We start from the raw sequence: 112,165 nt of genomic DNA on the forward strand, positions 1-112,165 counted from the left end.
ACCACCATGCCGGCCGCCGTCCACGGCGTGTCGGGGCCGCGGCGGAAGCGGTTGCCGTCGTCGCCGTCGCTTTTGCGCGGCCGGGGCGGCTGGTAGCGCTCGGCGATCTCGCCCAGCGGGCAGGTGGCGAGCTGGGCGAGTTCCTCGCGCCAGGGATCGACGGGGTGGCCGGAGAGGTAGTGGCCCAGCGTGTCGCGCTCGCCCTGCAGCTTCTGCTCCAGCGGCCAGTCGGGCGCGGTGGGCAGTTCGATCTGGACTACCGGTGCGGCCAGGCCCATGGCGGCGCCGAACATGTCGTTCTGGCCGGACTGGCGGTCGCGCAGGTGCTGCTCGGCGGCCTTGATCGCGTCGGGCAGCTGCAGCATCAGGCTGGCGCGGTTGGGCGCCAGCGCGTCGAGCGCGCCGGAGAGGATCAGCGCCTCGAGCACGCGCCGGTTGAGTTTGGTGGGGTCCACGCGGCGGCAGAAGTCGGCGAGATCCTTGTACGCGCCTCCACGCTGGCGTTCGGCGACGATGGACTCGCAGGCGCCCTGGCCCACGCCCTTGATCGCGCCGAGCCCGTAGCGGATCACCCTCGGCTCCACCGCGACGAACATATAGTCCGAGGCGTTCACGTCCGGCGGCAGCACGGTGAGGCCGATCGCCTTGGACTCGTCGATGAAGGTCACCGCCTTGTCGGTGTTGTCCATGTCCGACGAGATCGTCGCGGCCATGAACTCGGCGGGATAGTGCGCTTTGAGCCAGGCGGTCTGGTAGGAGACCAGCGCATACGCGGCGGCGTGCGACTTGTTGAAGCCGTAGCCGGCGAACTTCTCCATCAGGTCGAAGATTTCGTCGGCCTTGCTGCTGCTCAGGCCGTCCTTCGCCGCGCCTTCGCGGAACTTGGCGCGCTCCTTCGCCATCTCCTCGACCTTCTTCTTGCCCATCGCGCGGCGCAGCAGGTCGGCGCCACCGAGCGTGTAGCCGCCCACGATCTGCGCCATCTGCATCACCTGCTCCTGGTAGACCATGATGCCGTAGGTCTCTTTCAGGACAGCCTCGGTGCGCGGGTCGGGATACACCACTTCCTCGCGGCCGTGCTTGCGCGCCACGAAGGTGGGGATCAGGTCCATCGGGCCGGGGCGGTACAGCGCGCCCAGCGCGATGAGGTCGTCGAAGCGGTCGGGCCTGGCGTCCTTCAGCATGCGCTGCATGCCCGACGATTCGAACTGGAAGATCGCCACCGTCTTCGCCTTGGCGAAGATCTCGGCGTAGGTGGTGGCGTCGTCCAGCGGCAGCTTGGCGATGTCCAGCGGTTCCTCGCCGCTTTGCGCGCGGCGCGCGTTGATCGCCTTTACCGCCCAGTCGATGATGGTGAGCGTGCGCAGGCCGAGGAAGTCGAACTTCACCAGGCCGACGGCTTCCACGTCGTCCTTGTCGTACTGGGTGACCACGCCGCCGCCGCCCGCTTCGCAGTACATCGGCGCGAATTCGGTGAGCGGCTTGGGGCCGATCACCACGCCGCCGGCGTGCTTGCCGACGTTGCGGGTGAGGCTTTCCAGCTTCAGCGCGAGGTCGATCAGCGGCCGCGCTTCGTCCTCGTCCTGCGCGTACAGCTCGCAGAATTCCCTGACGACGCGCTCGGGCTCCTTCTGCGATTTCTCGGTGCGGCCCAGCGCGTCGGACAGCGTGAGATCGAGCGGGCGCGGTGGGATCAGCTTGGCGATCTTGTCCACCGCGCCGTAGCCCATGCCCAGCACGCGGCCGGAGTCGCGCAGTACCGCCTTCGCCGCCATCGAGCCGTAGGTGATGATCTGGCTGACGTGGTCGCGGCCGTACTTGCGCGCCACGTAGTCGATCACCTCGTCGCGGCGGTCCATGCAGAAGTCGATGTCGAAGTCCGGCATCGACACGCGTTCGGGGTTGAGGAAACGCTCGAACAGCAGGTTGAACTGCAGCGGGTCGAGGTCGGTGATCTTCAGCACCCACGCCACCAGCGAGCCCGCGCCCGAGCCACGGCCAGGACCCACCGGGATGCCGTTCTGCTTGCCCCAGTTGATGAAGTCCGCCACGATCAGGAAGTAGCCGGGGAAGCCCATCGCGATGATGACGTCCAGCTCGCGTTCCAGCCGCGCCTCGTAATCGGCGAGGCTGTAGCCCGCGGCCAGCGGCGCGGCGGCGAGGCGCTCCCTCAGGCCTTGCCGCGACAGCTCGCGGATGTGGCTGTCGAGGCTGTGGCCCTCGGGCACGGGAAAGTCGGGCAGGTAGTAGGTGCCGAACTTCAATTCGAGGTTGCAGCGCTTCGCCAGTTCGACGGTGTTTTCCAGCGCTTCCGGAATGTCCGCGAACAGCTCGGCCATTTCCTCGGGGGACTTCAGGTATTGCTGGTCGCTGTAGTCGCGCGGGCGCTTGGGGTCCGCCAGCACGCGGCCCTGGTGGATGCACACGCGGGCCTCGTGCGCCTCGAAGTCGTCGCGCTTGAGGAAGCGCACGTCGTTGCTGGCGACCACCGGCAGGCCGAGTTCGGCGGACAGCGCCAGCGCGGCCGAATTCCAGGCTTCCTCGCCTTCGCGACCGCAGCGGGTGAGCTCGAGATACAGGCGATCCGGAAACAGCCGCGTCGGTGTCCGCAGCCTTGCCAGTGCGGCGTCGTGGCCTTGCGAGAGCGCTACGCGCGCCGTTTCGCTTTCGCGGCCGAGCAGGGCGATCAGGCCGTCCGTCGCGCTGGCGGTAAGCCAGCCCGTCTCCACCAGGGCGCGGCCGCCGTGCTGGCCTTCCTGCCAGGCGCGCGAGACCAGGCGCGACAGGTTGAGGTAACCCTCGCGATGCTGGCACAGCAGGGTGAGCCGCCACGGGCGCGGATCGTCCGGCGCGGAAATCCACAGGTCGCTGCCGCAGATCGGCTTGATGCCCGCCGCGCTGCAGGCCTTGTAGAACTTCACCAGGGCGAACATGTTGCATTCGTCGGTGAGCGCCACGGCCGGCATGCCCGCCTGCACGCAGGCGCCGACCATCGCCTTGATGCGGATGGTCGAATCGACCAGCGAGTACTCGCTGTGCAGGTGGGTATGGACGAAGCGTGCGGGCATGCAGACTCACCGGGCGAGTCTTGGAAGGCTAACCGTGGCGAGGCCCGCTAACAAGCTTGACAGCACGGTCGCCGCGGCGCGCGAACGCGTGTCGGCTGGCCGGCCGGTGGTCGCTTCAGGTCACGTGGAAGCGTTCGTCTGCTTCGGGCTTGACGTAATGCCCGAGGCCGCTGACCAGCAAGGGCTGGTGGTTGTAGTCGACGTGCGGCGGGTTGGGTGCCGCGCGAGCCGTGGCGGTGACCTGGCCAGCCGGGCGCGGGGCACTGGGCGACGGCAGGTCGATCGGTGGTCGACTGTTCGGAAGCATCATGGCACGACTCCTGCGGTTCGTTGGCGCGGGCGGCCACGCGGAGGCGATGCTGCCGACGGCATGGCCGGTGCGTCCATGCGGGCGATGATCCCGGTGACTATGATGCCCCCGATGGGTGCAGGGTTGCATGCGATTTTTCTGCACGCATGCGCGGTTCCCTGCGTTGTCCCACACGCGGAGGCACGGTCGACGTCTTCAGAACAGCGTGCCCTGGTCGAGCATCTGGCGCACCGGCGCGAAGCTGCGCCGGTGCTGCAGGCAGGGACCTAGCCGTTGCAGTGCGGCCAGGTGGGCGGGCGTGGGATAGCCCTTGTGCACGGCGAAACCGTAACCCGGATAGGTGGCGTCCAGCGCCACCATCAGGCGGTCGCGGCTCACCTTGGCGAGGATCGACGCGGCGCTGATCGCCGGCTCCAGCGCGTCGCCACCCACGATGGCGCGACCGGGACAGGGCAGGTCCTCCGGCAGCTTGTTGCCGTCCACCAGCGCTTCCTGCGCCGCCGGCACCAGGCCAGCCACGGCGCGGCTCATGCCGGCCATGGTGGCCCGGAAGATGTTCAGGCGGTCGATCTCGTCCGCCTCCACCACGATCACGCAGTGCGCCAGCGCATGGCCCAGGATCTGCGGATACAGCGCCTCGCGCCGCTTTTCGCTGAGCTTCTTGGAATCGTCGAGGCCGGCGATGGGATGCGCAGGGTCGAGGATCACCGCGGCCACCACCACCGGACCGGCCAGCGGGCCACGGCCGGCTTCGTCCACCCCTGCGCTTAAAAAACCTTGGCTGGCCGAAGTCGAGGTATTCATGTACGCCGAAATGTTGATGAGTGCGGACCCCGCATAGCTCGTTCGCCTCCTCTCCCCTCCGGGGAGAGGATGGAGGTGAGGGGCCGGGCCTTGCGCAGGATTGGATCAGAGCCCAATTCGATCCTGCATTATCGCGAGCGTGCCCTCTTGCCCCAACCCTCTCCCGCCGGGGAGAGGGAGAAGATCAGCGTTCGATCAACTCACCGATCGCCTCTGCCGCTGCCTCCGCCGCGCCGCCTTCCAGGTCTGTACGCAGGGCCCGGTGCAGCCGTTCGAACGCGGTCACGATGGCGCCGCGGCGCTCGCTGTCGTTGAACAATGCCAGCACGGCGTCGGCGAGCTTTGCGGCGGTACAGTCGTCCTGCATCAGCTCGGGCACCAGCACCGTCCTGTCGCCCATGCCGCAGGCGCGGGCGAGGATGTTCGGGAGCGCGTAGACATCGGTCTTGAGCATGCGCAGCAGTTTCGCGATGCGATAGCTGGCGGGCGCGACGCGGTAGCCCACCACCATCGGCCGCTTCGCCAGCATCGCCTCCAGCGTGGCAGTGCCGGAGGCCAGCAGTACCACGTCCGCGGCCTGCATCGCGAGGTGGGCCTGGCCATCCAGCAGCAGCGGCGAGCTGGCGTCCTGCGGTGTCCGGGCGAGCAGGGCGCGCAACTGCGCGTGCATGCGCGGATTGGCGGCCGGGATCACCACGCGCAGGCCGGGCAGGGCGGCGGCCACACGGCGCGCGGCATCGAGGAAGGGGGTGCCCAGCCCTGCCAGTTCGCTGCCACGGCTGCCCGGCAACACGGCCAGTACCGGCGCATCCTGTGGCAATTGCAGTGCGTCGCGGGCGGCGGCGCGGTCCGAAACGAGTGGAAAGCGGTCGGCCAGCGGGTGGCCGGTGAAGCGGGCGTCGACGCCGTGCTTCGCGTAGATGGCCGGCTCCATCGGGAACAGGCACAGCACGCGGTCGGCCGAACGGCCGATCTTCGCGGCGCGGTGCTCGCGCCAGGCCCATACCGAGGGGCTGACGTAATGCACGGTGCGCAGGCCGGACTGCTTGAGCCGCTGCTCCACGCCGAGATTGAAGTCCGGCGCATCGATGCCGACCACGACGGCGGGCCTGGCGGCGCGCAGGCGCGCGACCAGCGCCTTGCGCAGCTTCAGCAGGCGCGGCAGGTGCGACACCACTTCGGCGAGGCCGAACAACGACAGTTCGCGGATGTCGAACCAGGATTCGAAGCCCTGCGCCTGCATGCGCCTGCCGCCGATGCCTACGAAGCGGGCGTCCGGATGGCGGGCGCGCAGCGCCGCGATCAGGTCGGCGCCGAGCTGATCGCCGGAGTCTTCGCCGGCGAGAAGGGCGATGGTTGGAGGCTGCGGATCGTTCATGCGAAGAGCAAAAGCCCGTGCCTGATTGCTCGATAAGCGGGGCGCTTATCGAGCGAGCGCCCGCTCGCTGCGGTCGATGAAGTCGAGCATCGCGCGCACGTCGGCGCTGTCCTCGGCCTGCGCAGCGAGTTGCTCGCGGGCTTCGGCCTGCGACAGGCCCGCCATGTACAGGGTGCGGTAGGCGCGCTTGATCGCGCTCACGCGCGAGCCGTCGAAGCCGCGGCGCTTCAGCCCCTCGCTGTTGATGCCGCGCGGGCGGCCGTGCTGCTCGTTCGCCATCATCAGGAACGGCGGCACGTCGGAGCCGACCAGGCAGCCCATCGCGATGAAGGCATGCGCGCCGACCTTGCAGAACTGGTGCACGCCGGCGTAGCCGGAGATGATCACCCAGTCGCCGATCTCCACGTGTCCGGCCAGCGCCGAGTAGTTCGAGAACACCACGTGGTTGCCGACCTGGCAGTCGTGCGCGACGTGCACGTAGGCGAGCAGCCAGTTGTCGTCGCCGATGCGGGTGATGCCGCCGCCTTCGCCGGTGCCGCGGTTGATGGTGACGAACTCGCGGATGAGGTTGCGGTCGCCGATCACCAGCTCGCTGCGCTCGCCGGCGAATTTCTTGTCCTGCGGATCGCCGCCGATGGAGGCGAACTGCGCGATGCGGTTGTCGCGGCCGATCCGGGTCGGCCCCTCGATCACCACGTGCGGGCCGATCACCGTGCCGTCGCCGATTTCCACATCGGCGCCGATGACGCTGTAGGCGCCGATGCCGACGTTGGCACCGATCTTCGCGGCGGGGTCGACCTGCGCGGTGGGATGGATCGAGGCGCCCTGGATCATTTATCCGACCTCGCCGCGCACATCAGTTCGCAGCTGGCCACTTCCTTGCCGTCCACCACGGTACGCGCGGCGAACAGGCCCATGCCGCGCATCACGCGCTTCACCGACACTTCCAGCCGCAGCTGGTCGCCCGGCACCACAGGTGCGTTGAAGCGCGCGTTGTCCACCTTGACCAGGTAGAACAGCGGGCTGGCGGTGTTGCCCTTCATGCGGTTGCTGAGCTGGGTGAGCAGGCCGGCGGCCTGCGCCATCGCCTCCACGATCAGCACGCCCGGCATCACCGGGTGGCCGGGAAAGTGGCCGTTGAAGAACGGCTCGTTGATGGTGACGTTCTTCAGCGCCACCACGCTCTGGTCGGGCACGATCTCGACCACCCGGTCGACCAGCAGGAAGGGATAGCGGTGCGGCAGCAATTGCTGGATCTGTTCCACGTTCACCGGCAGGGTCACGGGGGCGGGGAAGTCATTCATCGTTCTTGTCCTTTTCCAGCGCCGAGAGGCGGCGCGCGAAATCGTCCAGATGCTTGAAGCGGGCTGCGCTCTTGCGCCACTGGCGGTTGTCCTGCAGCGGGGTGCCGGAGGAATACTCGCCCGGCTCACGTATCGAGTGCGTGACCAGGCTCTTGGCGGTAATGGTAACCCGGTCGGCCAGTTCCAGATGGCCGAGCACGCCGGCATTACCGCCGATCATGCACCAGCGGCCGATCCGGGCACTGCCGGCCACCGCCGCGCAGCCGGCCATGGCGGTGTGCGCGCCGACGTGCACGTTGTGGGCGATCTGGATCTGGTTGTCGAGCCGCACGTCCTCCTCCAGCACGGTGTCGTCCAGCGCGCCGCGGTCGATGGTGGTGTTCGCGCCAATCTCGCAGTCATCGCCGATGCGCACGCCGCCTAGCTGGGGGATTTTTACCCAGTGGTCGCGCTCGAAGGCGAGACCGAAGCCGTCCGAGCCGATCACCGCGCCGGGATGCACCAGTACGCGCCTGCCCAGGGTCACCCGCGTCACCAGGGTCACCCGCGCCACCAGACGCGACTGCGCGCCGACCGTGCAGTCCTCGCCCACGATGCAGTGCGGGCCCAGCACGGCGCCGTCCTCGATCACCGCGCCGCGCCCGATCACGCAGCAGGGACCCACGCTGGCACCGGCAGCGACCTTCGCGCCGGCGTCCACCACCGCACTGGGATGGATGCCGGCGGCGGCGGCGGGCAGGCGCTCGTACAGCGCGGCGACTTTCGCGTAGGCCACGTAAGGGTCGGCGGCGACCAGCGCGTCGACCGGGCAGTCGGCGAGGTTTTCCCCGCGCAGTATCACCGCGCCGGCGCCGGTGGCGGCCAGTTGCGCGGTGTACTTGCCATTGGAAAGGAAGGCCAGTTGGCTGGAGCCGGCGTTGGCGAGCGTGGCGACGCCTTCGATGCGGCGGTCGCCGTTGCCGTGCAGGCGCAGGCCGAAACGCTCGGCCAGTTCGGCAAGGGTATGGCTGGACTGGGCGCTCAAGGGGTTCTCCGCGGCGGAGCGGTCATTGTATCGGCCATCGCCAAAAGGCGAAAAGCGCGGCAGGCCGCGCTTTTCGCCGACGCACCGTACTGGCGGGTGGCGTCAGAACGTGGAGCCGAAGGTGAACTGGATGCGCTCCTCGTAGTGGCCGTCGTCGGCCTGGGTGCGGAACGGCAGCGCGAAGTTGATGATCATCGGGCCGATCGGCGCCTGCCAGTGCAGCGACAGGCCGGTGGAGGCGCGCAGCGTGCTGGCGCTGAAGCTCTGCCAGTTCTTGTAGGCGTTGCCCACGTCGACGAACCAGGATACGCGGGCGGTGTTGACGTCCTTGAGGAAGGGCAGCGGCAGGTACAGCTCGGCCGTACCCAGCACCTTGAAGGCGCCGCCGATCGGCTGGGCGTACGAGTAGTAGCTGCCGTTGCAGACGCCGCTCGCGTCTGGCGTGCCGGTGCCGGAGCAGATGCGCGGACCCAGCGTGTTGTCCTGGAAGCCGCGCACGTCGCGCACGCCGCCGGAGTAGAAATTCTCCCAGAACGGGAAGTCGTTGCGCACGTCGGTCAGGGTCTGGCCGTTGGCGGCGTAGGCGGCCTTGAGCTGGTTGAAAGCGGCATCGCTGATGCCGTTCTGGCCGTAGGTCTTGCCGTAGCCCACCTGGCCGTCGAAGTAGAGCACGAAGCCGTGGCCGATCGGCCAGTAGTGGTTCGCCTCGCCGGTCAGCTTCCAGTACTTCACGGTGGAGCTCGGCAGCGCCACCTCGGCGTTCAGCGACAGCACGCCGCCCCGGGTGGGCGCCCAATAGCCGTTGCGGGTGTCGAGGTTCCAGCCCAGCGTGCCGATGGTCGAATGGACGGTGTAGTTGCCGATCTCGTTCTGGTAGTCGACCAGCTGCTGCGGCGTGTAGCCTGGGATCGAGTTGATCTTGTTGCTGCTGAGGCCGATGCCGGCGCGGATGCTCTGGAAGTCGGTGATCGGCAGGCCGAGGTAAGTGGAGAACGCCTTCTGGCTGGTGGAGTAGTTGGCGAACGTGCTGTTGCTGACGTTGCCGAAATCGGTCTTGGTGTAGGTGGCGCTGTAGCCGATGCCCACGCCGTTGTCGGTGAGCGCGGGATTGTAGTAGTTGACGTTGAAGCTGGTCTGGTAGCTGCTGCGCTCGCCGCTCACCGACACGCTGTCGCCGGTGCCGAACAGGTTGCGCTGCGACACCGAGGCGGACAGGATGATGCCCGAGTACTGCGAATAGCCGATACCGAACTGCAGGCTGCCGGCGGACTGCTCCTCAACCTTCACGGTGACGTCGACCTGGTCGTCGGAACCGGACACCCTCTTCTTGTCGATGTCGACCTTCTTGAAGTAGCCCAGCTGCTGCAGGCGGATCTTCGAGCGGTCGATCGCCGCCTGCGAATACCAGGAACCCTCGAGCTGGCGCATCTGGCGGCGCAGCACGTCGTCCTCGGTGCGCGTGTTGCCCTCGAAGATCACCCGGCGCACGTATACGCGCTGGCCCGGCTCGATGTAGAGGGTGAGGTCGACGGTGCGCTTGTCCTTGTCCAGCTTCGGATACGGCGTGACCTTGGCGTAGGCGTAGCCGATGTTCGCCAGCAGCGCCTTGATCGCCTTGGTGCTGGCCTCGATCGCGCCGCGGTTGAACACCTCGCCGGGCTTGACGAACACCAGCTGGCGCAGCGTGGTTTCCGGCAGCACCAGGGTGCCCAGCAGCTTCACGTCGGAGATCTTGTAGATCTGGCCTTCCTTGACGTCGGCGGCGATGTACATCGACTGCTTGTCCGGCGCGATCGTCACCTGGGTGGAATCGACGCCGAAGTCGGCGTAGCCGCGGTCCATGTAGTAGGACTGCAGCTTCTCCAGGTCGCCGGAGAGTTTTTCTCGCGAGTACTGGTCGTTCTTGGAATACCAGGACATCCAGTTCGGCGTGCCCAGCTCGAAGCCGTCGCGGATCTGCTTGTCGGTGAAGGCGTGGTTGCCGACGATGTTGATTTCCTTGATCTTCGCCACCTGGCCTTCGCGGATCTCGATGTCGATAGCCACGCGGTTGCGTTCCAGCCGCACCACGTGCGGGATCACCGAGACGCTGTACTTGCCGCGGTTGTAGTACTGGTGGATCAGCTCCTGCTGCACGTTGTCCAGCGCCAGCCGGTCGAAAGTCTCGCCTTCGGCCAGGCCGATCGACTTCAGGCCCTTCTTGAGGTCATCGGTCTTGATGTCCTTGTTGCCGCGGATGGTGAGCTTGGCGATCGACGGCCGCTCCACCACCTTGATCACCAGGATGTTGCCGTCGCGCTCCATCTCCACGTCGCTGAAGAACTTGGTCTGGTACAGCGCGCGGATCGCCCGCTGCGCCGTGGCGTCGGTCATGCGGTCGCCGCGGCTGACCGGGAGGTAGTTGAACACCGTGCCGGCCGAGATGCGCGAGAGGCCGTCGATGCGGATATCCGAGATCACGAACGGATCGAAGGCGAGCGCGTTGGCGGAGAGGGAGGCAAGCAGCAGCAGGGCGGCGATACGCTTCATCGTCGATTCCGGTGGAGGGTTTCGATCAGGCCGCCGGCCCGATCAAGGCACGCGGCAGGGCGAGGCCCTGCCGCGAGAAAGAGCTGGCGCCCGCGAGGGGCACCGGGTGCAGCAAGCCGCCGCGCGATGGCGCGGCCGGCACGAACGTTTGCGGCGTCGACGAACCGGTGCTGCGGGTCATCGGCGTCACGACAGCAGCAGGCGATGGATGTCGTTGTAAAACACCAGGCCCATCAGGCTGAACAGCAGCACCAGCCCAATGTACTGGCCGATCGCCATGGCCTGTTCGCTGAGCGGGCTGCCCTTGAGCAACTCGATAAGGTAATACAGCAGGTGGCCGCCATCCAAGACGGGGATCGGCAGCAGGTTCAGCACCGCCAGGCTCAGCGACACCATGGCGAGGAACTGCAGGAACCACGCCAGGCCCATGCGGGCGCTGGCATTGGCCATCTGCGCGATGCCGATCACGCTGGACAGGTTCCTGGTGGACGCCTCGCCGCCCAGCATCTTGCCGATCATGCCGAAGGTCTGCGTGGTGTTGCGCCAGGTGCCGTCCAGTGCGGCGCCGAGCGCACGCAGCGGGCCGTAGCGCAGAGTGGCGGTTTCCAGCGGCGGTGCGCTGATGCCGATCATCCAGTCGGTGGGCCGGCCCTGCAGCGATTCGCGTTTCGCCACGACTTCCAGCGGAATCGTCCGGCCGGCGCGCTCGACCACGACCGCCAGTTTCGGCGACTCCGCCGCAACCTGCTGAACCAGTTTGCCCAGCGTCTCGAAATCAGCCACCGGCTTGCCGTCAATGCTGAGGATGCGATCGCCGCCCTGCATCCCGGCCAGCGCGGCGGGCTGGCCGTCCAGCACGGTGGCCGCCACTGCGGGCGGCGGGGCCAGCCGCAGGCCCAGGAGAGTGAGGTACTGGTCAATGGGCTGGTCGGGCGGCAGCTTGTCCAGCGGCAGCACGAGCTGTCGCTGCGTGCCGTCGGGATCGCGCACGTCCAGCGGCAGCGGAGTGCGGCCCAGTAGTCCGTTGGCCACCGCGTCCAGCGAATCGCTCCACGTATCCACCTCGCGGCCGCCGATGCTGAGGATGCGGTCGCCCGGCTGGATACCCGCCACCGCCGCCATGCTCTGCGGCTTGGCGGTGACGATCGGCGCTGCGTCGGGGCGGCCCAGCATGAACATCAGCCACAGCGCGGCCACGGTGAAGATCAGGTTGAAACCGGGCCCGGCCAGAACGATCAGGATGCGCTTCCACACCGGCTGTGTGGTGAACTCCTGGTGCTGGAACTGCGGCGGCACCACGCCCTCGCGGGCGTCCAGCATCTTCACGTAGCCGCCCAGCGGGATCGCGGCGACCTGGTACTCGCAGCCGTCGCGGCCGATGTGCTTCCAAACCGCCCTGCCGAAGCCTACCGAAAAGCGCAGCACCTTCACGCCGCAACGGCGCGCGACCCAGTAGTGGCCGAACTCATGGAAGGTCACCAGCACGCCCAGCGTGACCAGCAACCAGAACACCGAGCCGAAGAAGGAAGTCATCAAGCGCCGCAACAGGAAACCGAGGGTGACAGGATATCAGCAAGCCCGCCGCAACAGGCGCCGGGCCGCGGCCCGCGCCTCGCCGTCGCGTGCGACCAGAGACTCCACATCGACCACGGCTTGCGGCGGCAGTTCCGCGAGCACGCCCTCCACCACCTCGGCGATCGCCAGGAAGGGCAGGGCGCCGGCCAGGAAGGCTTCCACCGCCACCTCGTTCGCCGCATTCAGGATCGCGGGTGCGTCGCCGCCCGCGCGCAGCGCCTGGTAGGCGAGGGCGAGGCAGCGGAAGGTGTCGAAATCCGGCGCCTCGAACTCCAGTGCGCCGCAACGGGCGAGATCCAGCGGCGCCACGCCCGACGCCACGCGTTCCGGCCACGCCAGCGCGTGGGCGATCGCGGTGCGCATGTCGGGGTTGCCCAGCTGGGCGAGCACCGAGCCGTCCACGTATTCCACCAGCGAGTGCACCAGGCTCTGCGGGTGCACCGCCACCTCGATCGCGTCGGCGTCCGCGCCGAACAGGTGGTGGGCCTCGATCACCTCCAGGCCCTTGTTCATCAGGGTGGCCGAATCCACCGAGATCTTGCGTCCCATCGACCACTTGGGGTGCCTGCAGGCCTGGTCCGGCGTCACCGCCGCCAGTTCGGCGCGCGTGCGGCCGCGGAACGGACCGCCGGAGGCGGTGAGGATCAGCCGGCGCACGCCGCTTTTCGCCAGCTGCGGGCGGCCACCGGGCAGGCACTGGAAGATCGCGTTGTGCTCGGAGTCGACCGGGATCAATTCGCCGGCACCGGCGCGCAGCGACTCCAGCAGCAGCGGGCCGCCCAGCACGATGGATTCCTTGTTCGCCAGCAGCAGGCGCTTGCCCGCCCGCGCGGCGGCAAGCGTGGAGTCCAGCCCCGCGGCGCCGACGATCGCGGCCACCACGGTGTCGCACGATGCGCCGGCGGCGGCGGTGAGGGCGTCGTGGCCGCCGGCGACCTCGCAGCGCACCCCGGCAGCGGCGAGACGGCGCGCCAGCTCGCCTTCCAGGGCGGGGTCGGCGATCACCGCCAGCTCGGGGCGATGCGTGGCGCACAACGCCACCAGCGCGTCCACGTTGCGGTGCGCGCTGAGCACGCTGGCGCGGAAGCGGTCCGGATGCCGCGCGATCACATCCAGCGTGCTGGCGCCGATCGAGCCGGTGGCGCCCAGTACCGCGACCCGTTTCACGGCGACGCCCTCATCTCACAGTCCCAGCAGCCACAGGCCGAGGGCGAACACCGGCAGCGCCGCGAACACGCTGTCCAGCCGGTCCAGCAGGCCGCCATGGCCGGGGAAGATGTTGCCGGAGTCCTTCACCTGGGCGTGGCGCTTCATCAGGCTTTCCAGCAGGTCGCCCACGATCGAGGTAGCCACCGTGAGCACGGCCAGCACGGCGAGGCCGGCCAGCGTCGCGCCGCGCACGCCGAGCAGCCAGCCGCCGAGCAGGCAGACCAAGGTGCCTGCGACCAGCGCACCGTAGGCGCCGGCGCGGGTCTTGCCCGGGCTGATCTGCGGCGCCAGCTTGCGCTTGCCAAACCTGCGACCGCTGAAGTACGCGCCGATGTCGGCAGCCCAGACGATGAGCAGTGCCAGCAGCATCCACCAACGACCATGTGGCTCGCGGCCATGCAGGGCGATCACGGCGATCCAGGCGGGGAACACGACGAAGGCGCCGGCCAGCAGCTTCCGTGCGCGGTTCTCCGGCGTCGGCGCCGCACCGTAGGCGAAATGGCGCAGCCAGAGGCAGGCCAGCGCCCACCACGCCACGCCCAGCGCCAGCAGTAGTGTGCCCGGCAAGCCGGCATGCACGGACCACAGCAGCGCGAACAGCACGAGGGCGGCCGCGAGCAGGGCGATGCGCATCGCGGCTTGCCGCACCCCGGCAAGCCGCGCCCATTCCTCCAGCGCCCCCAGGAACACCACCGCGCCGACCGCGGCCAGCCATGGCGTGGGTAGCAGCAGGATGATGGCGACCGCCAGCGGCGCGAGCAGCAGGGCGGTGATGAAGCGCTGGAACAGCATGCTTATCCCTTGTCCGTGGCGAGCTGGTCGCCGGTGCGACCGTAGCGGCGTTCGCGCCGGCCAAAATCCTCGATCGCCCGGTGCAGGCAGGCCTGGTCGAAGTCCGGCCACAGGGTATCGGTGAAATGCAGTTCGGCATAGGCCGCCTCCCACAACAGGAAGTTGCTGAGCCGGCATTCGCCGCCGGTGCGGATGAACAGGTCCAGCGGCGGCAGCCCGGCCAGGCACATGCGGCGGTCCAGCGCGGCTTCGTCGATGGCTTCGATGGCGAGTTCGCCACGCGCGGCCGCGCTGGCGACCTGGCGCGCGGCCTGCACGATGTCCCAGCGGCCGCCGTAGTTCACCGCCACGTTGAGCTGCAGCTTGCGATTGCCCGCGGTGCGTGCCATCGCGGCCTGCATGCGCTCGCGCAGCGGCGCGTCGAACGCGGCCAGTTCCCCGACGAAGCGCAGCCGCACGCCCTGGGTATGCAGCTCGTCGGTTTCCTTGTCCAGCGCGCGCACGAACAGCGCCATCAGCGCGCTGACCTCCTCCTCGGGGCGCTTCCAGTTCTCGCTGGAGAAGGCGAACAGGGTGAGCGCCTCGACACCTTCGCGCAGGCAGCCTTCCACCACCTCGTGCACCGCCTTGCGGCCCGCGTTGTGGCCGAAGCTGCGCGGACGGTGGCGTGCCTTCGCCCAGCGGCCGTTGCCGTCCATCACGATGGCGATGTGGCGGGGAATGGCGGGCGTCTGGGTCATGGGCGGGGAGGTCGGTTTACTTCCCCCGGCGGGGAGAAGATGCCCCGTCGGGGCGGATGAGGGGCGGGAGCCCGCCGCGGGATGGCATGGATGCGGCCCGGTGGCGGGGAGGTCGCAACGTGCTCCCGCTCCCTTTGCCTCTCCCTGGGTGGGAGACGAGAACGCGCGGCACGGCGCGGATCCGCAGCTCCGGGCCCTGTCGTCGGCCCGGCGCCGCGGTTCCGCCGTGGCGCCGGTCACATGGACATCAACTCGTCTTCCTTGGCCTTCACCACGCCATCGACGTCCTTCACGAAGCGGTCGGTCAGCTTCTGGACCTCGTCGTCGGCGCGGCGCTCCTCGTCCTCGCTGATCTGCTTGTCCTTGAGCAGGTCCTTCAGCTTCTGCATCGCGTCGCGGCGCACGTTGCGGATCGCGATCTTCGCGTTTTCGCCCTCGTGCGACACGTGCTTGGCCAGCTCGCGGCGGCGCTCTTCGGTGAGCGGCGGCATGTTGAGGCGGATCACGGTGCCAGCGGTGGTGGGCGTGATGCCGATGTCCGAGGCCAGGATGGCCTTCTCGACCGGCCCCACCAGGCTCTTGTCGAACGGCGTGATGATGATCGAACGCGCGTCGCCCAGGGCGACCGAGGCCACCTGGTTCAGCGGCATCTCCGAACCGTAGGCCGGCACCTTGATGCCGTCGACCAGCGCGGTGCTGGCGCGGCCGGTGCGCAGGCGGGTGAGTTCGTGCTTGAGCGCGTCGATGCTCTTGCCCATGCGGGTCTGGGCATCGTTCTTGATGTCGTTGATCATGGGCGTGTCCCGGTGGATCTGGCTAGCCGGCGAGTATAACAGCGCGCGCCGTCGGGCCGGTTCAGTTGTGGACCAGGGTGCCCACCGGTTCGCCGCGCATGATGCGTAGCAGGTTGCCTGGCACGGTCATGTCGTAGATGCGCAGCGGAGTGTTGTGGTCGCGGCACAGCGCGATCGCCGCGGTATCCATCACCTTGAGGTTGCGCTGGATCACCTCGTCGTAGGTGAGCTGCTCGTAGCGGGTGGCGTCAGGGTGGCGGGCGGGGTCGGCGGTGTACACGCCGTCGACCTTGGTGGCCTTGAGCAACAGGTCGGCGCCGATTTCCACCGCGCGCAGCGCGGCGGCCGAATCGGTGGTGAAGAAGGGGTTGCCGGTACCGGCGGCGAACAGCGCGATGCGTCCCTTCTCGATGTGGCGGATCGCGCGGCGGCGGATGAAGTCCTCGGCCACGTCGTGGATCTGGATCGCGCTCATCACCCGGGCGTAGCCGCCGCGTTTCTCGATGGCGTCGGCCATCGCCAGTGCGTTCATCACGGTGGCCAGCATGCCCATGTGGTCGCCGGTGACGCGATCCATGCCGGAGGCGGCCAGGCCCTCGCCGCGGAAGATGTTGCCGCCACCGATCACCACGCCCACTTCCACGCCGGCCTTGCGCACCTCGATGATCTCGTCGGCCAGCCGCCCGATCACCTTCGGGTCGATGCCGTAGTCGGCCTCGCCCATGAGCGCCTCGCCGGAGAGCTTGAGCAGGATGCGGCGGTACTTGGGCTGGTCGCTCATGGGGACTCCGGATTGTGGTGGCGCAAACCGCCGCATTGTAGCGATTGCATGTTCCTGCGGCGAGCGGATGCGAAAAAGGCGGGGCCGAGGCGGCCCCGCCTTTCATTCCGGCATCGGGAAGGCTCAGGCGAGGTTCTTCGCCGCGAACTCCCAGTTCACCAGGTTCCAGAACGCCTCCAGGTACTTCGGGCGGGCGTTGCGGTAGTCGATGTAGTAGGCGTGCTCCCACACGTCCACGGTGAGCAGAGGCTTGTCGCTGCCGGTGATCGGCGTGGCTGCGTTGGAGGTGTTGACGATGCCCAGCGTGCCGTCCGGGCGCTGCACCAGCCAGGTCCAGCCCGAGCCGAAGTTGCCGGCGGCCGACTTGGTGAACTCTTCCTTGAACTTCTCGAACGAGCCGAACGCCTTGGCGATCGCGTCCGCCAGCTTGCCGGCGGGCTCCTTGCCACCCTTGGGGCTGAGCGAGTGCCAGTAGAAGGTGTGGTTCCAGATTTGCGCGGCGTTGTTGAACACGCCGCCGGAGGACTTCCTGATGATGTCTTCCAGCGCCGCGTCCGCGAACTCGGTGCCTTCGATCAGCTTGTTGAGGTTGGTCACATAGGCCTGGTGGTGCTTGCCGTAGTGGTACTCCAGCGTCTCGGCGGAGATGTGCGGTTCGAGCGCGTTCTTTTCGTAGGGCAACGGGGGGAGTTCGATCGCCATGACTGGCTCCTTGACGGTGGCTGGAAGAGGGGAGGCGGCGACCGACGGTCGCCGATGGCCGACTGATACAATACCGGTCCGCCTGCATTGTAAAGATGAAGCATCCAGCCATGGACGTAAACGAGCGAATCAAGTCGCTGCTCGCCGCGCACCCGATCGTGCTCTTCATGAAGGGCACGCCGGAATTCCCGATGTGCGGCTTTTCCAGTCGCGCCGCGCAGGCCTTGCAGCAGGCCGGCGCGCCGTTCCATGCAGTGAACGTGCTGGCCGATCCGGAGATCCGCGCCGCGCTGCCGCATTACGCGAACTGGCCGACCTTCCCGCAGCTGTTCATCGAGGGCGAACTGATCGGCGGCTGCGATATCGTCGTGGACCTGCAGGCGTCCGGCGAGCTGGCGCGCATGGCCGGTGACGTGACCGGGGCGGCGCAGGAATGATGCTGCCGACGATGCGCCTTCCGGCGGGCTGGGTGCCCGCCAGCGACGCGCTGGCCGGTCGCGTGGTGCTGGTCACCGGCGCCTATGGCGGCCTGGGCGGCGCGGTGGCGCGCGCGGCGACACGCGCCGGCGCCACCGTGGTGGTCAGCGGCAAGCGCAAGCGCCAGCTGGAGCAGTTGTACGACGCGATGCTGGCCGAAGGCCTGGCCGAGCCGGTGATCCATCCGCTGGACATGGAGACCGCCACGCCGCGCGAGTACGCCGCGCTGGCCGACGGCCTGCGCCACGACTTCGGCCGGCTGGACGGCATCGTGCACTGCGCCGCCAGCTTCGGCGGCCTCACCCCGATCGGCATGCACAAGCCGGACGACTGGCTGCGTGCGATGCACGTCAACGTCAACGCGCCGTTCGCCCTCACCCAGGCTTGCCTGCCGTTGCTGCAGGAGGCGCCGGACAGCGCGGTGGTATTCGTGCTGGACGATCCGGTGCGGCTGGCGCGCGCGCACTGGGGTGCCTACGGCGCCTCGAAGGCGGCGCTGGAGCGCTTCGCCGCGATCCTGCACGAGGAGACCGACGAGAGTCCGCTGCGCGTGCACGCGCTGCTGCCCGCGCCGATGCGCACCCGGCTGCGCCGGCAGGCGTACTTCGGCGAGGACACGATGCAGCATCCGCTGCCGGACGCTGCGGCGGAAGCCGCGGTCTGGCTGCTCGGAGCGCAGGCCGAATCAGCGCGCGGCCACGTGCTCGATCTGCGGGAAACGGCATGACCGGCATCCATCGTCACCCGGGGGCGCGCTGATGGAAACGCAGATGACCACCCTGGCGGCGGGAATCATGCTGTTCCTGATCATGGACCCGCTGGGCAACATCCCGATCTTCCTCAGCCTGCTGAAGGACGTGCCGCCCAAGCGCCGTCGCCGCGTGATGGTGCGCGAGCTGCTGATCGCGCTGGGCGTGCTGCTCGGATTCCTGGTGGGCGGCCAGGTGCTGTTGAACCTGCTGCAGCTCAAGCCCGACTCGATCAGCATCGCGGGGGGCATCGTGTTGTTCCTGATCGGCATCCGCATGGTGTTTCCGCCGGCGGACGGCGGCGGCATCTTCGGCAAGTCCGGCGGCGGCGAGCCCTTCATCGTGCCGATGGCGATCCCCGGCGTGGCCGGCCCCTCGGCCATGGCTGCACTGCTGCTGCTCACCAATACCCAGCCGGGACGCACCGCCGACTGGGCCATCGCGCTGATCGGCGCGTGGCTGGCCACGGCGGTGATCCTGCTGTGTTCCACCTACCTGTTCCGCTGGCTGGGCGAGAGCGTGCTCACCGCACTGGAACGCGTGATGGGCATGCTGCTGATCGCCCTGTCCGTGCAGATGTTCCTGGGCGGCATCGCCGCGTACCTGCACCTGCACATCTGATCGCCGCGCCGTGCGCCGGACAACCGGTTGCCCTGACCCCTGGCCGGGACGGGCAAAGCCCGGCGCTGGGACCGTCGCGCCCGGCATCGAATCGGACCCTGGCCCGACGGTTCCGCACACCTCGCGCCGCGCCATTGCGCGGCACGCAACCGGCGCAACCGCTGCTAGTGACGCGCACCGCCGCACCTGCCGCTATGGATCCACAGGCCGGGTGGCTTGCCCGCGCCCCAGGTCTGGCGGCGCTGGATCACCGGCCCGATGCGCAGGGCGTAAGCCTTGCGGTGCTGTGCCGCCGGCACGTGGGCCGGGTCGAGGCGGATGGCGTGCATATTCCGGATTCCGGTGAGGCCCCCGGCTTTCTCTGCCGGCATGGATGGCCTGGCGATGCTGGAACTGCCCCGTCTTGAGCCGGCCAAGCGTGGCCGCCGTCCCTGTGCGCGGGGTAAGGCGAGTGTGAAGATGTTGCGGAACTGTCATACAATGCCGTTAAAGTCCGTTTAACAATTGATTGGCAGGCGGGGCGGCCCCGCCACCGTCGTATTTCGGACCAAAACATTGGGGAAACCTTGCGCCCGTCCGCCCGGATTGCCGGGAGGCGCGCTGCCCGGTTTCGTCCGCAAGAAATTTCGTTGCGAACTTGAGGGAAACACCATGAACAGCCGAATCCGCGCTGGCGCCCTGCCGCTGGCGATTGCCTCCCTGCTTGCCACGGCCGCCGTGCCGGCGCTCGCCCAGGATACGTCGTCCTCGATCAGTGGCCGTGTGCTCGACGCCAGCGGCCAGCCGGTCGCCGGCGCCACCGTGCAGATCGTGCATGAGCCGTCGGGTACCACCAAGATCACCACCACCGGCGCGGATGGCCGCTACGCTGCGCAGGGCCTGCGCGTGGGCGGGCCGTTCGACGTCACTGCATCCAAGGCCGGGATGGCCCAGACCGAACAGAAGAACGTCTATCTGCAGCTGGCGCAGGACACCTCGATCAACCTGACCATGGGCGCCGAGCAGGCCAAGCAGGTCAAGGAGCTGGGCGCGGTCACGGTGTCTGCCTCCTCGCTGATGCAGACCTTCACGCCGGACAACAAGGGCATCTCCACCAACGTCTCGCAGCGCGAGCTGGAAGCGGTGCCGGCGCCGGATCGTTCGATCCAGAACATCGTGCGCATGGATCCGCGCGTGGTGATCACCGACCGCGAGCGCGGCGAGATCTCCGCGGTGGGCCAAAACAGCCGTTTCAACAACATCACCGTCGACTCGATGAGCGCGAACGACCCGTTCGGCCTCAATGCGAACGGTCTGCCCACGCTGGGCACGCCGATCTCGATGGACACCATCGCCGAGTACAACATTTCCACCGCGAACTACGACGTGGCGAACCGCCGTGGCCTCGGGGCGTCGGTGAACGCGGTGACCAAGAGCGGCACCAACGAATTCCACGGCTCGGTGTACTACGCGTTCCAGAACGACAAGATGATCGGCGACAACCAGCAGGGCGCCAGCTACAAGGGTTTCTCGCGCCAGTGGACCGGCGGCGCCACGGTCGGCGGCCCGATCGTCAAGGACAAGCTGTTCTTCTTCGCCTCGATCGAAAAGAGCACCCAGGTGGCGGCGGGCAGCCCGTACGGCCCGGCCGACTCCGGCGCGGGTGCGCCGATCGCCGGCCTGACCACCGCGCAGGTCGACCAGATCCGCCAGGTCGCCGCGCAGAAGTACGGCCTCACCGACATCGGCAACGTGGGCGGCGGCAACGCCAACCTGCAGGACAAGCGCTACCTCGGCAAGATCGACTGGAACATCAGCAACAACCACCGCGCCAGCTTCACCTACAGCGAGACCAAGGAGACCAAGCCGATCATCACCGGCAGCCCCACCAAGCTGGTGCTGTCCAGCGGCTGGTACACCACCAAGGTCGACAACAAGAGCTACGCACTGCACTTCTACGACGACTGGTCGGACGTCTTCTCGACCGACACCACGGTGGCCTACCGCGATTTCAGCCAGAACCGCGGCCCCTACAACGGCGTGGCAATGCCTGACATCACCGTCTACCCGGTGGCCTACGGCGGTCCTGCGGTGGAGTTCGGCACCGAATACTCCAGCCAGGCGAACGTGCTGAAGGTGAAGACCTGGAACGCGGCCTGGGCCGGCACGCTGTTCCTCGGCGACCACACCGTGAAGGGCGGCGTCGATTTCGAGCGCGGCGAGTACTACAACCTGTTCCTGCAGAACCTGTTCGGCAGCTACACCTTCGAAGATCTGAAGGGCAATCCGAACACCGGCCTGCAGAACTTCCTGGCGGGCAACTACTACCAGTACTACTACAACCGGCCGGCCAACGGGCTCTCGCTGGCCGATACCGCCGCCGCGTACAACCTGAACCAGTGGGGCGTGTTCCTGCAGGACACGTGGCAGGTCAACAACAACCTGTCCTTGCAGTACGGCGTGCGCGTCGACATCCCGCTGATGAGCGACAAGCCGATCTACAACCCGACCTACGCGGCCGCGTTCGGCCACAGCAACCAGACGACGATCAACGGGAACCGCGTGGTCCAGCCGCGCATGTCGTTCAACTACAGCTTCGACACCGAGCGCATGACCCAGCTGCGCGGCGGCGTGGGCCTGTTCGTCTCGAACCCACCGGGCGTGTGGCTGGGCAACATCTTCTCCAACTCCGGCATGACCCAGGTGCAGTACAACTGCGGCCCGACGCAGAAGAGCTGCAACACCAACCTGCCGGCGTTCAGCCCCGATCCGCACGCGCAGAACAACGGCAGCGGCAGCTCCGGCACGATGACGGTGAATACCATCTCGCCAGGTTTTCGCATTCCAAGCGCGTGGAAGTTCAGCCTGGGCTTCGACAAGGAACTGCCGTGGTGGGGGCTGATCGCGTCCGCGGACTACCAGCACATCAAGCAGCGCGACGCCATCTGGTTCCAGAACCTCAACACCGGCACGCCGACCGGCGTGCTGCCTGACGGCCGCTACACCTACTACAAGCTCGTGGATGCCGATCCCAAGGCGAAGGGGCAGCAGGTCACCGCGAACGCCAACCCGGCCTTCTCCAATGCCAACATCAACCTGGCCAACACCAGCAAGGGCAATGCCGACAGCCTGACCCTGGCGCTGAAAAAGCCGTTCGCCGATGGCTGGATGGCGATGGCCGGCGTGACCTGGGGCCGTTCCACCGAGGTGAGCCCGGGCACCTCCAGCGTGGCGTTGTCCAACTACCGCTACAACTACCTCACCAACCCCAGCGAGAACGTGGCCAGCACGTCGAATTACTCGATTCCGTGGCGGGTGATCGCCTCGCTGACCTGGCAGCACCGCTTCTTCGGCGACTACGCCACCACGTTCAGTGCGTTCTTCGACGGCCACTCGGCCGCGCCGTACAGCTGGGTGTTCGGCAACGACGCCAACGGCGACAGCTTCAGCAACGACCTGGTGTTCATCCCGAAGCCCGGCCAGGTGGAGTTCCGCCCGGGTACCGACCCGGCGTTGATCCAGCAGTTCTACGACTACATCCAGGGCAATCAGTACCTGCGTGACCATGCGGGCAGCATCGCCCAGCGCAACGGCGCCCGCGCCGGCTGGATCAACCAGCTCGACCTGAGCTTCAGCCAGGAGATTCCCGGCATCTTCAAGGGTAACAAGGGCGAGGTGCGCCTGGACATCTACAACTTCGGCAACATGCTCAACAAGAACTGGGGCGTGGAGAAGCGCGTGGGCTTCCCGGGCGGCCGTGCGCTGGCCGACTTCTACGGCGTGGACCCGGCCACCGGCAAGTACATCTACGACATCAGCTGCGGCGGGGCAAAGAGCTGCAGCAACTACATCCAGAACGGCCGCTACAGCCCGCAGCCGATTCCGGTGTACATCAACAACAACGACGACCTGGCCCAGCGTTGGTCGATCCTGCTGACCTTGCGCTACAAGTTCTGAGTCGCCAACCGCAAGCGCCACACCATGCCGGCGCCCGGAAGGGCGCCGGTTTTTTGCGGCGTACGGCGTCGTGCAAGTCCAGCGGCCGCCGGGTGGGCGTGCAAAGGTTCCAACTCCCCGGTTTTTCTTGACGCGGCTTCGGTGCAGGCGGGAAGCTTCGGGGCCGCCGCATCCGCGCGGGCGTGTGCCTGCGGGACAGTGGCATGGAGATGTTGATGAATGATGCAGGTGCCGGCACCGCCGGCCACAACGCCACGGTGAGCGCGCGCATTTCGCCCGCCGGCGGCCTGGACATCCTTTCCCGCCACGAGGTCGCGCGCCTGCGCGGCGCCAGCGACTCGGGCCTGCACGCCCTGCTGCGCCGCTGCGCGCTGGCGGTACTGACCTCGGGGGCGATCAGCGACGATCCGCGGGCGATCCTCGAACAATACCCGGACTTCGACATCCAGGTGCTGCAGCAGGACCGCGGCATCAAGATCGAACTGACCAAGGCGCCGGCGCAGGCCTTCGTGGATGGCCAGATCATCCGCGGCATCAACGAGCTGCTGGTTGCGGTGGTGCGCGACATCGTCTACGTGTCCACCCAGCTGGAGCAGATCGGCACCGACCTCGAACCGTCCGACGCGCTGACCCAGGTGGTGTTCGAGATCCTGCGCAACGCGCGCATCCTCAAGCCTTTCATCGACCCGAACCTGGTGGTGTGCTGGGGCGGCCACTCGATCTCGCGCGAGGAGTACGACTACACCAAGGCGGTGGGCTACCAGCTCGGCCTGCGCGGCATGGACATCTGCACCGGCTGTGGCCCGGGTGCGATGAAGGGGCCGATGAAGGGCGCGACGATCGCGCACGCCAAGCAGCGGCGGCGCAACAACCGCTACATCGGCATCACCGAGCCGGGCATCATCGCGGCCGAGTCGCCGAACCCGATCGTCAACCAGCTGGTCATCATGCCGGACATCGAGAAGCGCCTCGAAGCGTTCGTCCGCATGGGCCACGGCATCATCGTGTTCCCCGGCGGCGTGGGCACGGCGGAAGAGATCCTCTACCTGCTCGGCATCCTGCTGCACCCGGACAACGCCGGCGCTCCGTTCCCGCTGATCCTCACCGGGCCAAGGCAGTCGGCCGCGTATTTCGAGCAGATCGACAAGTTCCTCCGCCTCGCGCTGGGCGATGCGGTGGCGCAGCACTACCAGGTGATCGTGGACGATCCCGCTGCGGTGGCGAAAGCGATGGCCAGAGGCATAGACAAAGTGCGCAACAACCGCCTGGACACCAAGGACGCGTTCTTCTTCAACTGGGCGTTGCGCATCCCGCTGGAGTTCCAGACCCCGTTCCGACCCACCCACGAAGCGATGCGCGGCCTGCAGCTCCGCCACGGCCGCCAACTGCACGATCTGGCGGCGGACCTGCGACGCGCGTTCTCCGGCATCGTGGCCGGCAACGTGAAGGAGGAGGGGGTGCAGGCGATCGAGCGGAACGGCCCGTTCGACATCGACGGCGACCGCGACATCATGCACGCGCTGGACAAGCTGCTGCAGGCCTTCGTGGAGCAGCACCGCATGAAGCTTCCCGGCGGCGCGGCTTACGTGCCGTGCTACCGCGTGATCACTGGCTGAGGTGGGGCGCGGGGATGCCTCGGCGGCTTGACAGTCCGCTGCCCGGTCGACAAACTACGCAGCTCCCGCCCGAATAGCTCAGCTGGTTAGAGCACTTGACTGTTAATCAGGGGGTCGTTGGTTCGAGTCCAACTTCGGGCGCCAGACACAGGAAAAGGCCGGCAGTCATGCCGGCCTTTTCGCGTTCATGTTTGTGCGACGCCGGAATCACCGTGCCGCGGCGCAACTGGCGGCCTGTTCCGCGCTGGCGATGGCGCCGCGCACGCGGCCGGCATTGGAAATCACCACCACCAGCGCATCCTCGGTGCGGCCGCGGCGGCAGAAACGCAGGGTGTTGGTCATGCCGCTGGCGCTGCCGTCGCTCTGGAAGCGCGTCAGCCGGCGGCCACTGTCGCCGTGGATGGTGATGCCGTCGTAGCCGGCCCGGACCCGCAGCGGCGCCGCGTCGGGCTGCCCTTGGCGGGCGGGGTCGTGGCCGACCAGCCAGCCGGACTCCCAGCGCGTCTCGCCGCTGCATTGCGTGCCGTTGCGGCTGGGGCAGAACAACGTCGGCTTGCCGCTGAGCGCCGCACTGCCGCGCGCGTATTGCAGGGCGGCGATGAATTCCGTCTGCGCCACCCGCACTTGGCTGCGTTGCAGCAGCGGCACCAGCGAGGGCATGGCGATTGCCGCCATGATGCCGAGGATGGCAACCACCATCACCTGCTCGATCAGGGTGACGCCGCGGTATCTGTCGCATGAGGCGCAAGCCTGTCGCATCGCCATGACGCGGTCCTGCATGGGCGGAGGAGCCATGCTAGGGAGGCGTATACGAACGGCCAGCCGGCCAGCAGGTGGCTGCGGCGTCGGCTTCTGCTGACAGGGCATGTCAGCAGCCGCGATTTAATATGCGGGCACCCGCCCGCATATCGCCCGCCATGACCGAGCAATTCGAACTTGCCGCCCCCTACCTGCCTGCGGGCGACCAGCCCCAGGCGATCCGCCGCCTCAGCGAGGGCTTCGAGGCCGGCCTGGCTGCGCAGACGCTGCTGGGCGTCACCGGCTCGGGCAAGACCTACACCATCGCCAACGTGATCCAGCAGGTGCAGCGGCCGACCATCGTGATGGCGCCGAACAAGACGCTGGCGGCGCAGCTCTACGGCGAATTCCGGGAATTCTTCCCCAACAATGCGGTGGAATACTTCGTCAGCTATTACGACTACTACCAGCCGGAAGCCTACGTGGTGGCATCGGACACCTTCATAGAAAAGGATGCCTCGATCAACGACCATATCGAGCAGATGCGGCTGGCGGCGACGAAGGCGCTGCTGTCGCGGCGCGACGCGATCATCGTGGCCACGGTATCGGCGATCTACGGCCTCGGCAATCCCGAGGATTACCTTTCGCTGCGCCTGATCCTGGCCAAGGGCGAGCGCATCGAGCAGCGCCAGCTGATCCGCCAGCTCACCGAACTGCAGTACACCCGCAACGAGATGGAATTGCGCCGCGGCACCTACCGTGTGCGCGGCGAGATCATCGACGTGTTCCCCGCCGAGTCGGAAACCGAGGCGCTGCGCATCGAGCTGTTCGACGGCGAGGTGGAGGGGCTGGCGCTGTTCGACCCGCTTACCGGCGAGACCGTTCGCAAGGTGCCGCGCTACACGGTCTATCCGCGCACCCATTACGCCTCCACGCGCGAGAGCGTGTTGAACGCGATCGACACCATCAAGGACGAGTTGAAGGAGCGCCTGGAGGTGCTGTACCGCGACAACAAGCTGGTCGAGGCGCAGCGGCTGGACCAGCGCACCCGCTACGACGTGGAGATGATGGCCGAGGTGGGCTACTGCCAGGGCATCGAGAACTACTCGCGCCATCTTTCCCGGCGCGCGCCCGGCGAGCCGCCGCCCACGTTGTTCGACTATCTCCCGGCCGACGGCCTGCTGGTGGTGGACGAATCGCATGTGACCGTGCCGCAGATCGGTGCGATGTACAAGGGCGACCGTTCGCGCAAGGAGACCCTGGTGGAATTCGGCTTCCGCCTGCCGTCCGCGCTGGACAATCGGCCGCTGCGCTTCGAGGAGTGGGAGGCACGGGTGCCGCGCGCGATCTACGTTTCCGCCACGCCGCGCGACTACGAACTGCAGAAGTCCGGCGACGCCGTGACCGAGCTGGTGGTGCGTCCCACCGGCCTGGTCGACCCGGAAGTGGAAGTGCGGCCGGTGCGCACCCAGGTGGACGATCTGCTGGGCGAAGCCAACAAGCGCATCGCGATGGGCGACCGCGTACTGGTCACCACGCTGACCAAGCGCATGGCGGAGAACCTCACCGAGTACCTGTCGGAGCATGGCGTCAAGGTGCGCTACCTGCACTCGGACATCGAGACGGTGGAGCGCAGCGAGATCATCCGCGACCTGCGCCTGGGCGAGTTCGACGTGCTGGTGGGCATCAACCTGCTGCGCGAGGGCCTGGACATGCCCGAGGTATCGCTGGTGGCCGTGCTCGACGCCGACAAGGAAGGCTTCCTTCGCTCCACCGGCTCGCTGATCCAGACCATCGGCCGCGCCGCCCGCAACGTGCGCGGCAAGGCCATCCTCTATGCCGACGAGGTCACCCGCTCGATGCAGGCGGCGATGGACGAGACGGCCCGTCGCCGCGAGAAGCAGCTGGCGTACAACGAAGCGCACGGCATCACCCCGAAGACGGTGGAGCGGCGCATCGCGGACATCATGGAGGGTGCGCGCAGCGAGTCGCCGCGTGGCCGCGGCGGCAAGGGGCGGTCACGTGCAGCCGCTGTGGCCGAGCCGGCGGCCACCTACGAGGCGATGGATCCGGCCAAGGCCGCCGCCGCGATCAGGAAGCTGGAGGCGCAGATGTACAAGCACGCCCAGAATCTGGAATTCGAGGACGCAGCGAAGCTGCGCGACCAGATCCACCAGCTGCGCGAACAGGCCCTGCGCTGATCCGGTCCCGGCCGGCCGAGCTTGTGGATGGCCCGGGAGTCGCCTATACTGCGCGGCTCGCGTGGCCTGCTGCCGCGCGAATCGGGCGGTTAGCTCAGCGGTAGAGCACTACCTTGACATGGTAGGGGTCACAAGTTCGATCCTTGTACCGCCCACCAAGATTGAAGCGAAAAGGCCGGCGTTCTCGCCGGCCTTTTTTCGTCATCCCACCCGGCTGCCTGCCGATCCGTCCGCCAATCGCGCGACGACCAGATCAAACAGTGCACGCAAGCGTGCCTGGCGGCGCAGGTCACGGTGGTAGCCGATCCAGGTTTCCCGCGCAGGCGGAGCCTCGCCAAGGTCGATGCGTCGCAGTCCCGCGACTGCATCGCCCAGCGGACGGGGCAGTATCGCGATGCCCGCGCCGCGAGCGCACATGCGGGCCTGGATCGCGCGGGCGTTGCTGCGGAATACCACGCGTGCATGCGGAAGCATGCGCTGCAGCCATGCGACGTCGGGCATGTCGCCGAACGCCGTGTCCATGGTGACCAGCCCCATACCCGCACCGTCGCCACCCTGCGGTACGGGATGGTCCAGCGCCGCATAGACGCCATACGACATCTGCATCAGCTTGCGCGAGACCACGTCCGTCTCGTCGAAAGGCCGGATGCGGAATGCCAGGTCGGCCTCGCGACGCGAGAGGCTGAAGAAGCGCGAATCGGTCAGCAGCTCGATGATCACGCGCGGATAGTGGATCGCGAAGTCGGCGAGAACCGGCGCCAGCATGTATTCGGCGAACCAGTCCGACGAGGTGATACGCAGCATGCCGTCGAGCTGCGTTTCCTGCCCGGTGAGTTGCCGCTGGAAGGCGAGGGCCTCTTCTTCCATGCGTTCGGCGTGGCCGAGCACGGCCGTGCCCTCGTCGGTCAACACGAAACCCGCTTTCGTCCGTTGAAACAAGGTATGCCCCACCGCTTGTTCCAGTGCCTGCAGGCGCCGACCCATCGTCGGTTGGGTTTGTCCGAGCTTGCGTGCGGCGGCGCCGAGCGTGCCTTCGCGCGCGATGGCCAGAAAAACCCGCAGGTCGCTCCATTCCATTTCGGCAGCCTCTATCGGGATGGACAGTCGACGAAGCCTCGCCAACTTGCATGCAATTATGCATGGATTAAATGCATTTATTTGGATTTTCAAACGAAATTGATGGGCGTAGCTTGACACCACTTTCTCAGCAGCGCCGGGCCCGCCATGACCACCTCGCCTTCCATGCAAGCTGCCGTGTTGGAAAGCCACGGTGCTCCGTTTCGCCTGGCCTCCCTCGCCAGGCCCGTCCCGCAAGCGGGCCAGGTGCTGGTACAGATCAAGGCCAGCGGCATCAATCCGCTGGATCTGAAGATTCGAGCCGGTGCGGCGGAGCATGCACGCCACCCGCTGCCGGCCATCCTGGGTATCGACATGGCCGGGGTGGTCGTCGCGCTGGGGCCGAGCGTCGCCGACTTCCGGATCGGCGACCAGGTCTACGGCATGACGGGCGGTGTGGGCGGCGTGCAGGGTTCGCTGGCCGAGTACGCCGCGGTGGACGCGAGCCTGCTGGCCCTGAAGCCAAACTGCTTCAGCATGCGCGAGGCGGCCTCGCTGCCGCTGATTTTCATCACGGCATGGGAGGGGCTGGTCGACCGTGCCCGCGTCCATGCGGGGCATTTCGTACTGGTGCAGGGCGGCGCCGGTGGCGTCGGCAGCATGGCCATCCAGATCGCGCGCGCCTTCGACGCGCGGGTGTTTGCGACCGATGCCGCGGCACGCGCGGACACCATCCGGCAGCTCGGTGCGACGCCGATCGGTTATGCGCAGACGCCCGTCGAGGAATATGTCGCTGCGCATACCGCAGGTCGCGGCTTCGACGTGGTGTTCGACACCGCCGGCGGGGCGAGCCTGGATGCCGCGTTCAAGGCCGTGGCGCGCTTCGGCCACGTGGTCAGCTCGCTGGGCTGGGGCACGCACGCACTGGCGCCCCTCTCGTTCCGGGCCGCCACTTATTCGGGCGTATTCACCTTGCTGCCGCTGCTGACCGGCGAGGGCCGGGCGCATCACGGCGCGATCCTGCGCGAAGGCACCCGGCTGGCCGAGGCGGGCCTGATCAAGCCGCGCCTGGACGCGCGCACGTTCGACCTCGAGACCGTCGGGGATGCCTACGTGCTGATCGAGCAACGACAGGCGCAGGGCAAGCTGGTGGTCGACATCAACGGCTGAGCTACCCCGGCATCGTCGGTGCAGCGTATCCCCCTGCACCTGCGTCACTTGAGCGGCCCGCGCGTTCATCAGGACGGCCCGCCTCATTCCCGATTCCAAGGAGAGTCCCCATGATGAAGTGGCTTGAATGCCGCAAAGAACTGTCCGGCCGTATCGGCGAGCTCGGCAAACTGAGCCCCCGATACTTTGGCGGGCTACCAGGCGTTGTCCCGCGCGGGCCAGAAGACTGGACATCTGGAGGCGAAGACGCGCGAATTGATTGCATTGGCGGTGGCCATCACGACGCGATGCGACGGCTGCATCACCGTGCATGCCGGCGAAGCGTTGAAGCATGGCGCGACGCGCGAGGAAATAGCCGAGGCGCTTGGCGTGGCCGTGGCGCTCAATGCCGGATCGGCCGTGGTCTATTCCGCGCGGGTCATGGACGCGGTCAGCGAGCACGCGGCCGCGGCGAACGCCTAGCGCTTGCCTGTCGCGCGGTCGGCTAGGTCCAGGCGAGCTGATGCGACATCGCAGCCCGGCGTGGTTGCGGGACATGGTCGGCCGATTGCGCAACAATCGCGCAGATTCTTCTCAAGAAGCCCCGCGATGATCTATCTCTTGATCAAGTCTCTCCATGTCCTTTTCGTGATCGCCTGGATGGCCACGGTGTTCTACCTGCCACGCATCCTGGTGAACCTCGCCGAAGCCGGCGACGAACCGGCGGTAAAGGCGCGGCTGCTGCTGATGGGGCGGCGGCTCTACAAGTTCGGCCACAACATGTTCGGCATGGCCTTCCTGTTCGGCCTGACGTTGTGGCAGGGCTGGCGGCTGTTTCCGTCGAGGCTGCCTGACGTGACCGCCGGCTTGCACTGGATCGACGCCAAGCTGACCCTGGTGGCCGTGCTGCTGGCCTATTTCGTGTGGGCGGGGCGGATGATCAAGCGTAGCGAGAAGGGCGGCGCATTGCCGTCCACGAAGGCGCTGCGCTGGCTCAACGAGTTGCCAGTGCTGCTGCTGCTGGGTGTGATCTTCCTGGTGCTGGCCAAGCCGTTCTGATCTCGATCGACAGGAGCGCACCCAGTGCGCGATGGCTCTGGTGTCCGGCCGGAGCAGAGCCATCGCGCACAGGGTGCGCTCCTGCCGGGCAATCAGCAGTTGAAATAATCGCGGTACCACGCCACGAACCGCGCCACGCCATCCTCGATGGAGGTGTTCGGCGCATAGCCCACGTCGCGGCGCAGCGCCGACACGTCGGCCCAGGTGTCCGGCACGTCGCCGGGCTGCATCGGCAGCAGGTTCTTCTCGACCGTGCGGCCGATGTGCCGCTCCAGCAGTTCGATGAAGCGCAGCAGCTGCACCGGCTGGTCGTTGCCGATGTTGTAGACGCGATATGGCGCGCTCGACGTGCCCGGGTTGGGTGACTTCGCGTCGTAGGCCGGGTCGGGCGCGGCCGGGTGGTCGAGCGTGCGGATCACGCCTTCCACGATGTCGTCGACGTAGGTGAAGTCGCGGCTGTGGTTGCCGAAGTTGAAGACGTCGATCGGCTCGCCGCGGCTGATGCGGTCGGCGAACAGCATCGGCGACATGTCCGGCCGGCCCCATGGCCCGTACACGGTGAAGAAGCGCAGGCCGGTGGTGGGCAGGCCGTACAGGTGGCTGTAGCTGTGCGCCATCAGCTCGTTGGCTTTCTTGGTGGCGGCGTACAGGCTCACCGGGTGGTCCACCGCGTCCTCCACCGCGAAAGGCAGCTTGCGGTTGGCGCCGTAGACCGAGCTGGACGAGGCGTAGACCAGGTGTTCGACGCCGCCGTGGCGGCAGGCTTCGAGGATGTTGCCGAAGCCGACCAGGTTGCTCTGCACGTACGCCTGCGGGTTCTTCAGCGAGTAGCGCACGCCGGCCTGGGCGGCCAGGTTCGCCACGCGCCGCGGCCTGAAGCCGGCGAAGATCTCATTCATCGCGGTGGCGTCGGCCAGATCGGCGCGGCGATGGGTGTAGCCGGGATGGCCGATGAAGCGGGCGAGGCGCGCTTCCTTCAAGCGCGGATCGTAGTAGTCGTTGTGGTTGTCAATGCCCAGCACTTCGTCGCCGCGCGCCAGGAGGCGCTCGGCCAGGGCGGCGCCGATGAAGCCGGCGGTGCCGGTGACGAGGATGCGCATGGGTAGTGATCCTTGAGGCGATGGGCGCATTCTATCGTCGGCGGCCACCTGCTGAATTGACGGCGCACGATGGGCTAGACTAGCGCTTCGTCATCACATTCCAGAGACAAGGTGGCCCGCGCCAAGACGCCGGCCGAGCGTGCGACATGGCAACTACCCGCAACCACTGCTGACGACCGCCACGCCTTGTGCTCCACGAAGGCGCCTCGGCGCCTTTAGTTTTTGTCCGCCATCCGGGCGGACAACGGCAACACCGGCCGTCCACGGCCGGACTCCTAAGAAAAGCGACGTCCACCGTGACTGCGCGGCAGGAATGACCATGATCGAGATCACGCTACCCGACGGCAGCAAGCGCCCGTTCGACCATCCCGTGTCCGTGCAGGACGTGGCCGCCTCCATCGGCGCCGGCCTGGCCAAGGCCACCCTGGCCGGCAAGGTGGATGGCAGGCTGGTGGATGCCAGCTTCCCCATCGAGCACGACGCCCGCCTCGAGATCGTCACCGAGAAGAGTCCAGAGGCGCTGGAGATCCTGCGCCACTCCACCGCGCACCTGATGGGGCAGGCGGTGCAGCGACTGTTCCCCGGTGCGCAGGTCACCATCGGCCCGGTGATCGACAACGGCTTCTATTACGACTTCGCCTACGAGCGGCCGTTCACGCCCGAGGACCTGCCGAAGATCGAAGACGAGATGCGGAAGATCGTCGCCGAGCAGCTCCCGGTGACGCGCAGCGTGAAGTCGCGCGACGACGCGGTTGCGTTTTTCAAGGGTCTGGGCGAGCACTACAAGGCCGAGATCATCGAGGGCATTCCCTCCAACGAGCCGTTGTCGCTGTACTCGCAGGGCGAGTTCACCGACCTCTGCCGCGGCCCGCACGTGCCCAACACGGGCAGGCTGCGTGCGTTCAAGTTGATGAAGGTGGCCGGCGCCTACTGGCGCGGTGACAGCAACAACGCGATGCTCACCCGCATCTACGGCACGGCCTGGCTCAACGACAAGGACCTCAAGGCCTACCTGCACCAGCTGGAAGAGGCCGAGAAGCGCGACCACCGCAAGATCGGCAAGGCGCTCGACCTGTTCCACCAGCAGGAGGAAGGCCCGGGCATGGTGTTCTGGCACCCGCGCGGCTGGGCGATCTGGCAGCAGGTCGAGCAGTACATGCGCGGCGTGTACCGCAAGAGCGGCTACCAGGAGGTGCGCTGCCCGCAGGTGCTCGACGTCTCGCTGTGGAAGAAGTCCGGCCACTGGGACAACTACGCCGAGAACATGTTCTTCACCGAGTCGGAGAAGCACACCTACGCGCTGAAGCCGATGAACTGTCCCGGCCACGTGCAGATCTACAACGCCGGCCTGCACAGCTACCGCGACCTGCCGATCCGCTACGGCGAGTTCGGCGGATGCCATCGCAATGAACCGTCGGGCGCGCTGCACGGCATCATGCGCGTGCGCGCGTTCACCCAGGACGACGGCCACATCTTCTGCACGCCGGAGCAGATCGAGCCCGAGGTGACCGCCTTCCACCAGCAGGCGATGCAGGTCTACGCCGACTTCGGCTTCGACAACATCGCGTTGAAGATCGCGCTGCGCCCGGACAAGCGCATCGGCTCGGACGAGGTGTGGGACAAGGCCGAGGAAGCTTTGCGTGCCGCATTGCGCGCGGCCGGCGTCGCGTGGGAGGAGCTGCCGGGCGAGGGTGCCTTCTACGGCCCCAAGATCGAATACCACATGAAGGATTCGATCGGCCGTGCCTGGCAGGTCGGCACCATGCAGGTGGACTTCATGATGCCCGAGCGCCTGGGCGCCGAGTACGTGGACGAGCACAGCCAGCGCCGGCACCCGGTGATGCTGCACAGGGCCATCGTGGGCTCGATGGAGCGCTTCATCGGCATCCTGATCGAACACCACGCCGGCCTGCTGCCGCCCTGGCTGGCCCCGGTGCAGGCGATGGTGTTCAGCATCACCGACGCCCAGGCGGACTACGTCCGCGAGGTGACGCAAGCCCTTGTCGACAAAGGCTTCCGGGTGGAGGCGGATTTGCGCAACGAGAAGGTCGGCTATAAAATCCGCGAACATACGTTGCAGAAAGTGCCCTACCTGCTTGTCGTCGGTGATCGCGAGAAGGAGTCCGGGGCGGTTTCCGTGCGTACCCGTTCGGGCGAGGATCTGGGCAGCATGCCGCTGGCAGACTTCACCGGGCGACTGCAGGCCGAGACGCAGCGCTGAAGGCGTTGCACGGCCTAATCGAAACTTCTTCTGGAGGATAGTGGTATCGCCACCACCGACAACAAGGGTAATCGCCGTAACCTGGAAATCCGCGTTCCGCGCGTACGCGTGATCGGCGCCGATGCTGAGCAGCTGGGCATCCTCACCCGCGACGAGGCGCTGGCACTGGCGCAGGAAGCGGGGATGGATCTGGTCGAGATCCAGCCGAACGGCGACCCGCCGGTCTGCCGCATCATGGACTACGGCAAGTTCAAGTTCGAAGCCCAGAAGAAGGCCCAGGCCGCCAAGAAGAAGCAGAAGCAGGTCGAGATCAAGGAAGTGAAGTTCCGTCCGGTCACGGACGTGGGCGACTACCAGATCAAGCTGCGCAACATGCTTCGCTTCCTCGAAGAGGGCGACAAGGTCAAGGTCACGATCCGTTTCCGCGGTCGCGAGATGTCGCACCAGGACCTCGGCCAGAGCCTGGCCAAGCGCATCCAGGAAGACGTGGGCGAGAACGGCCAGATCGAGTCCTTCCCGCGTCTGGAAGGCCGCCAGATGGTCATGATGATCGGCCCCAAGAAAAAGCAGTAGGCCACGCGGCGGCCTTCCCGCCACCGCATTGCAGCTGCAGGCAGATGCCCCGCACCAGGCATTCCTCGCCACCGCACCCGGGGTGGCGCCGGAGCGTGCCCCGAATCCGCCCTGCGGCTGGCCCCGTCCTCGACCTGCCCCCTTCCCCGAGGGTGCGGGGCAAGACGTGGTCTGGCGCCAGTCCGGCTTCCCGCGTATAATCGCTCGTTCGACCCGCCAGGAAGGGTCGTGAACCGATGTCGGCAGGACGGAAAGCGCGGCCTTGCGGTCGCCGCCGAATCAGTCAGAAGCCGGGCTGCTCTCGTAAAGAGGGCGACCCCATCAAGGAGCACTACCCATGCCCAAGATCAAGACCAATCGGGCGGCGGCGAAGCGTTTTCGCAAGACCGCTTCCGGCAAGTTCAAGGCCGGTCACGCCTTCAAGTCGCACATCCTGACCAAGAAGTCGACCAAGCGTAAGCGCAACCTGCGCGCCACCAACCACGTCAAGGCGTGCGACACCAAGGGTGTGGCTCGCATGTTGCCGTATCTCTGAGGCGGGAGGACTAGACCATGGCTCGTGTAAAGCGTGGCGTTACCGCCCGTCGTCGTCACAAGAAGATCATCGGCCGCGCGAAGGGCTATTACAACGCCCGTCGCAAGGTTTTCCGCGTCGCCAACCAGGCCGTCATCAAGGCCGGCCAGTACGCCTACATCGGCCGCAAGCAGAAGAAGCGCCAGTTCCGCGCCCTGTGGATCGTGCGTATCAATGCCGCCGCCCGTCAGTTCGGCCTGTCCTACAGCCGCCTGATCAACGGCCTGGCCAAGGCCGGCATCACGGTCGACCGCAAGGTGCTGGCCGACATCGCCGTGCACGACATCAAGGCGTTTGGGGCCATCGCGGAAAAGGCGAAGGCCAGCCTGGCCGCTTGATCGTCGCTCACTGACGATATGATGTGAATCAAGCGGGGAGAAGGCCAACGCCTTCTCCCCGTTTTTATTTAATGACGCCGCTTTTCGCGTTGGCCTCCTCTCCCCTCCGGGGAGAGGATTGGGGTGAGGGGTCGGGGCTTGCCTTGACCCTGATCGAAGCACGCTTCGCCCCTGGCGTTAACGCAAGAGTGGCCCCTCACCCCAACCCTCTCCCCGGAGGGGGAGGGGAGCTGGAAGCCAAAGCGGAAATCGCACCGATGGACGATCTGGACAGCCGGGCAAGCCAAGCCCTGACCGATATCGAAAACGTTGCCTCGTTGGAGGCGCTCGACGCGCTGCGCGTGGGCCTGCTCGGCAAGAGCGGCATCGTTACCGCAGCCTTGAAGACGCTCGGCTCGTTGCCGCCGGAAGAGAAGAAGGCGCGTGGTGCCGAGGTCAACCGCGTCAAGGAGCGCCTGGCCGACGCGCTGGCCGCGCGCAAGGCGACGCTGGAGCAGGCCGAACTGGATCGCCGCCTCGCCTCCGAGACCATCGACATCTCGCTGCCCGGCCGCGACGGCGAACGCGGCGGCATCCACCCGATCACCCGCGCGCTGGAGCGCATCGCCGCGATCTTCGCGCGGCTCGGCTACCAGCGCGCCGACGGTCCCGAGATCGAGGACGACTGGCACAACTTCGAGGCGCTGAACTTCCCGCCGCACCACCCGGCGCGCGCCATGCACGACACCTTCTACTTCGGCGACGGCCGCCTGCTGCGCACGCACACATCGCCGGTGCAGATCCGCTCGATGAAAGGGCGCCAGCCGCCGATCCGCATCATCGCGCCGGGCAAGGTCTACCGCAGCGATTCGGACCAGACCCACTCGCCGATGTTCCACCAGATCGAAGGCCTGCTGGTCGACGAGACCTCCAGTTTCGCCGACCTCAAGGGCACGCTGGCCGAGTTCATCCGCGCCTTCTTCGAGCGCGATTTCGAAATGCGCTTCCGCCCCAGCTACTTCCCCTTCACCGAGCCCTCGGCCGAGGTGGACATCCGCTGGGAGGGCAAGGACGGCGAGGTGCGCTGGCTGGAGGTACTGGGCTGCGGCATGGTGCACCCGAACGTACTGGCGAATTGCGGCATCGACCCGGAGCGTTACACCGGCTTCGCCTTCGGTTTGGGCGTGGAGCGCTTCGCGATGCTGCGCTACGGCGTGGCCGATCTGCGCGCGTTCTTCGAGAACGATCTGCGCTTCCTCAAGCAGTTCGCGTAAACCGGGCAGGAATCGATACACATGAAATTCTCCGAGAACTGGCTGCGCGAGCTGGTCGACGTGCAGGCCGACCGCGCCCAACTGGCCCATGCGCTGACCATGGCCGGGCTGGAAGTGGAAGAGCTCACCCCACTGGGCGAAGGCCTGGAGGGCGTGGTGGTGGCCGAGATCATTGCCGCCGAAAAGCACCCCGAGGCCGACCGCCTGCAGGTCTGCAAGGTCGACGCGGGGCAGGGCGAGCCACTGCAGATCGTCTGCGGTGCGCCGAACGCGCGCGTGGGCATCAAGGTGCCGCTGGCGACCGTGGGCGCGAGCTTGCCGGGCGGGATCCAGATCAAGGCAGCCAAGCTGCGTGGCGTCGAGTCATTCGGCATGCTGTGTTCGGCGAAAGAGCTGGGCGTGGACAACGATGCTTCAGGCTTGCTGGAGCTGCCTTCCGATGCGCCGGTTGGCATGCCGCTGGCCGATTACCTTGGCCTGCCGGATGCGAGCATCGAGCTGAAACTCACCCCGAACCGCCCCGACTGCCTGGGGCTCTACGGCCTCGCCCATGATGTAGCCGCGCTGTTCGGCAGCCGCGTGAAGACCGGCGAGCAGGCCGCTGCCCGGGTCACTGGCGACGCGCGTCGCGGCATCCGCCTCGAAGCCGGCAAGGACGCGCCGCGCTACCTCGGCCGCGTCGTCGAAGGGATCGATCCGCAGGCGCGCACACCGCTGTGGCTGGCCGAACGCCTGCGTCGCGCCGGCCTGCGACCCATCAGCGCGGTGGTGGACGTCACCAACTACGTGATGCTGGAACTCGGCCAGCCCATGCATGCCTTCGACAACGACAGGCTCGACGGCGACATCGTGGTGCGCCACGCGCGCCCCGGCGAGACGCTGAAGCTGCTCGACGGCAGCGAGGCGAAGCTGGACCCGGGCTTCGTGCTGGTCGCGGACGACCGCAAGGCGCTGGCCGCGGCCGGCGTGATGGGCGGCTTCGATTCGCGCGTCACCGACGCCACGCGCAACATCTTCCTGGAGTCCGCCCACTTCGCGCCGGCTGCGATCATGGGCCGCGCGCGCAAGCTCGGCCTGCACACCGACGCCTCGCACCGCTTCGAGCGGGGCGTCGACCCCGAGCTGCCGAGCCGTGCACTGGAGCGCGCCACCGAACTGCTGCTGGCGATCGCCGGTGGCAAGGCGGGGCCGGTGCTGGTGGCGGAGAACATCGCCGACCTGCCGAAGCACGCGCCGGTGACGCTGCGCCGCGCGCGCCTCCGGCGCGTGCTGGGCGTGGACGTGGCCGATGCCGAAGTGGCGCGCATCTTCACTGCGCTGGGCATGCAGGTGGAGCCGCAGGCCGATGGCTGGCGGATCACCGCGCCCAGCAGCCGTTTCGACATCGAGCGCGAAGAGGATCTGGTCGAGGAAGTCGCGCGCATCTTCGGCTACGACAACATCCCCACCGCCACGCCTGCCGGCGCGCTGGCGCTGGCGGCCGAGCCGGAGGCGCGCATCGGCGAACTGGCGCTGCGCGAGCAATTGGCCGCGCGCGGCTACTTCGAAGCGGTGAACTTGTCCTTTGTCGCCGACGAGCTGCTGGCGAAATGGGGCCTGGCGGGCCAGGGGGTGCCGCTGGCCAACCCGTTGTCGGCCGATCTCGCGGTGATGCGCCCTTCGCTGCTGCCGGGCCTGGTCGAGGCGCTGCGCCACAACCGTGCGCGCCAGCAGGAGCGGGTGCGGCTGTTCGAGGTGGCCAGGGTCTTTGCGGCAGGGGATCCGCCGGTCGAGACGCCCAGTCTGGCCATCGCCGTGTGCGGTTCCGCGCACGCGGAGCAGTGGGGCGAACCGGCGCGGGCGCTGGATTTCTTCGACCTCAAGGGGGACCTGGACGCCTTACTGGCCTGGGGCGGCGAGCCGGGGCGCTGGTCGGTGCATGCCGACGGCCTGCCGGGCTGGCTGCATCCGGGGCGCGGCGCGCGCATCTCGCGGGACGGCGAGACGGTGGGCTGGCTGGGTGCCCTGCACCCGCAGCTGGCCAAGGCGCTGGACCTGGGGCCGGACGTGCATGTGCTGGAACTGGCGCTGGAGCCGCTGCTGGCACGCCGCCTGCCCAGGGCGCAGCCGGTGGCCCGCTTCCCCTCGGTGCGCCGCGACATCGCCGTCGAGGTGCCGCAAGACGTCAGCTGGTCACGGGTCGGCGAAGTCGTCCGCAGCACGCTCGGCGGCCTGCTGAACGAGCTGCGCCTGTTCGACCGCTACAGCGGCAAGGGGGTCGAAGCGGGCCGAAAAAGTCTCGCTATGGGCTTGATTTTGCAGGATGCTTCCCGCACCCTTGTCGACGACGACGCAGACCGCTGCGTGCGGCAGGTGCTCGCCGCGCTGGAGCAGGAATGCAAGGCCAAGTTGAGAGGATGAGATGGCGCTGACCAAGGCGGATATGGCCGAGCGGCTTTTCCTTGACGTGGGCCTCAACAAGCGGGAAGCCAAGGAATTCGTGGACGCCTGCTTCGAGGTGGTCCGCGAAGCACTGGAACGAGGGGAGCAGGTGAAGCTGTCGGGTTTCGGCAATTTCGACCTGCGCGAGAAGAACCAGCGGCCAGGGCGCAACCCCAAGACCGGCGAGGAGATTCCGATCTCGGCGCGGCGGGTGGTGACGTTCCGGCCAGGGCAGAAACTCAAGGTGCGAGTCGAGGGCTATGCTGGACCAAGGGAATAACACCGAGCTGCCTGCCATCCCGGCCAAGCGCTACTTCACCATCGGCGAAGTGGGCGAGCTGTGCGGGGTGAAACCGCACGTGCTGCGCTACTGGGAGCAGGAGTTCCCCGCGCTGAACCCGGTGAAGCGCCGCGGCAACCGCCGCTACTACCAGCGCCATGACGTGCTGATGATCCGCCAGATCCGCGCGCTGCTGTACGACGAAGGCTTCACCATCACCGGCGCCCGCGCGCGGCTGGAAGGCCCGCAGGCGCGCGTCGAGGCGAGCATGTCGCACCAGATCGTGCACCAGGTGCGGCTGGAACTGGAAGAAGTGCTCGCCCTGCTGCGCCGCTGAGTGCATTCCTCTGTTATAGTTCGCGCTTTCCGATCGCACGATCGCACGATCGCGAAGCGCAGAAGGCGGCCACGTTGCCGCCTTTCAAGTCCAAGTCGGGGCGTAGCGCAGCCTGGTAGCGCATTTGCCTGGGGGGCAAAGGGTCGTCGGTTCGAATCCGGCCGCCCCGACCATTCAACCGGAAACATCGACGGCGCCCCAGGGCGCCGTTTGCGTTTGCGGGTTCCGGTCTTCCATTGCGGGAAATTGCGGTGCGGGCCGGTTAGGCTGCGGCATCGGATTCATCCACTAGGAGACGTCGCATGCCGTCGAACAGCTGTCATCCGAATGCGCCGCACGAAAAGCTCAAGGCACCCGACTGGTTCGTCTCCGCATTGATGATGGATCGCGCGCTGGACGCGATCCTGCGCCGCGTGAAGAAGCTCGACCGCGAACACGACATTCCCTACCTCGCCGGCTACAGCCAGGACGGCAAGACCATCTACATCGACCGCCACCTGCCAAAGACCTTCACCTTCCGCGGCCGCACGATCGAGGTGGACCGCTTCCTGATCCTGCACGAGGAGGTGGAGAAGACCCTGATCGACCAGCTTGGCCTGCACTATCTGCACGCGCACCAGATCGCCACCCGCGCCGAGGAGGCCGCGGTGAACGCGCAACGCGTCACCTGGAAGGCCTACGACCGCTTCATGCAGAAATACGTGAAGTCGGTCGGCGACGAGCGACTGCGCAAGGTGCCGGCCGACCTCGACCTGAAACCCTATCGCGACTACCACGATTACGACCTGATGCAGCGGATGGAGCAGCACCTCGATCGGGCGTCCGGATTGGGCGCGAAGCTGAAGGCCGAGTTGAAGTCCTTCGCCGCGGCGTTCTGCGAGGAACACGAGATGGAGCGGCGCCGCGCAGTGCGTGGCTCCGGCACGGGCAAACGCGCGGCAAAGACGGTCGCAACGAAGTCGGCGCCGAAGACGACGGCGCGCAGGCCGGCCGCGAAGGCGCCGGTCCGCAAGAGCCGCTGAGCCGGCGGGTTCGCCGCGAAGCGCCGGTTGGCCCCACGCGGTGCGCGGGTCAATACAGCACGCGGCTGCGCAGCGTGCCGGGGATCGCAGCCAGCTTGTCGCGCAGTTCGTTCGACTGTGCCTCGTCGGCCGCCACGTCGATCACCACGTAGCCCAGTTCCGCGTCGGTCTGCAGGAACTGCGCGTCGATGTTGATGTTGCCGGCGGAGAACAGCTCGTTGATGCGCGAGAGCACGCCCGGGACGTTCCGGTGGATGTGCAGCAGGCGGCGGCTCTTTGGGTGCTCCGGAAGCGACACTTCGGGGAAGTTCACCGCGGACAGGGTGGAGCCGTTGTCGCTGTAGCGCACCAGCTTGCTGGCCACCTCGATCCCGATGTTGTCCTGCGCCTCCAGCGTGCTGCCGCCGATGTGCGGGGTAAGGATCACATTGTCCAGGCCCACCAGCGGCGACACGAACGGATCGTCGTTGCCCTTGGGCTCGACCGGGAACACGTCCACCGCGGCGCCCGCCAGGTGGCCTTCGCGCAGCGCCGCTGCCAGCGCATCGATGTCGACCACGCTGCCGCGCGAGGCATTGATCAGCACCGCACCCTGGCGCATCGCGGCGATTTCCCGCGCGCCGAACATCAGCTTCGTGGCGGGTGTCTCGGGTACGTGCAGGGTCACCACGTCGGCGCGTTGCAGCAGGTCGTGCAGGCCGGCGGCGGCCTGGGCGTTGCCCAGCGCGAGCTTGGTCTCCACGTCGTGGAAGATCACCCGCATGCCCAGGCCCTCGGCCAGCACGCCCACCTGGGTGCCGATGTGTCCGTAGCCGATCACGCCCAGCACCTTGCCGCGCGCCTCGTAGCTGCCGGCGGCGGACTTGCTCCAGCCGCCGCGATGGCACTGCGCATTCCGCTGCGGGATGCCGCGCAGCAGCATGATGGCCTCGGCGATCACCAGCTCGGCCACGCTGCGCGTGTTGGAGTAGGGTGCGTTGAACACCGGGATGCCCAGCCGCTCGGCCTCGGGCAGGTCCACCTGGTTGGTACCGATGCAGAAGCAGCCGGCCGCGATCAGTTTCCGCGCGTGGCGCAGCACCTCGGCGGTGAGCTGGGTGCGCGAGCGCAGGCCCACGATATGGGCGTCGGCGATGCGTTCCAGCAGGGTCGCTTCGGGCAGTGACTTCTGGTGGTATTCGATATTCGTGTAACCGGCGCGGTCGAATACTTCCACCGCGGTCTGACTCACGCCCTCCAGCAGCAGCACCTTGATGTCTTGCCGGGGGAACGAGGTCTTCATGGCGGTTCCAGGATGGACGGGAGCTGCTACTATGCCAGAATTGCGGCGTTGCAACACGTCGATGTTTGGACGTCCATACGAAATCAGGGCATGAATTTGTGCCCCGCCGGAGATGCCATGAGCGTTGCCCTGGACGAGCTTGTCCACCGCCTGCCGGGCTTGCGCCTGCTCACCGGGCCGGGCGACCTGGAGCATTACGGCCGCGACTGGACGCGCCGCTGGGCGCCCGCGCCGCTGGCGGTCGCGTTGCCGACCACGGTGGATGAAGTGCAGGGCGTCGTGCGCTGGGCCAACGAGCACCGCGTGGCCATCGTGCCCTCGGGCGGCCGTACCGGGCTCTCCGGCGGCGCGGTGGCAGCCCATGGCGAGCTGGTGCTCAGCCTGGAGCGGATGAACCGCGTGCTGGGCTTCGATGCCGCCGACCGCACGCTCACCGTGCAGCCGGGCATGCCGCTGGAGGCGGTGCATGCGGCGGCGCGCGAACACGGATTGATCTACCCGGTGGACTTCGCCGCGCGCGGCTCGTGTTCCATCGGCGGCAACATCGCGACCAATGCCGGCGGCATCCGGGTGATCCGCTACGGCAACACCCGCGAATGGATCGCCGGGCTCAAGGTGGTGGCCGGCAACGGCGAGCTGCTCGACCTCAACCGCGCGCTGGTGAAGAACTCCAGCGGCTACGATTTTCGCCAGTTGATGATCGGCTCCGAAGGCACGCTGGGCATCGTGGTGGAAGCCACCCTCAGGCTCACCGAGCCGCCGCCGTCCGCGCAGACCATGCTGCTGGCGTTGCCGGACATGGACGCGGTGCTGGCGGTGTTCGGCCTGTTCCGCGCGAAGCTGGCGCTGCAGGCCTTCGAGTTTTTCACCGACGTGGCGCTGAAGCACGTGCTGGCGCACGGCGCGCAGCGCGCGCTGGACGGCGAGCACCCGTACTACGTGGTCGCCGAGTTCGACGCGCCGGACGAAGCTGCGCGGGACGCCGCCCTGGCGGTGCTCGGCGAAGGCATGGAGCAGGGCTGGATCGTCGACGGCACGGTCGCGCAGAGCGAGGCCCAGGCCGCCGTGCTGTGGCGGCTGCGCGAGGGCATCACCGAGAGCCTGGCGCCGCACAAGCCATACAAGAACGACGTGTCGGTGCGCATCGGCGCGGTGCCGGCCTTCCTGCATGCGATGCAGACGCTGCTGGCGCGCGAGTATCCACAGATCGAGGTGGTGTGGTTCGGCCATATCGGCGACGGCAACCTGCACATCAACGTGCTGAAACCAGCCGGCATGGCCGATGCGGATTTCATCGCGCAGTGCGAGCACGTCACCCGGCTGCTGGCCGCCACGCTGAAGGAACACGGCGGCAGCATCTCCGCCGAGCACGGCATCGGCCTGGTCAAGAAGCCCTACCTCGACTCGACGCGCAGCACGGCGGAGGTCGCGCTGATGCGCGGCGTGCGCCAGGTGTTCGACCCCAACGGCATCCTCAATCCGGGCAAGCTGTTCGGGCCGTGATCACCGATGCCGGGTGGTCGCCCGACCTGCCCGGTCTTCGCAGTACTGACTCCTTCCTGCATGTCCGGGGGCACCACGGTTGCGTTTCCGGCGCTCGAACACCTAGCCTTGCGTATCCCCGACGTCCGACGAGAACCGTCATGGCTACGCCGCGCCGCACGCTGTACCCCGAGATCGAGCCCTACGAGCGCGGCACGCTCAAGGTCTCGGAGCTGCACACGCTGTACTACGAGCAGTGCGGCAACCCGGACGGCAAGCCGGTGGTGTTCCTGCATGGCGGCCCGGGCGGCGGCACCAATCCGAAGTGCAGGCGCTTCTTCGATCCGGCGGTGTACCGCATCGTGCTGTTCGACCAGCGCGGTTGCGGCCAGTCCACCCCGCACGCGGAGCTGCGCGAGAACACCACCTGGGACCTGGTGGCCGACATCGAGCGCGTGCGCGAGCACCTTGGCATAGCCCGCTGGCAGGTGTTCGGCGGTTCCTGGGGCTCCACCCTGGCGCTGGCCTATGCGCAGACGCACCCGGACAAGATCACCGAACTGGTGCTGCGCGGCATCTTCATGCTGCGGCGCTGGGAGCTGGAGTGGTTCTACCAGAAGGGCTGCGACGCGCTGTATCCGGATGCCTGGGAAACCTACCTGGCGGCGATCCCCGAGGTCGAGCGCGGCGACCTGATGAGCGCCTACCATCGCCGCCTCACCAGCGACGACCCGGCCGTCCGGCTCGCCGCGGCGCGCGCCTGGTCGGTATGGGAGGGGGCCACCAGCTACCTCCACCAGGATCCGGCCAGCATCGGCTCGCACGACGAGGACAGCTTCGCGCTGGCCTTTGCGCGCATCGAATGCCACTACTTCGTGCACGGCGGTTTTTTTGCGCACGACGACCAGTTGCTGCGCAACGTCGACCGCATCCGCAGGATCCCCGCGGTGATCGTGCAGGGCCGCTACGACGTGGTCTGCCCGATCCGCAGCGCCTGGGATTTGCACCGCGCCTGGCCGGAGGCGGACCTGCGCATCGTGCAGGACGCCGGCCATTCGGCGTTCGAACCAGGCAATGTGCACGAATTGGTCGAAGCGACGGACCGGTTCCGCGCCTGAATCTTCGCCGTGGCGCGGGGCTACGGCCGGCGGCGGCCGGAGTCCCGCCTCAGGTCGCGAGTCCAGCGGTGGCGCGGGAGAACACGTGGAGGCTGGTACCGGTGCGCTTCGCCTGGCGCTTCGCGCGCGCCGCCAGCATCGCGATGGATGCAGTGCGCTGCGGCAGCGGCGGCGCCAGCTCGACGGCGCCCATCACCACGGTGGTGCATGGGAAGAATTGCGGCTCGCCGCGGCGGTCCTTGCCGCGTAGGCCGCCCTGGACCAGGTCGTCGGCGTCGTACAGCTGCGGTGCGCGCGTGTTGAAGGCCTCGATGATGCGCAGGCAGCGCGCTTCCCAGTCCGCACTCTGGAACAGCACCACGAAGTCGTCGCCGCCGATGTGGCCGACGAAGTCGAGCGCCGGATCCACGTGTTCGTTCAGCAGGCCCGACAGCAGCCGGATCATCTCGTCGCCGCGCGAATAGCCGTAGTGGTCGTTGAACGGCTTGAAGTCGGTGAGGTCCGCGTGCACCACCGCAAAGCGCTCGCCGCCGTCGAGCAGGCGCCCCAGGTGTTCGGTGGTGGGGATGTTGCCGGGCTGGAAGGTCAGCGGGTTGGCGTGGCGCGCAGCCTCGATCCGCAGCTCGCTCACGCGCCGCACCAGCGCCTCGCCGGTACCCAGCCCGCGGTAACGGCCCTCGCTCGTCACGATGAAGCCGTCGGACAGGTAGCGCTGGTCTTCGCCGCGCAATACGTCGGCGAGGCTTTCGAGGCTGCGGTGCTCGTCGCAGACCAGTGGCGCGTCGTTCATCAGCACCGTGCACGACTTGCGCGCCAGCAGCTCGCGGGCGAACGGCTGGGCCATGCGCTCGTTCATCAGCCGGCGGTTCACCAGGCCGACCGGCCTGCCGTCCTGCACCACCGCTACGGCGTGCAACTCCGGGTACCGGCCGAACAAGGCCATCACTTCCTCGCTGGTCTGGTGCGGCTCCACCATGGGCGCCTCGATCAGCAGATGGCTGACCTGGGTCGGCCGCTGGGTGATCGGGCCGCGGGGGCGCGGCAGCACCGGCACGGCGGGCCCGCCCAGCAGATGGACGGCCTCGGCACGGGCGACCGCAACCGGGGCCGGCGCGGGCCGTCCAATCAGGAAGCCCTGTGCATAGGGGATGCCGAGGTCGCGCAGTACGCGCAGGTCGGCGGGGTTCTCCACGCCTTCGCCGACCAGGTCGGTGCCCAGCGCTTCGGCCACCTGGCACAGCGAACGTACGATCGCCAGACGGCCGGCGCTGTGCGACAGGCCGTGCACGAGGTAGCGGTCTATCTTCACCACGTCGGGGTGGATCTCGTTCCACATCTCGAAGTTGGAATGGCCGTTGCCGAAATCGTCGAGAGCGATGCGGACGCCGTGCGCGCGCAGATAACCCAGCGCGTGGGCAAGCAGGGCGGGGTTTTCCACCACGTCGCGCTCGGTGATCTCGATGGTGACGCGGGCAGGATCCAGGCCGCCGGTGCAAAGCGCGCCCAGCACCTCGTCCGGGCGCAGGGTGCCGTTGAGGATGGCGCGGGCGCTCAGGTTCACCAGCAGCCGGCCCGCTGCCCCCTGCGCGGCGAAGGCGCCGCAGATGCTGCGTGCGGCATGCAGCTCCATGTCGGCCAGCCGGTCTTCCCTGCGGGCAAGGTCGAGCAGGTCGAGGATGGAGAGATTGCCGGGCATGAAGGCGCAACGGCTGAGCCCCTCGTGCGCGACCACCTCGAGCGTGTCCAGGCGCACCACGGGCTGGAAGACCGCATTCAAGCTTCCCGCAGCGAGTGCGCGCTCGAGCATGGTGTGAGGACTGCAGTGGCGGGCGGGAAGAATGGACATGCCTTGATCGGATTCAGGCCGCTTGGGAAGCCTGGAACTGGTCCGTGGCCGGGGGCGTTGGCTGGGCACCGGGTTCCGGTTCGGAAAGGAGGCGCGATGGATCGGCGAGCTGGAAGAAATCCACCTGGCGCATCAGCGCCTCGGCATCGCAGGTGAGCGCCTGGCCGGTGGCGCTGATGTCGACCACCAGTCCGGCGTTGGCCTGGGTGATGCGGTCCAGCTCACCCACCGCGTGGTTGATCTGGCCGATGCCGCTGGCCTGTTCCCGGCCGGCGTCGGAGATCCGGGCCATCAGCGTCGAGGCGCGCGCCACGCTCTGCACGATGCCGTCCAGCGCCTCGCACGACTGTGCCACCTTGTGGCGCACCAGCACCGTGGCCTCGGTGCTGCTGGTGACCAACTGGCGTATGTCCCGGCCGGCTTCCACGCAGCGGCTCGCCAGCCGGCGCACTTCGCCCGCGACCACGGCGAAGCCGCGCCCGCGTTCGCCGGCCTGGGCGGCCTCGATGGCGGCGTTGAGCGAAAGCAGGTTGGTCTGGAAGGCGATGTTGTCGACCAGGTCGACGATTTCCGCGATGTCGCGGCTCGTCTTCTGGATGGCCTGCATGGAATCGAGCGCCTCGTCGGCGACGTGGCGGCCCTGCTCGGCGTGGGCCAGCGCGTCGCGGGCCGCCTGCGCAGCGCCGTCGGCATGGCCGGCGCCCTGCGAGACGGTGGCGGCCATCCGCTCCATCGACGCCGAGGCCTGCTCTAGGCCGGCGGCCTGCGTCCGCGTGCGTGCGCGGAGCGCCTGGTTGTCACGCGCCAGATGCTGCGCGCGCTCCTCCACCGAATGGGCGCCTGCCCGCACCAGGGCGAGCACGCGCGTGAGCTGCCCGTCCATCGAGGCGAGCGCGCGCAGCAGCCTTCCCAGCTCGTCGTCGCGGCCCGGGTCTACCGGTTCGCCCAGGCGCCCCGCGGCGATGCGCTCGGCCACCCGCGCAGCCTGCTGCAGGCGCCGCAGCAGGCTGCGCATCAGCGTGCCGTCCAGCACGATGGCGGACAGCAGCGCCGTCGCCAGCAGGACGAGCAGCAACGCCACACCCTGCCGGTTGGCTTGGCGCTGGCTCTGCACCTGCGCCTTGCCCTCGGCCAGCGCGGCCAGGAACAGGTTGGCGAAGTCGCTTTGCAGGGGCTGGTAGGCGGGTTGCACCTCGGTGCTGAGCTTGAGCCCGGCAAGCTGGAACTGGCCCGCATCGAGCAGGGCCAGCGTACCGTCGACGGCGCGATCGGCCTCGGCACGATGGATTGCGGCGATCTTCAGGGTCTGTGCCTGCTGCTGCGCCAGCTCGCTGCCCAGGAGTAGCTTCCAGTGTCGCGCAATGTCCATGCGGTCGGCGTGGATGCGCGTGCGCGCCTCGTCCACGGCGGACGGTAGCTGCAGCAGTGCCGCATGGACCAGGACCTGCAGGCTGCTGTTGTAGTCGTTTTGCACACCGCCGACGTCGGCGGCCGGGCTCAGCGAGCCTTCCACCAGTCCCTGGATGCGGCGGTCGGCCCGCTTCAGCTGCAGCATGCCGGCGGCGCTCGTCACCGCGAGCAGGCCAAGGACAAGCAGCAGGCGCAGCAAGAGGCGCTGGCGCAGGCTCGGGGCGGCAAGCCACTTCAGTCGTTTGAACATGTGGATTGTGGGCGGTGAGAGAGCTGCAGTAGCTGTCGGCCCACTACGTCGCAACTTTAGCGGAAAATTGGAATAAAGAACTTTGAAATCAAAGTGTTATATTTCACCCGATAATCTGGTGAAGCGGGTGGAAGATGGCATGGCGAAATGTCGGTTTCGTGACTCTTCCGCGGCGGCTTGCGAACGCGCGCGGCTTACGCCGCTTCAGCCGCGGTGCGCCAGGAACTCCGCCGCCCGCTCCCCGATCATCGCGCAGGCCGCCTGGGTGTTGCCGGAGATCAACGAGGGCATGACCGAGGCGTCGGCCACGCGCAGGCCGGCCACGCCGCGCACGCGCAGCTCCGGGTCGACCACGGCACCCGCGTCGCTGCCCATGCGGCAGGTGCCCACGGGGTGGTAGATGGTGTCGGCGTGCGCGCGGATGGTTTCGCGCAGGCGCGCCTCGTCGGTGGTCTCGGCGTCGTACAGCGCCGGCCCCGCGTAGCGGGCGAACGCGGGCGCGGCGAGGATGCGGCGGGCCAGTCCCACGCCGGCGACCAGGGTGTCCATGTCGCGCGGATCGGCGAGGAAGGCCGGATCGATCCGCGGCGCCTTGCGCACGTCGGCGCCGGCGAGGCGCACGCTGCCGCGGCTGTGCGGGCGCAGCACGCAGGTATGCAGCGACATCCCGCGGGTGGCGTGCAGGCGGCGGCTGTGGTTGTCCACGATGCCGATGCACAGGTGCAGCTGGATGTCGGGCCGTTCCAGCTCCTGCCGCGTGCGCAGGAAGCCGCCGGCTTCGGCCACGTTGCTGGTGAGCAGGCCGGTGCCGCGGCGGAACGGGGCTATCGCGCGCAGCACCTGCGGCACGATGGAGGGCACCGTGCCGAACAGGCCGCGGTCGTCCACGGTGCGGCTGATGACGAAGTCGGCATGGTCCTGCAGGTTCGCGCCGACCTCCGGACTGTCGTGCCGCACCGCGATCCCCAGCGTGCGCAGGTGTTCGGCCGGTCCGATGCCGGACAGCATCAGCAGCTGGGGCGTACCGAACGCGCCCGCCGACAGCACTACCTCGGCGCGTGCGCTGTACGTGTCGCCGTTCGCGCAGGCGATGCCGCGGGCGCGGCCTTCCGCGACCAGCACGCGGGCCACCTGCGCCTCCGCCCGCACGCTGAGGTTCTTCGGCGCCAGACCGTCCAGATAGGCGCGGGCAGCGTTCCAGCGGCGGCCGTCGCGCTGGAACACCTGGTACAGGCCCACACCTTCCTGCTGCGCGCCGTTGAAATCGGGATTAGACGGGTGGCCGCATTCGGCCGCCGCCGCCACGAAGGCGCGGGCGCAATCGCTGGGGCTGGCCAGGTCGCTTACCGCCAGTGGTCCGCCGGTGGCGTGCCAGGCGTCGGCGCCGCGGGCGTTGTCCTCGCTGCGCAGGAAGTAGGGGAACACGTCGCGCCAGGCCCATCCGGTGGCCCCCAGCCGGGCCCAGTCGTCGTAGTCCGCGAGCTGGCCGCGGACGTAGATCATCGCGTTGATCAGGCTGGAACCGCCCAGCCCGCGGCCGCGCGGCTGCACGCCGCGGCGTCCGTGCAGCCCTGCCTGCGGCACGGTGCGGTAGCTGTAGTTGCGCGCGTTGCGGAACGGCACCAGGGTGGCGATGCCCAGCGGCACGTCGGAGCGCAGGCCGCTTTTCGCGGGGCCGGTTTCCAGCAGCAGCACGCTGGCGTCCGGCCTGAGCGTGGCCAGCCGTGCGGCGGTGGCGCAGCCGGCGGGGCCGGCGCCCACCACGATGAAGTCGAACTCCTCCTTCGATGGCATGGCCCGCGCCTACTTGGTGCCGAAGATCTTGTCGCCCGCGTCGCCGAGGCCGGGCAGGATGTAGCCGTGCCCGTTGAGCCGCTCGTCGATCGCAGCCGTGTAGATCTCGATGTCCGGGTGCGTCGCCTCAATGCGCTGCAGGCCTTCCGGCGCGGCGACCAGGAACAGCCCCTTGATGCGCGTGCAGCCGGCGGCCTTCAGCATCTCCACGGTGGCGACCAGGGTGCCGGCGGTGGCCAGCATGGGGTCGACGATCAGGGCGATGCGCTCGTCCATGCGGCCGGTGAGCTTCTCGTAGTAGGCGATGGGCTGGAGCGTCCGCTCGTCGCGCTGCAGGCCGACCACGCTGACCTTGGCCGCGGGGATCATGCCGAGCACGCCCGGCAGCATGCCGAGGCCGGCGCGCAGGATCGGCACGATGGTGATCTTGGCGCCCTTGATCCGCTGCACCACCAGCGGGCCGGCCCAGCCTTCGATGTGTTCCTCGACGGTCTCCAGGTCCTTGGTGGCCTCGTAGGTGAGCAGGGCGGCCACCTCGCCGGCCAGCTCGCGGAATTCCTTGGTGCTGATGCCCTGGCGGCGCATCAGGCCAAGCTTGTGCTGGATGAGCGGATGGCGGACTTCGACGATTTTCATCGCGCAAGCATAGCGGCAGAAATCGCCGTGGAGGATGCAAAAAAAGCGCCGCCTCGCGGCGGCGCCCGGCATGCAGCGGCGGCGCTTCAGTGCGCGGCGGGAGCCGCCTCGGCATCACCCTTCAGGCAGGTGCTCATGAAGGTCTTGCGGTCGGCGCCCTTGAGTGCCTTGGTCTTCGCCTCGGCGCTGCAGCTCTTCATCTTTTCCTGCTGCGTGGCCTTGGCGGCCGGTGCCGCGGCCGTGCTCTCGCCCTTCAGGCAGGAGCTCATGAACGCCTTGCGCTCGGCGCCCTTCTTGCCGGTCGCTTCCTTGTTGCAGTTCGCCATGCGCTGCTGCTGGGCGGTGAGCGGCTTCTTGGCGGCCGGGGCTTCTTGCTGCGCGGCGGGGGCGGCGGTTGCCGCGAAAGCGGCACCGGCGAGCGCCATGGCGGCGCTGACGGCAAGCACACGGATCGACACGGACATGATGTGACCTCCCTGGGTGACCGGCGGGTGCCGGCGAGGGAAGTCTATAGCCGTGGAGGGAGCATGTTCGCTGAACGATGCACGGGATGCGTAAGCCATGCGCCCGCACCGATGTCGGCGACGGGCGCGCGGCCCTGCCGGAGCGGATCCGGCTTAGGCAGGGGCCTCCGGGCGGGCCGGCTCAGGCCGCCTTGCTCTCGCTCTTGCGCGGACCTTCCAGCAGGGCATGCCGCACATGCGACACCACCAGGTCCACCTCGGCGCTGGTGACGTTGAAGTGCGGGGTGAAGCGCAGCGAGTTGACGCCGCCGTGGATCACGCCGATGCCGCGCTCGCGCAGGTATTCCTCGGTGGAGCCGGCGCCGTAGCACTTGAACTGCGGGGCGAGCTCGCAGGAGAACAGCAGGCCGGTGCCTTGCACCTTGGTGATCAGCCCGCCCAGCTCGTCCTTCAGCGCGTTGAGCTTGTCCACGAACTCCCTGCCGCGGGCGCGGATGTTGGCGCGCACGGCGTCGGTGAGTTCGCCCAGGGTCGCCAGCGCCACGTCCAGCGCGCGCGGGTTCGCGGTCATGGTGTTGCCGTAGACGCCCTTGCGGTACAGACCGGCAGTGCGCTCGCTGACCGCCAGCACCGAGAGCGGATACTGGCCGGCATTCAGCGCCTTGGAGAAGGTTTCCATGTCCGGCGCGGGGAGCTTCTCGAAGCCGGGATAGTCGGTGAGCGAGAGCACGCCGTGCGCACGCAGGCCGGCCTGGATCGAGTCGATCAGCAGCAGGCTGCCGTGCGATTCGGTGAGCCGGCGCGCGGCGGCGTAGAACTCCGGCGTCACCGCGCGGCCCGGATCGCCTTCGCCCATCACCGGCTCCAGGAACATCGCCTCGATGAACCAGCCGTGCCTGTCGGCGTCGGCGAACGCGGCTTCCAGATGGGCCACGTTGTAGGGCTCGACCACCAGCACGCTGTCCTCGTGGCGGTAGCTGGCGAGGTACTGCTGGTAGGTCTTGCGCGAGGAATCCGAATACAGCGCCGGCTTGTCGGTGCGGCCGTGGAAGGCGCCCTTCACCACCAGGCGCTTGATCGTGCGCCCGGCATAGCGGCCGCCGGCGTCGGTCATCAGCTTGGCGTTGACGTCGGCGATGCGGCAGGCCAGGCCTACCGACTCGGAGCCGGAGTTCAGGCACAGGTAGCGCGCATACGGGTTGCCGCCGCGGTTGCGGCCCAGCTCGCGGTTCAGCGCCTGGGTGAAGCGCAGCTGCGACACGCTGGGTGTCATCACGTTCGCCATCACCTGTTCGCGCGCCAGCGCGGCGTCGATGGCCGGGTGGTTGTGGCCGAAGCCGAGCATGCCGTAGCCGCCGTTGTCGTGCAGCACCGCGCCCTTCAGCGTGACGATCCACGGCCCGCGGGCGGCAGCCGGCAGGTAGGGGTTGATCGCGTCGTCGGGATAGAAGTTGACGAAGCCGGCCTGCGCCTGCGCCAGTTGCTCCGCCTCGTCCAGCTTCAGGAACTCGCCCAGTTCGCCGCGCAGCTCGCGATGACGCGCCACCGCGGCGGCCACGGCTTCGCCGACCATGGGGTCGACGGCCGCCATGCGTTCGATGCTGGCATTGTCCAGGCCCGTGGTGCGCGGCTTGCCGCCGAATTCGCGCAGTTCGCGCAGCTGATCGATCAAACCCATGGCTTTTCTCCTCGAGTCCGTCGGCGCCTCGCACCCAGCGCGAAGCAGGCCGACGTGTAATGCGTGGCGGAGCCCGGCTCCCGCGGCGCATGGCCCGGTACGACGGGGCGGGGCGCGCTTCCACGAACGCCGAGGATAACCCGGCGGGCAGGGTGCCCGGTACCCCCTGCGGGAGCAGGGGCGGTCGGCGCGGGCGGCGCGATACCCTGGCCGATCAGGTACTTGGGGGTCGTTTCCCGGCGCTGGCACGGCCGGGATGACGCCTGTCATCCGCGATGGTTGACGGCGGCGACTGGGGGCGGCGCGCCGCACTGCCTAGGCTGTGCGGCAGGAGGAGACACCCACATGAACGAGACTGCCGTTGCCCGACTCGCCGCCGCCGTGAAGCGCTACGGCCCGCTCACCGCGCTCGATGGCGTGGACCTCGCCGTACGGCGCGGCGAACTGCTGGCCCTGCTGGGCCCCAATGGCGCCGGCAAGAGCACCAGCATCGGCCTGCTGCTCGGCCTGATCCGTCCCGATGCGGGCCGCGCCGAACTGTTCGGACTCGACCCGCAGCGCATCGAAGCGCGCCGGCGCATCGGCGTGATGCTGCAGTCGGCCAACCTGCCGCCCACGCTGCGCGTGGGCGAGCTGCTGCGCCTGACGATGAGCTATTACCCGCACCCGCGCGGCTTCGACGAAACCGCCGCGCTGGCCGGCATCGCCGACCTGCTGCTGCGGCCCTACGGCAAGCTTTCCGGCGGCCAGCAGCGGCGCGTACAGTTCGCGCTGGCGCTGTGCGGGCGGCCCGAGCTGCTGTTCCTGGACGAGCCTACCGTGGGCATGGACATCGATGCCCGGCAGAAGCTGTGGGCGGCGATGCGTGCGCTGGTCGCCGAAGGCTGCGCCGTGGTGCTCACCACGCATTACCTGGAGGAAGCCGAGGCGCTGGCGCAGCGCGTGGTGGTGGTGGACAAGGGACGCGTGCTCAGCGAGGGCAGCGTGGATGACCTGCGCAAGCGCGTTGCGCTCACCCGTATCCGTTGCGTGAGCGACCTCGATGCCGAGGCTGTCGCCGGCTGGCCGGGCGTGGCGTCGGCCATGCGCGAAAACGGCCACCTGCGCATTGCCACTGCGCAAGCCGAGTCGGTGGTAAGCCGGCTGCTTGACGCCGACCCCGCCTTGGCCGAACTGGAGGTGCAACGCGCCGGCCTCGCCGAGGCATTCACCGAACTCACCCGCGAAACCGCCGCCGAGCAGGAGGCCGCCTGATGAACGCCGTTGCCATGACCGCCGCATCGCCAACCGCCAGCGCCACCATGCCGGCGCGCCGCGTGCTCGGTGCCTATCTCGCCGAAGCGCGCAGCGAGTGCCTGCGCTACCTGCGCGCACCGGGCTTCATGCTGCCGATCGTGCTGTTCCCCACGTTGTTCTACCTGATGTTCGGCATCGCGATGGGCAAGTCAGAGGGGCCCGACATTGCACGCTACCTGCTGGCCAGCTATGGCGTGTTCGGGGTGATGAGCCCGGGCCTGTTCGGCTTCGGTGTGTCGCTGGCGCTGGAGCGCGACGGCGGCCTGCTCACGCTCAAGCGCGCGCTACCGATGCCACCGGGCGCCTATCTGCTGGGCAAGATGCTGATGGCGATGGCCGCCGCTGCGTTGGTGATCCTGCTGCTGCTGGGGCTGGCCACGAGCATCGGGCACGTCGTGCTGGCGCCCGCGCAAGTCGCGGCGCTGCTGGCGACCGGCGTACTTGGCGTGCTGCCGTTCTGCGCGCTGGGCATGTTCGTAGGCACCCTGATCAAGGGGCAGGGCGCGCCCGGCCTGCTCAACCTGGTCTATCTGCCGATGTCGTTCCTGTCCGGCCTGTGGGTGCCGCTGTCGATGCTGCCGAAGCCGCTGCAACAGCTCGCGCCAGTGTGGCCGAGCTATCACCTGGACCGGCTGGCGCTGGCGGCCGTGGGCATGGAGCAGGGCGCGGCGTGGCCGCATCTGCTGGTGTTGCTCGGCTTTTCGGCGGTGTTCCTGGCGCTGGCTACGCGGCGGCTGCGTCGCTACGGCTGAGGCGCGCTAGCATGCGGGGCATGAACGACACGAGCGAACGCGCTTCCGGCTCGCGGTGGATCGCCTGGCTGCATCCCGCGCCGGGCTCCACGGCGGCGGCCATGCGCGCTGCGGGCCATTCGCCGTGGACACACGCATGGAATCTTCTGTGGTCGTTCTGGGTGTTCCTGGGTCCGTTGTTCCAGCCGCTGGGGGTGGGCTTCTGGTGGTCGCTGGCGCTGGGCTATCCGTTGTTCCTCCTGCTCTTTGTGCTGGCGAGCCTGCGGCCGGCCGCCGAGGTCAACGGCTACGTCGGCGCGCTGGGGGTGCTGACGGCCCTCTCGATACCGTGGAACCCCGCGGCATGGACCTATGCGGTGTTCGCCTGCGCGATGGTGCCGTACCAGGGGGCGTGGCTGTCCAGCGCCATCAAGATCGCGATCATCCAGGCGCTGCTGGTGCTGGAAGGCATCTTCCTGGGCTGGCCCTGGTATACCTACCTGATCATGGTGGGCGTGTGCACCAGCACCGGTGTCGGCGCGCTGGCGGGACGCATCAGCTGGGACAAGAACACCAGGCTGCGCATCTCGCACGAGCAGATCCGCCAGCTGGCCGCCACCGCCGAGCGCGAGCGGATCGGCCGCGACCTGCACGACCTGCTCGGTCATACCCTGTCGCTGATCACGCTGAAGCTGGAGCTGTCGCGCAAGCTGTTCAACCGCGATCCGGCGGCGGCAAGGCGTGAACTGACCGAGGCGGAAGACGTGGCGCGGCATGCGCTGGCGGAGGTGCGCACGGCGGTGACCGGCATCCGCGCCGCCGGCCTGGCCGCCGAGATGGCCTCGGCCGCGCTGCTGCTGCGCGCGTCCGGCGTGCAGTTCGATTCGCAGCAGCAGGTTTCCGACCTGCCCGAGCCGATCGAGTGCGGGCTGGCGCTGGTGTTGCGCGAGGCGGCCACCAACATCGCGCGGCACGCGCACGCCACCCGGGCAAGGGCATCGATTGCCCGCATCGGCGGCGAGGTGCGACTGTTCATCGAGGACAACGGGCGTGGCGGCGTCCACACGCAAGGCAACGGCCTGCGTGGCATGCACGAGCGCGTGCAGGCACTGGGCGGCAGCCTGCGGCTGGATTCGCCGCCGGGCGGGGGCACGCGACTGGAGATCGACGTGCCGCTGGCGGCGCCGGCGCCGGTGCGTGACATCGGCTTGCCGAAAGCCGAAGCGCCGACCTGTGTCCGGGTGCGGCACGCCACATGATGCCCGCCTCCCTCGGCCGATGGTTTGTTCCCGCGCCGGACTCCGGTGCGGCCGACGACCTCCGTCGCGGCAAGTCGCCGTGGGCGGACAGCATCCACCTGCTGTGGTCGCTGTGGATTTTCGTCACACCGCTGTTCGAGGGCGGCACGCGCGGCTACTCGCGCACGTGGGTGGTCTGCACGCTGGTTTCCTATCCCGTATTCCTGCTGCTGTTCGCCAGGATCCAGCTGGCGCCGCGGCGCACGACGCATCTCTACGCCTGGGCGATGGCTGCGCTGTGCTTCGTGCTGCTGCGCTGGTACCCGAGCGGCCTCAGCTATTTCGTCTATGCCTGCGTGATGTTGAGCCATTGCCGGACCAGCTTGCGCTCCCGGCTGCTCCAGCTGCTGCTGGTCAGCGCCACGTTCGTGGCGCTGGCCTGGTGGGTCGGCTATCCCATGCCGTTGCTGGTGGTGATGCCGGCCTCGGCGCTGGGTATCAGCGCCATCGTCATGGTCGAGAGCGTCTACAAGGAAAAGGACGCGGCGCTGCGCCTGTCGCAGGACGAGATCCGCCGCCTCGCCACGCTGGCCGAGCGCGAGCGCATCGGCCGCGACCTGCACGACCTGCTCGGTCACACGCTGTCGCTGGTGACGCTGAAGTCCGAGCTGGCGCGCAAGCTGGCGCTGGCCGATCCGCCGCGCGCGCAGCGCGAGATGGAGGAGGTGGAGCGTGTCTCGCGCCATGCGCTGGCCGAGGTGCGCGCGGCGGTCACCGGCATGCGGCGCAGCGACCTGGCGGCGGAACTCGCCTCGGCGCGACTGATGCTGGAAGCCTCGAACATCGCGTTCGAAGCCGAGGCGCCGGCGGCGCTTGGCCTGCCGGCGGAGACCGAGGCGTCGCTGGCGCTGGTGCTGCGCGAGGCGGTCACCAACATCCATCGCCACGCGCGCGCCACGACGGCCCGCGTGGTGTTCTCCCGCGAAACGGAAAGCTTCCACATGCGTATCAGCGACAACGGACGCGGCGGCGTGGCCGCCCACGGCAACGGCATCAGCGGCATGCGCGAGCGGGTGCGCGCGCTGGGCGGCACCCTGGCCATAGCTTCGCCCGCGCGGCGCGGCACCACGCTCGGCGTCGACGTGCCACTGCGCGCGGCATCGCGGCCTGCGGCCGCCGATGCGTACCCCGTGCCGGCGCTGGCGGACCACGGGAGCGCTGCATGATCCGCGTGCTGCTGGCCGAGGACCAGGCGATGGTGCGCGGCGCGCTGTCGGCGCTGCTGAACCTCGAATCGGACATCGAGGTGTTGGGTTCCGCCTGCGACGGCGAGGCGGCCTGGCGCGAACTGCAGAAGCTCAAACCCGAGGTGCTGGTCACCGACATCGAGATGCCCGGCCTGACCGGGCTGGAACTGGCGCAGCGCATCCAGCGGCACGAACTGCCGATCAAGGTGATCATCGTCACCACGTTCGCCCGGCCGGGCTTCCTGCGCCGCGCGCTGGACGCGGGGGTGTCCGGCTACCTGCTCAAGGACGCGCCGGCGGAGAACCTCGCCGAGGCGCTGCGCACCGTGTGCCGCGGCGGCCGGGCGATCGATCCGCAGCTGGCGCTGGAAGCATGGTCGGAGGCCGACCCGCTGAACGACCGCGAACGCCAGGTGCTGCGCCTCGCCGGCGAAGGCCATCCTGCCGGCGACATCGCCGTCCAGCTCAATCTCTCGCACGGCACGGTGCGCAACTACCTGTCCGAGGCGATCGGCAAGCTCGGCGTGGCGAACCGCATCGAGGCGTACCGGCTGGCACGGCAGAAGGGCTGGCTCTAGCGACTTTGCCGCCAGCGCGGCAACGGTTTGCTGCGGGACGGCGGACTGGCCGCCGCCTGCAGCGCGCGCACGAAGCCGGCTGGGTCGGCCGGCGACAGCACCACGGTGCACATGGACCCACGCAACACCACGGCGCACTGCCAGTCGGTGACGAAGGCGCGGTAGCGGCCCAGCTTGGCGTTGCGGAACCAGCCCGAGAACGAGAACAGGCCGCCGTTGCCGACCAGCCGGATCGAACCGGCGCCGGCCTGCGGATCCACGGTGGCCTCGCGCAGCTCGCCCAGCGCGACCCGGGTCGTCCAGCACAACCGGCGTACCTGCAGCGTGCCGTCGCCCAACGTGTAGCCGCGCACCACAAACGCGGCGGCGGCCAGCAGGATCAGCAGCGGCAGGGCGATCGTCGCCGTGCGCAGCAGCGGCAGCGCAAGGGGCGGGACGGTGAGCGCCATCAGCCACGACACGCCCGCGAGGAGCAGGATGACGACGGCCGAGATGCCCTTGAGGAAGCCGCTCCAGGGTGCGGCGGGATAGCGTGCATGCATGGCCGGATTCTGGCCGCTGCGCGCCATGGGGACAAGGCGGCCGCCAGTGCCTGCGGGCTTGGGCGATAATGCGCCGTTGCCTCTCACCTTTGCCCCGCTGGCGAGCGTTTCCTTGAAGAAGTCCGATTTCGATTTCGATCTGCCGCACGAACTGATCGCCCAGGTGCCCTTGCCGCAGCGTTCGGCGAGCCGGCTGCTGTTGCTGGACGTTGTCGCCGGCAGCCGCGAGGACCGCCTGTTCCGCGAACTGCCGGGCTTGCTGCGGCCCGGCGACCTGCTGGTGTTCAACGACACCCGCGTGCTGCCGGCGCGCCTGTACGGGCGCAAGGAGAGCGGTGGCGCAGTGGAGATCCTGATCGAGCGCGTCACCGGTGCGCACGAGGCCACCGTGCAGCTGGGCGTGAGCAAGAAGCCGAGGGAGGGCGGGCGGATCGAGCTGGCCGACGGCAGCCATGCGGTGGTGCTGGGGCGCGACGAGAGTTTCTTCCGGCTGCGCTTCGAGGCGCCCGAGCCGCTGGAGAAGCTGCTGCTGAAGCTCGGCGAGATGCCGCTGCCGCCGTACATCGAGCGCCATGCGGACGCCGCCGACCTGGAGCGCTACCAGACCGTCTACGCGCGCGAGCCCGGCGCGGTGGCCGCGCCCACCGCCGGCCTGCATTTCGACGAAGCGCTGTTGGCCGAATTGCGCCAGCGCGGCGTGGACTTCGGCTACGTCACGCTGCACGTGGGCGCAGGCACCTTCCAGCCGGTGCGCGTGGAGGACATCGGCGACCACCACATGCACCGCGAGTGGCTCAACGTGGGAGCCAGCCTGGTGGAGCAGATCCATCGCACCCGCGCCGCCGGCGGCCGGGTGATCGCGGTGGGCACCACCGTGGTGCGCGCGCTGGAGAGCGCCACTGTGGATGGCGAACTGCGCCCGTTCGCGGGCGAGACGCAGATCTTCATCTTCCCGGGCTACCGCATCACCAGCATCGACGGCCTGATCACCAACTTCCACCTGCCGCAGTCGACCCTGCTGATGCTGGTGTCGGCGCTGGCCGGGCGCGAGTTCATGCTCGACGCGTATCGGCACGCGGTGGAGCAGCGCTACCGCTTCTTCTCGTATGGGGATGCGATGCTGATCCTGCCGCACGGGGCCTGAGCTTTTCTCCCTTTCGCTTTACTCCGGCTCCCTCTCCCCTGTGGGGAGAGGGAGCGATCAGCGCGACCTGCGATAATCGCCGGATGACTTCCCTGAACTTCGACCTTCTCGCCACCGACGGCGCTGCCCGCCGTGGCCGCCTCACGTTTCCCCGCGGCACGGTGGAAACGCCGGCGTTCATGCCGGTGGGTACCTACGGCTCGGTGAAGGCGATGACCCCGCGCGACGTGCGCGAGACCGGTGCCGAAATCATCCTGGGGAATACCTTCCATCTCTACCTGCGGCCTGGCCTGGAGGTCGTGGAGCAGTTCGGCGGGTTGCACCGCTTCATCGGCTGGGACAAGCCCATCCTCACCGACTCCGGCGGCTTCCAGGTGTTCTCGCTGGCGCATCGGCGCAAGCTCACCGAGGAGGGCGTGACCTTCGCCTCGCCGGTGGACGGCTCCAAGGTGTTCCTGTCGCCCGAGGTCTCGATGAGGATCCAGCACACGCTGGATTCGGACATCGCGATGATCTTCGACGAGTGCACGCCGTACCCGGCGACGGAGAAGACGGCTTCGGATTCGATGGAGCTCAGCCTGCGCTGGGCCGAGCGCTCGCGCCGTGCCTTCGATGCGCTGAAGAACCCCAACAACCTGTTCGGCATCGTGCAGGGCAGCGTGTACGAGCCGCTGCGCCGGCGCTCGGCCGAGCGGCTGGTGGAGATTGGCTTCGACGGCTACGCGGTGGGCGGCCTGGCCGTGGGCGAGCCGGAGGAGGCGCGCAACCACACGCTGGATTTCACCGTGTCGCTGCTGCCGGAGCACAAGCCGCGTTACCTGATGGGCGTGGGCCGGCCCGAGGACATCGTGGCGGCGGTGTGCCGGGGCATCGACATGTTCGACTGCGTGATGCCCACCCGCAACGCGCGCAACGGCTTCCTGTTCACCGCCGAGGGCACGCTGCGCATCCGCAACGCGAAGTACGCCGCTGATACCCGGGTGATCGAGGAGGGCTGCGACTGCCACGCCTGCGCGAACGGCTTCAGCCGCGCCTACCTGCGCCACCTCGACCGCTGCAACGAGATCCTCGGCAGCCAGCTCGCCACCATGCACAACCTCCGCCACTACCAGCGCTTGATGGCGGGGTTGCGCGAGGCGATCGCGGCAGGGCGGCTGCAGGATTTCGTGGCCGAGTTCCATGCGCGGCGGCAGGGGGCGGGGGCCGCGGTTTGAGACGGCCGTAGGAGCGCACCCTGTGCGCGATGGCTTTTGCTCCGCCCGAAGTGCCGGGGCCATCGCGCACAGGGTGCGCTCCTACGGCCGCCGTGCGGCCGCCGGGAACGCATGGCATAATCCATGGTCTTTTATCGGGCGTTCAGCGGAATTCCCTGCTGGCGCCATTACTTGCGAGACGAAACGATGAGTCTTCCGATGTCAGTCACGCTGGCCCAGGCCGCTGCGCCGCAGGGCGGCGGCCTCTCCATGATCCTCATGATGGTGGTGCTGTTCGGCCTGATGTATTTCATGATGATCCGCCCGCAGATGAAGCGGCAGAAGGAACACCGCACGATGGTCGCGGCGCTGGCCAAGGGCGACGAGGTGGTGACCAACGGCGGCCTCGCCGGTCGCGTAGAAGAGGTGGGCGAGACCTTCATCACGATCGAGATCGCACCGAACGTGAAAGTGAAGCTGCAGAAGGGCGCGGTGTCGCAGGTGCTGCCCAAGGGCTCGTTGAAGTCCGCCTGAGCCGGGCAGCCGGGGGCGAGGCATTTCTTACTAGACGTGCGGCCATGGATGGCCGCTTCGTGATGTTCGCGGCCAGGGACGATCGCCAAAACAAACTTGGGCCAGGGTTGGCTGCTTCTTGACGTCAGCGGTCACGGACGGTTGCAAAGGATCACAGATGAGCGATTTCCCACGCTGGAAGTACGCGCTGGTAGTTTTGGCGATGCTGTTCGGCATCGTCTACGCGCTGCCCAATGCTTTCCCGCCGCAGCCGGCGGTGCAGGTCACGGCCAACACCAACCAGGGCGCCGCACCGGCCGACGACGCATTGCGCCAGAAGGTGGCCGATGCGCTGTCCAAGGCCCACGTGGCGGCGAAGGGCGTGGAAGTACAGGGCGACCACCTGCTCGCCACCTTCGCCAATGCCGACCTGCAGAAGAGCGGCGCCGACGCGATCGGCGCCCTGCTCGGCGACAAATACACCGTGGCGTTCAAGCTGCAGTCCACGGTGCCGCGCTGGCTGACCGCCATCCATGCGAATTCGATGCCGCTGGGCCTGGACCTGCAGGGCGGCGTGCACTTCCTGATGCAGGTGGACCAGAGCGGCGTGCTCGACAAGCTGGAGAACAGCTATGCCGACGACATCCGCGGCCAGCTGCGCCAGAAGGACATCCGCTACGAGTCGGTGACGCGCAGCACGGTGGCCGGGCAGGGCATCGTGGTGGTGCTGCGCTCGGCGGCCGACCGCTCCAGCGCGGCCGACCTGATCGCCAGCGGCTCGCCCGACCTCGCGGTGACCGACGGCCCCAGCACCGGCGACCGCTACGTGCTGTATGCCGCGATCAAGCCGACCAAGCTGCGCGACCTCTCGCTGGGTACGATCAAGCAGAATCTCGCCACGCTGCGCAACCGCATCAACGCGCTGGGCGTGTCCGAGCCGGTGATCCAACAGCAGGGCGAAGACCACATCGTGGTCGAGCTGGCCGGCGTGCAGGATCCGGCCGCGGCGAAGCGCCTGATCGGCGCCACCGCCACGCTGGAATACCGCCCCGGCATCGGCTATCCGGGCGATCCGCGCGCGATCGAGGCCGCGCAGAGCGGCAGCATCCCGCCGGACGCCAACCTCTACTACACCAGCAATGGCCACGTGCCGGTGCTGGTGGGCAAGCGCGCCATCGTCACCGGCGACCAGTTGGTCGACGCCAGCTCCGGCATCGACCCGAGCAACAGCACGCCCTCGGTGAACGTGACGCTGAACGCCTCCGGCGCGGCGAAGATGCAGGAGTTCACCAATGCCAACGTCGGCAAGCCGATGGCGGTGCTGCTGATCAACACCGTGTACGAGACCAGCACGGTCAACGGCAAGGAAGTGCGCACGCCCAAGACCACCACCGAGGTGATCAACGACGCTACCATCCAGAGCCCGTTCGGCAAGGTGTTCTCGACCAACGGCCTGGGCAGTCCCAAGGAAGCCTCCGACCTGGCGCTGCTGCTGAAGAGCGGTGCGCTGGCCGCGCCGATGGACATCGTCGAGCAGTACGTGATCGGCCCCAGCCTCGGTGCGGAGAACATCAAGAAGGGCTTCGATGCAGTGATGCTGGGCCTCGGCCTGGTGCTGCTGGCGGCGGCGATCTACTACAAGCTGTTCGGCCTGGTCGCCGATATCGCGCTGTTCTTCAACCTGCTGATCCTGGTGGCGGTGATGTCGATGATCGGCGTGACGCTGACCATGCCGGGCATCGCGGGCATCGTGCTGACCCTGGGCATGGCGATCGACGCGAACGTGCTGATCTGCGAACGCGTGCGCGAGGAGCTGCGCAACGGCTCGACGCCGCATGCGGCGATCCACGCCGGCTACGACAAGGCCTGGGCCACGATTCTCGACGCCAACGTCACCCACCTGATCGCGGCGCTGGCGCTGATGACGATGGGTACCGGCGCGATCCGCGGCTTCGGCGTCACGCTGGGCATCGGCATCCTGACCTCGATGTTCACTTCGGTGGTGATGACGCACGCGTTCACCGCGCTGATTCACGGCCGCCGCAAGCTCAAGACGCTGTCGGTGTAATCATGGAAATCTTCAATCACAACAGCAACATCCACTTCCTGCGCATCCGCGTCTTCAGCATCGCGGTGGCGATCGCGCTGATGATCGCCTCGGTGGCCCTGCTCGCCACCAAGGGAATCAACTACGGCCTGGACTTCACCGGCGGCGTCTCGCTGGTGGTGGACTACGCCCAGCCGGTGCAGACCGCTGACGTGCGCGACGCGCTGGCGAAGGGCGGCCTCGAAGACCTGGTGGTGCAGAGCGTGGGTGGCAGCCGCGAGGTGTCGATCCGCATGCAGCCCACCAAGGCGATGCTCGACGCCAAGGGCCAGGTGGACCTGGACAAGGTGGCCAGCGTGGTGATGCAGCCGCTGAAGGCCGCCCGTGCCGACGCCACGCTGAAGAGCCGCTCCTCGGTCAGCGCCGAGGTCGGCGCCGAGCTGAAGAACGACGGCATGGTCGCCGCGGTGTTCGTGATCCTCGGCATCATGGCCTACCTGTGGATACGCTTCGAACGCCGCTTCGCGATCGCCGCGGTGCTCACCGAGATCCACGACACCCTGGTGACGCTGGGCGTGCTGGCGCTGGTGCAGCGCGAGTTCGACATGACCGTGCTGGCCTCGGTGCTGGCGGTGATCGGCTACTCGATCAACGACAAGGTGGTGGTGTTCGACCGTATCCGCGAGCTGTTCCGCCTCGCCCGCAAGGCCGAACCGGAGGAGATCCTCAACCGCTCGATCAACAGCACGCTGTCGCGAACGATCATCACCTCGCTGTTCACCGGCATCACCATGGCGGCGCTGTTCTTCTACGGCGGCCCGGCGGTGCACGGTTTTGCGATCACCATGCTGATCGGCATCCTGGTGGGCACGCTCTCCTCGATCTTCGTGGCCAGCCCGATCCTGCTGTGGCTGGGCGTGTCGAAGAAGGACCTGATGCCGGTGACCAGGGAAAACCCGGAGCTGGCGCGGCGTCCATAAGGCCGATGCCGCCCGCGCCGCGGGCGGCCCTGGGTTCTCTCCCCCGTTTGCGAGGGAGATGCCCCAAGGGCAGCGAAGGCACTCGACACCTCCGTTGCAAACGGACAGACGCAGACGGCCCGGATCCTCCGGGCCGTCTGTTTTTGCGCGCCGCGACGATGCGTCGCGAGACTTTGCGTTCGCCGCGTCCCGGCGAACGGTGCGCCTCGTTCACGCAGGCGGACTTACCATGCGCTCGGTCCCCCCACCGACAACGACCATGCACACCCTCTCCGCACTCTGGACGGCGGCGGTGAACTGGCTGGCGTTCCATGCGATCGCGCCGGTGCTGGCCGTGCTGCATCTCTCGCATTTCGTCGTCGATCCGCCGCGCGAGATCGCGCGGTACTTCCTGCTCACCGCCGCCGAGGTGGCGGTCATCGCCTGCGTGTTCCGGCCGATGGAGAGCCTGTGGCCGGCGGAGCGCTGGCCCGATCGCCGCGCCACCACGATCGACCGCAGCTACACCGTGCTCAAGCTGTTCGGCGTGCTGCCGCTGTTCACCTACCTGGTGCTGTCGCCGTTGACCCGGCTGGTCGGCGGCGCCGGCGCGGGCGACGATGCGGCCGGGCTGGTCAGCGTGCAGGGCATGCTGCCGTGGCTGGGGCATCACCCGGTGTTGCTGTTCCTGGTCTATTACGCCATCTACGACCTGGTGTACTACGGCATCCACCGCCTGCAGCACTCGATCCCGTGGTGGTGGGCGTTGCACAGCCTGCACCACAGCCAGCGCCAGCTGAATTGCTGGACGAACGACCGCGACCACTACCTCGACGACCTGCTGGAAGCGCTGATCGTGGCGGCGGCCGCGCTGCTGATCGGCGTATCGCCCACCGACTACGCGCTGCTGGTGCTCAGCGGCAACCTGCTGCAGAACCTCGACCACGCCAACGTGCGACTGCGCTTCGGCCCGGTGCTGGAGAAAGTCCTGGTCGATCCGCGCTACCACCGCCTGCACCACATGCGGGTGGACCCGGAGCGGCCGAACCTGCACTACTGCAACTTCGCCTTCATCTTCCCGCTGTGGGACATCGTGTTCGGCACCGCACTGTTCGGCGAGCCGGTGCGGCCCACCGGGGTGGGCGATCCCATGGTGGACGCGGACAACCGCCGGGGCCTCGTGGGCCAGCAGCTGTACGTGCTGCGCCGCTTCTGGGGTGCGTTCCGCTGCCGCTGCGGGTGGCGATGGGGCGACGTGGCCTTCGACGAAACCTATGCGCCGGTGTCGGTGCGCGATTTCGACCTGCACCGGCTGGAATCCAGCCAGATTCCGCTGGCGCATGCCGGAGGCCGGCGCGGCGCGGCTCAGCCGGAGGAGAGCTCGGCGTCCAGCCGGGCCAGCCGCTCCGGCGTGCCCACGTCGGTCCAGCGGCCCCGGTGCAGCGAGCCGGCCAGCACGCCGCGCGCCATGGCCGCTTCCAGCAGTGGCCTGAGCTTGAAGCGCGGCGGCCGTTCCGTCGTGCCGGGCGCATCGCCCACCGTCGCGCGCCAGTCGTCCAGCAGTTCGCGGCGGAACACGCCGATGCCGCCATAGGTGAGCCGCGGCTCGCCGTCGGCATGCAGGCGGCCTTGCGCGTCCAGCCGGAAGTCGCCCCGGGGATGGTGCGCGGGATTGTCCACCATCAGCAGATGCCCATGCCCGTCCGGCTCGGCCGGCAGGGTGGCGAAGTCGGCGTCGCACCATACGTCGCCGCTGATCGCCAGCACCGGCTCCGGCCCCAGCATCGGCAGCGCATTGAGCAGGCCGCCGCCGGTTTCCAGCGGAGCCGGGCCTTCGTACACGTAGCGTATGCGCAGGCCCCAGCGCGAACCGTCGCCCAGCGCCTCGGGAAACTGTTCGGCGAGGTGCGAGGTATTGATCGCCACGTAGTTCACGCCGATCGCGGCGAGCTTTTCCAGGTGCCACACGATCAGCGGCTTGCCGCCCGCGTGCAGCAGCGGCTTGGGTGTACGCCCGGTGAGCGGCCGCATGCGCTCGCCCAGTCCAGCGGCGAAGATCAGCGCGTGCCTCATGCGGCGACCCGGGTGAGGTCGCGTCCTCCGGCATGTCGCTCCAGCAGCGCCGCGAAGTCGGCCAGCTCGGGATAGCTGCGCGCCACCGTGATCACGTAGCGGTACACCTGGGGCACATCGGCGAGATAGCCCGGCTTGCCGTCGCGGTACCACAGCCGGTTGAACTGGCCCAGCACGCGCACGTGGCGGTGCAGACCGGTGAGGTCGAACCAGCGGCGGAAACGCGCGGCATCCACTGCGGGATCGATCACTCCGGCATCCAGCAGGCGCTGCCGGTACGACTCCGTCCAGCCTTCCACGCGCTCGCGCGGCCAGGCGATGTAGGCGTCGCGCAGCAGCGAGGCGAGGTCGTAGGTGAGCGGGCCGTGCAAGGCGCCCTGGAAATCCAGGATGCCCGGACTCGGCAGCCCGGGAGCGACGATCCCGGAGCTGTCCTCATCCAGCACCAGCAGGTTGCGGCTGTGGTAATCGCGATGCACGAAGCAGCGCGGCTGCGCCAGCGCGTTGCGGATGATCACGTCGAACGCCGCTTCCAGCACGTCCCATTCGTCGCAGCTGGGCGTGTGGCCGAGGTGGCGTTCGAGGAACCACGTGGGCATCACCTCCAGCCCGTTCACCAGCACCGCGTGGTCGAACGGCGGCAGGTCCCCGCAGGCCACCCGTGTCTGCATGACGAGCAGCGCATCCATCGCCTCGCCGTAGAGCCGGTCCGCGTTCCGCTCATCGAGCTCGGCGAGATACAGGCGCGAACCCAGGTCCTCGATCAGCAGGAAGCCCCGTTGAAGATCCTGCGCGCTCACCTTCGGCACGTGCAGGCCGGCAGCGGCGAGCCGTTCGCCGATCGCCAGCCATGGCCGCGGGTCTTCGCGCTCAGGCGGGGAATCCATCACGATCCAGCTCCGGCCTGCGTGCGTGGTGCGCCAATAGCTGCGGAAGCTGGCGTCGGAGGAAGCGGGGGCAAGAGTCAGGGAATCGTTGCCGAGCGCGGCACGGGTCCAGGCGAGGCGGTCGGCGGCGCGATCTTGGGCGGGGGTGGGCATGGTGCAGGGCAGGCTTGGGATGCCCCGCAGCTTAGCGGTGCGACGGTGGCTGCGCGAGCCGCCGGCCGCATGGCGTGAACGAGACCTGCTACCGCGTGCCGCAACGTTTGCGGGCGGGGCTTGCCAGCACCGCGATCAATTCGCGGACCACTTTGCGCTGCACGTCGGAGAGCGTCAGGAACGCCTCGAAGGCGAGGCGGTCGTGGCCGCGCACGTGATCCGGCCACGCGGAGTTCGCCTCACGCACGCCTTTATGGGCGGATGTGCCGTATTGCAGTTCGTATGGCGGCACGCCCGTGATGCGGGCCAGCGCCTGCAGGTTCGCCTGCTTCGGGATGTGCCTGCCGTTGAGCCAGCCTGAAATCGCCTGCGGCGTCACCGCTTCGCCGCCCTGCTGCGGTACCAGCTTCTCCAGCACGGTCGAGCTCGCCTCGATGCCGGCCGCTTCGAGGGCGGCGGCCAGGCGCTCGGCGAAGGCGGACTGTTCGGTCTTCATGGGCCACGACCATAGGCCGCGGCCGCACGCGGCCATGAAACTTATGATTTCAAAAACATGAAATAATCACTTACATTTGCCGACCGGAATCCCGTCGGCCGTCGCCATGCCCAAATCCCTGCTCGAACAGTTGCCCGAGATCGTCGCCCGCGGGCGCCAGCAGGCGGAGAGGATCCTGGAGGGCCTGGAAGGGCGGCACCGCGTGGGACTGCAGACGCGCGAATGGGTGCTGCCGTCGAAGGACACGCGCGACAGCGACTGGATTGCCGCCGCGAACCGGCAGGCGCACCTGGACGCGGAAGGCGAGGGCGGCTGGACCAATCGGCTGATCTACGGCGACAACCTGCTGGCGATGGCGGCGCTGCTGGCCGGCGATGAACACACGCCCAGCCTGCGCGGCAAGGTGGACCTGATCTGCATCGACCCGCCGTTCGATTCCAAATGTGCAGCGCAAGCTGAAGGCTGCGACGACATGGTGCGAGCGGGTCAATGCGCTGGATGCGGAGCTGCGTGGCGGCCGCCGCTGGCATTACGCGCTGGTCGGCGAGTCGCTGTTCCACGATTGGCGCGGCAAGGGCGCAAGGCTGGGCGAACTGCTGGCGTTTTCCCGCGCCCGCGCCACGCCGACCCAGCAGGCACAGGGTGAGCTGGTGCTGGGCGACGGCAGCTGAAAGCCGCCGCCCCGGTTCAGAACGTAGCTTGCACCATCACGAATCCGCGGGTGCCGCCGATGTCGCCGGTGTCGTCCGGGTTCAGCAGGCTGGTGACGTGGCGGTAGAACGCGGCGTTGCTGGCGCGGGTCACGCCGGTGCTCAGCGACCAGTGGACGTCGAGCTGGTATTTCAGTGTCGCACCGTAGTCGCTGTAGTCCGGATTGCGGGCGCCGCTGGGCAGCGGCGTGGCGAGGTCGGTGGCGTACCAGGTATGCCCGGCATGCAGGGCGAGGCTCCATGTGCTGCCCAAGGGCACGGCGGCGTCGAACTGGAGATAGCGCGTGCCACGCGTGTTGCCGCGGTAGCCTTGTTCGACGTCGGCGGCGAAATAGTCGGTGAGGCTCTGGTTGAGCTTGAGCGTGAGCCACTTCCAGCCCAGCGCGAGATTGGCTTCCAGCGTGTTGAACGAGCGCGCCGGCAGCGGCGGACGGGCGCGGTCGAGGTTGCTGCCGGGGTACACATAGCCGTACAGGCCGGCGCGCCACGACCAGTCCGGGTCGAAGTTCCGGCCGTAGCTGGCATAGAGGTCCAGTTCCATCGCCGCATTGGGAAAACTGCGTTGGCCGGTGCGGGAGGCCCAGAATCCGGCGGCGAAACCGTTGGCCGCGGTGTAGTCGGCGCCGCCTTGCAGCGCCGGCTTGCCCCAGGTCTGGCTGAGGCCACGGAATACGTAATCGGAGACGATGGCCGCGTTGCCGGTGAGCGGCGCTGGTGCGTCGTCGGCACGGGCGGCGGCGGCGCCCAGCAGGGCGATGGCGACGAGTGTTGCGGTCAGGCGTGGCATCTCGGGTGCTCCCGTGGTGGCGTCTGGCAGGCGGTGGCGAATCCGGCGGGGATTCGCCACCAGGACAAGGTCACCGCTGCAGGTCGTAGGCGCGCTCCTCGTGTTCGGCCAGGTCCAGGCCCATCTGTTCCTGCTCGGCATCCACGCGCAGGCCCAGCGTGCGCTCGAGCAGCTTGAGGATCGCCAGGCTCAGCACCGCGCTCCAGACGATGGTGAAGCCCACCCCCTTGGCCTGGATCCACAGCTGGCCCCAGGCGGAGGCGACGTGGCCGAAGCCGCCGAGACTGGCCGCGGCGAACGGACCGGTGAGCAGGGCGCCCACGATGCCGCCGATGGCGTGCACGCCGAACACGTCCAGCGTGTCGTCGTAGCCCAGCCGGAACTTCAGTCGCGTGGCGGTGAAGAAACACGCGCTGCCGGCGACGAAGCCGATCAGCAGGGCGCCACCGGGGCCGCAGGTGCCGGCGGCGGGCGTGACGGCGACCAGGCCGGCCACCGCGCCCGACGCGATGCCGAGCACGCTGGCGCGCTTGTGCACGATCCACTCCACCGCGGTCCAGCCGATCGCGGCGGCCGCCGTGGCGATCTGGGTTACCAGCATCGCCATGCCGGCGCTGCCGTTGGCAGCCACCGCCGAGCCTGCGTTGAAGCCGAACCAGCCCAGCCACAGGAGGCTGGCGCCGATCACGGTGTAGCCGAGGTTGTGCGGCGGCATGTGCGTGTGCGGCCAGCCGCGGCGCTTGCCGATCACCAGGCAGGCGACCAGTCCGGCGATGCCGGCGTTGATGTGCACCACGGTGCCGCCGGCGAAGTCCAGCACGCCCATGTCGCCGAGCAGCGAGCCGGGGCCGCTCCACACCATGTGCGCGATCGGCAGGTAGACCAGGGTGAACCACAGGGCGCTGAACCACAGCATCGCGGCGAAGCGCATGCGCTCGGCATAGGCGCCCACGATCAGCACCGGCGTGATGATCGCGAAGGTGAGCTGGAACATCACGTACACGCTTTCCGGCACGGTCTGGTAGAGCGAGTCGGGGGTCATCCCCGCGAGCATCGCGTGCTGCAGCCCGCCGACGATGGAATGCCAGTTGGTGATGCCCGCATGCATGCCTTCGGTGCTGAAGGCCACCGAGTAGCCGTAGACGATCCACAGCACGGTGATGAGCGCGGTGATCGCGAAGCACTGCATCATCACCGAGAGCAGGTTCTTCGCCCGCACCATGCCGCCATAGAAGAGCGCGGCGCCGGGTATCGTCATCATCAGCACCAGCATGGAGGCGGTGAGCATCCAGGCGGTGTCGCCGCTGTCCAGCTTGGGCACGGGCGTGGCCTGGGCGAAGGCGGCGAATGGCAGGAGGGCCAGCGCGACGGCGGCGAACATTCGGTTAGAGCGCGTCATCGTCCATCTCCTGTGTGCGGATGCGGATGGCCTGTTCCAGCGGATGGACGAACACCTTGCCGTCGCCCACCTTGCCGGTGCGCGCCGCACGGGTGATCGCTTCGATGGCGTGTTCGAGCTGTTCGTCGCCGACCGCGAGCTCGATCTTGAGCTTGGGCAGGAAATCCACGACGTATTCGGCGCCGCGGTACAGCTCGGTATGGCCGTGCTGGCGGCCGAAGCCCTTGACCTCGGTGACCGTCATGCCGTGCACGCCGGCCTCGGCCAGCGCCTCGCGCACTTCGTCCAGCTTGAACGGCTTGATGATGGCGGTAATCCACTGCATGCGTTGCTCCCCGCGGATGGTTTCGTGTTGCAGCACAGCAGAATGCGTGCCAGCGGCGGAGAGCGCGCTGCGTGGCCGTTTGGATGGCCAAACGGCGGGCAGGACGGTCCGGATCTCGTGAAACTGGTGCAAGCGTTGCCTGCTGTTGGTGCAAGCCGGCGATTTGACCGGGCCGCGTCAAATCAGTACCATTTTGGTCTGGATTAAGACCGATCCTGGCCGCACGAACCTCCCCATGCTCCGCGTCAGTCGACTCACGGATTACGCCACGGTGGTGATGACCTGCATCGCCGCCCATCCGGACGACGTGCTGAGCACGGCGCAGATCGCCGACGAGACCCGGCTGGAGCTGCCCACGGTGAGCAAGCTGCTGAAGTCGCTGGGCCACGCCGGCCTGGTGGAGTCCTTCCGCGGCGTCAACGGCGGCTACCGGCTGGCGCGCCCCGCGCAGGCGATCAGCCTCGCCGAGATCGTCGAGGCGATGGAGGGACCGATCGGCATGACCGAATGCGGTGTTGTCGCCGAGGGCCAGTGCGAGCGCGAGGCGCAATGCGGCGTGCGCGGCAGCTGGCAGCGCATCAGCAGCGTGCTCGACCGCGCGTTGCGCGCGGTGAGCCTGGCCGACATGTTGCGTCCGCCGCCGCGTCGACAGGAAGTGACGGTAGACATCAGCACCCTGAAAGGCAGAACCACGGCATGAGCAGCGAAACCATCGAAAGCACTGCCACCGCGCTGCACGGCAACGCCGAAGTCGCCGAGGCGCTGGGCCGCAACTACAGCGCCGGCTTCGTCACCGAGATCGAGATGACCGGCCTGCCGCCGGGCCTCGACGAGGAAACCATCCGCCAGCTCTCCGCGATCAAGCGCGAGCCGGAATGGATGACCGAGTGGCGCCTGGCCGCCTACCGCCACTGGCTGACCATGCCGCAGCCGGACTGGGCCAAGCTGAAGATGGACGCGATCGACTACCGGGCGATCAGCTATTACGCGGCGCCGAAGAAGGCGCCGAAGTCGCTGGACGAGGTCGATCCCGCCCTGCTCGAAACCTACGAGAAGCTGGGCGTGCCGCTGCACGAGCGGGCCGCGCTGGCCGGCGTGGCGGTGGACGCGGTGTTCGATTCGGTCTCGGTGGGCACCACTTTCCGCAAGCAGCTGGCCGAGGCCGGCGTGATCTTCTGCTCGATGAGCGAGGCCATCCGCGAGCATCCCGGGCTGGTGCAGAAGTACCTGGGCAGCGTGGTGCCGCCGGGCGACAATTTCTTCGCCGCACTGAACTCGGCGGTGTTCTCCGACGGCAGTTTCGTGTTCATCCCCAGGGGGGTGCGCTGCCCGATGGAGCTCAGCACCTACTTCCGTATCAACGCGCAGAACACCGGCCAGTTCGAGCGCACCCTGATCGTGGCCGAGGAAGGCGCCCACGTCTCCTACCTCGAAGGCTGCACCGCGCCCAAGCGCGACGAGAACCAGCTGCATGCCGCCGTGGTGGAGCTGGTGGCGCTGGAGCGCGCGCAGATCAAGTACTCCACCGTGCAGAACTGGTACCCCGGCGACGAGAACGGCGTGGGCGGCATCTACAACCTGGTCACCAAGCGCGGCGACTGCCGCGGCGACGACAGCAAGATCAGCTGGACCCAGGTGGAAACCGGCTCGGCGATTACCTGGAAATACCCCAGCGTGGTGCTGCGCGGCGACCGTTCGGTGGGCGAGTTCCACTCGGTGGCGCTCACCCATCACTACCAGCAGGCCGACACCGGCACCAAGATGATCCACATCGGCAAGGACACCAAGTCGAAGATCGTCTCCAAGGGCATCAGCGCCGGCCGGAGCAACAACAGCTACCGCGGCCTGGTGAAGGTGGAGAAGGGCGCCGAGCGCGCGCGCAACTACACCCAGTGCGACTCGCTGCTGATCGGCAAGAAGTGCGGCGCGCACACCTTCCCTTACATGGAAGTGAAGAACCCCAGCGCGATCGTCGAGCACGAGGCCACCACCTCGAAGATCTCCGACGACCAGCTGTTCTACTGCCGCTCGCGCGGGATCGGCGAGGAGGACGCCGTCTCGATGATCGTCGACGGCTTCTGCAAGCAGGTGTTCCGCGAACTACCGATGGAGTTCGCGGTGGAGGCCAAGAAACTTCTCGAAGTTTCGCTGGAAGGCGCGGTGGGGTAAGGCTTTTTCCCTTCTCCCTCCGGGAGAAGGTGCCCGACCTGCAGGCGCAGGATGCGCCTGCGGAACAGCGAAGCTGGCCCCGAAGGGGCGATCGACAGGGATGGCGCAAGTAAGGGCGGATGAGGGTGCGGGCGGAGCGGGGCGTTCCGTTCCAGCCGAACCCTCACCCCAACCCCTCTCCCGGCGGGAGAGGGGCTCAAGACCAGGAACAACCATGCTCAAGATCGAAAACCTGCATGCCCGTGTCGCGGGCAAGGAAATCCTCAAGGGCCTCACGCTCAGCGTGAAGCCGGGCGAGGTGCACGCCATCATGGGGCCGAACGGCGCGGGCAAGTCCACGCTGGGCAACGTGCTCTCCGGCCGCGAAGGCTACGAGGTCACCGCCGGCAGCGTGAGCTTCGACGGCATCGACCTGCTGGCGCTGGAACCGGAGGCGCGCGCCGCCGCCGGCGTGTTCCTGGCGTTCCAGTACCCGGTGGAGATTCCCGGCGTCAACAACACCTATTTCCTGCGCGCCGCGCTCAACGCCCAGCGCAAGGCGCGCGGCGAGCAGGAGCTGGATTCCATGCAGTTCCTCAAACTGGTGCGCGAGAAGCTCAAGGTGATGCAGATCTCCGACGAGCTGCTGCACCGCGCGGTGAACGAGGGTTTCTCGGGCGGAGAGAAGAAGCGCAACGAGATTTTCCAGATGGCCGTGCTGGAGCCGAAGCTGGCGATCCTCGACGAGACCGACTCGGGCCTGGACATCGATGCGCTGAAGCAGGTGGCGCAAGGCGTCAACGCGCTGCGTTCGCCTGAGCGCTCGTTCCTGGTCATCACCCACTACCAGCGCCTGCTCGACTACATCGAACCCGATTTCGTGCACGTGCTGGCCGGCGGCCGCATCGTGGAAAGCGGTGACCGGACGCTGGCGCTGAAGCTGGAAGAACACGGCTACGCCTGGGTGCGTGAGCACGGCGAGCCGGCCGGGGCGACGGCATGAGCCAGCCGGCCCCCGTGCCCTTCGTGGCGTCGCTGCTGGACGCGCCGCTGCCGGCCAGCGGCATCGCCTGGCTGGACGCGCTGCGCCGCGAGCACCGCGCCGCCTTCGCCGTGGCCGGCCTGCCCGACACGCGGATGGAGGCATGGAAGTACACCGCGCTGCGTGCGCTGGGCCAGCGCCGCTATGCCAACGGCGATGCGCAGGCGGCGACACGCGCGATCGATCCGGCCGTGTTCGCCTTGCCGGGCGTGGACGGGCCGCGGCTGGTGTTCGTCAACGGTGCGTTCCGCGCCGACCTCTCCGCGCTGGACGCGCTGCCGGTCGGCCTCACGCTGCAGCCGCTGGCGCAGGCGCTGCGACGGGACGCCGAGCCGCTGCGCTTCGTGCTGTCGCGCCACGAGCCGGAGCAGGGCGACGCCTTCGTGCGCCTCAACGCCGCGCTGGCCGCCGACGGCGTGGCGTTGAAGGTGGCGGCCGGCGCGAAGATCGCCGCGCCAGTGCATCTCGTGTTCCTCGGCGCACCCGCCGAAGCCGAGCTGGCCTGGCACCTGCGCCACGTGATCGAGCTTGGCGAGGGCGCCGAGCTGGCGCTGGTGGAACACCACGCCGCCGGTGGCGAGCAGCAGCACCTGGGCACGGCGGTGGGCGACATCACGTTGCGCGACGGCGCGGTGCTGCGCCACGTGCTGTTCCAGCAGGCGGCCGCGGGCAGCAGCCTGATCCGGCGCAGCCGGCTGCAACTGGGCGCGCGGGCGCAAGCCACGTTGCACGTGCTGGAACTGGGCGGCGCGCTGGCGCGCCACGAATTGCGCGCCGAGCTGGCCGGCGACGGCGCGCGGCTGGAGACGCGCGGCGTGTTCATGCCACACGGGCGCCAGCACATCGATACCCAGCTGGCGATCCGCCACCAGGCGCGGGACACGGCTTCGGAATCGGTCTGGCGCGGCGTGGCGGACCAACGTGGGCGCGGCGTGTTCCGCGGCGCGATCCTGGTGGCCCCCGGCGCCGACAGCAGCGACGCCAGCCTCAGCAACAAGAACCTGCTGCTGTCCGGCCAGGCCGAGATCGACACCAAGCCGGAGCTGGAGATCTATGCCGACGAGGTGAAGGCTGCGCACGGTGCCACGGTGGGCCAGCTCGATGAGCGCTCGCTGTTCTACCTGCGCTCGCGCGGCATCCCGCAAGCCGAGGCGCGCGCCCTGCTCACCGCCGCGTTCTGCCGCGCGCTGCTGGACGACCTGCCGAATACGGCGTTGCGCGAACACCTGGCTGCGTTGCTGGCGGTGTAGGAGCGGCTTCAGCCGCGATTTCTGTAGCCGGTCGCGGCTGAAGCCGCTCCTACGGTGATGTCCGAGACACGGAACCTATCGACGATGAATGCACAAGCCAGCACGCCAGCTTTCGACATACAGCGCATCCGCGCGGATTTCCCGTTGCTCGCGCGCACGGTGCACGGCAAGCCGCTGGTGTACCTCGACAACGCGAATACAAGCCAGAAGCCGCGCCAGGTGATCGAGGCGGTGGATCGCCACTACCGCGAGCACAACGCCAACGTGTCGCGCGCCGTGCACCTGCTCGGCGAGGAAGCCACCGCGGCCTACGAGGGCGCGCGCGACGCGCTGGCGCACTTCATCCACGCGCCGTCGCGCAACGAGCTGGTGCTCACCTCGGGCACCACGCAGGCGGCGAACCTGGTGGCCTACAGCTATGCGTTGCCGCGGCTGCAGCCCGGTGACGCCATCCTCACCACCACGATGGAGCACCACGCCAACATCGTGCCGTGGCAGATCGTGGCCGCCCGCGCGGGCGCCACGGTGAAGGCGGCGCCGATCACCACGGGCGGCGAGCTGATCGTGCAGGAGTTCGTCAAGCTGCTTACGCCCGAGGTGAAGCTGGCCTGCGTAGGCCACGTCTCCAATGTGCTGGGCACGGTGAACCCAGTGCGCGAACTGGCGAAGGAATGCCGCCGGCGCGGCATCCCGCTGTTCGTGGACGGTTCGCAGGCGGCGCCGCACCGCCCGGTTGACGTGCAGGCACTGGGCTGCGACTTCTATGCACTCACCGGCCACAAGATGCTGGCGCCCACCGGCACCGGCGCGCTGTGGGCGCGCAGCGAGCACCTCGATGCGATGCCGCCGTTCTTCGGAGGCGGCGAGATGATCCGCGAGGTAAGGTTCTCCGGCACCACCTTCGCCGAGCCGCCGCACCGCTTCGAGGCCGGCACCCCGAACATCGCCGGTTTCGCCGGCGTGAGCGCCGCGATCGGTTACTACGAATCGCTGGGCTTCGAGGCGATCCGTGCCCACGAAAGCGCCTTGCTCGACCATGCCACCGCGCGGCTGCGCGAGATCCCGGGCCTGCGCATCTTCGGCGAGGCGCAGGAGAAGGAGCCGGTGATCTCGTTCCTGGTCGAGGGCGCGCAGGCCACCGATCTCGCCACCCTGCTCGACCTCGAGGGCGTGGCGGTGCGCTCCGGCCACCACTGCGCGCACCCGCTGATGCAGTTCTACGGCGTGCCGGCCACGCTGCGCGCTTCGCTGGCGTTCTACAACACGCACGAGGAAGTCGACGCCTTCGTGGCGGCCCTGCTCAAGGTGCGCCGCTTGCTGCGATGAGTTGACGCAGTGCCGTCCCGGCGACCCCGGGACGCCGCCCCCGGCCTTTATGCTTGGGCCATGTCCGCCACAGGGTTCCCGATGTTCGCTTCTCTGCCCGGCCTGATCCGCGTGCCGCTGGTCGTGCTGCTGCTGGTGCTCAACGTGCTGCTGCACGTGCTGCCGCTGTTCGTGCTGACCCTGGCCAAGCTGCTGCTGCCGCTGGCCGGGTTCAGGCGGGCCTGCTCGCGCGCCCTGGTGGCGATCGCGGAGAGCTGGATCGCCGTCAACAACACCTTGTTCGAGCTGTTCACGCGCATCCGCTGGCAGGTGGACGGGCTGGATGGCCTGCGCCGCGACGCGAACTACCTGGTGCTGGCGAACCACCAGAGCTGGGTGGATATCCCGGTGCTGCAGAAGATCCTGAACCGGCGCATCCCGTTCCTGCGCTTCTTCCTGAAGAGCCAGCTGATCTGGGTGCCGCTGATGGGGCCGGCATGGTGGGCGCTGGATTTCCCCTTCATGAAGCGCTATTCCCGGGAGACCCTGGCCAAGCATCCCGAGCTGCAAGGCAAGGACCGGGAGGCCACCCGCCGCGCCTGCGCGAAATTCCGCCAGTTGCCGGTGTCGGTGATGAACTTCGTGGAGGGGACGCGCTTCACGCCGACCAAGCACGATGCGCAGGGTTCGCCGTACCGGCACCTGCTGCGGCCGCGGGCAGGCGGCGTGGCCTTCGTGCTGGACGCGATGGGCGACGGCCTGCAGGCCATCCTCGAGGTCGCCATCGTCTACCCCGGCGGCCCGTGCAGTCTTTCCGACCTGATCGCAGGGCGCCTGCGCGAGGTGCGGGTGAGCCTGCGCCAACGCCCGATCGAGCCCGGCCTGCGTGGCGACTACGAGCGTGACGAGGCATTCCGGCAGCGTTTCCAGGCCTGGATCAATGCCTTGTGGAGCGAGCAGGATGCGCGGATCGGGCAACTGCTGGAATAATCGTGGTGGCGCCGCGCCTGCGACTGAATATCGCGTGAGGCGGCAGAATCGGCGCCATGCCCGCCACCGGGCGCGGCGCGGTAAGCTTGCGCGGGCGGTGATGCCGCCGTGAAGGCAGCCATGGAACTGCCGTGGAAACGGTCGAAGGGGAGCAGGATGACGCGGGATCGAGGCCAGGCAAACCGGATACGCGCGAGGCTTGCCCATGGGTGAGACCAAGCGCCCGTCGTCCGAATCGGGCGAGGCCCGCGGCCATGGCGTGCTGCAGGCCATCGCCCGCATGTCGTCCACCCGTGCGAATTACTGGGTAGGCCAGGCCGCCGATTTCGTCGTCAGCTTCGCCCTGCTCGGGGCGGCGTTCTGGGTCGGCCACAGCCGGCCGCTGCAGGCGTTGCTGGTGGTGCTGGTCGGCTTGTTCGCCTTCAGCTTCATCGAGTACGCCTTCCATCGCTGGCTGTTCCACGGGCCGGTGCCGCTGTTCGAGGAAGGCCACACCCTGCATCACGAGAAGCCGCTGGGTTTCGACTCGCTGCCGTTCTTTTTCCCGCCTGCGGTGGTGCTGCTGCTCGCGGCCGTGCTGGCGCTGGTGCTGCCCCTGGCGATCGCGCTGCTGCTCGCCGGGGCGATTGCGCTGGGCTATGCGATGTATGGCTTCAGCCACCTGATCATCCATCGCCGCCGCTTCAGCCACCCGCTGGCGCGCAAGTGGGCGGCGGTGCACCACGTGCACCACCACCACCCCGACAAGAACTACGGCGTCACCTCGCCGCTCTGGGACTTCCTGCTGGGCACCTGGTACGTGTCCAAGAGCAAGGTGCGGAGATAGGCAGGGCGCGGGCGCGCCGCACCTACGGGGCAGCCGGCAGGCCGCGCAATTCCACGCCGTCGGCGTCCAGGCGCAGCACCGAACCCTGCTCGTACCAGTCGCCCAGCACGATGCGTTCGGCGGGCCGGCCGTCGAGCTCGAAGCGGTGGATCGCGGGGCGGTGGGTGTGGCCGTGGATCAGGCGCGTCGTACCGGCCTGGCGCATCGACTCGGCCACCGCGCCGGCATTGACGTCCATGACGGCCTCCATCGTGCTGCCGGTATGGGCGCGGCTTTCCGCCCGCGATTTCGCGGCGAAGGCGCGGCGCGCCTCCAGCGGCATGGCGAGGATCTGCGCCTTCCACTCGGGCGTGCGCACCTGCCTGCGCACCGCCTGGTAGGCCGTGTCGTCGGTGCACAGCACGTCGCCGTGCATCAGCAGGGTGGGGCGGCCGTACAGCGTGTGCACGGTGCCGTCGTCCAGCAGTTCGAAACCGGCGCGGTGGGCGTAGTCCGCGCCGAGCAGGAAGTCGCGGTTGCCGGCCATGAAATACACGGGCACGCCGGCCGCGCGCACGGCGCCGGTGGCGGCGGCGATGCGCCGCGGCAGTTCCGCGTCATCGTCGTCGCCGATCCAGGCCTCGACCAGGTCGCCAAGGATGTACAGCGCATCGGCGCGGCGCACCTCGTCGCTGGCGAGGTAGCGCTCGAATAGTGCGGTGATCTGCGGCCGGCTGTCGTCCAGGTGCAGGTCGGCGATGAACAGGGTGCCCATCAGCCGCCCTGCGCCGGCTTGCGGGCGCCGCGCTTCGCGGGTTTGGGCGTGCTGTCGGCGGCGGGGTTGGCCGGGGCCGGTGCGCTGGCCGCGGCGGCGGGCGCGGCTTCGCCGACGACCCGTGCGCCCTCGATCACCACCAGCGGATTGGGCACGTCCGCGGCGAACGGCCCGATGCCGCGGGTGGGCAGCGCGGCGATCTTGTCGACCACGTCCATGCCCTTGATCACCTTGCCGAACACCGCATAGCCCCAGGTGAGGCCACTCTGGTTGCCCACGAAATCCAGCCGGCGGTTGTCCACCAGGTTGATGAAGAACTGCGAGGTGCCGGAGTTCGGGTCGGCTCCGCGCGCCACCGCCACCGTGCCGCGCAGGTTGGAGAGGCCGTTGTCCGCCTCGCTGGGGATCGCCGGGCGGGTGCGTCGCGGCTGCAGCTCGCGCGTGTACAGGCCGCCTTGCACCAGGTAGCCCGGGATCGCGCGATGGAACACTGTGCCCGCGTAGAAGCCGTCGCGCACGTACTGCAGGAAGTTCGCCACGCTCTTCGGCGCCTTGTCCGGGTACAGCTCCAGCGTGATGTCGCCCTGCGAGGTGTGCAGCACCACTTCGGGATTCGCCGCGGCGGGCGCCGGCTTGGCGTCCTGGGCCCCTAGTGCGGGTGCGAGCAGGATGGCGGACAGGAGCAGCAGGGCGACTTTGAGCTTGGGCATGGCGTCAGGCGGTCCGAAGTATCCGCGCATGATACGCGGGCCGCGCGCGTGCGTGCCCCCGAAGTTCAGCTTTCATTGGGGAGCGCGGCCAGGGATCGCCGCTGATGGCGCAAGGGCGGAGCGAGAGTCTGGAACCTGCCGCCACCTGCCATGCCGCAGCGATCCGGGACGAATCGCACCCTTACCGGTGCAGCCAGGGATGGCCGCCCGTCCGGTCGTCGCGGCCAGGGGTTCAAGCCGCGGACAATTCCAGCTCCAGGCCCAGTTCGGCCATCGGTGCCTGTTCCTGTTGCAGGTCGGCCTCGCTGAGCGGGTGCTGTTCCAGCCACGCCGCCGGCAGCTGCAGGCGCAGCCGCTGGCGGGTGGCGCCGAGTTTCATGGGCGGCAGCGATTCGGCGCGGCGGCCGCGGCGGAACAGCACCGCGAGGCGCAACAACGCCGTGGTGTAACGGGCCAGCTGGCGGTAGCGCTGGGGCAGCGTGGCGATCACCGCCTTGTCCGGCTTACGCCGGTGCAGCTCGACCACGGCGGCGAGCAATTGCTGCTCTTGCCGCGAGAAGCCGGCGAGGTCGGCATGGCGCAGGATGTAGGCACCGTGGTGGTGGTGCTGGCTGTGCGCGATGGCGAGGCCGATCTCGTGCACGCGCGCGGCCCAGGACAGCCACTCGCGCGCCTCGCCGTCCAGTTTCCAGGCCTTGGCGACCTGGTCGAACAGCTGCAGCGCGGTGGATTCCACGCGCCGCGCCTGGGCGCGGTCGACACCGTAGCGGCTGGCCAGCGCATCGATGCTGCCGGTGCGCGGGTCGCTGCCGGCGGCGCGGCCGAGCAGGTCCCACAGCAGGCCCTCGCGCATCGAACTCTCGCACACGCGCATGCGCGTGATGCCCAGTGCCTCGAACGCGGCCTCGAAGATCACCACCGCGCCGGCGAGCACCGGCGCGCGTTCCTCCACCAGGCCGGGCAGTTTCAGCGCGGCAATGGTGCCCTGCGCCAGGATCGCGTCGCGCAACCCGGCCAGCGCGGCGGGCGTGATGCCGTCGTCGCTGAGCTTCATCGCCTGCACCACCGCGCCGATCGCCTTGGCGCTGCCGGAGGAGCCGTAAGCGTCCTGCCAGCCCGATTCGCGGTAGTCCTCGGCGAACTGCTGCAGCAACACGCCGATCTCGCCGCGCGCGCGCTGCCAGCGCTTGCGGTTGAGCTTGCCGCCGGGGAAGAAGCGCAGCGTGGAGGCGATGCAGCCGGCCTGCACGCTCTCGGTGTGCAGCGGCGCGAGGCCGCGGCCGATGATGAACTCGGTACTGCCGCCGCCCACGTCCATCACCAGCCGCGGCTCGCGCGAGGCGGGCAGGTCGTGCGCGGCGCCCAGGAAGATCAGGCGGCCCTCCTCGCGGCCCGACACCACCTCGATCGGGTGACCCAGCGCGGCCTCGGCGGCGCCCAGGAAGGCTTGCGGCGCGGCCAGCCGGCGCACCGTGTTGGTGGCCACCGCGCGCACCCGCTGCGATGGCAGGCCGGCGATGCGCTGGCCGAAGCGCGCCAGGCAGTCCATCGCACGGGCGCGGCGGTCGGCGTCGAGCGAGCCGTCGCTGCGCAGGCCCGCGGCCATGCGCACGCTGTCGCGCAGCCGGTCGATCACCCGCGGCTCGCCGTGCTCCATGCGCGCCACGATCAGGTGGAAGCTGTTCGAACCCATGTCCACCGCGGCGAGCAGCTCGCCATCGCGGATCGGGGTCTGGTCGGCCTGGCTCAAGCGCGGGTTCCTTGTCGGCACGGAGGTGCGCCGCGACGCACATGATGCCGCAATGCCGCACTCACGGGCACAGCTTGTCCAGCAGCGTCTGCTGCGCGGTGTAGGGCGCGTGCCGGCCGGGCGTGGCGCGGTGGTAGCAGCCGTTGCTGTCGAGCAGCCACGCCTGGGTGTTGTCGGCGAGGCTGTTGGCGAGGGTTTCCGCGTACACGCGGGCGGCCAGTTCGGGGTCGCGGATGGGGAAGGCGATCTCGATCCGGCGCATCAGGTTGCGCTCCATCCAGTCGGCGCTGGCGCAGTAGATCTCCGGTGCGCCGTCGTTGCCGAACCAGTACACGCGGCTGTGTTCGAGGAAGCGTCCCACGATGGAGCGCACGCGGATGCGCTCGGAGACGCCGGGCATGCCGGGTCGCAGGGTGCAGGCGCCGCGCACGATCAGGTCGATCTCCACGCCGGCCTGCGAGGCACGGTACAGCGCCTCGATCACGTGCGCCTCGTTGAGCGCGTTGAGCTTGGCCACGATGCGCGCCGGGCGGCCGGCGCGGGCCAGTGCCGTCTCGCGCTCGATGCGTTCCATCACGCCGGTGTACAGGGTGAACGGCGAGTGCAGCAGTCGCTTCAGCGCGATGCGCGGGCCCAGCCCGGAGAGCTGCTGGAACACCTTGTGCAGGTCTTCGCCGATCTCCGGGTCGGCGGTCATCAGGCCGATGTCGGTATAGGTACGGCTGTTGATCTGGTGGTAGTTGCCGGTGGAGAGGTGGGCGTAGCGGCGCAGCGTGTCGCCCTCGCGGCGCACGATCAGCATCATCTTGGCGTGGGTCTTGTAGCCGACCACGCCGTACACCACCTGCACGCCGGCCTCCTGCAGGCGGGTGGCGAGACGGATGTTCGCCTCCTCGTCGAAGCGCGCGCGCAGCTCGATCACCACGGTGACGTCCTTGCCGTGGCGCGCCGCCTCCACCAGCAGGTCCACCAGCGGGGTGTCCTCGCCGGCGCGGTACAGGGTCTGCTTGATGGCCAGCACGTTCGGGTCGGTGCTGGCCTGGCGCAGCAGGTCCACCACCGCGGCGAAGCTCTGGTAGGGGTGGTGCAGCAGCACGTCGCGCTGGGCGATCTGCTCGAATTTGTCGCGGCTGGTCTCCAGCCCGGGCGGCAGCTGCGGCGTGAAGCGCGGGTACTTCAGCTCGGGGCGGTCCACCCAGTCGCAGATCAGCCCGGCGCGGATGATGTTGACCGGGCCGTCGCAGCGGTAGACGTCGGCCTCCTCCAGCTGGAAGTTCTGGGTCAGCATGGCGGTGATGGCCTGCGGGCAATCGTCGGCGATCTCCAGCCGCACCGGCCGCGCGTAGCCGCGCCCCAGCAGTTCCTCGCTCAGCGCGCGGGCGAGGTTGTCCACCTCGGCCTCTTCCACGATCAGCTCGCTGTTGCGGGTGACCCGGAACTGGTAGGAACCGACCACCTTGAAGCCGGGGAACATCAGGTCGACGAAGGCCTGCAGCAGCTCGGCCAGGAACACGAAGTGGTCGCCCTCGCCGCAGACCTCGGCGGGCAGGCGGATGATCCGCGGCAGCGAGCGCGGCGCGCGCACCAGCGCCATGTGGCCCTCGTGGCCGAACGCGTCGCGGCCCTTCAGCACCACCGCGATGTTCAGCGTCTTGTTGAGGATGCGCGGGAAGGGATGCGCCGGGTCCAGCCCCAGCGGCGACAGCACCGGCAGCACCTCGTGCTCGAAATAGCCCTGCAGCCAGCGCCGCTGGCGCGGACTCCACTGCTGGCGGGTAAGGATGCGGATGCGCTCGGCGTCCAGCTGCGGGCGCAGTTCCTGCTGCCAGGTCAGGTACTGCTCGGCGACCAGCTCCAGCACGCGGGCGCGGATGCGCGAGAGCAGTTCCGGCGGCGGCAGGCCGTCCGGCCCGGGTGCGGCCGAGCCGTAGGCGTGATGGTGCTTGAGCATCGCCACGCGCACCTCGAAGAACTCGTCGAGGTTGTTCGCGACGATGCTGAGGAAGCGCAATCGCTCCAGCAGCGGCACCGCGCCGTCGCGCGCCATCGCTAGCACGCGGAAATTGAACTCCAGCGCAGCCAACTCGCGGCTGAGGAAGAGCTCGGGGGCGGCGAGATCGGGGTGCGCGGGTGCTTGGGCGGCGGGGCGTGACATGCGTGCATTCTGGCGCAAGCGCGCCGCCCGGTGCGCGTCGCGCCGCAAGGCGCTTCAGCTTTCGTCGTGGCCGTTGGCCGGTGCGAGCAGGCGTTCGGGGCCGAAATGGCAGGCGAAGCTGGAACCGCGGCCCGGCTCGCTCTCGATGCTCAGTTGGGCCTGGTGCAGGTTCAGCACGTGCTTGACGATGGACAGGCCGAGTCCGGTGCCACCGCTGCCGCGCGAGCGGCTGGAGGAGACGCGGTAGAAGCGCTCGGTGAGTCGGGCGAGGTGGTTGGCCGGGATGCCGTAGCCGGTATCGCTGACCGAGTAGGTCGCGCCGTCGCCGCTGCGGCGCCAGCGTATCGTGATGCTGCCGCCGGCCGGGGTGTAGCGCACCGCGTTGCTGACCAGGTTGGACAGGGCGCTGTGCAGGTCCTTGGGCGAGCCCAGCAGGTCGAGCCCGGCGTCCGCTTCCACCGTGACCCGATGGCGGCCCTGGCTGAGCGCCTCCGCCTCCTTGCGCAGCGTGGCCAGCAACGGCGCCATCGGCACCCGCTCGTCCTCGACGTGATGCTGGGTCTCCAGCCGCGACAGGGTGAGCAGGTCCTCCACGATCTGGCCCATGCGCTTGGACTGTGCGCGCATCTCGCCGAGCACGGGCGCCAGCGCGGGCGCGTCCTCGGGATCGATCAGTTCGAGGTAGCCGTGGATCACGGTGAGCGGCGTGCGCAGCTCGTGCGAGACATTCGCCACGAAGTCGCGGCGCATCTGCTCCAGCCGGGTGACGTGGCTGGTGTCGCGAGCCAGCAGCACCTGCTGGCGGCGGCCGAACGGCAGCAGGCTCACGCTGATCTGGCTGTCCGGACGGCCCGGCGCCACGGTGTCGTGCAGCGGCTCGCGCTCGTCCTGGCGCAACCAGTCGGCCAGCTCGGAAGCCGGCAGGCGCAAGCCCAGCGCCGCGCCGCGGTCGTGCGGGGAACGCAGGCCCAGCAGGTTTTCCGCGGCGTGGTTGAACCAGCGCACGCGCTGGTCGGCGTCGAGCAGCACCACGCCGTCGGGCAGCTGGCTGGCGGTGCGGCGCAGGTCGCGCAGACTGGAGGCGAGGCGGCGGGTGCGCGTCATGAGTCGGTTGTGTTTCGCGGCAGCGGTTGACGCCATGATGGGGCGCGCTGGATGACGGTCCCGAGTCAGTAGCAAGACGATTTCCGCTACGGCGACAAGCGCCACACCGGTCGCGACGTGGCCGCCGGCCAGCCAGCCGAGCAGCGCCCCCGCGAGCAGGGCGGCGAAACAGGCGGCGGGCAGTTTCCAGCGGGGAGTGGTGGACATCGGACGGCTGGGCAGCGGCTGATGCGAAGAGCTTACAGGCGTTCCCGCCCGCCCCGGCGCTTTTGCACGGCGGCCCGGCAGACCGTGCGGCCCGTCCTCTCTGGATCCGGAGCCCCGGTCCTCAGGTGCTCACCGAAAAACGGTAGCCGCTGCCGCGCACGGTCTGCACCATGTCTTCGAGCTGCCACGGCTCCAGCGTCTTGCGCAGACGGCGGATGTGCACGTCCACGGTGCGCTCCTCCACGTAGACGCTGCCGCCCCACACGTGGTCGAGCAACTGCGCGCGGGAATACACACGCTCGGGATGGGTCATGAAGAAGTGCAGCAGGCGGTATTCGGTGGGGCCGATCGTCACCGGCTCGTCGCCCGCATAGACGCGGTGCGCGGGGCCGTCGATGCGCAGCCGGCCCATTTCCACCACACCGGAGCCATCGTCGCCGTGGCTGCGGCGCAGCACCGCCTTGATCCGCGCGACCAGTTCGCGGGTGGAGAACGGCTTCACCACATAGTCGTCCACGCCGGCCTCGAGGCCGTTGACGCGGTCCATCTCCTCACCGCGGGCGGTGAGCATGATGATCGGGATCTCCCGGCTCAGCTCTTCCTTGCGCAGGCGGCGCGCCAGTTCCAGACCGCTCATGCCGGGCAGCATCCAGTCCAGCAGGATCAGGTCCGGCACCTGTTCGGAAATGGCCAGTTGGGCGGAGCGGGCGTCGGCGGCCTGCATCGCCTCCATGTCGGCCTTGCGCAGGGCGAACGCGATCATGTCGCGGATCGAGGTTTCGTCTTCGACGATCAGGATGCGTTTGTGCACGCGTCAGCGTCCGTTGGCCTGTGACCGTGATATTGCAGTGGAGGAATGTTACGCGGCAATGACATGGATTTGTGTGCTCGGCCACGGGCATAGAGATCATCCGCCGGCTTTGCGTCTTCGGTGCGGTCGTCCCGGGTGTGCAGGTCAAAAGCGGCCGTCAGGAGCCTGCATCCAGGCCGAAACACAGGCGTCCCGCGCAGCGCTCGTCCCGCAGTTGCTGCGAACCGTTCCGGGTCGCGGGGTTGTCCGGCGTCTCGATCCTGCGCTTGCGCAGCTCCAGCACCAGCGGGGTGAGCTCGGCGATGCGCGCCTGGATGCGCGCGCGGGCGTAGTAGCTGAGGTCGTCGCGCTTGAGCAGGCGCTGCAGCTGTTCCATCGCGTCGAAGGGCCGGCCGGAGTAGTAGCTGGCGTCGGCCCAGGCCTCGCCGGCGCGCTCGCCGTCGCCGGCCTTGTCGCTGGCGCGGGCGTAGGCGCTGTATATCTCGGGCTGGTCGCTGTCCTGCAGCAGCGGGCGCAGCAGGTCCGCCGCGGTGGCGGCCTGGGCCTTGTCGCCGCCTTCGGTCAGCGCGGTGGCGTAGGCCAGCGCCACCGCGCGGTTGCGCGGCGACTGCTCGTTGAGCTGCCGGTACAGCGCCAGCGCGGCGCCGCGCTGGCCAGCCTGCAGCTCGGCATCGGCCAGCGCCAGGGTGAGAATCAGGTTGCCGGCGTGCGCCTCGAGCAAGGGCTGCAGCTGGGCCATCGCCTGCGTGCCCCGGTCGCTGCGGGTGAGCGCCAGTGCGTAGCCGTAGCGGTTCGCCGGCGTGTCGAAATCCGGGTGGTCCTTGAGGTTGCTGCTGTACCAGGCGGCCAGCCGGATGGCGTTGCCGGACAATACGCGCACCCTTTCGCGCATCAGTGTGTAGGTACTCAGGCCGTTCGGGTCCGCCGCACTCCTGCCGAGCCGGAGCGGGGCGTGCACGAACGGCATCGGTGCGGTGATCTGCTCCCACTGGCCCTTGAGCAGGGTGTCGCCTGATGGGCGCAGCTTCTGCGCGGCGATCAGCGCACCTGCCCGCGCCTTTGCGTCGGCGATGCGGTCGCTGGTGACCGGGTGGTCCTGCAGGAAGGACGGTACCTGGCCCCCGGCGCCGGTGCTCATCACGTCTTCCATGTGCCCGAAGAACGCGGCCATCGCGTTCGGGTCGAAGCCGGCGTTGGCCAGGGTCTGGATGCCAGCGCGGTCGGCCTCGATCTCGTCCTTGCGGGTGAAGTTGATCTGTTTCTGCGCGAGCAGGCCCTCGCCGCCGGCGAGCACCGCCATCGGCGCGTCGCCGGCGCCGCGGCCGGCGCTGCCGGCGGCGATCGCGCCCAGCAGCACCAGCGCCATCAGCGGCGCGTCCTTCTTCGATGCCTCGAACGCGCGCTGCAGGTGGTTCTGGGTGATGTGGCCGATCTCGTGGGCGATCACGCCGGCGAGCTCGCTCTCGTTGCGGGTGATCGCGATCAGGCCCGAGTTCACCGCGATGTAGCCGCCCGGCGCGGCGAACGCGTTGATCTCGTTGTCCTTGACGATGAAGAACGCGAAGTGGTCGCGCGGCTTGGCGCAGGCGGCGACCAGGCGGAAGCCGAGGTCGTTGATGTAGTCGTCCAGCAGCGGGTCGTCCACCACCATGCCCAGCGCGCGCATCTGGCGCAGCATCGCGGCGCCGTAGTCCTGCGCCTCCTGCGGCGAGATCAGCGCGTTCGCCGAGCTGCCGAGGTCGGGCAGGCGGTCCTGCGCGCCGGCGGCGAAGGCGAGGCCGGCGAGGATCAGGGCGGTCAGCAGGCGCGAGGCGGGGCGTCGTGGCGACATGTGCATGGGTTTGCGGGACAATGGGGACTATATGCGATCGTCCAGGATCGCGAGGATCAAACGGGCGGGCATCGATGGCTGCACTTTGAGGTGTTTTTGCGATCGTCCATGATCGCGAAGATCAAACGGGAGCCCATCCATGGCCGCACTTTTCAGGTTAAGACCACGCGCGCAATGGCTTGTTCCGTGGGATTCCGACCCCCATTTTGCTGCGCAGCCAATCGGAGTTTCGTGATGTCCAAGATCGAAGTCTATTCCACCGCGGTATGCCCGTACTGCGTGGCTGCCAAGAACCTGCTCAAGGCCAGGGGCCTGACCTGGGAAGACATCCGCGTGGATACCGACCCGGCGCAGCGCGACGCCATGCTGGCGCGCAGCGGCGGCCGCCGTACCGTGCCGCAGATCTTCATCAACGACCAGCTCGTGGGCGGTTACGACGACCTGGTGGCCGCCGAGCGTAGCGGCAAGCTGGCCGAACTGCTGGGCGAAGCCGCATGAACGGCGGCAAGGACGACGGCGGCCGCGGCGGCAAGGACCGCGTGGCCGAGTTCACCGCGTACCGCCAGCGCATGAACGAGCGCATCCTGGGCGAGGACAACCAGGTGGTGCGGCGCTTCTTCGCGCTGGACACGCAGACCTACAAGCCCGGCGCGCTGGACGTGAAGACCAAGGAACTGCTGGGCCTGGTCGCTTCGATGGTACTGCGCTGCGACGACTGCATCAGCTACCACGTGGCGCAGTGCAAGGAAGCGGGCGTCAGCCGCGAGGAGTTCTTCGAGACTTTCAGCGTGGGCCTGGTGGTGGGCGGCTCCATCGTGATCCCGCACCTGCGCCGCGCGGTGGATTTCCTCGACCAGCTGGAGTCGGGCGATGCCGCGCCCGGCGGTTGCGCCGACCACGCCTGACACGCTTGCCTAGGCGGCTGCGGGATAGCCGCCGTGCCATTTCCCGCAACGCTGCGTGCGAGGATTTTCAACGCCTTGCGGGCGCCTTCGCCTGTTCGCAGGCGTACGGATGGGCGATAATTGCGGGGTTATCGAACTCGTGTGCCCCTTTGCCGGCACCAGTCGAACGGCTTCATTCCCCAAGGAGTTCCCCCCATGAGCAAGACCATCGCGGTGATCCCGGGCGACGGTATCGGCCCGGAGATCATGACCGCCACGCTGCGCGTGCTCGACGCGCTGGACTGCGGCCTGACCTACGACTTCGTCGACGCCGGCATGGTGGCGCTGGAGAAGCATGGCGACTTGTTGCCGAAAGCCACGCTGGACAAGATCGCCGAGCACAAGGTGGCCCTGAAGGGCCCGCTGACCACGCCGATCGGCGGCGGCTTCACCTCGATCAACGTCACCTTGCGCCGCCACTTCGACCTGTACGCCAACGTGCGCCCGGCGGTGAGCTTCCCCGGCACCAAGGCGCGCTTCGACAACATCGACATCATCACGGTGCGCGAGAACACCGAGGGCGCGTACCTGTCCGAGGGGCAGAGCCTGTCCGAGGACGGCGAGACCGCGATCTCGATGATCCGCAACACCCGCAAGGGTTCCAGCCGCATCGTGCGCTACGCCTTCGAGCTGGCGGTGAAGAAGGGCCGCAAGAAGGTCACTGCGGTGCACAAGGCGAACATCATCAAGACCGCCTCGGGCCTGTTCCTCAACGTGGCGCGCGAGATCGCCAAGGAATACCCGCAGATCGAGTTCAACGAGATGATCGTGGACAACGCCTGCATGCAGCTGGTGATGAAGCCCGAGCAGTTCGACGTGATCGTCACCACCAACCTGTTCGGCGACATCCTGTCGGATCTCTGCGCCGGTCTGGTCGGCGGCCTGGGCCTGGCGCCGGGCGACAACATCGGCGAGCACGCGGCGATCTTCGAGGCCGTGCACGGCTCGGCGCCGGACATTGCCGGCAAGGGCATCGCCAATCCCTGTGCGCTGCTGCTGGCCGCGGCCGACATGCTCGACTACCTCGGCATGGTGGCCAAGGGCGACAGGTTGCGCGCCGCGATCCGCGACACCATGACCCATGACCGCGACAGCGTGACGCCGGACCTGGGCGGCAAGGGCAGCACCGAGAGCTTCGGCGCGGCGATCGCCAGGCGCGTCAAGGGCTGAACCGCCTCGCGTGGAAGCCTCCGGGGGCCGCGGCACCGTCCGCGGCCTTTGCGTTTCGGGATGGCCTGCTCTGGAACAGCATGTTCTGGAGCGGTGCCGCCCACTTCGCTAGCATCGACGGCCTTGGCCGCCTCCGGCGCCTTTGCCGAGCCTGCGCGCATGACGTTATGGGTGTTCCTCTATTTTGCCGCGGCCCTGCAGGCCGCCCTGCTGGCGCTGGCGCTGTGGCGGCGCCCCGCCAACCGCGAGGCGAACCGGCTGCTCGCGGTGTGGGTCGCGCTGGCTGGACTCGATCTGGCGGTGAAGGCCGCGTACTGGCACACGCTGGCGCCGGAATGGTTCCGCGCCTACCGCTTCGCGGCGCTGTTCCCGTTCCTCTACGGCAGCCTGTTCTACCTCTACGTGCGCGCGCTGACGCAAGGACGCGGCTTCCGCCGGCGCGACTGCGTGCACCTGCTCGGCTTCGGCGCGATGTTCGTGGCCGACGGATACGTGTGGACGATGGACCACGCGCGGATCGCGGCGCTGTCTGCGCGCTGGATCGCCGGCGAACGCAACGTCGGCGCGTGGTTCGACGGGCCGCTGTTCGTCTACAGCCTGTCCTACGTGGCGGCGGCGCTGGCGCGCGTGCACCGCTACCGGCGCGAGCTGCGCGAGCGGCGCTCGGACGCCGACCGTCATTCGCTGCGCTGGATCGACGTGCTGGCGCTGTGCCAGATCGTGATCTGGGGCGTCGCCATCGTGCAGGCAGTGGTCTGGCTGCCGGTGATCAACTACATGCTGCTGTTCGGCCTGGTGGCGGGCTGGGTGTGCATGGTGGGCTGGTTCAGCCTGAATCAGCCGCCGGTCGCGGTGGAACCGGATCCGCCGCCCGTGCCGGTGGAGGAGCGCGCGGACGCGGCGCCGGACGATGCCCGCTCCGATGCCGTCGAGGCCCGCCTTGCGGAATTGATGGGCGGCGCCGCGCCGTTGTACCTGGAGCCGGCCCTGACCATCGGCCAGGTGGCGAAGCGCAGCGGCTATCCCGAATACCTGGTGTCGACGGTGATCAACCGCCGCTTCGGCGGCACCTTCTGGGACTACATCAACCGGCTGCGCGTGGAAGCGGCCCGCGCCTGCCTCGCCGACGCCGGCGACACGCGCAGCATCCTCGACATCGCCTACGCCTGCGGCTTCACCTCCAAGTCCACCTTCAACGCCGCCTTCAAGCGGCAGCTGGGCGAAACGCCCAGCGCCTTCCGCAAGGCGCAGTCGCTCACGGCGACGGCCGGGCATGCAGGGCCTTGATGATCGCCGCCACCAGATCGCCGGTGTGGTCGCCGTAGTCCAGCGAGATGCCCATGCGCACCACCACGAGTTTTTCCGACGGCACGATCACCACGTACTGCCCGAATGCGCCGCGCGCGTAGTACATGTCCCTCGGCAACTGCGGCATGCCCCAGGGCGCGTTCCACACCGGTACCCGGGTGTCCTGCTTGATGTTCAGCCAGAAGCCGGCGCCGTAGCCGGTGTCCAGCGTCTGCGAATGGCTGTAGGCCACCCAGCCCGCGGGCAGGATGCGACGGCCGTCGACCACGCCGTCGTCGAGATAGAGCTGGCCGAAGCGGGCGAAGTCGCGCGCGGTGCCATAGCTGCCCCCGAAACCTGCCACGCTGCCGGCGGCATCGGTCTGGATCAGCGTGTGCGCCATGCCCAGTGGCGCGAACAGCTCGCGCCGTGCGAAGCGTTCGGCGGCCACGGCGCTGCCGCCGGCGGCCTGGCTGACGATATGGCCGAGCAGCATGTAGCTCAGGTTGCCATAGGCCCAATGGGTTGCAGGGGCGTGGGCCAGCGGCGTGGCCGCCGCATAGGCTGTCATGTCGCGTTCCAGGAAGGCCATGCGCGTCAGCGGGCTCAGCGCGCCGTTGGTCTCGTCGAACGGCAGGCCGCTGTCCATGCGCAGCAGCTGGTCGACGGTGACCGCCCGGTGCGGGTTGCCGGGCGAAAGCCACGCGGCCACGGGTGCGGGCTGTTCCAGCTGCAGCTTGCCTTCGCGCACCAGGATGCCGATCAGTGCATTGGTCAATGACTTGGTCACCGAATGCGCCCAGATCGGCGTGTCCGGCCCGTAGCCTGGTGCGTAGCGCTCGGCGATCAGGCGGCCGTCATGCAGTACCACGACGGCCTTGGTGTTGCGCGGGTGCGCGGGATCGGGTTCGGCGAAAGCGTGATCGATCGCGGCGCGGATGGCCGGGTCGTCCGACGCGACCGCGTGCTCCGGGTACGGGCTGGCGATGGGCGCGGGCGTGAAGCCGGCGGCGTCGGGCGTCGCACCGCCGCCGTGCACCAGCAGGCAGCCCAGCCCCGGCCGGAACACGGCGCGCGCGCCGAAGGCGCCCAGCACGCTGGCATATGCCTCGCGCCGGACACGATCCACGCGCCAGCGCATCGCCCAACCGATGCCGCGCAGCATGGGGGCATGCTGTTCGCGGAACACGCTTTCGGGATCGACCTGGCTGACGAAGGCCGCGTCGCACAGGCCCTCGCTGGTCGAGCCGGTGGCGACGAGCAGCAGGGGGCGGCCCTCGGTACCCAGCCAGATGGCACCGGCCAGCACCGTGGCCAGCGATAGGCCCAGGACGACTTTGAGGATACGTGCAGCCATCGCGTTCTTCCTTCGTTTCACAGTTGCGCCACCGCTGCGGCAAGAGACGGGTACGGGCGGACGGCGCGCGGCGCGGGAGCCCGGCGGCTCGCTCGTGCATGCGACTGCCTCCGTTCGCCGGGAGGAGCGGCCAGCATGCGCCGACGTGTCTGCGGCTTCGTCCGGGACGGCGGAACCGTACGGCGGCACGGTTTCTATGGGTGCGATCCGGCCGGTTCGGACGTATCCGACGCCGGCTGCAGGCGTTGCCCAGGCTTTAAGATGCGCGTTCGCCTGCCGGCATGCCGCTGGCGCCGGTTGCCGGTCGAAGGAGAGTGCATGAAGGCGAAGGAATGGCTGTCGGGTCTGCGAGGCGGCCGGCAGCGCATCGCCACCGTGGCCGATGGCCTGGCGGGCGGCCGCGACAATTTCCTGCTGCTGCGGCTGCTGGCGGCGAGCCTGGTGATCTACGGCCATGCGCCCGCCATCACCGGCGGCCGGGGCTGGCCGGATGTCTTCGTCTGGCTGGGCTGGGGCAGCTATTCCGGCGACCTGGCGGTGGACGTGTTTTTCGTGGTCAGCGGCTTCATGATCGCCGGCAGCTATCTGCGCCGGCGCCATCTCGCGGCCTTCCTGTGGGCGCGGCTGCTGCGCATCTACCCGGCCCATATCGCCTGCCTACTGGGTACGGCCTTCGTGCTGGGTGCCGCATGCACCAGCCTGCCGCTGCATGACTACTACCGCAGCCACGACGTGGTGCGCTACGTGTCGAAGAACGTCCAGCTGGGCAAGGGACTGCTCTGGGAGCTGCCGGGTGTGTTCACCGGCAATCCGAAACTGGCGTTCGTGAACGGCTCGATCTGGACCCTGCCGGCCGAGGTGCGCATGTACCTGTGGGTGGCGCTGGCAGGCGTGCTGGGCATCCTGTCGCGGCGCTGGTGCTGCAACCTGCTGCTAGTGGCATTGTTCGTTTGCGGGCTGCTGGCTCCCACCCACGTGCCGCTGGTGCCGCTGGCTTCGTTCCTGCGGCTGGCCGGCTGCTTCGCGCTGGGCGTGTTCTGCTGCATCAATCGCGAGCGCATCCCGGTGGGCTGGTGGTGCGTGGCCGTGCTGGCCGCGCTGGCGTGGCTGCTGCACGCGACGCCGCTCTATCCGTTCGCCTTCGCGCTGGCGCTGACCGCCTTCGTGTTCGCGTTCGGCTATGCCTCGCCGTGGCTGGGTTGCCTGCGCTTCGGCGACTACTCGTACGGACTGTACCTGTGGGGTTACTCGATGCAGCAGCTGGTGGCACACCTCGCCCCGCGGCTGCCGCCGGCTGGCAATATCCTGCTGGCCTGGCCGTCGGCCATGCTGCTGGCGGTGCTGTCCTGGCACCTGGTCGAGCAACCGGCGCTGCGGCTGAAATCCTTGCCGGGCGCGGCACAGGCCAGGTTGCGGCTGCTTTTCGGGCGCCAGCGCGCAGGCGGTTGACGCCTGCGCGGGGTGAGGGCACTCCGTCAGTGACGGGCGGCTGGCTTGTAATGGCCACCTTCGGTGCGCACGGCGATGTTGAGCCGGTTCCAGGTGTTGATCAGGCCGACCAGCAGGGTGAGGTCGATCACCCCGGCCTCGTCGAAGTGCTGGCGCAGCCGTTCGTAGACCGCGTCGGACACCGACTCGTGCGAGGGCAGCTCGGTGAGTTCCTCGGCGAAGGCCAGGGCGGCCTGTTCGGCCTCGCTGTACAGCCGGGTCTCGCGCCAGGCGGGCAGCATGTAAAGGCGCTGCTCCGTCTCGCCGGCGGCGCGGGCGTCCTTGCTGTGCATGTCCAGGCAGAACGCGCAGCCGTTGATCTGCGAGCAGCGCATCAGCACGAGATCGGCCAGCTTCGCGTCCAGGTGGCCGCGTGCGCGGATTTCCTCGCCGAGCTTGATCAGCGGCTGCATGGCGGTGTAGTGGCGCTGGATGGAAATGCGGGTCATGGGGGACTCCTTCGCTGGTGGGGGATGCCGGCCGGATCGGGCCGTTCAGTGCAAGGACGTGCCGGCCTGCGGATTCGTTACCGTCGCCGCCAGGCGTGCCAGCTTGTCCGGGTGGCGCAGCGCGTGGATGGCAGTGATGTGCTCGCCGTCGCCCTCGATCCAGATGGCGGTGGTCAGCGTGCTGCCGGCCCAGGCCAGCAAAGCCGGTGCCCCGTTGAGCGTGGTCAGGCTGTAGCGCAGCGGCTGCAGGCGGGTGTTGTGGGCGATCTGCAGGTACAGCCGCGCCAGCCGCTCGGCGCCGTGCAACGGATGCAAGGTGGCGGACACCACGCCGCCGCCATCCGAGATGTGGATGGCGTCCTCGGCGAACAGCGCCTGCAGCGACTCCAGCGTGGGTTGCTCCATCGCCGTGACGAAGCGCTGCAGCAGGCGCTGCTGTGCGCGGGCATCCACGCTGAAACGCGGGCGGTCCTCGCGCAGCCTTGCCCTGGCGCGATGCACGCGCTGGCGGCAGGCGTTCTCGTTGATGCCGAGGATGGCCGCCGTCTCGGCATGGCTGTAATCGAACACCTCGTTGAGCAGGAAGGCGGCGCGCTCCTCCGCGCCCAGTCGTTCCAGCAACGTGAGAAAAGACAGCGTGAGGCTCTGGTCGCGTTCCAGCGCCGCTTCGGGGGTCTCGGCGCCGCTGTTTGCGACGGGCGCGGCTTCATCCACCAGCGGCTCGGGCAGCCACGGGCCGGGGTAGTGTTCGCGCTCGGCCTTGGCGCGGCGCAGTTTGTCCAGGGCGATGCGGGTGGTCACGGTGACCAGCCAGGCCTCCGGGTCGTCCAGTGCGTCGGTGTCCTGCGCATGCCAGCGCAGCCAGGCGTCGTGCAGCACGTCCTCGGCATCGGCGGGTGTGCCGAGCATGCGGTAGGCCAGCCCGAACAGTCGGGGGCGGTGTTGCTGGAACAGGGCGGTTTGCGGATCCATGGCGGGTTCCTCGGAGGGATCGCGGCAAGGACGCGCGGGCAGGCCCCGGCGTTACCGTTTCAGCGGACGAACGGCCACGGCGCGCAGACGATCAGCCATGCGAGCACCAGCAGGCCCAGGTATTTCAGCGCGCGGAACAGTTTCGGATGCCTCTTCTTGAACGCGCGGCTGCGCTCGCGGTTGCGCTGGTTGAGCGCGAACACGCGGTTGACGAAGCCGGTTTTCTCCTCCGGCGATTCGGTATTCGGCGACGCGGTGATCTTGCCCATGAACGCCCCCACGCGATGGTTGATCGCGCTCATCCAGCGCGTGCGCAGCGGGCGCTCCACGTCGGCGAACAGGATCACCCGGGTCTGGTCGGTCTTGTTCTCCACCCAATGCACGTAGGTCTCGTCGAACACCACGTCCTTGCCGTCGCCCCAGGCGTGCTCCTCGCCGTCCACGAAGATGCGGCAGTCGCGCGAGTTCGGCGTGATCAGGCCCAGGTGGTAGCGCAGCGAGCCTGCGAACGGGTCGCGGTGCGGGTTGAGCCGGCTGTTCGGCGCCAGCGTGGCGAACATCGCCGCCTTGATGCTGGGGATGGATTTCAGCAGCGCCACCGTCTTGGGGCAGAGCGCCTCGGCCGAGGCCAGCGGCTCGCCATACCACTTGAGATAGAAGCGCTTCCAGCCCTGCTTGAAGAAGCTGTTGAAGCTGGCGTCGGCGCCGTTGTGCGCCGCCCGGATATGACCCTCGTCGAACAGTGACAGCGCTTCCTCGCGGATGGTCTGCCAGTTCGCCTGCAACAGGTCCAGTTGCGGGAAGCCGCGGCGGTCGAGGATGGGGCGCGCCGGCACCGCCGAGAACGCGTACATCAGCAGGTTGTAGGGCGCGAAGATCGCCGAATGGTCCACCAGCTGGCGGTCGAAACGCAGGCGCGCCCGCCCGCGCAGGTGCACCAGCAGCACGCAGAGCATGAACAGCAGGATCAGGATCAGCAGGACGAGGCGCGGCGTCATCGGATAGGGCGGCCAGGCAGGGCAGGGTAAGGCGACATTCTAGCGCCCGCGCCGTGAACCGCCGCGGCGCGCAAGCTCAGTGTGACAACACGCGCAAAGGTGCGCCGCCGGGTTGGTAACCGCAGGCGAGTGCGCGCTGCACGTAGGCCACGGCGCGCCGCACGGCGCTGCGTGGCGTCTGTCCCTTGGCCAGTTCGGCGGCGATCGCCGAGGCCAGCGTGCAGCCGGTGCCGTGGGCTTCCAGCTTCAGCCGCGGGTGACGCAGCTCCACTACGCCGCGCGCGTCGAAAAAGCGGTCCACCACCTCGCGGCCGCTGCCGTGGCCGCCCTTGAGCAGCACGGCTTTGGCGCCCAGTTCGCGCAGTTCGTTGCCGGCGCGGGTGCAATCCTTCGCGCTGCGGATCGGGTAACCCAGCAGCGCCGCGGCCTCGGGCAGGTTGGGCGTGAGCACGTCGGCCAGCGGAATCAGCTCATCCACCAGCAAGGCGATGGCGCCCTCGTCGAGCAGGCGCGCGCCGCTGGTGGCGATCATCACCGGATCGACCACCAGCCATGCCGGCTTGCGCGCCGCCATCTCGCGCGCCACCAGCCGCACGATCGCCGCACCGCCCAGCATGCCGGTCTTCACCGCGGCAATCGGGAAGTCGTCGAACACGGCGGCGATCTGGCTGCGGATGTGCGCGAGCGGCACCGGGTGCACCGCGGTCACGCCGCGCGTGTTCTGCGAGGTGATCGCGGCGATCGCCGACAGCCCGTGCACGCCGCGCGCATGGAAGGTCTTCAGGTCGGCCTGGACGCCCGCGCCACCGCCGGAGTCGGAACCGGCGATGGTGAGGGCGATGGGCGGAGCGATCCTCACAACGCTTCGGACGCGAAATCCGCCAGCCGCGAGCGTTCGCCGCGCCGCAGGGTGACGTGTGCCGAGTGCTCCCATTGCTTGAAACGGTCCACCGCGTAAGTGAGGCCGGAGGTGGTCTCGGTGAGGTAGGGCGTGTCGATCTGCTCCACGTTGCCGAGGCAGACGATCTTGGTGCCGGGGCCGGCGCGGGTGATCAGGGTCTTCATCTGCTTGGGCGTGAGGTTCTGCGCCTCGTCGATGATCAGGTAGCGCGACAGGAAGGTGCGCCCGCGCATGAAGTTGAGCGAGCGGATCTTGATGCGCGAGGCGAGCAGGTCGTTGGTGGCCTGGCGTCCCCAGCTGCCGCCTTCCTCGGGATTGGCGAGCACTTCGAGGTTGTCGGTGAGTGCGCCCATCCACGGCGTCATCTTCTCCTCCTCGGTGCCGGGCAGGAAGCCGATGTCCTCGCCGACCGAGACGGTGGCACGGGTCATGATGATCTCGCGGTAGCGCTGCTGGTCCATCACCTGGGCCAGGCCAGCGGCCAGCGCCAGCAAGGTCTTGCCGGTGCCCGCGGTGCCGAGCAGGGTGACGAAGTCCACGTCGGGATCCATCAGCACATTGAGCGCGAAGTTCTGCTCGCGGTTGCGCGCGGCGATGCCCCAGACGTGGTGGTTGGCGTGGCTGTGGTCGTCCATCAGCGCAAGCGTGGCCTTGTCGTCGTCGGCCTTCAGCACGCGCAGCTCCACGCCGCCCTCGCCGGGCAGGTACAGGCACTGGTTGGGGTGCCAGTCCTCGTCTTCGTGGCGCGCCAGCTTGTAGTAGGTGCGGCCGCGCTCGTTCCACGATTCCACTTCCGGGTGCGTGTCCCAGAAGTTTTCGGGCAGCGCGTCGGACCCGGTGTAGAGCAGCGCGAAGTCGTCCAGCGCGCGGTCGTTCTCGTAGTCCTCCGCGTCGATGCCGTAGATCTTCGCCTTGATGCGCAGGTTGATGTCCTTGCTGACCAGGATCACCGAGCGTCCGGGGTTCTGGTCGCGCAGCTCGATCACTGCGGCGAGGATCAGGTTGTCGGCCTTGCCGTGGTTGGCGCTGGTGCGCTGCTGGAAATACAGCCGGCCCACCGCGCCGCCGCGCTTGAGGTTGACGCCTTGCGGGTTGGCCAGTTCGAGGCCGTTGCTGATGCCGTGGCCGTTGCCGCGCACGATCAGTTCGTTGAGGAAGCGGCTGACCTGGCGGCCGTTGCGCGAGACTTCCGAGGCGCCCTTCTTCTTCTCGTCCAGCTCCTCCAGCACCGTCATCGGGATGAACACGTCGTGTTCCTCGAAACGGAACAGCGAAGTGGGGTCGTGCAGCAGCACGTTGGTGTCGAGGGCATAGATGCGCTTGCTTCCGGTCATGCGGCGGGAACCTCGCGGGGGGCAGTACGAAAGGGACGCGGCATGCCGGATGCCGCGGGCGCGGTGCTAGGGAAGGCGGTGATCACTTGCCGGTGGGAATCGCGTCGAGCACGGCCTGGGCGTGCCCCGGCACCTTTACGCCGCGCCATTCGGCGGCGAGCCTGCCGTCCGGGTCGATCAGGAAGGTGCTGCGCACCACGCCCATGTGGCGCTTGCCGTAGAGCACCTTCTCGTGGATCACGTCGAAGGCGCGGCACCAGGTTTCGTCCGGATCGGACACCAGCGGAAACGGCAGTTCCTGCCTGGCGGCGAAGTTGGCGTGGGATTTCGCCGAGTCGCGCGAAACGCCGACGATCTCGGCGTGGTGCTTCCTGAACTTCGGGTAGAGGTCGCGGAAGTCCTGCGCTTCGGTGGTGCAGCCGGGGGTGGAGTCCTTGGGGTAGAAATACAGCACTACCCATTGGCCCTTGAGATCGGCGAGCTTGAGCGTGTTGCCGTCGCCGGTGGTGCCGCTGAGGGCCGGGGCCTTCTTTCCGAGGTCTGGCATGGTCTCTCCGGAAACCCGACGGGGTTTCGCCTGTGTTCGGGCAGAGACTAGCGCGATGAATGTTGCGGAGACAGCCTTGTCAGACGACCATCTGCGGAGCAAGCTAGAACTTCACCGGATCCATGATGGCATCCAGGTTCAGGCCGTCGCACAGCTCCAGGAAATCGTCGCGCAAGGCGGCGATGTGGATGTCGGCCGGAATGCCGATCGTGAACTGCGCCTGGAACATCTCCGCGCCGGTCTGCATCGCGTGGTAACGGGTGGAATGCAGCTGTTCCACGCTGATGCCCTGCTGGCTGAAGAATTCCACGATGCGCGCCACGATGCCGGGGCGGTCGGCGGAGATGATCTCGACCATGTAGGGCAGCAGGTGCGAATTCGGCTCGCGCGGCGCCGTGCGGTAGTGGCTCAGCCGCAGATTCTCGTCGCGCGCCAGCTTGTTCAGCGCGGTCTCCAGCTTGGCCAGCGCGTCCCAGGCCCCGTTCGCCAGCAGCATCATCGATACCTCGTTGCCGATCGTGGCCACGCGCGACTCCGCCAGGCTGCAGCCGGCGTCGGCGATGCGGCGGGTCAGCGCGGTGAGCGGCGAGTGGGTGGCGGAGGTCAGCGCGTGGATCAGCAACTGGTTGTCGCTGCCCGAACGGGCGGAGGGCGTCGGTTTCAATGGGGTGGCCTGTGCCGGATCCCGCGCGGCGCGGGAATCGCGCCGGCCAGCTTACTTGCCGCTCCGGCAAGGCCGCAAGTAACATGGCCGGTCTGAATCTGCAGCGGAACCGAGCCTTGGATATTCGCGGAAGCATCTGCGCGCTGGCGACGCCGTTCGTGCCCGATGGCGCGCTCGACCTGCCGGCATTCGCGCGCCTGCTCGACCATCAGCTCGTCGGCGGCACGCAGGCGCTGGTGGTGGCCGGCTCCACCGGCGAGGCGCACATGCTCGAGCACGACGAGTTCGACCGCCTGCTCGCGTTCGCGGTGGAGCACGTTGCCGGCCGCGTGCCGGTGATCGCCGGCACCGGCGAGGCGGGTACCGCGAAAACCGTGGCCCTCACACGCCGCGCCAGGGCGCTGGGCGCCGATGCCGCGCTGGTGGTGACGCCGTACTACGTGCGGCCCACCCAGGAGGGCATGCGCCGGCACTTCCTCGAAGTGGCCGAGCACGGCGGCCTGCCGGTGGTGCTTTACAACGTGCCGAGCCGCACCGCCTGTGACCTGCTGCCGGAGACGGTGGCCCAGCTCGCCGGGCACCCGGCCATCGTCGGGATCAAGGAAGCGCGCGCCGACGCCGAGCGCATCGCCGCGCTGGCGGAACTTGCGCGCCCGGATTTCGTCTATCTCTCCGGCGACGACGGCACGGCCAGGCAGGCGATGCTGGCCGGTGCCGCCGGTACCGTGTCGGTGGTGGCGAACCTGGTGCCCAAGGCGTTCCGCGCGCTGTGCGACGCGGCCACCGGCGGCGACAGCGCGGCTGCCGCGCGTTGCGAGGATGCCCTGGCGCCGTTGCTGCACGCGTTGAACTGCGCACCGAACCCGATCGCGGTGAAGGCCGGTCTGCCGGAACTGGGGCTGGGTTCGGCACTGCCGCGGCTGCCGCTGGTGGAGCTCGCCGAGGGGCCGGACCGCGTCCGTTTGCGCGAGGCGCTGTCCAGTCTGGCATCCTTGGCGCATGCCGCCTGACGGAATCCCGTCCTGGCTGTGCCGTAACCGATCTTTCCACGGAATCCCTTGCATGAAGAAATCCTCGCTCCTCGTGACCCTGCCGGCGCTGGCCTTCGCGGGCCTGCTGCTCACCGGTTGCGGCATGTTCCGCTCCACGAAGGCGTGGGAAACCGCCAAGCAGGAGTCCCCGCTGGAAATCCCGCCGGGCCTGGACACCCCGCCGGCGAATGCCGCGCTGGTGATCCCGCCGCCGGGCTCCAACCAGCCGCAGGCCGCGCCCGTGCCTGGCGCGATCTCCGACGCCTTCGTGGTGTCCGATACGGTCGACGGCACCTACCGGAAGGTGGGCCAGTTCCTGGCGGGTGGCAGCGCGGGCCAGGTGACCGGCCACGACGACAGCGCACACAGCTATGCGGTGAACGTGGTGGGCGGCGTGGCGCCGGCGCAGAAGCGGGGCTTCTTCGGCCGCCTGTTCCACCACGGCAAGAACAAGGCCACCTCCGACACTGCCACGCACGCGGTGCAGGTCACCGTGAACCCCAGCGGCAGCAGCGCCAGCGAAGTTCGCGTGCAGGGCGACGAGGGCGCGGTAGCCAAGCTGATCAATGCGCTGAAGAAGGGCATGGGCAGCTGATTCCGACCTGTTCACGCCAACAAAAATGCCGCCCAATGAGGCGGCATTTTTGTTTTGTACAATGGGTTAACGCGGCTTTTCTTGATAAGTGCAGCCACGGATGGCTGTCCGTGTGACTTTCGCGATCAAGGATGATCGCAATGGCTCAGCGCTCCAGCAGCTTGAGCTTGTCGGGCTTGCCTTCCCAGTCCTTCGCGTCGGCGAGTCCGTCCTTGCGTTCGGTGATCACCGGCCATGCCTTCGCCAGCTCGGCATTCAGCGCCACGAAACCCTCCTGGCCGGCGGGCACGTCGTCTTCCGGGTAGATCGCGTTGATCGGGCATTCCGGCTCGCACAGCGTGCAGTCGATGCATTCGTCCGGGTCGATCACCAGGAAGTTCGGGCCTTCATGGAAGGCATCGACCGGGCAGACTTCCACGCAGTCTGTGTACTTGCACTTGATGCAGTTGTCGGTGACGACAAAGGTCATGGGGCGGCGCTCTTGCGTTGTGGCGTTGGCAAGTATGACTGCAACGAGCGCCGGGTGAGAAGCCGCCGCCGCGACACGCGGTATCTCCCTGCTCCTTTGCGGGAGAGTTTCGGAAGGAGATCGTGTGCTCGCGTTTTCGCAAGCCTCAAGGCGCTTTGGACCTCCGGCCTCTGCCGGCCTACGGGCCACTTCGTGCCGGATCGTGCCATCGCAGAAGCGGTGGCGGACGGCGAAGCCGGGCCGGGGGGGGGCGGGATGCCCGCAATCGGCTGGTTCGATCCGCCGGATCTGCAGGCAGCTTGTTTCGAGGATTCCGTAGCTGTTCCCGCCTGTGCAACGCATGATGCGGCGATGCTGCACCGTGCCGGTGAAGCCGGGGCCGAAAAGCGTCGCCACGGATCGGGTGCGTGGCGGCTGCCCCGAAACCCGGCGGCACGGCCACCCGGCCGCGCCGGCTGTTCCCGGGGGACTGCGGCGACGGACGGCCATGGGTGGCATCGGGGCAGGGCAAAGGCCTGGAGTCTTTCGCTCCCGGCGACGCCGCGGCGATTCCTGACGAATCGCACAGGCAGATGGCGCTCCCAACGAGGTTCGAACTCGTGTTCCCGCCTTGAGAGGGCGGTGTCCTGGGCCACTAGACGATGGGAGCGGATTGACGCGGAGCGCGCTAGTATAGCGGAAATGTTTCGCCCGGCAATGCCCCGGCGACGGCAGGTAAGATGAGCGGCTGCAAGCCGCCGCGCCGCCGCCTTGGCCGCGTGCCGGACACGATACCCGCAAGGACTCCACACGCTTGAATTCCGAAGCCAGGAACGACGTCATGCCCGCGCTGCGCATCATCCCGCGCGAGCAGCACACGATTTCCCGCAAGAACATCAGCAAGGCCGCGCTGCGCGTGCTGTATCGCCTCAACGAGGCCGGCTACGACGCGTTCCTGGTCGGCGGCGCGGTGCGCGACCTCCTGCTGGGTGGCCGGCCCAAGGATTTCGACGTGGCCACCAACGCCACGCCGGACGAGGTGAAGAAGCTGTTCCGCAATTGCCGATTGATCGGGCGCCGCTTCCGGCTGGCGCATGTGGTTTTCGGTCCGGAGATCATCGAGGTGGCCACCTTCCGCGGCACCGGCGAGGAGGAAGGCGCGGAAGGCGAACGCCATATCGTCGACGGCCGCATCGTGCGCGACAACGTGTGGGGCACGATCGAGGAGGATGCGCTGCGCCGCGACTTCCGCGTCAACGCGATGTACTACGGCGTCAGCGATTTCTCCGTGCGCGATTACGTGGGCGGCATGCAGGACCTGCAGGACCACGTGCTGCGCCTGATCGGCGAACCGGACACGCGCTACCGCGAGGATCCGGTGCGGATGCTGCGGGCGGCGCGGCTGGCCGCCAAGCTCGGCTTCAGCATCGATGCGCCGGCGGCGGCGCCGTTCGCGGAGCTGGGGCCGCTGCTGGCCGAGGCGGCGCCGGCGCGGCTGTTCGACGAATCCCTGAAGATGTTCCTGGCCGGGCACGGGTTGAAGAGCTTCCGCATGCTTGAACAGTGCGGCCTGCTGAAGTTCCTGTTCCCGGCCACCGCCCGTGCGCTGGAGCGCGGCGACGAGGCGTTGCGCGCGCTGGTCGAGCAGGGTCTGCAGAACACCGACGCGCGCGTCGCCGAAGGCAAGTCGGTGACGCCGGCCTTCCTGTTCGCGGTGCTGCTGTGGGGCGAGGTGCGTGATCTGGCACAGCAGCAGATCGCCCGCGGCAAGGATGCCACCGAAGCCTGGGCGCGCGCCGCGATGCAGGTGGTGGGCGAGCAATGCCAGCGCGTGGCGATACCGCGCCGCTTCACCTTCACCATGGAGGAGATCTGGTCGCTGCAGCCGCGCTTCGAGCAGGTGCAGCGCAAGAAGGTGCTGCGCCTGCTGGCGCATCCGCGCTTCCGCGCCGCGTTCGACTTCCTGCTGCTGCGCGCGCACGAATCACCGGCGATCCGCGAGCTGGGCCTGTGGTGGGACCATGCCCAGCAGCTGCCGCACGAGACGCTGGCGGCGGCGCTGCCGGCGCACGGCGGCAGCGAACCCGAGGCGGCCGCCCCGGCTGCCGGCCCGGTGCGCAAGCGGCGTCGGCGCAGGCCGGCGGCGAGCAAGTCGAAACCGGCGTGACCGCAGCCTACATCGCGCTGGGCGGCAACCTGGGCGATCCGCGACGGCAGTTGCTGGAGGCCGTGGATGCGCTGGCGCGCCTGCCCGGCACGCGCGTGCTGCGCCGCTCGCACCTGTACCGCACGCCGCCCTGGGGCCTGCTGGAGCAGCCGCCTTTTCTCAATGCCGCGGTGCTGCTGGATACCGGCCTCGACCCGCACGCGCTGCTCGACGCGCTGCTGGCGATCGAACAGCACGCCGGCCGCGTGCGCGCCGCGCGCAATGGCCCGCGCACGCTGGACCTCGACCTGTTGCACATGGACGGCGTGCAGCTCGACGACGCGCGACTGACACTGCCGCACCCACGCATCGGCGCGCGCGCTTTCGTGCTGCTGCCGCTGGGCGACATTGCGCCGGACCTGCAGCTGCCGGGGCAGGGCCGCGTGGCCGATCTGCTCGCCGCTGTGGATACGCAGGGCTGCGAGTGCCTGGTCGATGTCGACTGGCCGAATGATGCGGTGCAGCGGATAATCCGCTGATTCCCCACCGACGAGATGACACCGTGTACGTCGATCCCGCCACTGCTCCTGCCCGCAAGCCGGTCACCGTGCCCGGCCTGCATGCGATGAAGGCCGAAGGCCGCCGCATCGCGATGCTCACCGCCTACGACTACAGCCTCGCCGCGCAACTGGAACTGGCCGGCATCGATGTGGCCCTGGTGGGTGATTCCCTGGGCATGGTGGTCCAGGGCCACAAGAGCACCTTGCCGGTGACGCTGGACCACATGGTCTACCACACACAGGCGGTGGCGCGCGGGCTGTCCGCCACGCTGCTGGTGGCCGACCTGCCGTTCATGGCCGACCGCGACCTACCGCACGTGCTGGAAGCCGGCGCGCGCCTGGTGGGCGAGGCGGGTGCGGCGATGGTGAAGATCGAGGGCGCCGCACCGCACATCCTCGACGCGACCGCGGCGCTGGTGGCACGGGCGATCCCGGTCTGCGCCCATCTGGGCCTCACCCCGCAGTCGGTGCACAAGTTCGGCGGCTTCCGCATCCAGGGCCGCGAGCAGGAAACCGCCGACCGCATCCTGGCCGAGGCACAGTCGGTGCAGGCGGCAGGCGCCGACCTGCTGGTGCTGGAAGGCGTGCCCAGCGCGCTGGGCGAACGGGTGACCAGGGCGCTGAAAATCCCGGTGATCGGCATCGGTGCAGGCCCGCATTGCGACGGTCAGGTGCTGGTGATCCACGACATGCTGGGCATCACCCCCGGCAAGCGCCCCAAGTTCAGCAAGGATTTCCTGGCCGGCCGGGATGCGGTGGCGGCGGCTATCGCGGCTTTCGCGGCGGACGTGCGCAGCGGTGCTTTTCCCGCGCCCGAACACTGCTTCAACTGATCGGGAGCGATGCCATGCAGACCGTGCAAGACCTACCGGCCCTGCGCGCCGCGATCCGCAGCTGGCGCAGCCAGGGCCAAACGGTGGCGCTGGTGCCGACCATGGGCAACCTGCACGCGGGTCATTACTCGCTGCTGAGGCTGGCGCGGGCGCGCGCCGACCGCGTGGTCGCCAGCGTGTTCGTCAATCCCACCCAGTTCGGCCCGAACGAGGATTTCGCGCGCTACCCGCGCACGCTGGCGCAGGACCAGGCCGGCCTGGCCGAGAACGACTGCGACCTGCTGTTCGCGCCCGAAGTGGCGACGATGTACCCGTTCGGCGCCGGCCAGGGCGCGAGCATCCACGTGCCCGGGATCACCGACACGCTGGAAGGCGCGCATCGCCCCGGTCATTTCGACGGTGTGGCGACCGTGGTGTGCAAGCTGTTCAACATGGTGCAGCCCGACCTCGCGGTGTTCGGCCAGAAGGATTTCCAGCAGCTAAAGGTGATCGAGCGCATGGTCGGCGACCTGGCGCTGCCGGTGAAGGTGATCGGCGCGCCGACCCTGCGCGCCGACGACGGGCTGGCGCTGAGTTCGCGCAACCAGTACCTGTCCGATGCAGAGCGGTCGCTGGCGCCGCTGATCCGGCAGACCCTGGAGCAGATGCGCGAGCTGCTGGAGAAAGGGCATGCGCGGCGCATCATCGAGGAAGCCGCGCAGTCGAAGCTGGAGCGGGCGGGGTTCGCGCCCGACTACGCCGTGATCCGCCGCGCCGAGGACCTGGCCGAGCCTGCCGACGGCGAGCGCGAAGGCCTCGTGGCGCTGATCGCCGCGCGGCTGGGCACCACGCGGCTGATCGACAACTTGCCGTTCGAGTGAACTGCCCGCATTTCCAAGCTGAACGACCGATGTTGCGGTGCAATGTTGGCGGTTCGATAATGCGCAGCCACGCGGGCCGTTCCCGCAGGAACCTGAAGTCATGCAACTGAACATGTTCAAGGCGAAGATCCACCGCGCCACCGTCAGCCATGCCGAGCTGCACTACGAGGGTTCGATCGCGATCGACGGCGAGTTGCTGGACGCCGCGGGCATCCGCGAGTACGAGCAGATCCATGCCTGGGACATCAACAACGGCGAGCGTTTCGTCACCTACGCGCTGCGCGCCGAGGAAGGCTCGGGCATCATCTCGGTGAACGGCAGCGCCGCGCGCAGCGTGGCAGTGGGCGACCTCATCATCATCGCCGCGTTCGCCCAGCTCGACGAGAAGGAGCTGGCGCAGTTCCAGCCTACCTGTGTCTACGTGGACGCGAACAACCGCATCACGCACACCAACCGCTCGATCCCGAAGCAGATGGCGGCCGCCTGAGCGGCTGAAGCACGCTTGACCCGCAGGAGCGCACCGGGTGCGCTCCTGCGGGTGAATCAGAACGCCGGCAGCACCGCACCCTTGTACTTCTGCTCGATGTAGGTCTTGATCGCGGGGCTGGTGAGCGCCTTTGCGAGCTTCTGCACGCGCGGGTCGTGCTCGTTGTCGGCACGGCCCACCAGGTAGTTCACGTAGGGCGAATCCTTGCTCTCGATCAACAGGGCGTCCCTGGTGGGGTTCAGCCCGGCGGCCAGCGCGTAATTGGTGTTGATCAGCGCCAGGTCCACTTCATCCAGCGTGCGCGGCAGCATCGCCGCCTCCAGCTCCTTGAACTTGAGCTGCTTCGGGTTTGCCGTGATGTCCTTCGGCGTGGCCAGCGCGTTGCCCGGGTCCTTCAGCGTGATCAGGCCGTGCTGCGCGAGCAGCAGCAGGGCGCGCCCCTCGTTGCTGGGGTCGTTCGGCAGCGCCACGATGGCGCCCGTGGGCAACTGGTCGATGCTCTTGATCCTGCGCGAATAGGCGCCGAACGGCTCGATATGCACGCCCGCGATCGGCACCAGGTGAGTGCCGTGCTCGCGGTTGAATGCGTCGAGGTAGGGCCCGGTCTGGAAGTAGTTCAGATCGATGTGCTTCTCGACCACCTGCGTGTTCGGCTGCACGTAGTCGGCGAACACCTTGATCTCCAGCTTCACCCCTTCCTTGGCCAGGATGGGTTGCGCCTGCTTGAGGATCTCCGCATGCGGCACCGCGGTGGCGGCCACGGTGAGCGTGTTCGCGTCCTCCTGCGGTGCCGAGCAGGCTGCGAGCAGCACCGCAAAGGCCGCGCCGGCGGCGGCGCGCAGCACCTTCGTCACGAAGGCTTGCGGGCGAAGCCGGCGAGCAGGAGCAAGGAGAGGACGGCGGAGATGGCTGGGAGCAGCAGCATGGATCATGGCGGTTTCCGGGAAGGGTTCCAGACTAGACGTCCATTCGTTGGCGGGGAAATAACCGGATCAGTGGCGCTTATAACGCGCCACGATGCGGTCGCCGGCCATTTGCAGCAGTTGCACCAGGGCGACCAGCAGTACCACGGTCACCACCATGTAGTCGGACTTGTAGCTGAGGTAGCCGTAACGATAGGCGAGGTCGCCCAGGCCGCCCGAGCCGATCGCGCCGCCCATCGCGGTGTAGCCCACCAGCGCGATCGCGGTGACCGTGATGCCGGCGGCGATGCCGGCGCGCGCCTCGGGCAGCAATACGTGGCGCACGATCTGCCAGGTGCTGGCGCCCATCGCCTGGGCCGCCTCGATCACGCCCTGCTGCACCTCGCGCAGCGCGGTCTCCACCAGCCGCGCGAAGAACGGCGCGGTACCGATCACCAGCGGCGGAATCGCGCCGCGCACGCCGAGCTTGGTGCCTACCAGCGCGTAGGTCACCGGCATCAGCACGATCATCAGGATGATGAAGGGTATCGAGCGCAGCACGTTCACCAACAGCGCGACGACGCCGTAAAGCCTGGGCATCGCGCGCAGCTGGCCGCGGCCGGTGAGATAGAGCAGCACGCCCAGCGGCAGGCCGATGAGCACGGTGAGCGCCAGCGCGCCGCCCAGCATCAGCAAGGTGTCGACGCCCGCGCGCCCCAGTTCGCTCCAGTCGTCGATGTTCGGGAACAGCGTCTGCAACGGGTTCACGGGGACAGCTCCTCGATCTCGATGCCGGCATCGCGCAGCGCGGCCAGGGCGGCGTCGGCGTTCGCGCCTTCCAGCGCCAGGGTGAGCTGGCCGTAGGGCAGGTCCTTGATGCGGTCGATGCGGCCGGCGAGCAGGTTGAAGTCCACGCCGCTCTCGCGCATCACCCGGCTCAGCACCGGGCTGAGCGTGGTGGCGCCGCGGAAGGTGAGGCGCAGCTTGCGGCCGCCCACCTGGGCCAGCGGCGCCTGTGCGCCGGCGGCCTCTTCAGGCAGCGCCTCATTTACGAAGCGTTGCGTGGTGGGGTGGCGCGGGTGCAGGAACACGTCGGCTACCGTGCCGCTCTCGACGATGCGGCCCGCATCGAGCACGGCCACGCGGTCGCAGATGCGCCGTACCACGTCCATCTCGTGGGTGATCAGGACGATGGTGAGCCTGAGCTCGCGGTTGATCGATGCGAGCAGGTCGAGCACGGATGCCGTGGTCTGCGGATCGAGGGCGCTGGTGGCCTCGTCGCACAGCAGGATCTCGGGGCGGTTCGCCAGCGCGCGGGCGATGCCCACGCGTTGCTTCTGTCCGCCGGAGAGCTGCGAGGGGAATTTGGCCGCATGCTCGGCCAGGCCCACGCGCTCCAGCAGTTCGCCGACGCGGGCATGGATCCTTGCCGCATCGCGCTCGCCGGCGAGGCGGAGCGGGAACGCTACGTTGTCCGTCACGGTCTGCGAGGCGAGCAGGTTGAAGTGCTGGAAGATCATGCCGATGCGCCGCCGCTGTGCGCGCAGCGCGGGCTCGTCCAGCGCCGTCATCTCGGTGCCGCCGATCAGGATGCGTCCGCCGCTGGGCCGTTCCAGCAGGTTGACCAGCCGGATCAGGGTGGACTTGCCGGCGCCGGAATGGCCGATGATGCCGAACACCTCGCCATCCATGATGTCGAGGCTGAACGGCTGCAGCGCGGGAATCTCCCGGCCGTCCACGCGGTAGGACTTGTGTACGTCGAGGAAACGGATCACGGGGGTTCGTGCGGCGGGGCGGGCGAGTATTCTAGCGGTTCACGGACTTCCATACGGCCATACCGGAGTTTCCGCCATGAGCAGCATCTATGACTTCAGCGCGCGCGACATCGACGGCAACGAGCGCCCGCTGTCCGAATGGCGGGGCAAGACCCTGCTGGTCGTCAACGTGGCCTCGAAATGCGGCTTCACCCCGCAATACGCCGGCCTGGAAAAGCTGTGGCGGGAGGATCGCGACCGCGGACTGGTGGTGCTGGGCTTCCCCTGTGACCAGTTCGGCCACCAGGAGCCGGGCGACGAGACGGCGATCCGGGAGTTCTGCGACACCAGCTACGGCGTCACCTTCCCGCTATTCGCCAAGATCGAGGTGAACGGCGAGCGCGCGCATCCGCTCTACCAGTGGCTGAAACACGAGGGCAAGGGCATCCTGGGCAGCGAGGCGATCAAGTGGAATTTCACCAAGTTCCTGGTCGACGGCCATGGCCAGGTGGTGAAGCGCTACGCACCCACCGATACGCCGGAGAAGATCGGCAAGGAACTCAGCCGCCTGCTGGCTGATTGATCCCGCCCAGCGGTATTCAATCGGCACCGTGCCAGCCGGCCAGCAGCTGCACGATGGCGTCGATGTCGCGGTTCGCGAGGGGTTCGCCGGGCGCGCGCGCGTAGTTGTCGAGCAGGATCGCGAAGGCCAGCGGTCTGCCGTCCGCCGTGGTGACATAGCCGGCGAGGCTGTGCACATGGGTCATGCTGCCGGTCTTGGCCTGCACCCTGTCGGTGGCCGGTCCGTCTCGCAATCGCCATTCCAGCGTGCCGTCCACCCCAGCCACCGGCAGCATGCCGCGCAGCGTCGCCGCGTATGGCTGCGCGGCGAGGTATTGCAGCAGCCGCACCATCGCCGCGGGCGTCACCAGGTCGCCGCGCGACAGGCCGGTGCCTTCTTCCAGCAGCACCGACGATGGCGCGATGCCGATGCGTTCGAGCAACGCGCGCAGCGCGCGCAAGCCCCACGCCGCGCTGCTGAGGAAGCCCTCCGGCGCGTCGGGTTGGCCCGCCGCCGTGGCCTGCGCGCGGATGCCGTCGATCTGCAGCAGGTTCTGCAGATAGAGATTCTGTGAGCGCTTGAGGCCCTGGGCGAGGATTTCGGCGACCGGCGGCGACAGCACTTCGGCCAGCACCCGCGCGTTCGCGCGCAACGCATCGTCTCGTTCCGGCCAGTGCTGCACGCGCAGCGCGCCTTTCAGCCGCACGCCGTGGCGCGCGAGGGCCGCACGCAGTTCCAAGCCGGCCTGCCGCGCGGGATCGGGAATCGCCAGCCGGTAGCTGCGTGGCGGTGTGCCGGCGGCGACGCTGCCGAAGGCATGCAGCAGCGGATCGCCCGGTGCGCGGTAGAAGTTGATGTCCTCACGGCCGTGCGGCGGGGCGGTGGCCAGCATGCCCGCCAGCGGCGGCGCCGCCACGGCGGGCGCGAAGTCCAGCCGCGCGGATTCGCCGGCCCGTGCCGCGGGCGCCACCGTCAGCACCACGGTGTTCTCGTGCACGCTGAGCGCCGAAGCGGGGGCCGCGAACCAGCCCAGCAGGTCGCTGGCCTCCCACCCGCTGCCCAGTGGCGACCCTGTGAAGTAGCTGTCATCGGCGATCAGGTCGCCGCGGATTCTGCGGATGCCGCGCCCGGCGAGCTGTGCCGCGAGATCGTCCGCCCAGTCGGGGTTCGCGCCGGGCGTGCCCAGGGTGGGGTCGCCCATGCCGTACAGCAGCAGCGGGCCCTCCAGCCGGCCGTGGCGGACCATTCCGGCCGAAAGCAGGCGTGTGGGAATCCGGTAGCCGGGATCGAGCGTGCCCAGGCTCAGCGCCGCGGTGAACAGCTTGGCGGTGGAGGCGGGCTGGAAGAGCTTGTCGGCCTGGTGCATGTACAGGGCACGGCCGCTGTCCAGCGCCACTACGGCGATGCCCCAGCCGGCGGCGGCGTAGCGCGGCTGGCGGATGATCGCGTCGATGCGCGCTGCCAGCGTGGCTGCGGCCTGCGCGGTGGCGGGGGCGCGAATGGGGAGCTGTGCCGGGGCGGCCGGCATCGCGTAAGGCAGCGCGAGCGGAGCGAGCAGTGCGGCGATCCGGAGGGCGACTTTCATTCCCCGAGTATCGCGCGGCGGCCGTGCCATCAGCCCGGCGCCGCCGCGGCGATCCAGGCCTGGCGGCGGCGAAGGCGCAGCGCGATCCAGCCAAGGCTCAGTCCGCGTGCCGCCATGAAGGCGAGGAAGGCGAACCACAGCCCGTCGTTGCCCCAGCCGCGGCATGCCCAGGCCAGCACGGCGAACAGCACGCCCGCGAACAGCATGCCGTCGCGCATCTCGCGGGCGCGGGTGGCGCCCACGAACAAGCCATCCAGCAGGTAGCTCCACACGCCCACCAGCGGCAGCACGGCCAGCCATGGCAGGGCGTGGTAGGCGACGGTGCGCACCACGGGCAGGCTGGTTTGCGCATCGACAAACAGGTGGCCGCCGAGCGAGAACAGCACCGCGAAACCGAGG

At 68.5% G+C, this 112,165-nt stretch carries 105 protein-coding genes, 4 tRNA genes and 2 pseudogenes (2 of these 111 cut by a window edge); 55 read left to right on the forward strand and 56 right to left on the reverse strand.

Annotated elements, in window-relative coordinates; translation table 11 throughout:
* From dnaE to sodB, 16 genes are all read right to left on the reverse strand, one after another.
* Positions 1-3,068 carry the 5' portion of a DNA polymerase III subunit alpha gene (gene dnaE / locus AC2EWF_RS15010; RefSeq protein ID WP_483640185.1) on the reverse strand. It extends 481 nt beyond the left edge of the window, so only the first 3,068 of its 3,549 coding nucleotides appear in the window; its start codon is at positions 3,066-3,068; its stop codon lies off the left edge, out of view.
* 115 nt (positions 3,069-3,183) lie between these two features.
* Positions 3,184-3,378, reverse strand: a complete 195-nt coding sequence (locus AC2EWF_RS15015) for a hypothetical protein (RefSeq protein WP_483640186.1) — start codon at positions 3,376-3,378, stop codon at positions 3,184-3,186.
* Positions 3,379-3,573: 195 nt separating this feature from the next.
* Positions 3,574-4,182: a ribonuclease HII gene (gene rnhB / locus AC2EWF_RS15020; protein WP_483640187.1), complete on the reverse strand. Its 609-nt coding sequence runs from the start codon at positions 4,180-4,182 to the stop codon at positions 3,574-3,576.
* A gap of 184 nt (positions 4,183-4,366) precedes the next feature.
* The gene (gene lpxB, locus AC2EWF_RS15025; protein ID WP_483640188.1) at positions 4,367-5,560 is read right to left on the reverse strand and encodes a lipid-A-disaccharide synthase; all 1,194 of its coding nucleotides are present in this window, start codon (positions 5,558-5,560) and stop codon (positions 4,367-4,369) included.
* A gap of 45 nt (positions 5,561-5,605) precedes the next feature.
* Positions 5,606-6,394 carry an acyl-ACP--UDP-N-acetylglucosamine O-acyltransferase gene (lpxA, locus tag AC2EWF_RS15030; protein ID WP_483640189.1) on the reverse strand — a complete coding sequence of 263 codons (789 nt, stop codon included), beginning with the start codon at positions 6,392-6,394 and terminating at the stop codon, positions 5,606-5,608.
* A complete protein-coding gene (gene fabZ, locus AC2EWF_RS15035; RefSeq protein ID WP_483640190.1) occupies positions 6,391-6,864 on the reverse strand; it encodes a 3-hydroxyacyl-ACP dehydratase FabZ in 474 nt (157 codons plus the stop codon). Before fabZ ends, lpxA begins: the two co-directional genes overlap by 4 nt.
* A complete protein-coding gene (gene lpxD / locus AC2EWF_RS15040) occupies positions 6,857-7,888 on the reverse strand; it encodes a UDP-3-O-(3-hydroxymyristoyl)glucosamine N-acyltransferase (RefSeq protein WP_483640191.1) in 1,032 nt (343 codons plus the stop codon). Before lpxD ends, fabZ begins: the two co-directional genes overlap by 8 nt.
* A gap of 102 nt (positions 7,889-7,990) precedes the next feature.
* Positions 7,991-10,417 (reverse strand): outer membrane protein assembly factor BamA, encoded by a 2,427-nt coding sequence (bamA, locus tag AC2EWF_RS15045; protein ID WP_483640192.1) that lies wholly within the window; start codon positions 10,415-10,417, stop codon positions 7,991-7,993.
* A gap of 25 nt (positions 10,418-10,442) precedes the next feature.
* Entirely contained in the window at positions 10,443-10,598 is a 156-nt protein-coding gene (locus AC2EWF_RS15050; protein WP_483640193.1) for a hypothetical protein, read from the reverse strand.
* 5 nt (positions 10,599-10,603) lie between these two features.
* On the reverse strand, positions 10,604-11,950 hold the full coding sequence (gene rseP / locus AC2EWF_RS15055; protein WP_483640194.1) for an RIP metalloprotease RseP: 1,347 nt from the start codon (positions 11,948-11,950) through the stop codon (positions 10,604-10,606).
* Positions 11,951-11,986: 36 nt separating this feature from the next.
* Positions 11,987-13,159 carry a 1-deoxy-D-xylulose-5-phosphate reductoisomerase gene (locus tag AC2EWF_RS15060; protein ID WP_483640195.1) on the reverse strand — a complete coding sequence of 391 codons (1,173 nt, stop codon included), beginning with the start codon at positions 13,157-13,159 and terminating at the stop codon, positions 11,987-11,989.
* A gap of 15 nt (positions 13,160-13,174) precedes the next feature.
* Positions 13,175-13,993: a phosphatidate cytidylyltransferase gene (locus tag AC2EWF_RS15065; protein ID WP_483640196.1), complete on the reverse strand. Its 819-nt coding sequence runs from the start codon at positions 13,991-13,993 to the stop codon at positions 13,175-13,177.
* Between the two features lie 2 nt (positions 13,994-13,995).
* Complete coding sequence (uppS, locus tag AC2EWF_RS15070; RefSeq protein WP_483640197.1) at positions 13,996-14,733, reverse strand: polyprenyl diphosphate synthase; 738 nt, start codon at positions 14,731-14,733, stop codon at positions 13,996-13,998.
* Between the two features lie 236 nt (positions 14,734-14,969).
* Positions 14,970-15,527, reverse strand: a complete 558-nt coding sequence (gene frr / locus AC2EWF_RS15075) for a ribosome recycling factor (protein WP_483640198.1) — start codon at positions 15,525-15,527, stop codon at positions 14,970-14,972.
* A gap of 61 nt (positions 15,528-15,588) precedes the next feature.
* On the reverse strand, positions 15,589-16,308 hold the full coding sequence (gene pyrH, locus AC2EWF_RS15080) for a UMP kinase (protein ID WP_483640199.1): 720 nt from the start codon (positions 16,306-16,308) through the stop codon (positions 15,589-15,591).
* A 123-nt stretch (positions 16,309-16,431) separates the two neighbouring features.
* Entirely contained in the window at positions 16,432-17,010 is a 579-nt protein-coding gene (gene sodB / locus AC2EWF_RS15085; RefSeq protein ID WP_483640200.1) for a superoxide dismutase [Fe], read from the reverse strand.
* A 110-nt stretch (positions 17,011-17,120) separates the two neighbouring features.
* Between sodB and grxD the strand changes: the two genes are divergently transcribed.
* The 3 genes from grxD to AC2EWF_RS15100 are packed head-to-tail and all read left to right on the forward strand — an operon-like array spanning position 17,121 to position 18,857.
* Positions 17,121-17,447, forward strand: coding sequence for a Grx4 family monothiol glutaredoxin (grxD, locus tag AC2EWF_RS15090; RefSeq protein ID WP_367844413.1), 327 nt, complete (start codon positions 17,121-17,123; stop codon positions 17,445-17,447).
* The gene (locus AC2EWF_RS15095; RefSeq protein ID WP_483640201.1) at positions 17,444-18,214 is read left to right on the forward strand and encodes an SDR family NAD(P)-dependent oxidoreductase; all 771 of its coding nucleotides are present in this window, start codon (positions 17,444-17,446) and stop codon (positions 18,212-18,214) included. The genes grxD and AC2EWF_RS15095 overlap by 4 nt, the downstream gene beginning before the upstream one ends.
* A gap of 43 nt (positions 18,215-18,257) precedes the next feature.
* Positions 18,258-18,857, forward strand: a complete 600-nt coding sequence (locus AC2EWF_RS15100) for a YhgN family NAAT transporter (protein ID WP_483640448.1) — start codon at positions 18,258-18,260, stop codon at positions 18,855-18,857.
* Positions 18,858-19,021: 164 nt separating this feature from the next.
* On the opposite strand, the gene AC2EWF_RS15105 is transcribed toward AC2EWF_RS15100, so the two are convergent.
* The gene (locus AC2EWF_RS15105) at positions 19,022-19,186 is read right to left on the reverse strand and encodes a hypothetical protein (RefSeq protein ID WP_483640202.1); all 165 of its coding nucleotides are present in this window, start codon (positions 19,184-19,186) and stop codon (positions 19,022-19,024) included.
* A gap of 322 nt (positions 19,187-19,508) precedes the next feature.
* Between AC2EWF_RS15105 and AC2EWF_RS15110 the strand changes: the two genes are divergently transcribed.
* The 3 genes from AC2EWF_RS15110 (at position 19,509) to AC2EWF_RS15120 (ending at position 24,553) form a co-directional block, all read left to right on the forward strand.
* Positions 19,509-22,793: a TonB-dependent receptor gene (locus AC2EWF_RS15110; protein WP_483640203.1), complete on the forward strand. Its 3,285-nt coding sequence runs from the start codon at positions 19,509-19,511 to the stop codon at positions 22,791-22,793.
* Positions 22,794-23,008: 215 nt separating this feature from the next.
* Positions 23,009-24,409 (forward strand): nucleotide 5'-monophosphate nucleosidase PpnN, encoded by a 1,401-nt coding sequence (gene ppnN, locus AC2EWF_RS15115; protein ID WP_483640204.1) that lies wholly within the window; start codon positions 23,009-23,011, stop codon positions 24,407-24,409.
* Between the two features lie 67 nt (positions 24,410-24,476).
* Positions 24,477-24,553 (forward strand) — tRNA-Asn (locus AC2EWF_RS15120).
* Between the two features lie 63 nt (positions 24,554-24,616).
* On the opposite strand, the gene AC2EWF_RS15125 is transcribed toward AC2EWF_RS15120, so the two are convergent.
* Positions 24,617-25,174 (reverse strand): GspH/FimT family pseudopilin, encoded by a 558-nt coding sequence (locus AC2EWF_RS15125; protein ID WP_483640205.1) that lies wholly within the window; start codon positions 25,172-25,174, stop codon positions 24,617-24,619.
* A 152-nt stretch (positions 25,175-25,326) separates the two neighbouring features.
* Here AC2EWF_RS15125 and uvrB point away from each other — a divergent pair, with 152 nt between their 5' ends.
* Both uvrB and AC2EWF_RS15135 read left to right on the forward strand, forming a co-directional pair.
* The gene (uvrB, locus tag AC2EWF_RS15130; protein WP_483640206.1) at positions 25,327-27,348 is read left to right on the forward strand and encodes an excinuclease ABC subunit UvrB; all 2,022 of its coding nucleotides are present in this window, start codon (positions 25,327-25,329) and stop codon (positions 27,346-27,348) included.
* An 83-nt stretch (positions 27,349-27,431) separates the two neighbouring features.
* Positions 27,432-27,506: transfer RNA gene (locus AC2EWF_RS15135), tRNA-Val, on the forward strand.
* Positions 27,507-27,549: 43 nt separating this feature from the next.
* On the opposite strand, the gene AC2EWF_RS15140 is transcribed toward AC2EWF_RS15135, so the two are convergent.
* Complete coding sequence (locus AC2EWF_RS15140) at positions 27,550-28,545, reverse strand: LysR family transcriptional regulator (RefSeq protein ID WP_483640207.1); 996 nt, start codon at positions 28,543-28,545, stop codon at positions 27,550-27,552.
* Positions 28,546-28,671: 126 nt separating this feature from the next.
* Here AC2EWF_RS15140 and AC2EWF_RS15145 point away from each other — a divergent pair, with 126 nt between their 5' ends.
* From AC2EWF_RS15145 to AC2EWF_RS15155, 3 genes and pseudogenes are all read left to right on the forward strand, one after another.
* Complete coding sequence (locus AC2EWF_RS15145; RefSeq protein ID WP_483640208.1) at positions 28,672-29,574, forward strand: zinc-dependent alcohol dehydrogenase family protein; 903 nt, start codon at positions 28,672-28,674, stop codon at positions 29,572-29,574.
* Positions 29,575-29,684: 110 nt separating this feature from the next.
* Positions 29,685-30,036, forward strand: a pseudogene (locus tag AC2EWF_RS15150) (carboxymuconolactone decarboxylase family protein).
* Positions 30,037-30,162: 126 nt separating this feature from the next.
* On the forward strand, positions 30,163-30,612 hold the full coding sequence (locus AC2EWF_RS15155; protein ID WP_483640209.1) for a CopD family protein: 450 nt from the start codon (positions 30,163-30,165) through the stop codon (positions 30,610-30,612).
* Positions 30,613-30,704: 92 nt separating this feature from the next.
* Here AC2EWF_RS15155 and AC2EWF_RS15160 read toward each other — a convergent pair whose 3' ends face one another.
* Positions 30,705-31,712 carry an NAD-dependent epimerase gene (locus tag AC2EWF_RS15160; protein WP_483640210.1) on the reverse strand — a complete coding sequence of 336 codons (1,008 nt, stop codon included), beginning with the start codon at positions 31,710-31,712 and terminating at the stop codon, positions 30,705-30,707.
* Between the two features lie 319 nt (positions 31,713-32,031).
* On the opposite strand from AC2EWF_RS15160, the gene thrS reads away from it, so the two are divergent.
* The 10 genes from thrS (at position 32,032) to AC2EWF_RS15210 (ending at position 40,731) form a co-directional block, all read left to right on the forward strand.
* A complete protein-coding gene (gene thrS, locus AC2EWF_RS15165) occupies positions 32,032-33,933 on the forward strand; it encodes a threonine--tRNA ligase (RefSeq protein ID WP_483640211.1) in 1,902 nt (633 codons plus the stop codon).
* A 45-nt stretch (positions 33,934-33,978) separates the two neighbouring features.
* Positions 33,979-34,506: a translation initiation factor IF-3 gene (gene infC / locus AC2EWF_RS15170; RefSeq protein ID WP_369495714.1), complete on the forward strand. Its 528-nt coding sequence runs from the start codon at positions 33,979-33,981 to the stop codon at positions 34,504-34,506.
* A gap of 337 nt (positions 34,507-34,843) precedes the next feature.
* The gene (gene rpmI, locus AC2EWF_RS15175; protein ID WP_019467379.1) at positions 34,844-35,041 is read left to right on the forward strand and encodes a 50S ribosomal protein L35; all 198 of its coding nucleotides are present in this window, start codon (positions 34,844-34,846) and stop codon (positions 35,039-35,041) included.
* 17 nt (positions 35,042-35,058) lie between these two features.
* On the forward strand, positions 35,059-35,418 hold the full coding sequence (gene rplT / locus AC2EWF_RS15180; protein WP_128898432.1) for a 50S ribosomal protein L20: 360 nt from the start codon (positions 35,059-35,061) through the stop codon (positions 35,416-35,418).
* Between the two features lie 257 nt (positions 35,419-35,675).
* The gene (gene pheS, locus AC2EWF_RS15185) at positions 35,676-36,671 is read left to right on the forward strand and encodes a phenylalanine--tRNA ligase subunit alpha (RefSeq protein ID WP_483640212.1); all 996 of its coding nucleotides are present in this window, start codon (positions 35,676-35,678) and stop codon (positions 36,669-36,671) included.
* Positions 36,672-36,692: 21 nt separating this feature from the next.
* Entirely contained in the window at positions 36,693-39,071 is a 2,379-nt protein-coding gene (gene pheT, locus AC2EWF_RS15190) for a phenylalanine--tRNA ligase subunit beta (RefSeq protein WP_483640213.1), read from the forward strand.
* Position 39,072: 1 nt separating this feature from the next.
* Positions 39,073-39,372 (forward strand): integration host factor subunit alpha, encoded by a 300-nt coding sequence (gene ihfA, locus AC2EWF_RS15195; protein ID WP_077481444.1) that lies wholly within the window; start codon positions 39,073-39,075, stop codon positions 39,370-39,372.
* Positions 39,353-39,709: a MerR family transcriptional regulator gene (locus AC2EWF_RS15200; RefSeq protein WP_077481441.1), complete on the forward strand. Its 357-nt coding sequence runs from the start codon at positions 39,353-39,355 to the stop codon at positions 39,707-39,709. The genes ihfA and AC2EWF_RS15200 overlap by 20 nt, the downstream gene beginning before the upstream one ends.
* Before the next feature lie 96 nt (positions 39,710-39,805).
* Positions 39,806-39,882 (forward strand) — tRNA-Pro (locus AC2EWF_RS15205).
* 129 nt (positions 39,883-40,011) lie between these two features.
* Positions 40,012-40,731, forward strand: coding sequence for a hypothetical protein (locus AC2EWF_RS15210; protein ID WP_483640214.1), 720 nt, complete (start codon positions 40,012-40,014; stop codon positions 40,729-40,731).
* 49 nt (positions 40,732-40,780) lie between these two features.
* Here the strand turns inward: AC2EWF_RS15210 and serA are convergent, their stop codons facing one another.
* Complete coding sequence (gene serA / locus AC2EWF_RS15215; RefSeq protein ID WP_483640215.1) at positions 40,781-42,013, reverse strand: phosphoglycerate dehydrogenase; 1,233 nt, start codon at positions 42,011-42,013, stop codon at positions 40,781-40,783.
* A 117-nt stretch (positions 42,014-42,130) separates the two neighbouring features.
* On the opposite strand from serA, the gene AC2EWF_RS15220 reads away from it, so the two are divergent.
* A complete protein-coding gene (locus AC2EWF_RS15220) occupies positions 42,131-43,516 on the forward strand; it encodes an FAD-binding oxidoreductase (RefSeq protein WP_483640216.1) in 1,386 nt (461 codons plus the stop codon).
* 140 nt (positions 43,517-43,656) lie between these two features.
* Entirely contained in the window at positions 43,657-44,613 is a 957-nt protein-coding gene (gene pip, locus AC2EWF_RS15225; RefSeq protein ID WP_483640217.1) for a prolyl aminopeptidase, read from the forward strand.
* 49 nt (positions 44,614-44,662) lie between these two features.
* Here pip and AC2EWF_RS15230 read toward each other — a convergent pair whose 3' ends face one another.
* The 6 genes from AC2EWF_RS15230 to AC2EWF_RS15255 all read right to left on the reverse strand — a co-directional run bounded on the left by AC2EWF_RS15230 (position 44,663) and on the right by AC2EWF_RS15255 (position 52,691).
* Positions 44,663-46,459, reverse strand: coding sequence for an EAL domain-containing protein (locus tag AC2EWF_RS15230; protein ID WP_483640218.1), 1,797 nt, complete (start codon positions 46,457-46,459; stop codon positions 44,663-44,665).
* Positions 46,460-46,472: 13 nt separating this feature from the next.
* Positions 46,473-48,119, reverse strand: coding sequence for a methyl-accepting chemotaxis protein (locus AC2EWF_RS15235; protein WP_483640219.1), 1,647 nt, complete (start codon positions 48,117-48,119; stop codon positions 46,473-46,475).
* Positions 48,120-48,323: 204 nt separating this feature from the next.
* Positions 48,324-49,913, reverse strand: a complete 1,590-nt coding sequence (locus AC2EWF_RS15240) for a GMC family oxidoreductase (protein ID WP_483640220.1) — start codon at positions 49,911-49,913, stop codon at positions 48,324-48,326.
* A gap of 9 nt (positions 49,914-49,922) precedes the next feature.
* Positions 49,923-50,549 (reverse strand): uracil phosphoribosyltransferase, encoded by a 627-nt coding sequence (upp, locus tag AC2EWF_RS15245; protein ID WP_483640221.1) that lies wholly within the window; start codon positions 50,547-50,549, stop codon positions 49,923-49,925.
* A gap of 86 nt (positions 50,550-50,635) precedes the next feature.
* Positions 50,636-51,013, reverse strand: coding sequence for a PsiF family protein (locus AC2EWF_RS15250; RefSeq protein ID WP_483640222.1), 378 nt, complete (start codon positions 51,011-51,013; stop codon positions 50,636-50,638).
* A gap of 181 nt (positions 51,014-51,194) precedes the next feature.
* Entirely contained in the window at positions 51,195-52,691 is a 1,497-nt protein-coding gene (locus AC2EWF_RS15255; RefSeq protein WP_483640223.1) for an aminotransferase class III-fold pyridoxal phosphate-dependent enzyme, read from the reverse strand.
* 345 nt (positions 52,692-53,036) lie between these two features.
* On the opposite strand from AC2EWF_RS15255, the gene AC2EWF_RS15260 reads away from it, so the two are divergent.
* Genes AC2EWF_RS15260 through AC2EWF_RS15280 form a run of 5 tightly spaced genes read left to right on the forward strand, consistent with a single transcriptional unit; the run spans position 53,037 to position 57,781 of the window.
* Positions 53,037-53,945, forward strand: a complete 909-nt coding sequence (locus tag AC2EWF_RS15260) for an ABC transporter ATP-binding protein (RefSeq protein WP_483640224.1) — start codon at positions 53,037-53,039, stop codon at positions 53,943-53,945.
* Complete coding sequence (locus tag AC2EWF_RS15265) at positions 53,945-54,739, forward strand: ABC transporter permease (RefSeq protein ID WP_483640225.1); 795 nt, start codon at positions 53,945-53,947, stop codon at positions 54,737-54,739. Before AC2EWF_RS15260 ends, AC2EWF_RS15265 begins: the two co-directional genes overlap by 1 nt.
* 20 nt (positions 54,740-54,759) lie before the next feature.
* A complete protein-coding gene (locus tag AC2EWF_RS15270) occupies positions 54,760-55,977 on the forward strand; it encodes a sensor histidine kinase (protein ID WP_483640226.1) in 1,218 nt (405 codons plus the stop codon).
* Entirely contained in the window at positions 55,974-57,182 is a 1,209-nt protein-coding gene (locus AC2EWF_RS15275) for a sensor histidine kinase (RefSeq protein ID WP_483640227.1), read from the forward strand. The genes AC2EWF_RS15270 and AC2EWF_RS15275 overlap by 4 nt, the downstream gene beginning before the upstream one ends.
* Positions 57,179-57,781 (forward strand): response regulator transcription factor, encoded by a 603-nt coding sequence (locus AC2EWF_RS15280; protein ID WP_483640228.1) that lies wholly within the window; start codon positions 57,179-57,181, stop codon positions 57,779-57,781. Before AC2EWF_RS15275 ends, AC2EWF_RS15280 begins: the two co-directional genes overlap by 4 nt.
* Here AC2EWF_RS15280 and AC2EWF_RS15285 read toward each other — a convergent pair.
* Positions 57,778-58,323: a PH domain-containing protein gene (locus AC2EWF_RS15285; protein ID WP_483640229.1), complete on the reverse strand. Its 546-nt coding sequence runs from the start codon at positions 58,321-58,323 to the stop codon at positions 57,778-57,780. The genes AC2EWF_RS15280 and AC2EWF_RS15285 overlap by 4 nt on opposite strands.
* Before the next feature lie 112 nt (positions 58,324-58,435).
* On the opposite strand from AC2EWF_RS15285, the gene queA reads away from it, so the two are divergent.
* From queA to AC2EWF_RS15315, 6 genes and pseudogenes are all read left to right on the forward strand, one after another.
* A complete protein-coding gene (gene queA, locus AC2EWF_RS15290) occupies positions 58,436-59,467 on the forward strand; it encodes a tRNA preQ1(34) S-adenosylmethionine ribosyltransferase-isomerase QueA (RefSeq protein ID WP_483640230.1) in 1,032 nt (343 codons plus the stop codon).
* Positions 59,468-59,550: 83 nt separating this feature from the next.
* Positions 59,551-60,681 (forward strand): tRNA guanosine(34) transglycosylase Tgt, encoded by a 1,131-nt coding sequence (gene tgt / locus AC2EWF_RS15295; RefSeq protein WP_483640231.1) that lies wholly within the window; start codon positions 59,551-59,553, stop codon positions 60,679-60,681.
* A 186-nt stretch (positions 60,682-60,867) separates the two neighbouring features.
* Entirely contained in the window at positions 60,868-61,194 is a 327-nt protein-coding gene (gene yajC / locus AC2EWF_RS15300; protein WP_483640232.1) for a preprotein translocase subunit YajC, read from the forward strand.
* A gap of 157 nt (positions 61,195-61,351) precedes the next feature.
* Entirely contained in the window at positions 61,352-63,241 is a 1,890-nt protein-coding gene (gene secD / locus AC2EWF_RS15305; RefSeq protein ID WP_483640233.1) for a protein translocase subunit SecD, read from the forward strand.
* Positions 63,242-63,243: 2 nt separating this feature from the next.
* On the forward strand, positions 63,244-64,200 hold the full coding sequence (gene secF, locus AC2EWF_RS15310; protein ID WP_483640234.1) for a protein translocase subunit SecF: 957 nt from the start codon (positions 63,244-63,246) through the stop codon (positions 64,198-64,200).
* A gap of 628 nt (positions 64,201-64,828) precedes the next feature.
* Positions 64,829-65,224: pseudogene (locus tag AC2EWF_RS15315) on the forward strand (sterol desaturase family protein); the annotation flags it as partial.
* A gap of 320 nt (positions 65,225-65,544) precedes the next feature.
* Here AC2EWF_RS15315 and murU read toward each other — a convergent pair.
* The 3 genes from murU to AC2EWF_RS15330 form a co-directional block, all read right to left on the reverse strand.
* Positions 65,545-66,252, reverse strand: coding sequence for an N-acetylmuramate alpha-1-phosphate uridylyltransferase MurU (gene murU, locus AC2EWF_RS15320; protein WP_483640235.1), 708 nt, complete (start codon positions 66,250-66,252; stop codon positions 65,545-65,547).
* Positions 66,249-67,292 carry an aminoglycoside phosphotransferase family protein gene (locus AC2EWF_RS15325; RefSeq protein ID WP_483640236.1) on the reverse strand — a complete coding sequence of 348 codons (1,044 nt, stop codon included), beginning with the start codon at positions 67,290-67,292 and terminating at the stop codon, positions 66,249-66,251. Before AC2EWF_RS15325 ends, murU begins: the two co-directional genes overlap by 4 nt.
* Before the next feature lie 88 nt (positions 67,293-67,380).
* Positions 67,381-67,788 (reverse strand): helix-turn-helix domain-containing protein, encoded by a 408-nt coding sequence (locus AC2EWF_RS15330; RefSeq protein WP_483640237.1) that lies wholly within the window; start codon positions 67,786-67,788, stop codon positions 67,381-67,383.
* A gap of 443 nt (positions 67,789-68,231) precedes the next feature.
* Here AC2EWF_RS15330 and AC2EWF_RS15335 point away from each other — a divergent pair, with 443 nt between their 5' ends.
* A complete protein-coding gene (locus AC2EWF_RS15335) occupies positions 68,232-68,459 on the forward strand; it encodes a hypothetical protein (RefSeq protein WP_483640238.1) in 228 nt (75 codons plus the stop codon).
* A 16-nt stretch (positions 68,460-68,475) separates the two neighbouring features.
* Here AC2EWF_RS15335 and AC2EWF_RS15340 read toward each other — a convergent pair whose 3' ends face one another.
* From AC2EWF_RS15340 to AC2EWF_RS15350, 3 genes are all read right to left on the reverse strand, one after another.
* Positions 68,476-69,285 carry a TorF family putative porin gene (locus AC2EWF_RS15340; protein ID WP_483640239.1) on the reverse strand — a complete coding sequence of 270 codons (810 nt, stop codon included), beginning with the start codon at positions 69,283-69,285 and terminating at the stop codon, positions 68,476-68,478.
* A 70-nt stretch (positions 69,286-69,355) separates the two neighbouring features.
* Complete coding sequence (locus tag AC2EWF_RS15345; protein WP_483640240.1) at positions 69,356-70,684, reverse strand: ammonium transporter; 1,329 nt, start codon at positions 70,682-70,684, stop codon at positions 69,356-69,358.
* Positions 70,671-71,009, reverse strand: coding sequence for a P-II family nitrogen regulator (locus AC2EWF_RS15350; RefSeq protein ID WP_483640241.1), 339 nt, complete (start codon positions 71,007-71,009; stop codon positions 70,671-70,673). The genes AC2EWF_RS15345 and AC2EWF_RS15350 overlap by 14 nt, the downstream gene beginning before the upstream one ends.
* Positions 71,010-71,244: 235 nt before the next feature.
* Between AC2EWF_RS15350 and AC2EWF_RS15355 the strand changes: the two genes are divergently transcribed.
* From AC2EWF_RS15355 to AC2EWF_RS15385, 7 genes are all read left to right on the forward strand, one after another.
* On the forward strand, positions 71,245-71,709 hold the full coding sequence (locus AC2EWF_RS15355) for an SUF system Fe-S cluster assembly regulator (protein WP_483640242.1): 465 nt from the start codon (positions 71,245-71,247) through the stop codon (positions 71,707-71,709).
* Complete coding sequence (gene sufB, locus AC2EWF_RS15360) at positions 71,706-73,178, forward strand: Fe-S cluster assembly protein SufB (protein WP_483640243.1); 1,473 nt, start codon at positions 71,706-71,708, stop codon at positions 73,176-73,178. The genes AC2EWF_RS15355 and sufB overlap by 4 nt, the downstream gene beginning before the upstream one ends.
* 214 nt (positions 73,179-73,392) lie before the next feature.
* Entirely contained in the window at positions 73,393-74,160 is a 768-nt protein-coding gene (gene sufC, locus AC2EWF_RS15365) for a Fe-S cluster assembly ATPase SufC (RefSeq protein WP_483640244.1), read from the forward strand.
* On the forward strand, positions 74,157-75,449 hold the full coding sequence (gene sufD, locus AC2EWF_RS15370; RefSeq protein ID WP_483640245.1) for a Fe-S cluster assembly protein SufD: 1,293 nt from the start codon (positions 74,157-74,159) through the stop codon (positions 75,447-75,449). The genes sufC and sufD overlap by 4 nt, the downstream gene beginning before the upstream one ends.
* Before the next feature lie 84 nt (positions 75,450-75,533).
* A complete protein-coding gene (locus tag AC2EWF_RS15375) occupies positions 75,534-76,775 on the forward strand; it encodes a cysteine desulfurase (protein WP_483640246.1) in 1,242 nt (413 codons plus the stop codon).
* 81 nt (positions 76,776-76,856) lie between these two features.
* Positions 76,857-77,744 carry an acyltransferase gene (locus AC2EWF_RS15380; RefSeq protein ID WP_483640247.1) on the forward strand — a complete coding sequence of 296 codons (888 nt, stop codon included), beginning with the start codon at positions 76,857-76,859 and terminating at the stop codon, positions 77,742-77,744.
* A gap of 205 nt (positions 77,745-77,949) precedes the next feature.
* Positions 77,950-78,570, forward strand: a complete 621-nt coding sequence (locus AC2EWF_RS15385; protein ID WP_483640248.1) for a sterol desaturase family protein — start codon at positions 77,950-77,952, stop codon at positions 78,568-78,570.
* A 22-nt stretch (positions 78,571-78,592) separates the two neighbouring features.
* On the opposite strand, the gene lpxH is transcribed toward AC2EWF_RS15385, so the two are convergent.
* The 7 genes from lpxH to AC2EWF_RS15420 form a co-directional block, all read right to left on the reverse strand.
* Entirely contained in the window at positions 78,593-79,324 is a 732-nt protein-coding gene (lpxH, locus tag AC2EWF_RS15390; protein ID WP_483640249.1) for a UDP-2,3-diacylglucosamine diphosphatase, read from the reverse strand.
* Positions 79,324-80,034 (reverse strand): peptidylprolyl isomerase, encoded by a 711-nt coding sequence (locus tag AC2EWF_RS15395; RefSeq protein ID WP_483640250.1) that lies wholly within the window; start codon positions 80,032-80,034, stop codon positions 79,324-79,326. The genes lpxH and AC2EWF_RS15395 overlap by 1 nt, the downstream gene beginning before the upstream one ends.
* 232 nt (positions 80,035-80,266) lie before the next feature.
* A complete protein-coding gene (locus AC2EWF_RS15400; RefSeq protein WP_483640251.1) occupies positions 80,267-81,784 on the reverse strand; it encodes a Ppx/GppA phosphatase family protein in 1,518 nt (505 codons plus the stop codon).
* Between the two features lie 61 nt (positions 81,785-81,845).
* Positions 81,846-83,939 carry a polyphosphate kinase 1 gene (gene ppk1 / locus AC2EWF_RS15405; protein WP_483640252.1) on the reverse strand — a complete coding sequence of 698 codons (2,094 nt, stop codon included), beginning with the start codon at positions 83,937-83,939 and terminating at the stop codon, positions 81,846-81,848.
* A gap of 54 nt (positions 83,940-83,993) precedes the next feature.
* Positions 83,994-85,079 (reverse strand): phosphate regulon sensor histidine kinase PhoR, encoded by a 1,086-nt coding sequence (gene phoR, locus AC2EWF_RS15410; protein ID WP_483640449.1) that lies wholly within the window; start codon positions 85,077-85,079, stop codon positions 83,994-83,996.
* Between the two features lie 292 nt (positions 85,080-85,371).
* Positions 85,372-86,061: a phosphate regulon transcriptional regulator PhoB gene (gene phoB / locus AC2EWF_RS15415; RefSeq protein ID WP_483640253.1), complete on the reverse strand. Its 690-nt coding sequence runs from the start codon at positions 86,059-86,061 to the stop codon at positions 85,372-85,374.
* Between the two features lie 157 nt (positions 86,062-86,218).
* Positions 86,219-87,898 (reverse strand): M48 family metalloprotease, encoded by a 1,680-nt coding sequence (locus AC2EWF_RS15420; protein ID WP_483640254.1) that lies wholly within the window; start codon positions 87,896-87,898, stop codon positions 86,219-86,221.
* A 228-nt stretch (positions 87,899-88,126) separates the two neighbouring features.
* On the opposite strand from AC2EWF_RS15420, the gene grxC reads away from it, so the two are divergent.
* The 4 genes from grxC to AC2EWF_RS15440 all read left to right on the forward strand — a co-directional run bounded on the left by grxC (position 88,127) and on the right by AC2EWF_RS15440 (position 91,293).
* Positions 88,127-88,390, forward strand: coding sequence for a glutaredoxin 3 (grxC, locus tag AC2EWF_RS15425; RefSeq protein ID WP_483640255.1), 264 nt, complete (start codon positions 88,127-88,129; stop codon positions 88,388-88,390).
* Positions 88,387-88,797, forward strand: coding sequence for a carboxymuconolactone decarboxylase family protein (locus AC2EWF_RS15430; RefSeq protein WP_483640256.1), 411 nt, complete (start codon positions 88,387-88,389; stop codon positions 88,795-88,797). Before grxC ends, AC2EWF_RS15430 begins: the two co-directional genes overlap by 4 nt.
* 195 nt (positions 88,798-88,992) lie before the next feature.
* Positions 88,993-90,006, forward strand: a complete 1,014-nt coding sequence (locus AC2EWF_RS15435; RefSeq protein WP_483640257.1) for an isocitrate dehydrogenase — start codon at positions 88,993-88,995, stop codon at positions 90,004-90,006.
* A gap of 159 nt (positions 90,007-90,165) precedes the next feature.
* The gene (locus tag AC2EWF_RS15440; RefSeq protein WP_483640258.1) at positions 90,166-91,293 is read left to right on the forward strand and encodes a helix-turn-helix domain-containing protein; all 1,128 of its coding nucleotides are present in this window, start codon (positions 90,166-90,168) and stop codon (positions 91,291-91,293) included.
* On the opposite strand, the gene AC2EWF_RS15445 is transcribed toward AC2EWF_RS15440, so the two are convergent.
* Complete coding sequence (locus AC2EWF_RS15445; RefSeq protein WP_483640259.1) at positions 91,262-92,650, reverse strand: serine hydrolase domain-containing protein; 1,389 nt, start codon at positions 92,648-92,650, stop codon at positions 91,262-91,264. The genes AC2EWF_RS15440 and AC2EWF_RS15445 overlap by 32 nt on opposite strands.
* A gap of 318 nt (positions 92,651-92,968) precedes the next feature.
* Here AC2EWF_RS15445 and AC2EWF_RS15450 point away from each other — a divergent pair, with 318 nt between their 5' ends.
* Positions 92,969-94,099, forward strand: a complete 1,131-nt coding sequence (locus tag AC2EWF_RS15450) for an acyltransferase family protein (protein ID WP_483640260.1) — start codon at positions 92,969-92,971, stop codon at positions 94,097-94,099.
* 26 nt (positions 94,100-94,125) lie between these two features.
* On the opposite strand, the gene AC2EWF_RS15455 is transcribed toward AC2EWF_RS15450, so the two are convergent.
* The 7 genes from AC2EWF_RS15455 to AC2EWF_RS15485 form a co-directional block, all read right to left on the reverse strand.
* Positions 94,126-94,587 carry a carboxymuconolactone decarboxylase family protein gene (locus tag AC2EWF_RS15455; RefSeq protein ID WP_483640261.1) on the reverse strand — a complete coding sequence of 154 codons (462 nt, stop codon included), beginning with the start codon at positions 94,585-94,587 and terminating at the stop codon, positions 94,126-94,128.
* A gap of 45 nt (positions 94,588-94,632) precedes the next feature.
* Positions 94,633-95,559, reverse strand: a complete 927-nt coding sequence (sigJ, locus tag AC2EWF_RS15460) for an RNA polymerase sigma factor SigJ (protein ID WP_483640262.1) — start codon at positions 95,557-95,559, stop codon at positions 94,633-94,635.
* Between the two features lie 59 nt (positions 95,560-95,618).
* Positions 95,619-96,557, reverse strand: coding sequence for an aspartyl/asparaginyl beta-hydroxylase domain-containing protein (locus tag AC2EWF_RS15465; RefSeq protein WP_483640263.1), 939 nt, complete (start codon positions 96,555-96,557; stop codon positions 95,619-95,621).
* A gap of 76 nt (positions 96,558-96,633) precedes the next feature.
* Positions 96,634-97,416 carry a bifunctional hydroxymethylpyrimidine kinase/phosphomethylpyrimidine kinase gene (gene thiD / locus AC2EWF_RS15470; protein WP_483640264.1) on the reverse strand — a complete coding sequence of 261 codons (783 nt, stop codon included), beginning with the start codon at positions 97,414-97,416 and terminating at the stop codon, positions 96,634-96,636.
* Complete coding sequence (locus AC2EWF_RS15475; protein WP_483640265.1) at positions 97,413-98,792, reverse strand: PhoH family protein; 1,380 nt, start codon at positions 98,790-98,792, stop codon at positions 97,413-97,415. Before AC2EWF_RS15475 ends, thiD begins: the two co-directional genes overlap by 4 nt.
* Positions 98,793-98,874: 82 nt before the next feature.
* Positions 98,875-99,339, reverse strand: a complete 465-nt coding sequence (locus tag AC2EWF_RS15480) for a peroxiredoxin (protein WP_483640266.1) — start codon at positions 99,337-99,339, stop codon at positions 98,875-98,877.
* A 103-nt stretch (positions 99,340-99,442) separates the two neighbouring features.
* Positions 99,443-100,003: a glycine cleavage system transcriptional repressor gene (locus AC2EWF_RS15485; RefSeq protein ID WP_483640267.1), complete on the reverse strand. Its 561-nt coding sequence runs from the start codon at positions 100,001-100,003 to the stop codon at positions 99,443-99,445.
* Between the two features lie 116 nt (positions 100,004-100,119).
* Between AC2EWF_RS15485 and dapA the strand changes: the two genes are divergently transcribed.
* Positions 100,120-101,013, forward strand: coding sequence for a 4-hydroxy-tetrahydrodipicolinate synthase (dapA, locus tag AC2EWF_RS15490; RefSeq protein WP_483640268.1), 894 nt, complete (start codon positions 100,120-100,122; stop codon positions 101,011-101,013).
* 52 nt (positions 101,014-101,065) lie between these two features.
* Positions 101,066-101,629, forward strand: a complete 564-nt coding sequence (locus AC2EWF_RS15495; RefSeq protein WP_483640269.1) for a hypothetical protein — start codon at positions 101,066-101,068, stop codon at positions 101,627-101,629.
* Between the two features lie 145 nt (positions 101,630-101,774).
* Here AC2EWF_RS15495 and fdxA read toward each other — a convergent pair whose 3' ends face one another.
* Together fdxA and AC2EWF_RS15505 are read right to left on the reverse strand one after the other, a co-directional pair.
* Positions 101,775-102,098: a ferredoxin FdxA gene (fdxA, locus tag AC2EWF_RS15500; RefSeq protein ID WP_483640270.1), complete on the reverse strand. Its 324-nt coding sequence runs from the start codon at positions 102,096-102,098 to the stop codon at positions 101,775-101,777.
* A 573-nt stretch (positions 102,099-102,671) separates the two neighbouring features.
* Positions 102,672-102,747, reverse strand: a tRNA-Glu gene (locus tag AC2EWF_RS15505).
* A gap of 171 nt (positions 102,748-102,918) precedes the next feature.
* On the opposite strand from AC2EWF_RS15505, the gene pcnB reads away from it, so the two are divergent.
* The 5 genes from pcnB to panD all read left to right on the forward strand — a co-directional run bounded on the left by pcnB (position 102,919) and on the right by panD (position 106,963).
* Entirely contained in the window at positions 102,919-104,244 is a 1,326-nt protein-coding gene (gene pcnB / locus AC2EWF_RS15510; protein ID WP_483640271.1) for a polynucleotide adenylyltransferase PcnB, read from the forward strand.
* On the forward strand, positions 104,241-104,762 hold the full coding sequence (gene folK / locus AC2EWF_RS15515; protein WP_483640272.1) for a 2-amino-4-hydroxy-6-hydroxymethyldihydropteridine diphosphokinase: 522 nt from the start codon (positions 104,241-104,243) through the stop codon (positions 104,760-104,762). The genes pcnB and folK overlap by 4 nt, the downstream gene beginning before the upstream one ends.
* A gap of 23 nt (positions 104,763-104,785) precedes the next feature.
* Positions 104,786-105,616, forward strand: coding sequence for a 3-methyl-2-oxobutanoate hydroxymethyltransferase (panB, locus tag AC2EWF_RS15520; protein WP_483640273.1), 831 nt, complete (start codon positions 104,786-104,788; stop codon positions 105,614-105,616).
* Positions 105,617-105,630: 14 nt separating this feature from the next.
* Complete coding sequence (gene panC, locus AC2EWF_RS15525; protein WP_483640274.1) at positions 105,631-106,476, forward strand: pantoate--beta-alanine ligase; 846 nt, start codon at positions 105,631-105,633, stop codon at positions 106,474-106,476.
* A 100-nt stretch (positions 106,477-106,576) separates the two neighbouring features.
* Entirely contained in the window at positions 106,577-106,963 is a 387-nt protein-coding gene (panD, locus tag AC2EWF_RS15530; protein ID WP_483640275.1) for an aspartate 1-decarboxylase, read from the forward strand.
* Between the two features lie 56 nt (positions 106,964-107,019).
* Here the strand turns inward: panD and AC2EWF_RS15535 are convergent, their stop codons facing one another.
* The 3 genes from AC2EWF_RS15535 to AC2EWF_RS15545 form a co-directional block, all read right to left on the reverse strand.
* Positions 107,020-107,817 (reverse strand): MetQ/NlpA family ABC transporter substrate-binding protein, encoded by a 798-nt coding sequence (locus AC2EWF_RS15535; RefSeq protein WP_483640276.1) that lies wholly within the window; start codon positions 107,815-107,817, stop codon positions 107,020-107,022.
* Positions 107,818-107,955: 138 nt separating this feature from the next.
* Positions 107,956-108,633, reverse strand: coding sequence for a methionine ABC transporter permease (locus AC2EWF_RS15540; RefSeq protein ID WP_483640277.1), 678 nt, complete (start codon positions 108,631-108,633; stop codon positions 107,956-107,958).
* A complete protein-coding gene (locus tag AC2EWF_RS15545; protein WP_483640278.1) occupies positions 108,630-109,640 on the reverse strand; it encodes a methionine ABC transporter ATP-binding protein in 1,011 nt (336 codons plus the stop codon). The genes AC2EWF_RS15540 and AC2EWF_RS15545 overlap by 4 nt, the downstream gene beginning before the upstream one ends.
* Positions 109,641-109,716: 76 nt before the next feature.
* On the opposite strand from AC2EWF_RS15545, the gene AC2EWF_RS15550 reads away from it, so the two are divergent.
* Positions 109,717-110,202: a glutathione peroxidase gene (locus AC2EWF_RS15550; protein WP_483640279.1), complete on the forward strand. Its 486-nt coding sequence runs from the start codon at positions 109,717-109,719 to the stop codon at positions 110,200-110,202.
* 16 nt (positions 110,203-110,218) lie between these two features.
* Here the strand turns inward: AC2EWF_RS15550 and dacB are convergent, their stop codons facing one another.
* Complete coding sequence (dacB, locus tag AC2EWF_RS15555; protein ID WP_483640280.1) at positions 110,219-111,766, reverse strand: D-alanyl-D-alanine carboxypeptidase/D-alanyl-D-alanine endopeptidase; 1,548 nt, start codon at positions 111,764-111,766, stop codon at positions 110,219-110,221.
* Positions 111,767-111,795: 29 nt separating this feature from the next.
* Positions 111,796-112,165 carry the end of an MATE family efflux transporter gene (locus AC2EWF_RS15560; RefSeq protein WP_483640281.1) on the reverse strand. It continues 995 nt past the right edge of the window, so only the last 370 of its 1,365 coding nucleotides appear in the window; its start codon lies off the right edge, out of view; its stop codon occupies positions 111,796-111,798.

It is taken from the genome of Rhodanobacter sp. sgz306013 (assembly GCF_057031145.1).

Bases quoted from the DNA above. Each gene is read 5' to 3' on its own strand.
- AC2EWF_RS15280 (WP_483640228.1), top strand. From the start codon at position 57,179: ATGATCCGCGTGCTGCTGGCCGAGGACCAGGCGATGGTGCGCGGCGCG.
- serA (WP_483640215.1), bottom strand. From the start codon at position 42,013: ATGAAGACCTCGTTCCCCCGGCAAGACATCAAGGTGCTGCTGCTGGAG.
- murU (WP_483640235.1), bottom strand. From the start codon at position 66,252: ATGAGGCACGCGCTGATCTTCGCCGCTGGACTGGGCGAGCGCATGCGG.
- AC2EWF_RS15095 (WP_483640201.1), top strand. From the start codon at position 17,444: ATGATGCTGCCGACGATGCGCCTTCCGGCGGGCTGGGTGCCCGCCAGC.
- fabZ (WP_483640190.1), bottom strand. From the start codon at position 6,864: ATGAATGACTTCCCCGCCCCCGTGACCCTGCCGGTGAACGTGGAACAG.
- AC2EWF_RS15160 (WP_483640210.1), bottom strand. From the start codon at position 31,712: ATGCGCATCCTCGTCACCGGCACCGCCGGCTTCATCGGCGCCGCCCTG.
- sufC (WP_483640244.1), top strand. From the start codon at position 73,393: ATGCTCAAGATCGAAAACCTGCATGCCCGTGTCGCGGGCAAGGAAATC.
- pip (WP_483640217.1), top strand. From the start codon at position 43,657: ATGGCTACGCCGCGCCGCACGCTGTACCCCGAGATCGAGCCCTACGAG.
- pcnB (WP_483640271.1), top strand. From the start codon at position 102,919: ATGCCCGCGCTGCGCATCATCCCGCGCGAGCAGCACACGATTTCCCGC.
- dacB (WP_483640280.1), bottom strand. From the start codon at position 111,766: ATGAAAGTCGCCCTCCGGATCGCCGCACTGCTCGCTCCGCTCGCGCTG.
- secD (WP_483640233.1), top strand. From the start codon at position 61,352: ATGAGCGATTTCCCACGCTGGAAGTACGCGCTGGTAGTTTTGGCGATG.
- AC2EWF_RS15210 (WP_483640214.1), top strand. From the start codon at position 40,012: ATGCCGTCGAACAGCTGTCATCCGAATGCGCCGCACGAAAAGCTCAAG.
- pyrH (WP_483640199.1), bottom strand. From the start codon at position 16,308: ATGAGCGACCAGCCCAAGTACCGCCGCATCCTGCTCAAGCTCTCCGGC.
- AC2EWF_RS15255 (WP_483640223.1), bottom strand. From the start codon at position 52,691: ATGGGTTTGATCGATCAGCTGCGCGAACTGCGCGAATTCGGCGGCAAG.
- AC2EWF_RS15330 (WP_483640237.1), bottom strand. From the start codon at position 67,788: ATGAAGACCGAACAGTCCGCCTTCGCCGAGCGCCTGGCCGCCGCCCTC.
- AC2EWF_RS15340 (WP_483640239.1), bottom strand. From the start codon at position 69,285: ATGCCACGCCTGACCGCAACACTCGTCGCCATCGCCCTGCTGGGCGCC.
- AC2EWF_RS15220 (WP_483640216.1), top strand. From the start codon at position 42,131: ATGAGCGTTGCCCTGGACGAGCTTGTCCACCGCCTGCCGGGCTTGCGC.
- AC2EWF_RS15445 (WP_483640259.1), bottom strand. From the start codon at position 92,650: ATGGCTGCACGTATCCTCAAAGTCGTCCTGGGCCTATCGCTGGCCACG.
- AC2EWF_RS15325 (WP_483640236.1), bottom strand. From the start codon at position 67,292: ATGCCCACCCCCGCCCAAGATCGCGCCGCCGACCGCCTCGCCTGGACC.
- AC2EWF_RS15110 (WP_483640203.1), top strand. From the start codon at position 19,509: ATGAACAGCCGAATCCGCGCTGGCGCCCTGCCGCTGGCGATTGCCTCC.
- AC2EWF_RS15285 (WP_483640229.1), bottom strand. From the start codon at position 58,323: ATGCATGCACGCTATCCCGCCGCACCCTGGAGCGGCTTCCTCAAGGGC.
- AC2EWF_RS15250 (WP_483640222.1), bottom strand. From the start codon at position 51,013: ATGTCCGTGTCGATCCGTGTGCTTGCCGTCAGCGCCGCCATGGCGCTC.
- rplT (WP_128898432.1), top strand. From the start codon at position 35,059: ATGGCTCGTGTAAAGCGTGGCGTTACCGCCCGTCGTCGTCACAAGAAG.
- AC2EWF_RS15430 (WP_483640256.1), top strand. From the start codon at position 88,387: ATGAACGGCGGCAAGGACGACGGCGGCCGCGGCGGCAAGGACCGCGTG.
- secF (WP_483640234.1), top strand. From the start codon at position 63,244: ATGGAAATCTTCAATCACAACAGCAACATCCACTTCCTGCGCATCCGC.
- AC2EWF_RS15380 (WP_483640247.1), top strand. From the start codon at position 76,857: ATGTTCGCTTCTCTGCCCGGCCTGATCCGCGTGCCGCTGGTCGTGCTG.
- AC2EWF_RS15200 (WP_077481441.1), top strand. From the start codon at position 39,353: ATGCTGGACCAAGGGAATAACACCGAGCTGCCTGCCATCCCGGCCAAG.
- rnhB (WP_483640187.1), bottom strand. From the start codon at position 4,182: ATGAATACCTCGACTTCGGCCAGCCAAGGTTTTTTAAGCGCAGGGGTG.
- AC2EWF_RS15235 (WP_483640219.1), bottom strand. From the start codon at position 48,119: ATGTTCAAACGACTGAAGTGGCTTGCCGCCCCGAGCCTGCGCCAGCGC.
- pheS (WP_483640212.1), top strand. From the start codon at position 35,676: ATGGACGATCTGGACAGCCGGGCAAGCCAAGCCCTGACCGATATCGAA.
- AC2EWF_RS15065 (WP_483640196.1), bottom strand. From the start codon at position 13,993: ATGCTGTTCCAGCGCTTCATCACCGCCCTGCTGCTCGCGCCGCTGGCG.
- AC2EWF_RS15240 (WP_483640220.1), bottom strand. From the start codon at position 49,913: ATGCCATCGAAGGAGGAGTTCGACTTCATCGTGGTGGGCGCCGGCCCC.
- rseP (WP_483640194.1), bottom strand. From the start codon at position 11,950: ATGACTTCCTTCTTCGGCTCGGTGTTCTGGTTGCTGGTCACGCTGGGC.
- ppnN (WP_483640204.1), top strand. From the start codon at position 23,009: ATGAATGATGCAGGTGCCGGCACCGCCGGCCACAACGCCACGGTGAGC.
- sufD (WP_483640245.1), top strand. From the start codon at position 74,157: ATGAGCCAGCCGGCCCCCGTGCCCTTCGTGGCGTCGCTGCTGGACGCG.
- pheT (WP_483640213.1), top strand. From the start codon at position 36,693: ATGAAATTCTCCGAGAACTGGCTGCGCGAGCTGGTCGACGTGCAGGCC.
- AC2EWF_RS15495 (WP_483640269.1), top strand. From the start codon at position 101,066: ATGAAGAAATCCTCGCTCCTCGTGACCCTGCCGGCGCTGGCCTTCGCG.
- ihfA (WP_077481444.1), top strand. From the start codon at position 39,073: ATGGCGCTGACCAAGGCGGATATGGCCGAGCGGCTTTTCCTTGACGTG.
- thrS (WP_483640211.1), top strand. From the start codon at position 32,032: ATGATCGAGATCACGCTACCCGACGGCAGCAAGCGCCCGTTCGACCAT.
- AC2EWF_RS15125 (WP_483640205.1), bottom strand. From the start codon at position 25,174: ATGGCGATGCGACAGGCTTGCGCCTCATGCGACAGATACCGCGGCGTC.
- AC2EWF_RS15265 (WP_483640225.1), top strand. From the start codon at position 53,945: ATGAACGCCGTTGCCATGACCGCCGCATCGCCAACCGCCAGCGCCACC.
- lpxB (WP_483640188.1), bottom strand. From the start codon at position 5,560: ATGAACGATCCGCAGCCTCCAACCATCGCCCTTCTCGCCGGCGAAGAC.
- panC (WP_483640274.1), top strand. From the start codon at position 105,631: ATGCAGACCGTGCAAGACCTACCGGCCCTGCGCGCCGCGATCCGCAGC.
- AC2EWF_RS15550 (WP_483640279.1), top strand. From the start codon at position 109,717: ATGAGCAGCATCTATGACTTCAGCGCGCGCGACATCGACGGCAACGAG.
- sufB (WP_483640243.1), top strand. From the start codon at position 71,706: ATGAGCAGCGAAACCATCGAAAGCACTGCCACCGCGCTGCACGGCAAC.
- AC2EWF_RS15420 (WP_483640254.1), bottom strand. From the start codon at position 87,898: ATGCACATGTCGCCACGACGCCCCGCCTCGCGCCTGCTGACCGCCCTG.
- AC2EWF_RS15440 (WP_483640258.1), top strand. From the start codon at position 90,166: ATGACGTTATGGGTGTTCCTCTATTTTGCCGCGGCCCTGCAGGCCGCC.
- AC2EWF_RS15455 (WP_483640261.1), bottom strand. From the start codon at position 94,587: ATGACCCGCATTTCCATCCAGCGCCACTACACCGCCATGCAGCCGCTG.
- grxC (WP_483640255.1), top strand. From the start codon at position 88,127: ATGTCCAAGATCGAAGTCTATTCCACCGCGGTATGCCCGTACTGCGTG.
- yajC (WP_483640232.1), top strand. From the start codon at position 60,868: ATGAGTCTTCCGATGTCAGTCACGCTGGCCCAGGCCGCTGCGCCGCAG.
- AC2EWF_RS15385 (WP_483640248.1), top strand. From the start codon at position 77,950: ATGGGTGAGACCAAGCGCCCGTCGTCCGAATCGGGCGAGGCCCGCGGC.
- bamA (WP_483640192.1), bottom strand. From the start codon at position 10,417: ATGAAGCGTATCGCCGCCCTGCTGCTGCTTGCCTCCCTCTCCGCCAAC.
- ppk1 (WP_483640252.1), bottom strand. From the start codon at position 83,939: ATGTCACGCCCCGCCGCCCAAGCACCCGCGCACCCCGATCTCGCCGCC.
- AC2EWF_RS15395 (WP_483640250.1), bottom strand. From the start codon at position 80,034: ATGCCCAAGCTCAAAGTCGCCCTGCTGCTCCTGTCCGCCATCCTGCTC.
- sodB (WP_483640200.1), bottom strand. From the start codon at position 17,010: ATGGCGATCGAACTCCCCCCGTTGCCCTACGAAAAGAACGCGCTCGAA.
- AC2EWF_RS15050 (WP_483640193.1), bottom strand. From the start codon at position 10,598: ATGACCCGCAGCACCGGTTCGTCGACGCCGCAAACGTTCGTGCCGGCC.
- AC2EWF_RS15260 (WP_483640224.1), top strand. From the start codon at position 53,037: ATGAACGAGACTGCCGTTGCCCGACTCGCCGCCGCCGTGAAGCGCTAC.
- frr (WP_483640198.1), bottom strand. From the start codon at position 15,527: ATGATCAACGACATCAAGAACGATGCCCAGACCCGCATGGGCAAGAGC.
- AC2EWF_RS15105 (WP_483640202.1), bottom strand. From the start codon at position 19,186: ATGCACGCCATCCGCCTCGACCCGGCCCACGTGCCGGCGGCACAGCAC.
- AC2EWF_RS15275 (WP_483640227.1), top strand. From the start codon at position 55,974: ATGATGCCCGCCTCCCTCGGCCGATGGTTTGTTCCCGCGCCGGACTCC.
- panD (WP_483640275.1), top strand. From the start codon at position 106,577: ATGCAACTGAACATGTTCAAGGCGAAGATCCACCGCGCCACCGTCAGC.
- tgt (WP_483640231.1), top strand. From the start codon at position 59,551: ATGACTTCCCTGAACTTCGACCTTCTCGCCACCGACGGCGCTGCCCGC.
- AC2EWF_RS15015 (WP_483640186.1), bottom strand. From the start codon at position 3,378: ATGATGCTTCCGAACAGTCGACCACCGATCGACCTGCCGTCGCCCAGT.
- uppS (WP_483640197.1), bottom strand. From the start codon at position 14,733: ATGACCCAGACGCCCGCCATTCCCCGCCACATCGCCATCGTGATGGAC.
- AC2EWF_RS15480 (WP_483640266.1), bottom strand. From the start codon at position 99,339: ATGCCAGACCTCGGAAAGAAGGCCCCGGCCCTCAGCGGCACCACCGGC.
- AC2EWF_RS15435 (WP_483640257.1), top strand. From the start codon at position 88,993: ATGAGCAAGACCATCGCGGTGATCCCGGGCGACGGTATCGGCCCGGAG.
- AC2EWF_RS15475 (WP_483640265.1), bottom strand. From the start codon at position 98,792: ATGACCGGAAGCAAGCGCATCTATGCCCTCGACACCAACGTGCTGCTG.
- grxD (WP_367844413.1), top strand. From the start codon at position 17,121: ATGGACGTAAACGAGCGAATCAAGTCGCTGCTCGCCGCGCACCCGATC.
- lpxA (WP_483640189.1), bottom strand. From the start codon at position 6,394: ATGATCCAGGGCGCCTCGATCCATCCCACCGCGCAGGTCGACCCCGCC.
- AC2EWF_RS15355 (WP_483640242.1), top strand. From the start codon at position 71,245: ATGCTCCGCGTCAGTCGACTCACGGATTACGCCACGGTGGTGATGACC.
- phoR (WP_483640449.1), bottom strand. From the start codon at position 85,079: ATGGCGTCAACCGCTGCCGCGAAACACAACCGACTCATGACGCGCACC.
- AC2EWF_RS15350 (WP_483640241.1), bottom strand. From the start codon at position 71,009: ATGCAGTGGATTACCGCCATCATCAAGCCGTTCAAGCTGGACGAAGTG.
- rpmI (WP_019467379.1), top strand. From the start codon at position 34,844: ATGCCCAAGATCAAGACCAATCGGGCGGCGGCGAAGCGTTTTCGCAAG.
- AC2EWF_RS15155 (WP_483640209.1), top strand. From the start codon at position 30,163: ATGATCTATCTCTTGATCAAGTCTCTCCATGTCCTTTTCGTGATCGCC.
- upp (WP_483640221.1), bottom strand. From the start codon at position 50,549: ATGAAAATCGTCGAAGTCCGCCATCCGCTCATCCAGCACAAGCTTGGC.
- AC2EWF_RS15270 (WP_483640226.1), top strand. From the start codon at position 54,760: ATGAACGACACGAGCGAACGCGCTTCCGGCTCGCGGTGGATCGCCTGG.
- fdxA (WP_483640270.1), bottom strand. From the start codon at position 102,098: ATGACCTTTGTCGTCACCGACAACTGCATCAAGTGCAAGTACACAGAC.
- AC2EWF_RS15345 (WP_483640240.1), bottom strand. From the start codon at position 70,684: ATGACGCGCTCTAACCGAATGTTCGCCGCCGTCGCGCTGGCCCTCCTG.
- AC2EWF_RS15230 (WP_483640218.1), bottom strand. From the start codon at position 46,459: ATGTCCATTCTTCCCGCCCGCCACTGCAGTCCTCACACCATGCTCGAG.
- AC2EWF_RS15100 (WP_483640448.1), top strand. From the start codon at position 18,258: ATGACCACCCTGGCGGCGGGAATCATGCTGTTCCTGATCATGGACCCG.
- lpxH (WP_483640249.1), bottom strand. From the start codon at position 79,324: ATGGGCACCCTGTTCATCGCCGACCTGCACCTGGACGACAGCCGGCCG.
- AC2EWF_RS15465 (WP_483640263.1), bottom strand. From the start codon at position 96,557: ATGACGCCGCGCCTCGTCCTGCTGATCCTGATCCTGCTGTTCATGCTC.
- AC2EWF_RS15450 (WP_483640260.1), top strand. From the start codon at position 92,969: ATGAAGGCGAAGGAATGGCTGTCGGGTCTGCGAGGCGGCCGGCAGCGC.
- uvrB (WP_483640206.1), top strand. From the start codon at position 25,327: ATGACCGAGCAATTCGAACTTGCCGCCCCCTACCTGCCTGCGGGCGAC.
- sigJ (WP_483640262.1), bottom strand. From the start codon at position 95,559: ATGGATCCGCAAACCGCCCTGTTCCAGCAACACCGCCCCCGACTGTTC.
- AC2EWF_RS15375 (WP_483640246.1), top strand. From the start codon at position 75,534: ATGAATGCACAAGCCAGCACGCCAGCTTTCGACATACAGCGCATCCGC.